At 32.0% G+C, this 115,343-nt stretch carries 102 protein-coding genes, 6 tRNA genes and 1 other RNA gene (1 of these 109 only partly in view); 57 read left to right on the top strand and 52 right to left on the bottom strand.

Going from position 1 to position 115,343, the window contains the following annotated elements; genetic code table 11:
• The 8 genes from DEA20_04620 to DEA20_04585 all read right to left on the bottom strand — a co-directional run.
• On the bottom strand, positions 1 to 1,088 hold the 5' portion of the coding sequence (locus DEA20_04620) for a hypothetical protein (GenBank protein HBS48451.1). Its footprint begins 139 nt before the window's first position; only the first 1,088 of its 1,227 coding nucleotides appear in the window; it begins with the start codon at positions 1,086 to 1,088; its stop codon lies beyond the left edge, outside the window.
• Between the two features lie 12 nt (positions 1,089 to 1,100).
• Positions 1,101 to 2,315 carry a hypothetical protein gene (locus DEA20_04615; GenBank protein HBS48450.1) on the bottom strand — a complete coding sequence of 405 codons (1,215 nt, stop codon included), beginning with the start codon at positions 2,313 to 2,315 and terminating at the stop codon, positions 1,101 to 1,103.
• Positions 2,315 to 4,489, bottom strand: a complete 2,175-nt coding sequence (locus tag DEA20_04610; protein ID HBS48449.1) for a hypothetical protein — start codon at positions 4,487 to 4,489, stop codon at positions 2,315 to 2,317. The genes DEA20_04615 and DEA20_04610 overlap by 1 nt, the downstream gene beginning before the upstream one ends.
• A 66-nt stretch (positions 4,490 to 4,555) precedes the next feature.
• Entirely contained in the window at positions 4,556 to 6,748 is a 2,193-nt protein-coding gene (locus tag DEA20_04605; protein ID HBS48448.1) for an ATP-dependent RecD-like DNA helicase, read from the bottom strand.
• A gap of 73 nt (positions 6,749 to 6,821) precedes the next feature.
• Positions 6,822 to 7,529 carry a hypothetical protein gene (locus DEA20_04600; GenBank protein HBS48447.1) on the bottom strand — a complete coding sequence of 236 codons (708 nt, stop codon included), beginning with the start codon at positions 7,527 to 7,529 and terminating at the stop codon, positions 6,822 to 6,824.
• A 116-nt stretch (positions 7,530 to 7,645) separates the two neighbouring features.
• Positions 7,646 to 9,157, bottom strand: coding sequence for a hypothetical protein (locus tag DEA20_04595; GenBank protein ID HBS48446.1), 1,512 nt, complete (start codon positions 9,155 to 9,157; stop codon positions 7,646 to 7,648).
• Between the two features lie 215 nt (positions 9,158 to 9,372).
• Positions 9,373 to 9,813, bottom strand: coding sequence for a hypothetical protein (locus DEA20_04590; GenBank protein ID HBS48445.1), 441 nt, complete (start codon positions 9,811 to 9,813; stop codon positions 9,373 to 9,375).
• A 169-nt stretch (positions 9,814 to 9,982) separates the two neighbouring features.
• Positions 9,983 to 12,565, bottom strand: a complete 2,583-nt coding sequence (locus DEA20_04585; GenBank protein HBS48444.1) for an ATPase — start codon at positions 12,563 to 12,565, stop codon at positions 9,983 to 9,985.
• A gap of 116 nt (positions 12,566 to 12,681) precedes the next feature.
• On the opposite strand from DEA20_04585, the gene DEA20_04580 reads away from it, so the two are divergent.
• The gene (locus tag DEA20_04580) at positions 12,682 to 13,569 is read left to right on the top strand and encodes an aldolase (protein HBS48443.1); all 888 of its coding nucleotides are present in this window, start codon (positions 12,682 to 12,684) and stop codon (positions 13,567 to 13,569) included.
• 134 nt (positions 13,570 to 13,703) lie between these two features.
• Positions 13,704 to 14,906, top strand: coding sequence for a hypothetical protein (locus DEA20_04575; GenBank protein HBS48442.1), 1,203 nt, complete (start codon positions 13,704 to 13,706; stop codon positions 14,904 to 14,906).
• 80 nt (positions 14,907 to 14,986) lie between these two features.
• Here DEA20_04575 and DEA20_04570 read toward each other — a convergent pair whose 3' ends face one another.
• On the bottom strand, positions 14,987 to 15,469 hold the full coding sequence (locus tag DEA20_04570) for a hypothetical protein (GenBank protein ID HBS48441.1): 483 nt from the start codon (positions 15,467 to 15,469) through the stop codon (positions 14,987 to 14,989).
• A gap of 262 nt (positions 15,470 to 15,731) precedes the next feature.
• Complete coding sequence (locus DEA20_04565; GenBank protein HBS48440.1) at positions 15,732 to 15,872, bottom strand: hypothetical protein; 141 nt, start codon at positions 15,870 to 15,872, stop codon at positions 15,732 to 15,734.
• 294 nt (positions 15,873 to 16,166) lie between these two features.
• On the opposite strand from DEA20_04565, the gene DEA20_04560 reads away from it, so the two are divergent.
• Positions 16,167 to 16,442: a GIY-YIG nuclease family protein gene (locus DEA20_04560; GenBank protein ID HBS48439.1), complete on the top strand. Its 276-nt coding sequence runs from the start codon at positions 16,167 to 16,169 to the stop codon at positions 16,440 to 16,442.
• A gap of 220 nt (positions 16,443 to 16,662) precedes the next feature.
• Here DEA20_04560 and DEA20_04555 read toward each other — a convergent pair whose 3' ends face one another.
• The 3 genes from DEA20_04555 to DEA20_04545 form a co-directional block, all read right to left on the bottom strand.
• Positions 16,663 to 17,211 (bottom strand): hypothetical protein, encoded by a 549-nt coding sequence (locus DEA20_04555; GenBank protein HBS48438.1) that lies wholly within the window; start codon positions 17,209 to 17,211, stop codon positions 16,663 to 16,665.
• A gap of 51 nt (positions 17,212 to 17,262) precedes the next feature.
• Complete coding sequence (locus tag DEA20_04550) at positions 17,263 to 20,817, bottom strand: hypothetical protein (protein ID HBS48437.1); 3,555 nt, start codon at positions 20,815 to 20,817, stop codon at positions 17,263 to 17,265.
• Between the two features lie 407 nt (positions 20,818 to 21,224).
• Complete coding sequence (locus DEA20_04545) at positions 21,225 to 24,845, bottom strand: hypothetical protein (protein ID HBS48436.1); 3,621 nt, start codon at positions 24,843 to 24,845, stop codon at positions 21,225 to 21,227.
• Between the two features lie 239 nt (positions 24,846 to 25,084).
• On the opposite strand from DEA20_04545, the gene DEA20_04540 reads away from it, so the two are divergent.
• The 5 genes from DEA20_04540 (at position 25,085) to DEA20_04520 (ending at position 30,075) form a co-directional block, all read left to right on the top strand.
• Positions 25,085 to 25,657, top strand: a complete 573-nt coding sequence (locus tag DEA20_04540) for a hypothetical protein (GenBank protein HBS48435.1) — start codon at positions 25,085 to 25,087, stop codon at positions 25,655 to 25,657.
• Positions 25,654 to 25,947: a hypothetical protein gene (locus DEA20_04535; protein HBS48434.1), complete on the top strand. Its 294-nt coding sequence runs from the start codon at positions 25,654 to 25,656 to the stop codon at positions 25,945 to 25,947. The genes DEA20_04540 and DEA20_04535 overlap by 4 nt, the downstream gene beginning before the upstream one ends.
• A 15-nt stretch (positions 25,948 to 25,962) precedes the next feature.
• Positions 25,963 to 27,642, top strand: coding sequence for a hypothetical protein (locus tag DEA20_04530; GenBank protein HBS48433.1), 1,680 nt, complete (start codon positions 25,963 to 25,965; stop codon positions 27,640 to 27,642).
• Between the two features lie 177 nt (positions 27,643 to 27,819).
• Positions 27,820 to 29,298: a hypothetical protein gene (locus DEA20_04525; protein ID HBS48432.1), complete on the top strand. Its 1,479-nt coding sequence runs from the start codon at positions 27,820 to 27,822 to the stop codon at positions 29,296 to 29,298.
• Positions 29,299 to 29,442: 144 nt separating this feature from the next.
• Positions 29,443 to 30,075: a hypothetical protein gene (locus DEA20_04520; GenBank protein ID HBS48431.1), complete on the top strand. Its 633-nt coding sequence runs from the start codon at positions 29,443 to 29,445 to the stop codon at positions 30,073 to 30,075.
• Here DEA20_04520 and rsmA read toward each other — a convergent pair.
• Positions 30,072 to 30,905, bottom strand: a complete 834-nt coding sequence (gene rsmA / locus DEA20_04515) for a ribosomal RNA small subunit methyltransferase A (protein ID HBS48430.1) — start codon at positions 30,903 to 30,905, stop codon at positions 30,072 to 30,074. The genes DEA20_04520 and rsmA overlap by 4 nt on opposite strands.
• Positions 30,906 to 31,041: 136 nt before the next feature.
• On the opposite strand from rsmA, the gene ssrA reads away from it, so the two are divergent.
• The 3 genes from ssrA (at position 31,042) to DEA20_04500 (ending at position 33,750) form a co-directional block, all read left to right on the top strand.
• Positions 31,042 to 31,414: a transfer-messenger RNA gene (gene ssrA, locus DEA20_04510) on the top strand.
• Positions 31,415 to 31,533: 119 nt separating this feature from the next.
• The gene (locus DEA20_04505; protein ID HBS48429.1) at positions 31,534 to 32,919 is read left to right on the top strand and encodes an asparagine--tRNA ligase; all 1,386 of its coding nucleotides are present in this window, start codon (positions 31,534 to 31,536) and stop codon (positions 32,917 to 32,919) included.
• A gap of 48 nt (positions 32,920 to 32,967) precedes the next feature.
• A complete protein-coding gene (locus DEA20_04500; protein ID HBS48428.1) occupies positions 32,968 to 33,750 on the top strand; it encodes a hypothetical protein in 783 nt (260 codons plus the stop codon).
• Positions 33,751 to 33,826: 76 nt separating this feature from the next.
• Here DEA20_04500 and DEA20_04495 read toward each other — a convergent pair whose 3' ends face one another.
• Genes DEA20_04495 through DEA20_04485 form a run of 3 tightly spaced genes read right to left on the bottom strand, consistent with a single transcriptional unit; the run spans position 33,827 to position 35,564 of the window.
• Positions 33,827 to 34,321 carry a GNAT family N-acetyltransferase gene (locus DEA20_04495; protein HBS48427.1) on the bottom strand — a complete coding sequence of 165 codons (495 nt, stop codon included), beginning with the start codon at positions 34,319 to 34,321 and terminating at the stop codon, positions 33,827 to 33,829.
• Between the two features lie 2 nt (positions 34,322 to 34,323).
• The gene (locus tag DEA20_04490; GenBank protein HBS48426.1) at positions 34,324 to 35,085 is read right to left on the bottom strand and encodes a hypothetical protein; all 762 of its coding nucleotides are present in this window, start codon (positions 35,083 to 35,085) and stop codon (positions 34,324 to 34,326) included.
• Between the two features lie 5 nt (positions 35,086 to 35,090).
• Positions 35,091 to 35,564, bottom strand: a complete 474-nt coding sequence (locus DEA20_04485; protein HBS48425.1) for a hypothetical protein — start codon at positions 35,562 to 35,564, stop codon at positions 35,091 to 35,093.
• 75 nt (positions 35,565 to 35,639) lie between these two features.
• Here DEA20_04485 and DEA20_04480 point away from each other — a divergent pair, with 75 nt between their 5' ends.
• Positions 35,640 to 37,187, top strand: a complete 1,548-nt coding sequence (locus tag DEA20_04480) for a 2,3-bisphosphoglycerate-independent phosphoglycerate mutase (GenBank protein HBS48424.1) — start codon at positions 35,640 to 35,642, stop codon at positions 37,185 to 37,187.
• Here the strand turns inward: DEA20_04480 and DEA20_04475 are convergent.
• Genes DEA20_04475 through DEA20_04465 form a run of 3 tightly spaced genes read right to left on the bottom strand, consistent with a single transcriptional unit; the run spans position 37,184 to position 40,391 of the window.
• Positions 37,184 to 38,338 carry a hypothetical protein gene (locus DEA20_04475; GenBank protein ID HBS48423.1) on the bottom strand — a complete coding sequence of 385 codons (1,155 nt, stop codon included), beginning with the start codon at positions 38,336 to 38,338 and terminating at the stop codon, positions 37,184 to 37,186. The two genes, DEA20_04480 and DEA20_04475, sit on opposite strands and share 4 nt — an antisense overlap.
• On the bottom strand, positions 38,322 to 39,908 hold the full coding sequence (locus DEA20_04470; GenBank protein HBS48422.1) for a hypothetical protein: 1,587 nt from the start codon (positions 39,906 to 39,908) through the stop codon (positions 38,322 to 38,324). Before DEA20_04470 ends, DEA20_04475 begins: the two co-directional genes overlap by 17 nt.
• A gap of 24 nt (positions 39,909 to 39,932) precedes the next feature.
• Positions 39,933 to 40,391 carry a hypothetical protein gene (locus tag DEA20_04465; GenBank protein ID HBS48421.1) on the bottom strand — a complete coding sequence of 153 codons (459 nt, stop codon included), beginning with the start codon at positions 40,389 to 40,391 and terminating at the stop codon, positions 39,933 to 39,935.
• Positions 40,392 to 40,569: 178 nt separating this feature from the next.
• On the opposite strand from DEA20_04465, the gene DEA20_04460 reads away from it, so the two are divergent.
• The 11 genes from DEA20_04460 to DEA20_04410 all read left to right on the top strand — a co-directional run bounded on the left by DEA20_04460 (position 40,570) and on the right by DEA20_04410 (position 53,622).
• Entirely contained in the window at positions 40,570 to 42,432 is a 1,863-nt protein-coding gene (locus tag DEA20_04460) for a transketolase (GenBank protein HBS48420.1), read from the top strand.
• A 60-nt stretch (positions 42,433 to 42,492) separates the two neighbouring features.
• The gene (locus DEA20_04455; GenBank protein ID HBS48419.1) at positions 42,493 to 46,158 is read left to right on the top strand and encodes a hypothetical protein; all 3,666 of its coding nucleotides are present in this window, start codon (positions 42,493 to 42,495) and stop codon (positions 46,156 to 46,158) included.
• A gap of 9 nt (positions 46,159 to 46,167) precedes the next feature.
• Positions 46,168 to 46,686 carry a hypothetical protein gene (locus DEA20_04450; protein HBS48418.1) on the top strand — a complete coding sequence of 173 codons (519 nt, stop codon included), beginning with the start codon at positions 46,168 to 46,170 and terminating at the stop codon, positions 46,684 to 46,686.
• 3 nt (positions 46,687 to 46,689) lie between these two features.
• Entirely contained in the window at positions 46,690 to 47,217 is a 528-nt protein-coding gene (locus DEA20_04445) for a hypothetical protein (protein ID HBS48417.1), read from the top strand.
• A 350-nt stretch (positions 47,218 to 47,567) separates the two neighbouring features.
• Complete coding sequence (locus DEA20_04440) at positions 47,568 to 48,659, top strand: alpha/beta hydrolase (GenBank protein ID HBS48416.1); 1,092 nt, start codon at positions 47,568 to 47,570, stop codon at positions 48,657 to 48,659.
• Between the two features lie 113 nt (positions 48,660 to 48,772).
• Positions 48,773 to 49,573, top strand: a complete 801-nt coding sequence (locus tag DEA20_04435) for a hypothetical protein (GenBank protein HBS48415.1) — start codon at positions 48,773 to 48,775, stop codon at positions 49,571 to 49,573.
• Positions 49,574 to 49,595: 22 nt separating this feature from the next.
• Complete coding sequence (locus DEA20_04430) at positions 49,596 to 50,288, top strand: phosphohydrolase (GenBank protein HBS48414.1); 693 nt, start codon at positions 49,596 to 49,598, stop codon at positions 50,286 to 50,288.
• A gap of 29 nt (positions 50,289 to 50,317) precedes the next feature.
• Positions 50,318 to 50,995 (top strand): hypothetical protein, encoded by a 678-nt coding sequence (locus DEA20_04425; GenBank protein HBS48413.1) that lies wholly within the window; start codon positions 50,318 to 50,320, stop codon positions 50,993 to 50,995.
• 171 nt (positions 50,996 to 51,166) lie between these two features.
• Positions 51,167 to 52,141, top strand: coding sequence for a hypothetical protein (locus DEA20_04420; GenBank protein ID HBS48412.1), 975 nt, complete (start codon positions 51,167 to 51,169; stop codon positions 52,139 to 52,141).
• 43 nt (positions 52,142 to 52,184) lie between these two features.
• On the top strand, positions 52,185 to 53,153 hold the full coding sequence (locus DEA20_04415; GenBank protein ID HBS48411.1) for a hypothetical protein: 969 nt from the start codon (positions 52,185 to 52,187) through the stop codon (positions 53,151 to 53,153).
• 13 nt (positions 53,154 to 53,166) lie between these two features.
• Positions 53,167 to 53,622: a hypothetical protein gene (locus DEA20_04410; GenBank protein HBS48410.1), complete on the top strand. Its 456-nt coding sequence runs from the start codon at positions 53,167 to 53,169 to the stop codon at positions 53,620 to 53,622.
• A gap of 26 nt (positions 53,623 to 53,648) precedes the next feature.
• On the opposite strand, the gene DEA20_04405 is transcribed toward DEA20_04410, so the two are convergent.
• From DEA20_04405 to DEA20_04385, 5 genes are all read right to left on the bottom strand, one after another.
• Positions 53,649 to 54,311 carry a hypothetical protein gene (locus tag DEA20_04405; protein HBS48409.1) on the bottom strand — a complete coding sequence of 221 codons (663 nt, stop codon included), beginning with the start codon at positions 54,309 to 54,311 and terminating at the stop codon, positions 53,649 to 53,651.
• A gap of 50 nt (positions 54,312 to 54,361) precedes the next feature.
• Positions 54,362 to 54,556 carry a PspC domain-containing protein gene (locus tag DEA20_04400; protein HBS48408.1) on the bottom strand — a complete coding sequence of 65 codons (195 nt, stop codon included), beginning with the start codon at positions 54,554 to 54,556 and terminating at the stop codon, positions 54,362 to 54,364.
• Positions 54,557 to 54,765: 209 nt separating this feature from the next.
• Positions 54,766 to 55,578, bottom strand: a complete 813-nt coding sequence (locus tag DEA20_04395; protein HBS48407.1) for a hypothetical protein — start codon at positions 55,576 to 55,578, stop codon at positions 54,766 to 54,768.
• Positions 55,579 to 55,727: 149 nt separating this feature from the next.
• Entirely contained in the window at positions 55,728 to 56,519 is a 792-nt protein-coding gene (locus DEA20_04390) for a hypothetical protein (GenBank protein ID HBS48406.1), read from the bottom strand.
• Between the two features lie 11 nt (positions 56,520 to 56,530).
• On the bottom strand, positions 56,531 to 57,295 hold the full coding sequence (locus DEA20_04385) for a hypothetical protein (protein ID HBS48405.1): 765 nt from the start codon (positions 57,293 to 57,295) through the stop codon (positions 56,531 to 56,533).
• 442 nt (positions 57,296 to 57,737) lie between these two features.
• Here DEA20_04385 and DEA20_04380 point away from each other — a divergent pair, with 442 nt between their 5' ends.
• Together DEA20_04380 and DEA20_04375 are read left to right on the top strand one after the other, a co-directional pair.
• Entirely contained in the window at positions 57,738 to 58,523 is a 786-nt protein-coding gene (locus DEA20_04380; GenBank protein HBS48404.1) for a hypothetical protein, read from the top strand.
• A 228-nt stretch (positions 58,524 to 58,751) separates the two neighbouring features.
• A complete protein-coding gene (locus DEA20_04375; GenBank protein ID HBS48403.1) occupies positions 58,752 to 60,050 on the top strand; it encodes a hypothetical protein in 1,299 nt (432 codons plus the stop codon).
• Positions 60,051 to 60,128: 78 nt separating this feature from the next.
• Here DEA20_04375 and DEA20_04370 read toward each other — a convergent pair whose 3' ends face one another.
• Positions 60,129 to 61,295, bottom strand: a complete 1,167-nt coding sequence (locus DEA20_04370; protein ID HBS48402.1) for an AAA family ATPase — start codon at positions 61,293 to 61,295, stop codon at positions 60,129 to 60,131.
• A 382-nt stretch (positions 61,296 to 61,677) separates the two neighbouring features.
• Here DEA20_04370 and DEA20_04365 point away from each other — a divergent pair, with 382 nt between their 5' ends.
• Complete coding sequence (locus tag DEA20_04365) at positions 61,678 to 61,863, top strand: hypothetical protein (GenBank protein HBS48401.1); 186 nt, start codon at positions 61,678 to 61,680, stop codon at positions 61,861 to 61,863.
• A gap of 52 nt (positions 61,864 to 61,915) precedes the next feature.
• On the top strand, positions 61,916 to 63,013 hold the full coding sequence (locus DEA20_04360) for a hypothetical protein (GenBank protein ID HBS48400.1): 1,098 nt from the start codon (positions 61,916 to 61,918) through the stop codon (positions 63,011 to 63,013).
• Between the two features lie 84 nt (positions 63,014 to 63,097).
• Here the strand turns inward: DEA20_04360 and DEA20_04355 are convergent, their stop codons facing one another.
• The 4 genes from DEA20_04355 to kdsB are packed head-to-tail and all read right to left on the bottom strand — an operon-like array spanning position 63,098 to position 67,576.
• Complete coding sequence (locus DEA20_04355) at positions 63,098 to 64,450, bottom strand: DNA repair protein RadA (protein ID HBS48399.1); 1,353 nt, start codon at positions 64,448 to 64,450, stop codon at positions 63,098 to 63,100.
• Positions 64,440 to 65,078, bottom strand: coding sequence for a thymidine kinase (locus DEA20_04350; GenBank protein HBS48398.1), 639 nt, complete (start codon positions 65,076 to 65,078; stop codon positions 64,440 to 64,442). Before DEA20_04350 ends, DEA20_04355 begins: the two co-directional genes overlap by 11 nt.
• Positions 65,079 to 65,097: 19 nt before the next feature.
• Entirely contained in the window at positions 65,098 to 66,774 is a 1,677-nt protein-coding gene (locus DEA20_04345) for a hypothetical protein (GenBank protein ID HBS48397.1), read from the bottom strand.
• Positions 66,775 to 66,799: 25 nt separating this feature from the next.
• Positions 66,800 to 67,576: a 3-deoxy-manno-octulosonate cytidylyltransferase gene (gene kdsB / locus DEA20_04340; protein HBS48396.1), complete on the bottom strand. Its 777-nt coding sequence runs from the start codon at positions 67,574 to 67,576 to the stop codon at positions 66,800 to 66,802.
• Positions 67,577 to 67,745: 169 nt separating this feature from the next.
• Between kdsB and murA the strand changes: the two genes are divergently transcribed.
• From murA to DEA20_04325, 3 genes are all read left to right on the top strand, one after another.
• Positions 67,746 to 69,095 (top strand): UDP-N-acetylglucosamine 1-carboxyvinyltransferase, encoded by a 1,350-nt coding sequence (gene murA, locus DEA20_04335; GenBank protein ID HBS48395.1) that lies wholly within the window; start codon positions 67,746 to 67,748, stop codon positions 69,093 to 69,095.
• Between the two features lie 137 nt (positions 69,096 to 69,232).
• A complete protein-coding gene (locus tag DEA20_04330) occupies positions 69,233 to 69,454 on the top strand; it encodes a hypothetical protein (GenBank protein ID HBS48394.1) in 222 nt (73 codons plus the stop codon).
• Positions 69,455 to 69,474: 20 nt separating this feature from the next.
• Entirely contained in the window at positions 69,475 to 70,260 is a 786-nt protein-coding gene (locus DEA20_04325; protein HBS48393.1) for a MerR family transcriptional regulator, read from the top strand.
• Between the two features lie 103 nt (positions 70,261 to 70,363).
• Here the strand turns inward: DEA20_04325 and DEA20_04320 are convergent, their stop codons facing one another.
• Positions 70,364 to 71,932, bottom strand: coding sequence for a hypothetical protein (locus tag DEA20_04320; GenBank protein HBS48392.1), 1,569 nt, complete (start codon positions 71,930 to 71,932; stop codon positions 70,364 to 70,366).
• Positions 71,933 to 72,224: 292 nt separating this feature from the next.
• Between DEA20_04320 and DEA20_04315 the strand changes: the two genes are divergently transcribed.
• From DEA20_04315 to DEA20_04305, 3 genes are all read left to right on the top strand, one after another.
• Positions 72,225 to 72,464, top strand: coding sequence for a hypothetical protein (locus DEA20_04315; GenBank protein ID HBS48391.1), 240 nt, complete (start codon positions 72,225 to 72,227; stop codon positions 72,462 to 72,464).
• Positions 72,442 to 72,837: a hypothetical protein gene (locus DEA20_04310; protein HBS48390.1), complete on the top strand. Its 396-nt coding sequence runs from the start codon at positions 72,442 to 72,444 to the stop codon at positions 72,835 to 72,837. Before DEA20_04315 ends, DEA20_04310 begins: the two co-directional genes overlap by 23 nt.
• Before the next feature lie 196 nt (positions 72,838 to 73,033).
• Positions 73,034 to 74,056, top strand: coding sequence for a hypothetical protein (locus tag DEA20_04305; protein ID HBS48389.1), 1,023 nt, complete (start codon positions 73,034 to 73,036; stop codon positions 74,054 to 74,056).
• A 76-nt stretch (positions 74,057 to 74,132) separates the two neighbouring features.
• Here DEA20_04305 and DEA20_04300 read toward each other — a convergent pair whose 3' ends face one another.
• The 10 genes from DEA20_04300 to DEA20_04255 form a co-directional block, all read right to left on the bottom strand.
• The gene (locus DEA20_04300; protein ID HBS48388.1) at positions 74,133 to 75,020 is read right to left on the bottom strand and encodes a streptomycin phosphotransferase; all 888 of its coding nucleotides are present in this window, start codon (positions 75,018 to 75,020) and stop codon (positions 74,133 to 74,135) included.
• A 112-nt stretch (positions 75,021 to 75,132) separates the two neighbouring features.
• Positions 75,133 to 75,663, bottom strand: a complete 531-nt coding sequence (locus DEA20_04295) for a GNAT family N-acetyltransferase (GenBank protein ID HBS48387.1) — start codon at positions 75,661 to 75,663, stop codon at positions 75,133 to 75,135.
• Between the two features lie 19 nt (positions 75,664 to 75,682).
• Positions 75,683 to 76,618, bottom strand: coding sequence for a hypothetical protein (locus DEA20_04290; protein ID HBS48386.1), 936 nt, complete (start codon positions 76,616 to 76,618; stop codon positions 75,683 to 75,685).
• Positions 76,619 to 76,631: 13 nt separating this feature from the next.
• Positions 76,632 to 77,123: a hypothetical protein gene (locus DEA20_04285; protein ID HBS48385.1), complete on the bottom strand. Its 492-nt coding sequence runs from the start codon at positions 77,121 to 77,123 to the stop codon at positions 76,632 to 76,634.
• Positions 77,120 to 77,563: a GNAT family N-acetyltransferase gene (locus DEA20_04280; protein HBS48384.1), complete on the bottom strand. Its 444-nt coding sequence runs from the start codon at positions 77,561 to 77,563 to the stop codon at positions 77,120 to 77,122. Before DEA20_04280 ends, DEA20_04285 begins: the two co-directional genes overlap by 4 nt.
• Positions 77,560 to 78,417 (bottom strand): hypothetical protein, encoded by an 858-nt coding sequence (locus DEA20_04275; GenBank protein ID HBS48383.1) that lies wholly within the window; start codon positions 78,415 to 78,417, stop codon positions 77,560 to 77,562. Before DEA20_04275 ends, DEA20_04280 begins: the two co-directional genes overlap by 4 nt.
• An 81-nt stretch (positions 78,418 to 78,498) precedes the next feature.
• A complete protein-coding gene (locus DEA20_04270; GenBank protein HBS48382.1) occupies positions 78,499 to 79,326 on the bottom strand; it encodes a short-chain dehydrogenase in 828 nt (275 codons plus the stop codon).
• A gap of 9 nt (positions 79,327 to 79,335) precedes the next feature.
• On the bottom strand, positions 79,336 to 79,881 hold the full coding sequence (locus DEA20_04265) for a GNAT family N-acetyltransferase (GenBank protein HBS48381.1): 546 nt from the start codon (positions 79,879 to 79,881) through the stop codon (positions 79,336 to 79,338).
• 42 nt (positions 79,882 to 79,923) lie between these two features.
• Positions 79,924 to 80,532 carry a GNAT family N-acetyltransferase gene (locus tag DEA20_04260; protein ID HBS48380.1) on the bottom strand — a complete coding sequence of 203 codons (609 nt, stop codon included), beginning with the start codon at positions 80,530 to 80,532 and terminating at the stop codon, positions 79,924 to 79,926.
• A 21-nt stretch (positions 80,533 to 80,553) separates the two neighbouring features.
• Positions 80,554 to 81,432: a hypothetical protein gene (locus DEA20_04255; protein ID HBS48379.1), complete on the bottom strand. Its 879-nt coding sequence runs from the start codon at positions 81,430 to 81,432 to the stop codon at positions 80,554 to 80,556.
• A 169-nt stretch (positions 81,433 to 81,601) separates the two neighbouring features.
• On the opposite strand from DEA20_04255, the gene DEA20_04250 reads away from it, so the two are divergent.
• The 21 genes from DEA20_04250 (at position 81,602) to DEA20_04150 (ending at position 99,247) form a co-directional block, all read left to right on the top strand.
• Positions 81,602 to 82,234 (top strand): hypothetical protein, encoded by a 633-nt coding sequence (locus DEA20_04250; GenBank protein HBS48378.1) that lies wholly within the window; start codon positions 81,602 to 81,604, stop codon positions 82,232 to 82,234.
• A 23-nt stretch (positions 82,235 to 82,257) separates the two neighbouring features.
• Positions 82,258 to 82,728 carry a tRNA (adenosine(37)-N6)-threonylcarbamoyltransferase complex ATPase subunit type 1 TsaE gene (locus tag DEA20_04245; protein ID HBS48377.1) on the top strand — a complete coding sequence of 157 codons (471 nt, stop codon included), beginning with the start codon at positions 82,258 to 82,260 and terminating at the stop codon, positions 82,726 to 82,728.
• Between the two features lie 162 nt (positions 82,729 to 82,890).
• A tRNA-Tyr gene (locus DEA20_04240) sits at positions 82,891 to 82,976 on the top strand.
• Positions 82,977 to 82,989: 13 nt separating this feature from the next.
• Positions 82,990 to 83,066: transfer RNA gene (locus DEA20_04235), tRNA-Gly, on the top strand.
• 12 nt (positions 83,067 to 83,078) lie between these two features.
• Positions 83,079 to 83,154: transfer RNA gene (locus DEA20_04230), tRNA-Thr, on the top strand.
• A gap of 109 nt (positions 83,155 to 83,263) precedes the next feature.
• Positions 83,264 to 83,339, top strand: a tRNA-Thr gene (locus DEA20_04225).
• A 26-nt stretch (positions 83,340 to 83,365) separates the two neighbouring features.
• Positions 83,366 to 83,524 carry a 50S ribosomal protein L33 gene (gene rpmG, locus DEA20_04220; GenBank protein ID HBS48376.1) on the top strand — a complete coding sequence of 53 codons (159 nt, stop codon included), beginning with the start codon at positions 83,366 to 83,368 and terminating at the stop codon, positions 83,522 to 83,524.
• A 1-nt stretch (position 83,525) separates the two neighbouring features.
• A tRNA-Trp gene (locus DEA20_04215) sits at positions 83,526 to 83,603 on the top strand.
• A gap of 52 nt (positions 83,604 to 83,655) precedes the next feature.
• Positions 83,656 to 83,844 carry a preprotein translocase subunit SecE gene (locus tag DEA20_04210; GenBank protein ID HBS48375.1) on the top strand — a complete coding sequence of 63 codons (189 nt, stop codon included), beginning with the start codon at positions 83,656 to 83,658 and terminating at the stop codon, positions 83,842 to 83,844.
• A 40-nt stretch (positions 83,845 to 83,884) separates the two neighbouring features.
• Positions 83,885 to 84,400 (top strand): transcription termination/antitermination factor NusG, encoded by a 516-nt coding sequence (nusG, locus tag DEA20_04205; GenBank protein ID HBS48374.1) that lies wholly within the window; start codon positions 83,885 to 83,887, stop codon positions 84,398 to 84,400.
• Between the two features lie 63 nt (positions 84,401 to 84,463).
• On the top strand, positions 84,464 to 84,889 hold the full coding sequence (gene rplK, locus DEA20_04200; GenBank protein ID HBS48373.1) for a 50S ribosomal protein L11: 426 nt from the start codon (positions 84,464 to 84,466) through the stop codon (positions 84,887 to 84,889).
• A gap of 28 nt (positions 84,890 to 84,917) precedes the next feature.
• Positions 84,918 to 85,613 carry a 50S ribosomal protein L1 gene (locus DEA20_04195; GenBank protein HBS48372.1) on the top strand — a complete coding sequence of 232 codons (696 nt, stop codon included), beginning with the start codon at positions 84,918 to 84,920 and terminating at the stop codon, positions 85,611 to 85,613.
• Between the two features lie 39 nt (positions 85,614 to 85,652).
• Entirely contained in the window at positions 85,653 to 86,150 is a 498-nt protein-coding gene (rplJ, locus tag DEA20_04190; protein ID HBS48371.1) for a 50S ribosomal protein L10, read from the top strand.
• 78 nt (positions 86,151 to 86,228) lie between these two features.
• Positions 86,229 to 86,609: a 50S ribosomal protein L7/L12 gene (locus tag DEA20_04185; GenBank protein HBS48370.1), complete on the top strand. Its 381-nt coding sequence runs from the start codon at positions 86,229 to 86,231 to the stop codon at positions 86,607 to 86,609.
• Positions 86,610 to 86,713: 104 nt separating this feature from the next.
• Complete coding sequence (gene rpoB / locus DEA20_04180; GenBank protein ID HBS48369.1) at positions 86,714 to 91,042, top strand: DNA-directed RNA polymerase subunit beta; 4,329 nt, start codon at positions 86,714 to 86,716, stop codon at positions 91,040 to 91,042.
• A gap of 4 nt (positions 91,043 to 91,046) precedes the next feature.
• Positions 91,047 to 95,165: a DNA-directed RNA polymerase subunit beta' gene (rpoC, locus tag DEA20_04175; GenBank protein ID HBS48368.1), complete on the top strand. Its 4,119-nt coding sequence runs from the start codon at positions 91,047 to 91,049 to the stop codon at positions 95,163 to 95,165.
• 20 nt (positions 95,166 to 95,185) lie between these two features.
• Positions 95,186 to 95,260, top strand: a tRNA-Val gene (locus DEA20_04170).
• A 53-nt stretch (positions 95,261 to 95,313) separates the two neighbouring features.
• On the top strand, positions 95,314 to 95,571 hold the full coding sequence (locus DEA20_04165) for a 30S ribosomal protein S15 (protein HBS48367.1): 258 nt from the start codon (positions 95,314 to 95,316) through the stop codon (positions 95,569 to 95,571).
• A 53-nt stretch (positions 95,572 to 95,624) separates the two neighbouring features.
• A complete protein-coding gene (gene pnp / locus DEA20_04160; protein HBS48366.1) occupies positions 95,625 to 97,757 on the top strand; it encodes a polyribonucleotide nucleotidyltransferase in 2,133 nt (710 codons plus the stop codon).
• 123 nt (positions 97,758 to 97,880) lie between these two features.
• The gene (locus DEA20_04155) at positions 97,881 to 98,291 is read left to right on the top strand and encodes a hypothetical protein (protein ID HBS48365.1); all 411 of its coding nucleotides are present in this window, start codon (positions 97,881 to 97,883) and stop codon (positions 98,289 to 98,291) included.
• Positions 98,288 to 99,247, top strand: a complete 960-nt coding sequence (locus DEA20_04150; protein ID HBS48364.1) for a hypothetical protein — start codon at positions 98,288 to 98,290, stop codon at positions 99,245 to 99,247. The genes DEA20_04155 and DEA20_04150 overlap by 4 nt, the downstream gene beginning before the upstream one ends.
• A gap of 3 nt (positions 99,248 to 99,250) precedes the next feature.
• Here the strand turns inward: DEA20_04150 and DEA20_04145 are convergent, their stop codons facing one another.
• A complete protein-coding gene (locus DEA20_04145; GenBank protein HBS48363.1) occupies positions 99,251 to 100,696 on the bottom strand; it encodes an RNA-splicing ligase RtcB in 1,446 nt (481 codons plus the stop codon).
• A gap of 14 nt (positions 100,697 to 100,710) precedes the next feature.
• Positions 100,711 to 101,130, bottom strand: a complete 420-nt coding sequence (locus DEA20_04140; protein HBS48362.1) for a hypothetical protein — start codon at positions 101,128 to 101,130, stop codon at positions 100,711 to 100,713.
• Positions 101,131 to 101,573: 443 nt separating this feature from the next.
• Between DEA20_04140 and DEA20_04135 the strand changes: the two genes are divergently transcribed.
• On the top strand, positions 101,574 to 103,394 hold the full coding sequence (locus DEA20_04135; protein ID HBS48361.1) for a potassium transporter Kup: 1,821 nt from the start codon (positions 101,574 to 101,576) through the stop codon (positions 103,392 to 103,394).
• Here DEA20_04135 and DEA20_04130 read toward each other — a convergent pair whose 3' ends face one another.
• Complete coding sequence (locus DEA20_04130) at positions 103,395 to 103,907, bottom strand: 3-methyladenine DNA glycosylase (GenBank protein HBS48360.1); 513 nt, start codon at positions 103,905 to 103,907, stop codon at positions 103,395 to 103,397.
• A 126-nt stretch (positions 103,908 to 104,033) separates the two neighbouring features.
• Here DEA20_04130 and DEA20_04125 point away from each other — a divergent pair, with 126 nt between their 5' ends.
• On the top strand, positions 104,034 to 105,113 hold the full coding sequence (locus DEA20_04125) for a hypothetical protein (protein ID HBS48359.1): 1,080 nt from the start codon (positions 104,034 to 104,036) through the stop codon (positions 105,111 to 105,113).
• A gap of 9 nt (positions 105,114 to 105,122) precedes the next feature.
• On the opposite strand, the gene DEA20_04120 is transcribed toward DEA20_04125, so the two are convergent.
• From DEA20_04120 to DEA20_04105, 4 genes are read right to left on the bottom strand one after another with little or no spacing between them, the layout of a single operon-like run.
• Positions 105,123 to 105,500, bottom strand: a complete 378-nt coding sequence (locus DEA20_04120; protein ID HBS48358.1) for a fluoride efflux transporter CrcB — start codon at positions 105,498 to 105,500, stop codon at positions 105,123 to 105,125.
• A gap of 4 nt (positions 105,501 to 105,504) precedes the next feature.
• Entirely contained in the window at positions 105,505 to 105,933 is a 429-nt protein-coding gene (locus DEA20_04115) for a peptidylprolyl isomerase (GenBank protein HBS48357.1), read from the bottom strand.
• 18 nt (positions 105,934 to 105,951) lie between these two features.
• Positions 105,952 to 109,557: a hypothetical protein gene (locus tag DEA20_04110; protein ID HBS48356.1), complete on the bottom strand. Its 3,606-nt coding sequence runs from the start codon at positions 109,555 to 109,557 to the stop codon at positions 105,952 to 105,954.
• A gap of 10 nt (positions 109,558 to 109,567) precedes the next feature.
• Positions 109,568 to 110,212 (bottom strand): hypothetical protein, encoded by a 645-nt coding sequence (locus DEA20_04105; GenBank protein ID HBS48355.1) that lies wholly within the window; start codon positions 110,210 to 110,212, stop codon positions 109,568 to 109,570.
• 119 nt (positions 110,213 to 110,331) lie between these two features.
• Here DEA20_04105 and DEA20_04100 point away from each other — a divergent pair, with 119 nt between their 5' ends.
• Positions 110,332 to 111,450: a hypothetical protein gene (locus DEA20_04100; protein HBS48354.1), complete on the top strand. Its 1,119-nt coding sequence runs from the start codon at positions 110,332 to 110,334 to the stop codon at positions 111,448 to 111,450.
• A gap of 6 nt (positions 111,451 to 111,456) precedes the next feature.
• Here the strand turns inward: DEA20_04100 and DEA20_04095 are convergent, their stop codons facing one another.
• The 4 genes from DEA20_04095 to DEA20_04080 form a co-directional block, all read right to left on the bottom strand.
• Entirely contained in the window at positions 111,457 to 112,398 is a 942-nt protein-coding gene (locus tag DEA20_04095) for a hypothetical protein (GenBank protein HBS48353.1), read from the bottom strand.
• 20 nt (positions 112,399 to 112,418) lie between these two features.
• Entirely contained in the window at positions 112,419 to 113,654 is a 1,236-nt protein-coding gene (locus DEA20_04090) for a hypothetical protein (GenBank protein ID HBS48352.1), read from the bottom strand.
• 110 nt (positions 113,655 to 113,764) lie between these two features.
• On the bottom strand, positions 113,765 to 114,187 hold the full coding sequence (locus DEA20_04085; GenBank protein ID HBS48351.1) for a DNA mismatch repair protein MutT: 423 nt from the start codon (positions 114,185 to 114,187) through the stop codon (positions 113,765 to 113,767).
• A 10-nt stretch (positions 114,188 to 114,197) separates the two neighbouring features.
• A complete protein-coding gene (locus DEA20_04080) occupies positions 114,198 to 114,626 on the bottom strand; it encodes an NUDIX hydrolase (GenBank protein HBS48350.1) in 429 nt (142 codons plus the stop codon).
• Positions 114,627 to 115,343: the final 717 nt, after the last annotated feature.

Here is a 115,343-nt window from a genome sequence, read left to right as displayed (position 1 = left end):
AACGTACTGGATCCGCCGCCGTCTAGATTTATAGCCTTGCTGCAACCTAATGATTTCATAAATAGCGCAAGCTCTTTGATGGACATTCCAACGCTGAACATTGTTTGACGACCATCTACTACGACAAAAATCCAATTTCCATTTGGTTTTACGCCGATTGCTGTTCGAGGGTGACGCTGAAGTAAAAAAGGATCTTGAAATTTATCATCTTCTTGAAAGTCGTAGGAAATTTCCCCATTTGAAATGAGAATTGGTGTGCCCCCCAAGATAAACTCTTTATTTTCCCATTGTTCAAAAAGATTAGAGTTTGTTTGAGTATTATCTGCGGTTGATGTTAAAAATTCATGAGAAAATGATGCACGATCCCCAATTTTTATTTTAGATAAATCTGTTTTTACCCATTCACCTACAGAGTAAACAAAACCGTTTTTTGGTATTTTACTATTTCCTATTTTTTGCTCAATATCTATTACTTTATTATTGTCTACAATGATCTCGGTTCCGTTTTTGCTGGACAGGGTATTTTCACCCATTGTTGGTAAATATAAAACGATTCGATTCTTGCCGCGTGGTTTATTTATGCGATTTACTGGATAAATTTTGTTTCCGATTTTAACTTCCCATTTCATGAGTAAGTTAATTAAATCGACTTCCGATCCTTCTTTATTCCACCCTATGATGGCAATATCGCCGATGGGGTCCGAATACCATTTATTTCCTATTTTTAGGATTTGTAGAGGGATACCTTCAAATTTTGGATCGAAACATTTGTACCAGAAAAATCCACCATTTACGGCTGCAATAGCATTTACTTTTTGTGCAATAGAGGAAACTTTTTCACATCCGACTTTTTCATTCCCGCCACTTACTATTTCGATTTTATACTTTCGAGGATCAATTTCTAGGATGTGAATCGATAGAGGAATTGGTAAAAATTGAGAAATCGTTTTGTATTGTAATCCAGGATAATTTAAATTATTTTCAAAATCTATAAGCGTTTCTTTTTTTAAAGAAATCTTTTGTAGAGCAAGTAAAACTATTATTGCTAAAAAAGCAGTAGATAAAACGATTAAATTTACTTTTTTCATAATATTTATAGCTTATCTTTTATTAATTAAAACAGCATCTGCGACTTTTCTTTCTTTTGGGATTCTATTTTTCCAAAAACTCCAGGAATGATCATTGGGGTTGTTGAGTATTTTATTTGAAAAAACTAAAGTGCTGGACCCGCCTCCATCAAGATTTATGGCATCGACGCAACCTAACTCTACCAATAGGTCTGCAAGCGCATTTAGTGTCATTCCTATGCTAAATAACAGTTGTCTTCCTTCGACAATCACAATGACCCAATGCCCATTTTGTTTAATGCCAATAGCTGTTCGAGGGTGAACAAAATCTTTGAAATAACTGACTATATTGTCGGAAGAAAAGTCGGTGACTTTTTGTCCATTGTATATTAAAACAGGAATACCGCCTAAAATGTAATCGAAATTGTTCCAATCGGAAGCGTTTTCTTTTTTTAGTAGTGATGAGACTTCATAGAAATAACTACAAGCGGTTCCTATTTTGAAATCTTGCAGATTTATTGAAGCGTCTTTCCCTATCGAAAAAACAAAACCATTTTGTGGAATTTTTGAATCACCAATGTTTTTATTGATAGCGGTTATTTTGTTGTCTTCAACTACGATTTCTGTCCCACTAGCATCCGTATGTGTTGATTCGCCAAGTGTGGAAAAATATATAACAGTTTCGTTATCTTTTCTAACCCTATTTATATGAGAAGCGAGAATTTTTTTATTTTCTATTTTCAGCCACCATTTCATATCTATTTTATCAATAGCTACTTTTTTACCTCCTTTAGACCATCCGATACAACCTTTGTATTTTTCTATAGCCGTAAACCAAAGGTTATTTACTTTTAAAATGCTAGATGGAATTCCGTCGAAAAATAGTATTTGAGAAAATAAATGGTTTTTGTCTTTTTCTGTTTCTTCTACAATTTCAAAAAAATTACCATTGACAGCAAGCAAAGCATTTTCTCTTTTTGCGATATTAGAGACAGTATCTCGTCCGATTTTGTTTTTTTGTGCAGCTTCGATTCGCATACTGTATTTTGCGGGATCTATGTCGATAATATGTATAGACATAGGCTCTGGAAAAGATTCACAAATATTTTTGTACTCTAATCCATCTTCGTAATAATAATTTGCAAGGTGAATATTAGAATTTAAGATCGAAAAACCGTCTAATTTAATAAAGCAAAATGATATAACAATAAGAATGTAAATTTTTTTGAATTTTGAATGAAGAGTCATTATTTAACTTTCAAATATTCTTCCAAACTCATTTGTTTCATAAAAATCATGCCGCTAATATTTTGTAGCTTGTTATCAAAAAGATTTATTAGATTTTCTTCCCCAAGTAAATCTTTTAATAGATTAAACTGTTCGTGCTGAATTTTGCAGGAAAGTTCTGAAAATGGTCCGTCATGAAATTGTGATGGAAATTCTGCAGAAGTTTGAGTTGAAAAAGATTTTTTGAATGTGTAGTCCATAAGTTTTAATTGATTTGCTGTTGCTGGGATAATTGCTAAATCGTTATCGAAAAGGTTGAATTTATACCAAACATTTCGATAGCACCAAACAAATTTGGGAAAACCTTTTTGCTCTGTTTGTTTTATTTCCAGCGCTTTGTTTATTATTTGTAAAACTTTGAAATGGGTATCAGGGCCAGTTCCTTGTGGGTCGAATGCAAAACTGATAATGTCTGGTTTTATTTTATTTATCAAATCAAGTATTGGCTTGATGTCATCATCAAGTGGTTTTGCAGAATAATCTGGGGTATAAAATTTGGATTTAAGATGGAATATGTGGCTTAAAGGAACATTTAAATTAAACCACATTCTATCAACTTCTGATTGTCTAATTTTACCTTTTAATATTTGTATTTCAGGGGTGTCGGCATATCCAGGTTTTGCCGATTTTAGATAATCATTTTTGAGCCAAACTATTTTTTCAATTAATTTATTAGCGCAATTAATCTCAAAAGTTTCTGCCAAAAATCGTGAAAGTATCAATTTATCGAAATCTAAGTTTTGCGTGTTTTTTAAGAAAGAATTTTTGAATATTTCTAATGTTTTTTCGTAAGGTAGATCGAAAATTAAAGATTTATTTGTTTCGATGAAATTTAAATCAATGTCGTTTGCAAGTGTTTCAAGATAGCTGTTTGCAATAGCCCTATACCCATTTGTGAAATATGCAAAATAATTTTCATTATCTTTTAATAAATCTAAAATGTGCGGAAAATATCCAAGCATCTCATCGTCAGGATGTGGCGATGTATGTAATATTTTTAGGCCTTTTAGTTGTTTTTGTCCGAGTTTTATTTTTTCGATTAATCTATTTTTTGAATCTTGCAAAATATCGGGTAACTTGCTATCGAATTTTGAAATTAAAAATTTACCTTTTTCTGTTGTTTCAAAATCAGTTTTTGTTAATTCATCAACGTTTTTGTGGCAATTTTTTGATTGCTCAAAAATTATTTCGTCTATTATTTGAGGATGATTTTCTAAATTTGGAATATTTTTTATATATTCAGCTCTTCTAAAATATAAGTTTGATGCAGCGTCTTTGTTTAAATAAAATTTGGCATTTGGGTTGTTTTGGAAAATCGATGCAGGACTTTCGATGCTTTGTTTTTCTTCAATAGCTTTTTTAACAATCGGTGCTTTGAGTTTTCCTGATGCAAAAATTATTATGGTCGCGTTTTTATTTGCTGTTATAGTGTTTAAGCCTATTGTAATAGCTTGTTTATTTCGACAGTGGCTCATGCCTCCAAAATCTCCTGCAGCAACGGCAGCGCTTTCATAATTTAAAGTTATTAATCTTGTTTTACTGTCAAACGAGGAATTTTTCATGTTGAAAGCGATATGTCCATCAGGCCCTATGCCACCCAAAAAGAAATTGATCCCGCCAAAATTTTTGATCTTTTCTTCATAATCTGTGCAAAACTTTTCAATAGAATCGGAAGTTGGATTTTCTAACATTTCTTTTGGGAAGATCATTTTCAAACAGTTTTCTGGTTTTATTTGCAAAATAGAAATGTAATTTTTTTCGACATAAGATGAAAAGCTATTTTTGTCATTAGTTTCTATAGGAAAATATTCATCCATCTGGACAAATTTTAGGCTTGAAGTATCGGGGAAAGTTTTATTTGAGATACCAAAATATTTTAGTTCTGCGGAAACTGTAGAATCATTCCAATTTTTTTTGTAATGATCTAATTGCTTTATGAATGTAAGTGGAGTTTTACCGGTCGGAAGAGAAATAACTCCGTTAGGATTTTGTAATACCCACTCAATAAATCTAAGGGCTACGAGTTTTCCTAATTCTAAGCTATTTTCAACTTCGATTACTGGAATTTTTTCGTTTGGATAATTTAATTTTCGACCACTTTTTTCTAAAAAAATATTTTCTACATTGCTAAGCATTTTATCCTTTGGAAGTAAGACATTTTAGATTAAAGTTATATAAAAAATGTTTTTATTCAAGAGGTTTTATCTAGCTTCGAGATCTGTTGTCAAAAATTCTTTCAAAAATGTATTTCTAATTACGCTTTTATTATTTTTGATACCCATAGCGATAGCTCTTGGTTGTCCAATGAAAATACATAAATTTTTGGCTCGCGTGATTGCTGTGTAAATCAAATTGCGCTGAAGCATAACAAAATGTTGCATAAATATTGGAATAATTACCGCTTTGAATTCGGAGCCTTGGCTTTTATGTATCGAAACAGCATAAGAAAGAACAATCTCATCAAGTTCGGTAAAATCATAGTCTAAAACACGTTCACCAAATTTTATTTTTAATATCTGGTCGGTTCTATTAATATCTGTTATTTCTCCAATATCCCCGTTAAAAACAAATTTGTCGTAATTATTTTTGATCTGCATAACTCGATCATTAATTTTATAAACTTGCCCAAAACGCGCCACCTGTTTTTCTTCATTATTTTGCGGATTTAAAATCATTTGTAGCTCTTGATTTAATCTTTGCGTTCCAACAACGCCACGATTCATTGGACAAAGTACAATGGAATCTTGAGGCGATATTTTATATTTGTTTTCTAAATTCGCATAAATTTGACGAAGCAGAGGAAAGATATTTTCTGGTAAATCTTCTTTGATAAATTTGAAATCGTTTTTGGATCCTACTCTTGTAGATGTTGGAAACTCACCGTGATTAATTCTGTGTGCGTTTACGATGATCATACTATCTTCTGCTTGGCGGAAAATTTGCGTTAATCTCAAAACTTCGACTTGATTTGATGCAATTAAATCGTTTAAAATATTTCCCGCGCCAACCGATGGAAGTTGGTCGACATCTCCTATCAAAACTAAATTGGCTTGAAGGGGCATTGCTCGTAGGATAGAATTCATCAAAAATACATCGATCATTGAGGCTTCATCGACTATTAAAAAATCTAGCAAAAGAGCATTTTCTTCATTTCGATTAAAATTCATGGTTGTTGGGTTAAATTCTAAAAGACGGTGCAGAGTTTCAGCAGATTTTCCAGTTCCTTCGAACATTCTTTTTGCAGCTCTTCCTGTTGGTGCAGCAAGTCTATAATTAATTTTATAGTTGTCTAAAACTTCTAGTAATTTTTTGATCAAAGTTGTTTTACCCGTTCCTGGACCACCTGTGATGATTGTAATTTTTGATTGTAGACAACTTAAAATTCCTTTTTGTTGGTCTTCATTTAGTTGTTTTCCGTAAGAATCTGTAGCAGAAACTGTTTTGTAAATTTCGTTAAAATCTAAATAAAAATTTTTAGCATTATAATCTTTTAATTTTTTGATTTTGTTAGCGATGCCTTTTTCTGAATAATAATATTTTGGAAGTGACAAATAATGTTTTTCATTATTAGTTAGAAGCTTAATTTTTTCTTCGAGATAAAGATTATTGAGTGCAGCTTTAACTAAAGATTTAGATTCGTCACTTTCTTCTAGTTCTAGCATCTTAAAAAGTTGATTTTTCAGTTCATCAATTTCCAAGTAAAGGTGGCCATCATTTGTTGCTTGTGATAGACAAAATAAAATTCCGCTTTTTATGCGCATTGATGAATTTTTTTCAAATCCAAGCTTGAGGGCAACTTGATCTGATATTTTAAAACCAACACCCCAAATATCTTCTGCTAATCGATAAGGATTTTCTAAAATCTTTTCAACCGATTCTTTACCATAAGTTTTATAAATTTTGGTGGCAAACGATGTAGAAATATCTTTTTCTTTCAAAAAGACCATGACTCGAGAAATTTCTTTTTGAGATTGCCAAGCTTCGATGATTATTGAAACTCTTTTTTCACCGATGCCATCAACTCTGAAAAGTTCATCTGGCGTTTCATCAATCACCTCAAGAGTTCTTTCACCAAAAGTCGCTACCAATTTTTCTGCATACTTTGGACCAATTCCTTTGATGAGCCCACTGCTTAAATATTTTTTTATGCCTTCGACGTTTGATGGTAGTTTTGCTATGCATTCTTTGACTTCGAATTGTCTGCCGAATTTTGGATGAAAGCCCCAAATTCCACGCAGCGTAACAGATTCTCCCTGGTGGATCGCAGGCAAAATTCCCTTTGCGGTGATATTTTCTTTGGAATTTACTTTGACAATAAAAATTGAAAATCCACTTTCTGGACTTTTAAAAAGTTCTTTTTCTATTGTGCCGTGAATTTCTACAATTTCATTCATAATTTTTTTCAAAAATTAAGGGTAAAAGAAAGCTCTTTTACCCTTTTTATGTAATTTTGTTTAAATGTTTAAATTATTTTGATTGTTCAAAAGTTCCTGCGAAGTAAGGTCCTTTTTTTAAAGCTTCAATTTCTTGTTCGGTTCTTAATTTTTTATCTTTAATCCAATCAATTGATTTTTCTTTTGTATAAGGATTTAACAACATCCAAAGAGGGTTTGTAAAAATATAGAATTCTGTGCAAAGACTTTTAGCTTTTTTTATAGTTGTAACTTCATCAAGAAAAAAGGATTCAATTTGTTCTTTGGTTTTTAAATCACTTTTTAAAAATTTAAGAAGGATAGAATCATTTAAATCGATTTTTACTTTAGAGACATTGGTAAAGGACCATTTTACAAGTTCTTCCATCATTTCTTTATATTCATATATATAATTCAAAAATACAGTTCGAGGTTTGATCAAATCCTCTTTTATATGTTGAATAACTTTATCGTTAGACTCTTTTTTTTGTTCTTCAGAGAAAGACTTTGTTTTTATATATTCTGCTTTTAACACCTCTAAAGATTTTAGTGCGTCTTCCATTGTTAATAAAATTTCTGCTGAAAATTCGCCGCATCTAGAATTATTTTTCAATTTTGAATCAATGATAGATACATATGCGTGTTTATAAAAACCTTTGTGTTCATTAGAAGGTGTTTCGGTTGTCGGATTAGTTGCTTTTATTGTTAAAGACATGCTTGAAATTACTGTTATTGCTGCTAGCAAATGTTTTTTGTTAAACATATTAAATCTCCTTAGATTTTTAATAAATTCGTTATTACTACAATGCTTCATTAATACTTCCTAAACTTTTAACAGTTTATATGCGAAATAAAATAAAAAAGCAAAATTAAATAATTTTAAAAATAAAAATTTAGTTTTGAATATAAGGTCCAATCTCGTCCCATTCTTCTGCTAACAAAAGTTGCATCGCCTCCGATACCAAGATTGATTTTAGAACCTTTTTTTAATTTTATATCGTAAGATATTTCACCTGCTAATTTGTGCTGAAGCGCTCTATCAATGAAAGCTTCATCGACTTTTAAAGAATTCATATTGATATCTTCAATTTTATGTAATTTTTCAAAAATCTCTCTTTCCTGTAGATAAAAATCATAAGCAGCTCCAAAGGTCCATTTTTTGTGTTTCCAATCAGAGCCAAATGTGAAGTTGAGAATTCCCCCGGGTCTTACGGTAACATCATATTCTTGAGGCGCAATATATTGATGCTTAAATTCTTCTAAAAGTTTATTTTTTTCTGATTCAGCAGCATTGTTTATATATTCAGGATCTTCTATAGTCCTTTTTTTTAAAATTAATCTTTTTTCTCTAGCTGGCAAAAGAGAATCGAATGATACCTTTCCCCATAGATTCATTTTGTTATTTACTAGGCCTAAGTTTACTTCTAAAAAAGGTCCGATGCTAAAGTGTCCATCATTACCGAGTTCCGGATATATAAGTAAATCTCTAGAATTTTCTAAAAGAGACTCGAGAAAGTCATAATCATTAAAATATGTTCTTTGTGGTTTTTTGAATTTACCATCTAATAATATTCCTGTAGCCGTAGGTAAAATACTAGCTAATCCTAAATGTATTTTTAGATTATCGTTATTGACGGCTTTGACTCCAAATTTTAATTTGGTGTCTCCGATTCCTATTTTTATTCGAGCCAATTCTCTTTTTTTATCAAAAGTGCCGGTGTTGCCAAAATTTTTATTAACTAAATCATTGATTTGTTTTTGATCTTCGTCTGATGCCATTAAATTTCGTTCTACTAGGATTACAGGTAAGGTTGCTTGGAGGCAAAATGAACCTTTAAAAAAATCTGATTTTAAAATAAATCCAGCTTTTCGTTCTTGAATCCAAAGTTTTTTTAACATTGTATATAAGGTTTGAATATCATCTCTATTTGCATCTACACCCTTTGCTGTTTTTATTGCCTGTACTAACAAGGCATAAAATTGACTTTCTGCTGTGGGATTTACGAATACTAAATTTATAAAATTATCAGTAGTTACGCCCGTTTTGTTAGTAGAGTTATAAAATATATTTGTTTGAAAATTACGATTATCAATTCTTAGTGAATTTGAAGTTGCATATATGGTGTTTCTTGTTGGATCTGGTCTTGTCATAGTCCATAGGGGATCTTTAACATTTTGTGACATAAATAATAGTAAATCTTTTTCTTCATTGCTTAATGAAAATGATTCACCGATAGCACTTTTTGTTGCCAAACATTCTGTTGGAATTGAAATTTGTTGAAGTTGTAAAAGATCTTCAAAATCATCTTCATCTGCTTTTATTGTAGTTACGGTTGTAAGTGTAAAAAATAAGATAGCTAAAAGAATGTTTTTTTTCCAAAATTGATTCATTAAAAACCTTAAAATATAAGTTAGATAGCAAAAATAAAATTATTTTTAATTAATCTTTTAGATGACTATTAAATACAGAAACTGGATAAAATGTCAATTTTACTCATTCTTTGAAGTTTTTGCTTATTACTTTAAATATAAAAAGTTTTAGATGAAAATAGGCAAAAAAATAACCTTGTGAAAAACACAAGGTTATTTTTAGAAAATTTAAAAAGTTAACTTAAGCTGTTTAGATATTTTGCAAAATTAGAAGCCAATGAAAAAGCTCCTGTTGTGTTTAAAACAGCTTCGAATTTATTTATGTTTGAAAGATTAGCATTGTGTTTTAAAGATTCGAAAGCTTTTTTAACTTCGTCAAAGTTGCATCCAGGACACTTTAATAAAACAATTCCTGTAATGTTACTGGTTTGGATGGATCCAGATTTAGTCGTTAATAAATTTCTGATTTCTTCACAAAGCTTTTTTTCTTTTTCGGGCAATTTAGTAGCTAATTCTTCAAGTAGTTCTCTTACACCGATTTTGGTTGCTAAGTCAAAATGTTTTTTTGCTTCTATTGAAGGCTGTTCAATTGTTATTGAATTTGCAGCTTTTAAAAAGCCAACTAAGCCTAATGTACCGGCTAAAATAGTGATTTTTACATATTTATTGTTAATCATTATGTGATCCCTTCCCAAATTAAGGTTAAAAAGTTTCTAAGGTGCAAAATATGGCGTTTAATTAGTAGTTTTAGAGTTTTGCATTTTAGTACTTCTACCTTAAATGAAAGAAATCTAAAGTCAAACCGCCCCCTCTGGTTTTTAAAAAAGTGGGGTTTTTGCTTAAAAATTAAAGTTTTTTACGCCTTGATATCAAAATGTTTTTAAATATCTCTATAAAAATTAGTTTTAGTGATGCCAAAGTAAGTATTAATCCCCATTCTATTAGGTTTAATGGTTCAGTTAAAAATATTTTTTGTAAGGCTGGAGCGTAAATAACTACAATCTGCATCAAAACCCCAACAATTACGGTAAGATTTAACCATTTGTTTTGTAGAATTTTTGTTTTAAAAATTGATTGGTTCATGCTGCGAACTGAAAAAACATAAAAAAGAGAGGTAAGTGAAAAGGCGGAAAAGATTATTGTTCTTAAATGATTAAAATCGAAAGTGTTAAATTTTCTTAAAAAATAATAAATGGAAAATAAGCCTATATCAGTTGTAATTCCTATGACAAAAATTAATATTTTCATATCTTTTGTAAAAATGGGATTATTTCGTGGAAGTGGTTTTCTGTCCATTATTCCATCTTCTGCAGGTTCAACCGTTAATGCTAGGTGCGAGAAGCCATGAGAAATTAGATTGATCCACAAAATTTGTCCAATTGTTATTGGCATTGGAAGATTAAACAATATGGCAAGTCCAATCAAAATTATCTCACCAAAGCCGTGGGCCAAAAGATAAGTCAAAACCTTTTTTATGTTATCGATTATTAGTCGTCCTTCATAAACAGCATCGGTAACAGTTGCAAGATTATTATCAAGTAAAACCATATCTGCAACTTCACAAGCAAGGTCAGATCCACTGCTGAGAGCTATTCCGATATCGGCTGCAAGGATTGCCGGAGCATCATTTACTCCATCTCCGATCATTGCTACAGAGTTGCCCATACTTTTTAAAATTTTTACGATTCTAATTTTGTGGATTGGGTCGATGCGCGCGAATATTTTGGTATCAATTATCTTTGTAGCAAGTTCTTTGTCAGACATTTTTTCAAGTTCTGCGCCTGTGATTATTCCATTTTGCTCCACGATAAGACCTATTTCTTTTGCTATAATTCTTGCTGTTTCGGCATTATCACCTGTCAAAATGATTGTTCTAATTCCCGCATTTTTTAATATTTGTATACTGTTTGCCGCTGTGGGGCGGAGTTTATCTTGGAGATATATTAAACCTGCAAAGGTTAGATTATTTAGATCTTTTTTTAGGTCTATTGTTTTTTGGTCTTTGTAAGTAAATGCCAAAACGCGAAAACCGCTGGAAATTATTTTTAAATTTTCTTCTTCAAAATGTTTTCTTTCTTCAATTGTTAAATTACATAAAGGTAAAATAACCTCAGGTGCGCCTTTGAGTACTAATTTTTGCCCAGTATCAGACTTGTGCAATGTTGCCATATATTTTAAATCTGAAGAAAAAGGAATTTCGTCGATCAATGGAAATTGGTTTTGCATTTCTGATGGTTTGATTCCTATTTTTTCTGCTGCTTCTACTAATGCTTTTTCTGTTGCGCTTCCTATCCAGGTTTTAGACTCGTTATTATAAAAGACATTGTTATTTAACGCCGCAAGCTGGAGAATGTTTTCTATTTCTTTTAGTTTTGTTAAATCGATTGCGCCCTGGTAGTTTTGAGTAATGATTTTTGAAACGGACATTTTTCCTTCTGTGAGCGTTCCTGTCTTGTCTGTACAAATGACAGAAATATTTCCTAAAGTTTCGGCCGCAATTAATTTTTTGATAAGTGCATGCTTTTTGAAAATTCGCTGCATTCCTATTGCGAGTGTGATGGTTACGGCTATTATCAAACCTTCGGGAATCGCTGCGACGGTTAGAGCTGTTGCAACTCCTATTAAATCTACAAGTGGGATTTGTCTTATTAATCCTATTGATAAAATGATTAACGATATAAAAGTCATTAATCCGCCAATGAACCAACTGAATTTTTTTAATTGATCTTGGATGGGAGTTAGCGAAGTTTCTGGTGTTAAAATCAAATTTGCGATTTTTCCAAATTCTGTTTCTTTCCCTGTTTTTACCACTATTCCTTCAGCGCGACCGTTTATAACAAATGTCCCCATAAAAGCCATATTTTTTTGATCTGCAAGTGTTACTTTTTCTTTTAATATAAAAGTATTTTTTTGCGACGCTTGTGACTCTCCGGTCAAAATTGATTCTTGAATTTCAAAGTTAAAACTGTTTGTTAATCGAATGTCTGCAGGGACTTTGCTACCTGCTGTGAGCAAGACGATATCGCCAACAACTAGATTTTTAGTATCGGTCAAAAATGTTTTGCCATTACGTTTTACAATGCATTTTGAAATTTCAAAAGTGCGTAATTTTTCTGCTGCCTTATTTGCTTTGTATTCTTGAAAAAACCCTACAATGGTATTTATCATAGTTGTGACAGCGATGATGATCGCATCTTTTAGATCGCCTATTAGCAAACTTAGTATGGTTGCGATTACCAAAATAAATATTAAAGGATTTAAAAATTGAGAAATAAAAATAGAAAAAACGGTATCGCTTGACTTTGATGGTACAGAATTGGGGCCAAATTTTTTTAAGCGTTCATTTGCCTCGTTGCTTGATAATCCTATTTTCACATCTGTTTTTAAATTTTTTGCGATTTCTTCTACTGGTATTTGATAAACTTCCATGTACTAGCTCCAAAATTTTTATAACTTATTAAAAAATTGACTAATTAAATTGAATATTAATAAATATAGATCGAATGTTTCAAGTAAACTTTGAAAGTTAACGAAGAGGTAAATAAATGAAAAATAATAAATTTAGTATTCCTTTGACTGTTCCTACCAAATCAAAGGCTATTTATGAAAAAAATTATGATTCGATGACAAGGGGAAGTGGAAAATTATTTTTGTTTGCGGCTGATCAAAAAATAGAACATTTAAATCAAGATTTTTATGGTCCAAATTTACCGGCTTTGTGTAATGATCCAAAGTCGCTTTTTGAAATAGCTAGCAAATCTAAAATAGGCGCTTTTGCAACTCACTTGGGTTTAATTGCAAGATATGGTGAAGAATATTCAAGTGTTAACTATGTTATAAAGCTAAATGGCAAATCAAGCATTGTTTCTACAGCCCAAGAAGATCCGTTGAGTTTGTTTTTGGTCACTCCGCAAGAAGTAGTAGATTTTAAAAATCAATCGCAATTAAATATTGTAGCAATGGGATATACAATTTATTTAGGAAGCAAATATGAAGCGCAAATGATGCGTCAGGCTAGCGAAATGATTTTGCATGCGCATCAAAACGGAATGATTGCAATTTTATGGATTTATCCTCGCGGTCAGGCCATTAAAAATGAAAGAGAAGCGAATTTGCTAGCAGGAGCTGCTGGTGTAGGTGCTGCTCTCGGTGCAGATTTTATCAAAATAAATCCTCCGATCAGTGAGAGTTTAAAGAAAAATGGAGAATTGCTCATGCAGGCTACTCAAGCTGCAGGTAAGAGCAGAGTGATTTGTGCTGGCGGTTCTTTGAAAGACGAAAAGGCATTTTTGCAAGAATTGTATGATCAAATTTATATAGGTGGAACATCTGGGTGTGCTGTAGGCAGAAATATTTTTCAAAAAGATGTTTCGGCGGCTATTAAATTTTGTGACTCGATAGCTTCTGTGGTTTTTGATGGCAAAATTCGCTAGTTTAGGGCAGTTGCGAAAAAATATATGGTTGGTAAGCTTCTTTTTAATAAAACTGTATTTTATAGCGAATATTGAAGGAATTTTAGCATTTTTTATTGAAAAATTGCTGTTTTTTTAAAGAGGGGCTTTATTTTATGTTTAAAAAAATCAATTTATTACTCTTTTTATCATTTTCTTTGCCTAACCTTTTAGCAGAGAAAGATTGGTATGGTAATTCTGCTGAATCTAAAAATTCTAAAGATTTTACATATGTAGTCTCTTCTTTTAATGAAACCGGTTTTGAAATATCGGAAGCTATAAAAGAAGCTGCTAAAAAAAAGAATGGTTATTTGAATGAATCGAAACTTTTTGATGCACAAATAATAAAAGATACAAAAGCTGTTAAGAAAATTTTGAAAGAAAATGTTAAAGCTGAAGAATGTTATACAAAAACAATTGATGGCGTTGATATTTCTTATTCTTACATTGCTCGTGGTGGTGATAACGTGATTATTGTTGCTCCTGGATTTACCAATGCGAAAGAAACGATGGCCCCATTTGTTGAAATGTTTTGGAACAATCGAGATTGTGACATTGTTTTGATGAACTTTAGAGGCCATGGCGATTTGATGAATAAGAGTAAAGACCAAGGACGTTTAAACAACTTTTTTAAGAAATTCTTAGAAGTAGATTTATCTGTATCAAGATTTGGTTTTAAAGAAGAAGAAGATATTTTTGCTGTTGTCAAAGCAGTGAAAGAAAAAAAATTAGAAAAAGATAAAAAGCAATATAAAAAGGTTATAGGTCTTGGTGTGTGTTATGGTGCAATGCTTATGGCCAAAGCTCAAGGCTTGAAAAATAAGGAAGGCGAAAAATTGTTTTCCGACCTTATTTTGGATGGTTGCTGGTTATCGCTCAAATCTATTATTGATAATGGAAAGAATAACATGGCTTTATTTTTTGATCCACAACATGGCGGTTCAAAATGGGGAATAACAAGTGCTGAATATTGCATAACTGCTGTTTTACAACGTTGGCCGGTACAAATGTTCTTGATGTGGCAAGTTAGCAAGCTTTCGGATAATAAATTGAATGATGATATACGAGTTACTACTTATTTACCTAATATAAAAGATACAAATGTTTTGATGTTTTATAGCCGAAATGATCTTGTAATTTCAAGGGATTATTTTGAGACTATTTGGGAAACTATAAATGTTCCAAAGGCTGTGGTTATTACATCAAATCCACATGTTAGAAACCATTTGAAACAAAAAGAACTTTATAAATTTGCGTGTGATAATTTTATAGCGCATGGCCCACAATTTTTTGTGGAATCTCAATTTAAAGTGAATTAAAAATTTAAATTAAACATTCTAAATATTAAGAGATAAATCTTTATAAAGATTTATCTCAATCATATCCCTTTAAGAAGTTTTTAGTGTATTCCGTGTAAAATTGTATCAGCGTCACGCAATCTTTCGAGATATTTGTCATTATAAATGTCATAAGGCTCTTCTGCCTCCAACTTTCCATCACGGTGAATAATCAATCTAAATCTGTCGTTATGAAAATGTCCTATGCTATTTTTATTATTTTCAATTATACTACCGCTTCCATTAGCATATATCATTGTTGTACAAATTTGATCTAAGACCATTCGTGAAACTGTCATATAATGCGGTCGAGAACTATTGAAGTCGTTATCCATATACATATCATCACCCAAAAGCATTTCCTCGAAAGCCGGAACTACTTTTTCTATGGAACCATCATATATTGAACGTGAGATATGAACAGGAGCAGCTGTTTTATTAATTACGCTTACTATTTTTGTTATTTTACCCTCAACATTAATTGTAATAACTGCAAATCCTAAAATAGTAATAAATATAAGCAGCATTTTTTTAAGCTTATTCATATAAGACCTTTCTTTAAATATTTTTTGGCTTTAGACCATCAGACGATTAAATTTTAATACAATTTTCCATAATTCGAGATTAAGTTTATCAGAAGTTTTATTCCAACGCCATTCACATTCTTTAAGATGTAATTTAACGTGAGTTCGACGTTAAATTAAATTTAAAAAACCGCAAAACAACTTTTCCTGTCATCCTTGCGTAAGCGAGGATCCAGTTTTAATTTCAATTAATTTCTTTCCATTTTTGGATTTGAGGCTTCGATTAATTGTAACTTCTACTCACGGCACCAATGTTTAACTTGTTTTTGTGCTCATAAATTCGTCTTGCAATATTATTTGTCACACCAATATATAAAGTTCCATTTGTTTTAGAGCATAGAATATATACGTAATAATTTTTCATTTTGATACTACTTTTGATAAATGCATGAAAACTGGATCCTCGCTTACGCAAGGACGACAGGAGGTGATGTATATTTAACATACATAAAAATGTTTATTTTCATATAAAATCATAAAAGTTTAGATTAGTAAAAGATGTGGGTAATGATAAGTGCCGTGGAGGTGGTATTTTAGAGAGCCGAAGTTTTTATATTTAATTAGCATTTATGAACTTACAAAAAGGGGTATGAATTCCAAAAAATTCATACCCCTTTTAATCTTTATTTGACTGTAACCTTCTTAAGAAGGTTATACGTTGTCATTTTATGTTTACATACTCAAATGTGATGATAATTCCTACTACATAGGGCATACTGATAATCTTGAAAAAAGAATTTCGGAACATAAATTTAGAAAGTATAGTGGGTATACAAGTTCAAGACTTCCAATTCAGATAGTCTTTACACAAGCCTTTGCTACTAGATATGAAGCGCTTATGGCAGAAAGACAAATGAAAAAATGGACTCGAGTAAAAAAGGAATTACTTATTTCAGGGGGATGGCAAGCATTAGCAAACAGGGATAAAAAGTAGGTTTAAGCATGAATCAATTCAAAATTATAAATCCCTGATATTAAAATAAAGAAGTTCGCACCCATTCGACTACGCCATAGAATGGCTTCGCTCAGGGCGAACGGAAGTAAAAATTCAAGAGTCTGACTAAGATAGCTAAAGGTTTCAAAAGAGGTCTATTCTAAGTATTAGGCGGTAAAGATTTTAAAATCTTTACCGCCTTTTTATTTTTAGAGAAATTTCAATCTATTCCGTGTAAAATTGTCTGAGCTTGGGATAGTCCTTCAAGATCTTTTTGATCATCAAGTACTGCATATTCCTTTATATGTAAACTTCCATCACAATCAATAATCAAGATGGCAGCTTTTGATATATATAAACATTCGTTCCAATCAGTAAGCAATTTGCCTCTTCCTTCATCAAGCGCTATGATCTTTCGAGTTTCTTTAATTAAATTTTCTTCAATTGTTTCACCATTTTTATCAAGAGATAAATACGAATATATGGAGCGGTTTGATACTGGTACCCATCGTGAAACACCAATAATCTGAAATATAGGCATGTCGAACTTCATAGATATATCATATCTACCATACACAGACATTTCACTTTGTGGTAAAACTACTTTTTCTACAGAACCATCTCCACATAGACATGAGATGTGAGCTTCATATTGTGTCTTATTTATTACTTTTACTATAGTTGTTATTTGTCTTTGAGCGCTGATTGGATAACTTGAAAACATTAGCGTTGCAACCATTGTAAACAGTATTTTATTTAACTTATTCATACTAAGACCTTTCTTTAAATATTTTTTAATAATTGACGCTTTGTAAGTATATTACTTTGATATTGTGATTTTTTTAAGAAGATCTTTTAATGTTTTTTTATTTTTCTCATCGAATTCAAAAAGTTTATCTATTATTTTTTCGAAAGTTTCGACAGTTCCCTTTTTTAGTTCTTTGAAGCTTAAAATTACAAATTTCATTTTTTCAAGTAGTGTCCATGCAGGAATCTCTTTGTAATTTCGCATCAAAAATGGAAGAAGTTCTTTGAGCGTATTTAATGTTTCTTCATCTGTAGCTGTATCAAGAAATTTTAAATATGACTGCAATAATTTATCGCAATCTCTTCCACTCAAAACAACACTTTTTACTAATGCGGTTTTAAATACTTTTGCCAAATCTTGTTTATTTTCTTGTAAGAATAGAGCGCTATTTTTTAGAAGCTTTTCTTCTAGTGGACTAAAGTAGTGACCAACTTCTGCCTGCATTGCCGAAACTCTAGCTAAATAAAGTTCTTTCTCTTCGCCTTCGAGTTTTCTTACAACTTTATCTTCATTTATCTCAAAAACATCGTCAGTAGGATTTTGTCCGAGTGAAAAAATAACAGCAGCTTTTTCTTCTAATCCTCTTTTGAGATAAACGTTGTACAAAGTCTGAGCTTTTTGTGATGCGATTTCTTGTGGGACATCAATATCTTCAAAAATATCTTCATTTGCAAAAGTGAGTTTTTTCATTAAATAAGTTTCGCGATGGCCCATTTCTTCCGCAAAAGGATTTTTGTAAAAACTGTTGTATGCAAAATTAAAGAAATCCATTTGTGGTATGTCTACAAATATTTCACTGAATGTTCTGAAATATTCATTAGTTCCCATGGCGAGTATTACCGGTACTTTTTCTTCGATTATTACTTTGTTTTCGACATGATCTATGTATGTTACCAAAACATTTTTGTTTGCAACGACAATATCTTTTGGCTTATTGACTTTAACTACTTTTCTATCTCCTTCTTGCACTATTATGAAGCGATCTTGCATACTGTTTACTCTATTGATTATTTGTAAGTCTCCATGGATATCTGCAAGGTAAAATGATGTTTGATTGCCAGGGATTCTAATTTGTGGATAATTGACTATATCTCTTAAAACTCCGACGGTTCTAAACATTCTTGTAATCCAGGCAAATAAATTGGTCGTCATATCTTTTGCTGCGTCAGATTTTAATAAATTGAAAAACGTATCGACAGCTGGGAAAAATAAATTGGTATCTACCATTCCACTTGTTGATATATCTGCAGTTGATGCAACAGATAAAAACATTTTATTGTGAGTTTCGGGAGTAGCACTTTTTGTTTTTTGGTGAGCATTCAGCATCTTAGCAAGTTCAGTATTATAAAAATCATTGATCATAACCCTTTCCAAAGCGGATAAATTATCGCCTCCCATGTAGCAAGTTAGAACATATGTGAACAGTGTGCCTTTTTCTTCTAGATCTCTAATCAAATCTAAAAAGTAAGGTAGAGAAAGATTTACAGCGATAGCATTTGTAGGGTTTTTTCTTTGCCTTAAATAACTCCAGCCATGACCTTCTAATTGAACAATCCGTCCACGCTCTTTGACGTTGGTCAAAACATTTTTTATCGATTCGACAGTTTGTTTGCCAAATTCATCAGCAGAGATATCGCTTTTTGTCTTTAAATCTATTTTTGAAAATTTTTTGTGAGTTAAGCTTTGCGGGTTAAACCCTAGCCATCTAAGAATAGCAATATCTGATAATTTTATTGTAGAAGGGATAAAACTTTTTATATATTCTTTTGGGATGATAAGCACAGCGGATTGATTATTATTAACAATGAAAAAATGAAAACTGTTTTCTAAATCCAAATCGATTTTATCTGCTTTTCTTATAAAGTCAGCATTAAATAATAAATGTTTACCGAAGATAAGACAAGGCTCTTTTTTATTTTGAAGAATTCTTACAAGATTCAAACTTACTGCTCTTGGTCCATGTGATTCGCCATCTTGGTCAATGAAAATAGCTAAATGATGCAAAGGAACTTGAGGAATATTCTTTTTAGCATCGTTAATAGTTTTTTCAAAAAAATCATTAACTCTTTTGGGTTCAAATTCTCTGAATAATTCGCGAGTCTTTTTCAGTAGCTGTGCATCTTTCATTATAAGAGGTAGACAGGCTTGGTGTTGAAATAAAATTGAAGGTAGTAGAATTTCACCCAAAATACGCTGCTGAGATTCTTCGTCCATGCTACTTTTCTTTTGCATCGCTTCGGTTAATGCTTTAACTAAAATAGCAGGATTATTTGTAGCATATGGAAAGACTAGTTGACCTTCATTATTAGTTCCAAACAGTGGTGCGTTTTGTTTTTCAAGTGCGGCTGCAAATTTTGGTGCATTTTTTTTAACAGGTTCATCTTCTTCTAGTGCGGTATAAAGCGGTGTTCTTGAGTATTCATCTATGAACGATAAGATATTGGCTATTTGCGCGCTTTGTGTAACTTTTGTCCAAAATTCAATTTGATTTGGATTGTCATTAGCAAAATGCAGGATTGTTTGACCATTGTTGTTTCTTGTATCAATACTTGCTCCATTTTCTAATAAATATATTAAAAGATCAGAATTTTGTTTCCTTGCAACAGTATTGATAAATGGAGTATCTCCATTGAGATTTTTTGCATTTAAATATTCAGCAGGGTTTAAACCATTTTTTTTCAACCAATTGATTAAAATTTCTGCAATGTTTTTATTTCCAATGTGAAAAAATACAGTGTTGTCGTAACCATCTTTCGCATTAATATCTGCGCCATTATCGAGTAAAAAAGAAAGTAAATTGCTATTTCCATAACTTACTGTAAATCCTAAAGCTGTTTGTCCTTCTTCGTCTTTTGCGTTAATATCAACAGAACCATCCCAAACAGATTTGAAAAAGTCATTAGTTTGATTTTTAGGATCTATCTCTTTCAAAATTTCAAACGCTCCTTCAAAGTTGTGCTTTTTTATTTCTGTTCTAAATGGATTTTGTTTTTCTTCTTTTTCTTTTTCTAGTTTTTTTGCTTCTTCTTTGAGTCTAGCTTCTTCTCGGAGTTTTCTTTCTTCTTCAAGTTTTGCTTGTTCTTTTCTTATTGCTTCTATTCGAGCGGCATCTTCTGCTTGTTCTCTTAATCTAAATTCTTCGAATTGTATTCCGCGAGCATGTCTTTCAATATCTTCTTTTAATTCTTTTTCGGCGGATTTTTTATGAGCTTTTGCTTGTTGTAATAGTAGTTCTTTTGTTTTTATGCGATCAGTCTTTGTATCTTCGAGATGTTTTTCAGCGTAAATTAATTGCGATTTATATTCTTCGCCCCAAAGAGATCCAAATTCTGATTTAACTTTTTCAAGTTTGATTTTTATTTGTTTTATTTCATTTTCATATCGTTTTATTGGTTCATCATAGCGTTTTAAATATTCTTCATTGTGTTTTAGAGCAGCTTCGTAATCTTTTTGAATTTGTTCAACCCTTTGATTTATTTGCTTTTCAATATCACCATTCGCACTTTGTATATTTCCCAAAATACATCCGATAAACAAAGCTAAAACTATAATTTTTGCAAGTTTCATTTATGTTTTTCCTTTTTAAAAAATTAAAAGTTAACTACCTTATCTTTTCTAGAAAAAATGGGATGAAAAAATCAAGAAAATAATAATAATAATAATAATAGTTTAGGAGCTTTTTTGAGTTTTAAAGGTAAAGCTTTAAAAGAAAGTTTTACCGATTTTTTATTTTTATCCTTTACTTTCAACTTTTTAATTTCTTAAAATCAACTGCGCAATTTCATAATAAAAATTTAGTGGGACATTTTGTGGCGACAATTTTTAGAGAAAATAAGTTAATCTTTTTAGCACGCGATTTATCGTTGAAATCAAAAATGTGGTATTTTAGAGAGCAGAAGTTTTTATATTTAATTAGTATTTATGAACTTATAAAAAGTGGTATGAATTTAAAAAAATTCATACCACTTTAATCTTTATTTAACTGTAATTTTCTTTAGTAGATCTTTTAATGCTTTTTTATTTTTCTCATCGAATTCAAAAAGTTTATCTATTATTTTTTCGAAAGTTTCGACTGTTTCCTTTTTTAGTTCTTTGAAACTTAAAATTACAAATTTCATTTTTTCAAGCAGTGTCCATGATGGAATTTCTTTGTAATTTTGCATCAAAAAAGGAAGAAGTTCTTTGAGCGAAGTTAATATTTCTTCATCTGTAGTTGTATCAAGAAGTTTTAAATATGATAACAATAATTTATCGCAATCTCTTCCACTCAAAACAACACTTTTTACTAATGCGGTTTTAAATACTTTTGCCAAATCTTGTTTATTTTCTTGTAAGAATAGAGCGCTATTTTTTAGAAGCTTTTCTTCTAGTGGACTAAAGTAGTGACCAACTTCTGCCTGCATTGCCGAAACTCTAGCTAAATAAAGTTCTTTCTCTTCGCCTTCGAGTTTTCTTACAACTTTATCTTCATTTATCTCAAAAACATCGTCAGTAGGATTTTGTCCGAGTGAAAAAATAACAGCAGCTTTTTCTTCTAATCCTCTTTTGAGATAAACGTTGTATAAAGTCTGTGGTTTTTGTGAAGCAATTTCTTGTGGAACATCAATATCTTCAAAAATATCTTCATTTGCAAAAGTGAGTTTTTTCATTAAATAAGTTTCGCGATGACCCATTTCTTCGCCAAAATCTGCAGGGTAGAAACTGTTGTAAGCAAAATTAAAAAAATCCATTTCAGGTATGTCTACAAATATTTCACTGAATGTTCTGAAATATTCATTAGTTCCCATGGCAAGTATTACAGGTACCTTATCTTCGATTATTACTTTGTTTTCGACATGGTCGATGTACGTTACCAAAACATTTTTGTTTGTAACGACAATATCTTTTGGTTTATTGATTTTAACTACTTTTTTATCCCCTTTTTGTGCGATTGTGAAGCGATCTTGCATGGTGTTCATTCTATTGATTATTTGTAAGTCTCCATGGATATCTGCAAGATAAAATGATGTTTGATTACCAGGTATTCTGATTTGTGGATAATTCACAATATCTCTACGAACGCCAACGGTTCTAAACATTCTTGTAAGCCAAGTAAATAGATTTGGCATCATATCTTTTACTGCGTCAGATCGTAATAAGTTGAAAAACGTATCGACAGCTGGGAAGAATAAATTTGTATCAACGTCTCCGCTTGTTGAGACATCTGCTGTTGATGCAACAGATAAAAACATTTTATTATGAGTTTCGGAAGTAGTGCTTTTTGTTTTTTGATGGGTATCCAGCATAGTTGCAAGCGTTGTATTGTAAAAATCATTTATCATAACTTTTTCCAAAGCTGATAAATTGTCACCCCCCATGTAACATGTTAAAACGTGTGTGAACAATGTGCCTTTTTCTTCTAACTCTCTAATTAAATCAAAAAATGCGTTTAAAGGTAAGTTTACCGCACGCTCATAAATAGTATCTATTTTTTGTCGAATATAACTATATCCATGTCCGCTTACATATACAATTCGTCCACGTTCTTTAACATTAGTCAAAACATTTTTAACCAGATTAATAGTTTTTTCCCCAAATTCTTTAGTTGGAATTATTTGCTCTTTACTGAAGTCGATATTGGCAAATTTTTTATGAACCAAATTTTTAGGGTTAAAACCTAAAGATCTTAGCCAAGATAAATTTGACAAATTTATTAGAGATTTATCGCTTACATTTCTTGCGGCATAATTTTTAGGAATAACAAGAACAGGAAAAAATTTATCATCATTGATTGTAAAAAAATAAAAGTTTTTTTCAAAATCGAATTTTTCTTTATGCAGGTTTGTGGCCGCATGTTTTAGTACATGGCCACCTATAACGAGACATGGTGTGCCTGCTTGTTTAAGCATTGATGTAAGTTTTACGCTCATAGCTTTATTAGTGACATCCCATTCATCATCTTTATCTATAAATATAGCTAAATGATGCAAAGGAACTTGAGGAATATTCTTTTTAGCATCGTTAATAGTTTTTTCAAAAAAATCATCAACTCTTTTAGGTGCAAATTCTTTAAATAGTTTTTTAGTATTTTGCAGTAATTTTGGATCTTTTATTATAAGGGGTAGACAGACTTGGTGTTGAAATAAAATTGAAGGTAGTAGAATTTCACCCAAAATACGCTGCTGAGATTCCTCGTCCATGCTACTTTGTTTTTGCACAGCTTCGGTTAATGCTTTAACCAAAATAGCAGGATTATTTGTAGCATATGGGAAGACCGGTTGACCTTCGCTATTGGTGCCAAACAGTGGAGCATTTTGTTTTTCTAATTCTTTTGTGAATTGTGTTACATCTTCTCCTTCTTCTAAAGCGCAGTATAGAGGGGTTCGATAGTATTCATCAATTGTTGGTAATGTTGGTGTTAGCTCAGTAGTCTTGGCTATTTCGATCCAATAACTAATACCTTTTGGATTTGCATAAATAAAATGAAGAAAAGAGCGGCCAGCGTTATTCCTTGCGTTAATATTTGCGCCATTATCTAGTAAAATTTTTAGTGACTCAGTTGCACTATGCATTGCTGCAACCATTAAAGGCGTATTTCCATCGAGGTCTCGGTCATTCAAATATTCAGCAGGATTTAAACCATTTTTTTTCAACCAATCAATCAAAATGATTGCAATATTTTTAGTGTTAAGGTAGAAGAAGACCGTTCTCTCATATTCTCCTTTTACATTTGCATCAGCACCATTTTCGAGTAAAAATGTAACGAATTTATCAAGGCCATGCATCGCAGCAACAATTAATATTGTGTTTTCATCTTTATCTTTTGAGTTGATGTCAAAAGAAGGGTCCCAAATAGATTTAAAAAAATCATTAGTTTGGTTTTTACTTTCTATTTCCGAAAGTATTTCACAAGCGATTTTAAAATAATGAAGGCGTATATTATCTCTAAATATATTTTTTTGTTTTCCCAAGGTAGTTTCATCTTCTTTTTGTTTAGCTTCAGCTTCAATTTTAGCTTTTTCTTTTGCGAGTTCATCTTCTTTTTGTTTTTTTTCGATTGCAATTTTAATTTCTTCTTTAAGGCGTTTAGCTTCTTCTTGTATGAGTCTAATCTCTTCCTCAAGTTGAGCTCTTTTTTTACTTATTGTTTCTGTGATTTGATCTGTTTCTAATTTTAGTTTTAGGTCTAATTCTTTGCGTAGTGTAAGGTTAGCTATTCTTTGGATATGATATGCTATTTCGTCTAGTATTAGATTTTTTCTACTTTCTGCGTTTTTTAAAAAAATTTCTATGGTATCGAGGTATATTTTTATTGCGTTTTCAAGACGTTTTTCATGATCAACCAGTTGTGATTTATGATATTCAATTGAATCTTGTGATTGTGATTTTTCAAGATTGCTTTTAGTTTGTTTAATATTGCCTTCTATTTCTTTAATCGCTTTAAGATTAACTTCTAAATTGTGTTCATATGGTTTTAATATTTCGTCGTCGTAGTTTTTTTGTATATTTGCAATTGCACGGGATATTGCTTCTTCTTCTTCCCCGCATTTAATTCGTATATTTCCCAAAATGCTTCCGATAAACAAAGCTAAAACTATAATTTTTGAAACTTTCATTTATGTCTTTCCTTTTTTAAAAATTAAAAGTTAACTACCTTATCTTTTCTAGAAAAAATGGGATGAAAAAATCAAGAAAATAATAATAATAATAATAGTTTAGGAGCTTTTTTGAGTTTTTGAGATAAAGCTTTTAAATAAAGTTTTACCGATTTTTTATTTTTATCCTTTACTTTCAACTTTTTGATTTCTTAAAATCAACTGCGCAATTTCATAATAAAAATTTAGCGGGATTTTTTGTGGCGATAATTTTTAGGGAAAATAAATTAATTTTTTTAGCACGCGATTTATCGTTGAAATCAAAAATTTTTATGCCAATTTTTGTCATTGTTATTTTATTTCTAATTTTTAAAATTTTCTTTTTCAATTCTATAAATTCAAATATTTCAAATCTAAATAACTCTTTGCAGCAGGGTGAAGCTTTACGCAATCAGTTACAATCAAAACTTGATGAGCTGCAAAAGCTGGATAAAGAGAATGAATTTTTAATTTCGAATGTAAACCAAAAGTGGAAAGTCGAAAAACATATAAAAGTAATTTTGGAAAATTTGGAAAAGAAAAATTTAAGATTTTTAGACTTAGAAGAAATAAATCTGCCAACAAAAGCTAAAGATAAAATTTATTCAAAAAAATTATTCTCATTAAAAGCGGAAGGTTCATTTGATAGTTTGTTTTCCTTTTTTGATTATCTAGCGAGTAAAAGTTCTTTTTTGAAAGTTAAACAAGTGGTGATCAAACGCATGGATAGTGGTTTTTTAAAGGTGGAAATACTATTTAGGGTTATTGATTTTATAGATTTTGCAAAATTATGAAAAATTTTAAATTTTTATTTATAACATTTTTATTATCTGGTGTGGCTGTAAATGCACGTGATCCATTTTTCGTAAACAGTCCAAAATCGCAGAAAGATATTCAAGAACATTTTCGATTGTCGGCTGTTTGTAAGTCGGATGAGAAAATGGGTGCGGTTATCGTTTGTGGCAAAAAAAGTTATATAGTTTTTGCAACTGATCCTGTGGAAAATTATAAAGTAACATCAATAAGGTTTGAGGATGTGATTTTAGAAGATGATGATAAAAAAATTACTCTGCATCTTAGCTAGAAGGGTGAGCTTATAATGAGCAAAATTTTAAAAATAATTTTAATTTCATTTTTAAGTTATGGTTTTGTTTGTTGTGATGAAACTATTATACCTAAAGAGCTTTTTGATTTATCACAAGTTCCTCCACTGCTTACTGATTTGGTAGAAAACGAGCAGCAAATTAAGGAAAAAGAAGATCGCGCAATGGTGCAAGATGTTGTTAGCAAAATTGTTAAATCTTCGGACAAAGAACTTGAAGCTGAAGCCAAAATACTTGCAAAAGATAAAAATAAATTTCAAAAATTTTTGACCCATTTGCCACAGGCTTTAGCCATAGAGCATTCTAAAAAAGAAGAATTGCTTTTTGATGGAGAGATTAGGAAAAATTTAGAAAAACAATTTGATGAAAAAGAGTTAGCTGTAAAGCTTTCAATATCTTTGAAAAATACAAAAATATCAGATTTGATAATGCTTGCTAGCAAATTAACAAAATTAAATTTTGTTGTGGATCCTGATATTGATGTGATGGTACCAAGTTTAGATTTAAAAGATGTTTCGCTTGCATCATTTTTGAAAATTTTGTTTTCATTTAGCAAAGAAGAGCTAGTTTTAACTAAAGAGATGAATGTTTATCGCGTCGCAAAACTTTCAAATATTTATGAATCTTTGAAAAGAAAAATTTTGGGCGCAAAGTCTGAAGAGTTTGAAAGATATTTTATTACTTTAAACAATGTTAAATTTACCGATGAGGTGAAGATTTATATTGAAAACGTTTGGAAATCTCTCTTGGGTGAAGATTTTGGGAAAACAGGATTTTATTTGATTTGTGATAAATTGAGTAAAAAAATACTTTTTAGAGGTCGAGTGCACCAAGTGGGCGAAATGAAAAGTTTTTTGAAAGGTATAGATGTTTTTTTGCCACAAGTAAAAATCGAAGTTCGTATGGTCATTGCAAATAAAGATTTTGAAGAAAGTCTCGGCGTTCGATGGTCTGGAATTTACAACAGAAGAGCAAGTATGGGAAGTGGATGGGGGTTTATAGGAGGAGGTAATCCTTCTGAAGGTATTAAAAACGCTCCAGCTGCACAGTCTGCGGCCGATGTGGTTGATTGGGCGTTAAATTTTTTCCCTGCGGCTGGTGATGCTGGAAGAATGATTAAATTACCGTTTGTTTTTGGTGGTAAAGATTTAAATACAAAAAGATTGAATTTAGAGCTTGATGCTGCTGAGACAAAAGGAGATGTAAAAACAATTTTAAAGCCTTCGATTTTAACAAATCATGGAGAAGATGCAGAAATTTTGGTGGGAAGTAGTATTCCAATAGAAGCTGTTGTAAAAGATACAATTGCGGATAGTTTGCGAGATATTACAACCGCTACCTATAAAGATGTGGGGACAAAGTTAAAAGTAAAACCGCTGGTTTCTGCAGATAAAAAGTCGATTTTTTTAGATATTTATGTTGAAAATTCTAGCGCATCCCAGGCAGCGGGTGCAAAATATCCGACAATTGCTACAACAAGATCGAGCAGTAGGGTTGCCCTCAAAAGCGGGCAAACTACAATGATCGGCGGATTAATAGAAGATACAAAAAATGATTATAAGGCTGGAATACCGCTTATAAGTAATATTCCTCTTTTTGGATACCTCTTTAAAGGAACTAGAAAAAACATTAAAGATCATCAACTTTTAATTTTTATTACCCCTTCAGTTTCTTAAAAATGTAAATTTTTGATAAAAAAACATCTTTTTAAGTTCCTCTTTTATTCAAATATTATTGTTTAGCATTAAAACAAATTGATTATTTGTAAATATTGACTTATTTATCTCTGATTAACGATACTTTATTAAAAGGGGATAAAGTTATAAATGTATTTTAATTAAGTGGGGGATAGTATGAACAAAACTAAATTATCTATTTTAAAATTTTTGATAATTACATTTTTTGTATTTTGTCAGCTAAATGCACACGCTCTCAAAGATGTAAAGGTAGCAGAGTGGTCATTTTTTGTTTATGCACAGACAAAAAATGATTTAAACAATTTTTTTGCCAAAAATTTAAGAGATATGGCAAAGGTCGGTTCTAGCGATAAATTGAATGTTGTTGTGCAGTGGGAACAACCTAAAAAAATAGGAACATGGCGATACAAAGTTCAAAAAGGCTCGATAGATTTGGATTATCATACTTCCGCGCTTACAGGTAAAAATATTGCAAAAGATGTGATTGATTTTTTTAAATGGGGTGTTGCAAAATATCCTGCAAAACATTATGCATTGATTTTGTCTGGTCATGGAAGCGGTCCTATAGATCCATCTTATTTTGCTAATCGAGGAATTCTTTTTGATTGGGAAAATAGAACATATTTAAATAATCAGCAATTAGTTGAAATGTTAGATGGTATTAAAAGAGATGTTTTGGGTGGTAAAAAATTAGAACTTTTGGGTCTTGATGCATGTTTGATGGCATCGCTAGAAACCGATTATCAAATAAAAGATAGAGTTGAATATTTGGTTGCATCTCAAGAGCAAGAGCATGCAGATGGTTGGTTTTTCTCAGAAATATTTAAAGATTTAAATTCAAAAAGTTTAAACGCTTCGCAGCTTGGGTACCTAATTGTTGATGCTTATAAAAGATTTTATGAAAAGCGATTTGATTGGTACACACAATCAGCTGTAAATATTAGTGAAATTGAAATTTTGAAAAATAATTTGAATCAAATTTTGATAGGTATTCAAAATTGTAAAAAACTTTATGGTAACTCTTTTACTAATGTTATTAGATCTGCTAGAAATAATTGCGCACAATTTAATGTTCCTATTTATGTTGATTTACATTCTTTTTATTCTGAACTTTATAATCAATTAAAAGCTGGTAAAAAGTCTCCAAGTGAAATAAATGATGGATTTGTTAATTATGTTATATCAAATGAATTTTTAAATAATTCTAAAGATGTAGAAAATAGAGAAAATTTGGTTTTTAAAGATCTTACGGAAACTCCAACAAATTGTTTGGATTTAACATCGACTACATCATCAGATAAAGTTGAATTGCAAGTTCAAGATAATACAATGTCACTACTTGACGAGATTTCATCTTCTATTGTATCAAGTGAGGATGAGTTAACGCTTCTTGCAGAGTCGAGTGATATTAATTTCAAATCTGGTGAGATTGAAAATTTAAAAAATGATTTATGGGTTGGAATGAAGGCAATTGAAAAAATTGTTATAGCTAATACTGTTGGGAAAAATATTGCTAGAGCAAAAGGTATTTCAATATATTTTCCAAAAAGTTCTAATGTTGATAATTCTTACATGAAAACAGAATTTGCCAAAAACACCTTGTGGGTGCAGTTTTTGGTAGATAATATGCGATAAAATTCCATAAAATAAAACAAAAGCTCAATCTAAAAATTAAAATTATGTTTTAGATTGAGCTTTTTTAGTTTATTATCTTTAGAATTAATTTCTTTTTTAGCTTTGGTAAAGCTTAAAAATCTTTTTATTAAGTAGGAGTCTTTTATGCAGTCCTGCAAAATTCAAAAAAGTAAAAATCCCAAAATAATATTAAATTCTGTTGAAGAGGAGATTCTAGTCGTAAGACGTGAATTTTTATTTCCGTATGGAGTAATTGACGGTTTACAATTTGTTGATGTAGCGGAATATGAAAAATTGATATTGTCTAAAGGAATTTTTTTAAAAAGAAGTTTAGTAGAAGAAGATACCAATTATAAGCAAATTATCCCTTATTTAGTTTTTTCTTATAAAGATAAATTTTTTCTTATGCAGCGGAAATCATCTGCTTCTGAATCAAGATTGAAAAATAAATATTCTTTGGGAATAGGTGGCCATATTCGAAAAGAAGATCTTGTAAATGGAGATATAACATCTTGGGCTACAAGAGAATTTTCAGAAGAGATTTATTATGGTGGTTCTTTTAATATCAAACCTATTGGATTATTAAATGACGAAAGTGATGCTGTAGGATCCGTTCACACGGGATTTATTTTTTTGCTTGAAGGCGATAGTAGCAGAATTGATGTTCGTTCGGAATTAAAACAAGGAAATTTGTATTCAATTCCTGAACTCTTGCGATTTTATACGAAGATGGAATCTTGGAGCAAAATTGTTTTTGATTATTTAAAAAAGATTTAAATTAATTTAGACCAAGCTTCTAAAAAATCATGTATTGAAAGTTGCTGAGCGCGAGAATTTAAAAATTTTTCTGAAAAAGTTTCAAGACTGTAATGATTTGATACCAAGTTATTTCTTAGGGTTCTTCGTGGTTGATGGAAACAAAGTTTTAGAAATTTCCAAAAATTCTCTTCTTGTGGTATTTGCAGAGTTTCGCTTTTTGGTTTGAAATAAATCAGACGTGAAAAAACTTTTGGCGGTGGGCTAAATGCTCCCGGTTCTACTTTTTCTAGCAATTTGAATTCGAAATGATTTTGTAAAAATAAACTTGTTGCGCTGTAACTTTTTCCAGTTTTGGAAACTATTTTTTGTGCAACTTCTTCTTGAATCATTACAACACCTTCATTGAAAAGATGTTTATGTTTCAAAAATAAGAAAAATATTGGAAATGTTATTTGATATGGAAGGTTTGCGAGTATAACGAGTGGTTGTTTTTCTTTTAAACTTTCAAACTCAACTTCTAAGATATTTTTTTCTATAATTTCGAGTCTTGGATCTGATATTTTATTTCTTACAACTTCTGCCCATTCTGGATCAATTTCGTAGCAAATTAAGTTTTTACAGTTTGTTTGAGATAAAATTGACTCAGTTAAAAATCCGTCACCACACCCGATTTCCATAATTGTTGTGTTTTCATCAATTTTTACTTCAGCAATCATATGGTCAACGACTGATTGTTTCCTCAAAAAATGCTGACCGTAGGCTTTCTTTTTTCTTGGAAATCCATCATTTTCGTCGCGATTGTGATAAGAAAAATATGGTTTTTTATCGAATTTTTGGTGTTTTTTCATAATCTAATATAATATTGTAAAATTAATAAAAATAAAGCTTATATTTAATTGACACAAAAACTTGAGATTGTTACAATTAAAATTGACAAGTAGAAATATCAATTCTTTGAAATTACCCCAAAAAATTTGAAAACTTGGGGGCGTCACGGTTTCGACGGGATAACGTGTCGACTTGAGAGCATGTCGAGTTTTGTTTTGGGAACTCGTTAAAGAACTAAAGCAAAAACAATAAGTGCAGGACAATATTCTGCAGCTCAAGCTTAATTAACTCAGTTATTTAGCTTGACTCCTGTTAGTGCGGCGTGGCTATCAGCTAATCTAACTTGTATTAATCAGATAGAATTTTCTAGCAAGATTTTTTGGTTTAGTAGCTAGATCATATCACTAAACTGGCTGTGATTTAATTTTTTGCCTTTGAGATGAATCAGTAGTATATTCGAAGGCTAAACATGTAGTGCTTAGTTTACATATTGTTTCGGACATGGGTTCAATTCCCATCGCCTCCACCAATTTTTTGGAGCTGCAAATTTTGCAGCTCCTTTTTTTTTTGTAAAAATTGAGATATCTTTTCACAATGTGTGAAATAAATTTTTAAAAAATTTTTGCTTCAAATTTAGGGAGCTTTCTAATGATCACAAAAATCAAATCAATCACGACAAATAGTTTGGGTAAGGATCTTCTTGTCAAAGGATGGATCAAAAGTTCTAGAAATCTTAAAGATTTTTCGTTTGTCGAAATTAATGATGGTTCTTGTTTTTCCAACTTGCAAGTTGTTGTTGATGCTAAAATTGAAAATTATGAAGAGATAATGAAAAAAGCTACAACTGGAGCTTCTATCTCTGTTTTTGGAGATTTAGTAAAAAGTCCAGGGAAAGAACAATCGTTTGAACTTCATGCAAAAAAAGTAGAAATAATTGGTGAATGTGATCCTGAAATTTATCCATTGCAAAAAAAACATCATACATTTGAATTCTTAAGAACTATCGCACATATTCGTCCTCGCACAAATACTTTGGGTGCTGTGACTCGCGTTCGAAGTGCACTTTCTTTTGCTACGCACAAATTTTTTCAAGAAAATGGATTTTTATATATTCAAACTCCGATTATTACTGCATCCGACTGTGAAGGTGCAGGACAGATGTTTAAAGTTTCAACTTTGGATTTTGAAAAGTTGCCAAAAGATAAAATCGGTAAAATTGATTATGAACAAGATTTTTTTGCAAAGCCTGCTTTTTTAACAGTCTCAGGGCAGCTTGAAGGCGAATGTTATGCATGTTCCTTAGGAAATATTTACACATTTGGCCCGACGTTTAGAGCTGAAAATTCAAACACTGCACGGCATTTGGCAGAGTTTTGGATGATCGAACCTGAGATGGCATTTGCAGAACTTGTTGATGATATGAATTGTGCAGAAAATTATTTAAAATTTTGCGTTAAGTATGCATTAGATAATTGCATGGAAGATTTACAATTTTTTGACAAGATGATTTCCAAAGGTTTGATTGACCGTTTAAATCATATAGTTGAGCAACCATTTGAAAGGTTACCTTATACCAAAGCGATAGAAATTTTAAAAAATGCTGACAAAAAATTTGAATTTCCAATTGAGTGGGGATCTGATTTGCAGTCCGAGCATGAAAGATATTTGGTTGAAGAATATTTCAAAAAACCTGTCATTTTGATCAACTATCCAAAAGAGATTAAATCTTTTTACATGAAACAAAACGAGGACGGTAAAACTGTAGCAGCTATGGATGTTTTAGTTGGTGGAATTGGAGAAATTATTGGCGGTAGTCAGCGTGAAGACAATTTACAATTGCTTGAAAAACGCATGGATGAGCTTGGACTTGATAAACAAAATTATTGGTGGTATTTGGAATTGCGCAAATTCGGATCTGTTCCTCATGCAGGTTTTGGATTGGGATTTGAAAGACTTATTAGACTTGTGACAGGCATGGAAAATATTCGTGATGTTATAGCATTCCCTCGTTATCCTGGTCATGCAGAATTTTAAATAAATAAAAATAAGAGTTATAAATTTAAAAAATAAAAAAGGAAAAATATGAAAAAAGTAGTAATGATAGTTTTTTTAGCTTTGATTAGTTTACAAATTTCTCCCTTTAAAATTATATTCAATGATGGGGGTAAAATTGGTGTAGATGATATGTTTGCAAATAGCGTGTTTCCTCATGTTTCGCTTGCATATAACGTATACAATGCCGATTGTTCTAGCTCTGATTACGAAATAGCAATGCCTATTTTAAATTGTGTATTCGGTTTAGAAAATGGAGCTGCGCTTTTGACAAAGGAGTTTGCTCGCTCTTATTACTATGATTCTTTGGTGTATCAACAGGTTTTTTCAATCTTGCAACAAAATGCATTTTATCAAAACAAAGAAAAACTATTTGCAGTTTTAAGAGTTTTGGAAACATTTAAGCTTTTTAATTATGAGCAAATTGTAAAAGCGTATTACATAGAAAAGCTTGAAGGTAAACAGCATTTAGAAGCATATAAAGTTTTTAATATTCGTAATGTTAAACTTTCTGATTTTGAAATTTTTATAGAATGGATTAATAAGATTATTTGTTCAGAAGAACAGAAATTATCACTTTTTAGAAAAAAGCCATTACGTAAGAATATACTGTTTATGGCGGAATACCTTTTTGATGAATATTGTTCTCCTAATTCTGGAGAAATAATTCCAGAAAAATTGGCTGAATTTGTAGCGTTAGAAAATGTTATGAGAAGCTGCAGAGAAGGTTTCGGATGGAGCATGGTATTGGATGAATTTAAGGTTTTCCAAAGAGAAAAAGGTGCTTTCGGCCCTAGCCCATCTGAGGAATGATTGATCAAATTAAAAACTTTCAATAATTTTAGTTGGTCCATCTGAAGATATTTTGCATGCGACCAACTGATTTTTTTTACAACGATTTTTTATAGAATTTTTTGTCCACATTAATGATTGGAAAATTTTTAGGAAGATCTTGCTCTGTTATTTCGGTAAAACCATTTTTTTCGTAAAATCTGTGTGCGGCGAGAAATGCAGGAGTCGTTCCAAGAAATATTGTTTTAATATTGTGCTCTTTTGCCCAATCTAAAAGATTATCAAGAAGTTGTTTTGCGATTCCTATTTCTTTACCTCTATAATCTTTATCTACAAACATTTTTCTTAAAGCTGCTTTATTATTTTCAATATCAAGTAGAGCAATTGTACCAATGACTTTATCACCGCAAGTTGCAATCCAAAAGTTTCCATTATTTTTTTGATAAAACTCTGAAATATTTTTTAGATCCGGTTGCTCTGCTGGTGTGATTTTTATAAAGAATTCATTTTGCTGAATGTTTGAAATTAGGTCTATTACTTGATTTTGATATTTGGTTTGAAATGACTCTATAACAAAGTTTAATTTTTCCATTTTTATTCCACAACGCTTTTTATAGCACCGATTCCGATTGTAACAGCTTCAACTGCTTTTAAAATCGTAGGTGTTAATGTTATAAAATCAAAATTTAAATCTCTAAATGTTTTTAATTCTTCTTCGTTATAACCACCTTCAGGACCAACAGTTACCAAAATGTTCGAATGTTTTTTGCTATTTAAATCACTTAGCAAATCAAGTAGAGGATTTGTAGAGTCTTCAAAAATTATTTTTTTATGATTTGTATATTCGGTTTTTATTTTTGCTACAAAGTTCTCAAATGAGGTAGGGTTTAAAATTTGTGGGATTGCAAAGTTTTTGGACTGTTCACATGCAGCAACAGATATTTTTTGTAGTCGCTCTAGCTCTTTATCGCCATACCATTTACGCTGAACTTTTTGTGAAATAATTGGTTGGATAATATTTGCTCCTATTGCCGATACATTGCAAACCGATGTTTCAAAATCTTCTTTTTTGAGAATTGGCAGAGCTAAGACAATATTTGTTTTTAATTTTTTGTTTTCATTTATAGATATTATTTCTGCGTAAGTTGTGTCTTTGCTTGCGAATGTTTCAGCTGATAGCGAAAATAATCCATTTGATTTGTTATCAAACAGGATAAAGTTTTCGTCAGTTCGAAGCCGTAATATTTTGGTGATTCTTTGTAGTAACTCTTTATTTTGTAGGACAATTTTTTTTGAAGAATTAATTTTGGAGCTTAGATCTTTAAAGAATAATGCAAAAATATGTTTATTACTCATGGGTTTTACTTAAGTTTTGATAATTCAAACAAATCTGATTTAAAGTAGATTAACGCTAAAGCTAAAATCGATGTGCCCGCCCCTGTTAAATATTTCCCCTTATTGTTTGTAACGTGCTGAGATGCTGCGGAAGCCAAAGGGCTTACTTGTTCGTTTGTCTCATGAGAAATTAATTGTAGCATTTTGAATGCGATTTTTGCTTTTTCTGTTACTGTTAATTCTTTAGAAGGGTCGATATTTAGTTCGCTTTTAGATAATTTCCATAAAATTTTTGCATAAGTTGGCGAAGCTTTTATTTGATCATATATTTTGGCTAAAAATGATTTTTCTTGTAAATTTTCTGATTTAAAATTTGGTGTCAAATCTTCGAAGCTGATATCTTCTATATTATTTTCTTGATTATCTTGTGCTTTTATTGTTGATTTGTTGAGAAAAAATAGTGTAAAAATTATGGATAAAAGTAAAATAAGTTTTTTCATTATTTTATATCCTTTCATTTATGAAAAATTTAACTTTTGAAGTTTAGCATATTTTATTTAAATAAGAAGGTTGTGATGGAAAATTTGAAAAAAGCGCCTGTTTTTTTAGTCATTTTGGATGGTTTTGGTTTTAATTCTTTGCAAGATGGAAATGCTATAGCTGCTGCGAAAATGCCTACTTGGAACTCTTGGCTCAAAAAATATCCTAATACATTACTTAATGCTTCAGGAGGCGCTGTTGGATTACCGGAAGGTTTTATGGGGAACTCAGAGGTTGGACATTTAACCATAGGGTCCGGACGAGTTGTTAAAAGCGTTCTTGCAAAAGTTGATGATGCTATAAAAGATGGATCTTTTGTTAAAAATGAAAAGATCTTAAATCTTTTTAAAAAATTAAAAGATGAAAATAAATCGCTTCATTTGATGGGTTTACTTTCTGATGCCGGAGTGCATAGCCATATCGATCATTTATTTGCATTTTTAGAAATGGCCAAAAATGTAGGACTAAAAAATGTTTATGTACATCCATTTTTGGACGGACGTGATACTTCTCCAAAATCTGCAACTAAATATTTAAATCAATTAGAATCATTTTTACAAAAAATTGGAATAGGCAAAATAGCTTCTCTTCATGGTCGTTTTTATGCGATGGACCGCGACAGAAATTGGGATAGGGTAGAAAAAAGTTGCAATATATTGACTCAGCCAGAAATCGTTTCAACTGAAATGAATTGGCAAGAAGCTTTGAAAAAATCTTATGAAAATGGTGATAGTGATGAATTTGTAAAACCTATCTTGCTTGATGAAAAAGGAAGAGTACAGAGTGGAGACGGTGTTGTTTTTTTTAATTTTAGACCTGATAGAGCAAGAGAGCTTACTGAATGTTTAACGAATCCTAATTTTAAATTGTTTAAAGTAAATAAGGATTTGAAATTATCATTTTTTGTTTGTATGTCTTGTTATGCATCAAATCTAAATGCGTTTGTTTTGTTCGATGAAGATGAAGTTAAAATACAAAATACTTTTTTGAATGTTTTAGTGAAAAATAATAAAAAAATATTTGCTATAGCAGAAACGGAGAAGTATGCGCATGTTACGTATTTTTTCAATGGAATGAATGAAGAAAATTTGCCAAACGAAATTCGAATTTTAATTCCTTCTGTAAAAACCAAAAATTATATTCAATGTCCGCAAATGTCAGCAAATGAGATAACACAAAAAATAGTAGAATCGTTAAACGATGATGTTTGTGATTTTTATTTAGTAAATTATGCTAATGCTGATATGGTTGGCCATAGCGCAGATTTTGAGGCTACGATAAAAGCATGCGAAGTTTTGGATCAACAACTTACAATTTTGTATAAAGAAGTTGTTTTAAATAAAAATGGAATTTTGTTTGTAACTGCAGATCATGGAAATGCAGAATGTGTTCTTGATGAACAAGGTAATCCAAAAAGTTGTCACACGACCAATCCTGTTCCTTTTATGGCCGTATCAAAAGAACCTTTAAATATTAAAATTGCAGCCCCAATAAAGCTTGGAATTTCGTCCATAGCGCCAACAATTTTGAAATTTATGAAACTTGATATTCCAAAAGAAATGACAGACAAAACAATTTTTTAAAGTTGAATTAATTTTTTAATATTTTCATCAATATTTACAAGATCATCCATAGGCATATTTGTTTGTTGTTGGATGATGAATAAATTAGGATGTTTTTTTACCATCTCTTTGGCGTTAAATATTTGATGATCTGTTTGTTTGGTTTGAAGCGGAATGATTAATGCTTTTTTATTAAAAAATTCAAGTTCGAATATTGTTCCTGCTCCAGCGCGACAAATCACAAGATCAGAAAGCAAAAAGTAATCTTTTAGTTTGTCTTTGTAGTTAAAAACTATTGCGGGAATTTCATTTGAACGATAAAACGATGCAACCAATTTATCATGGCCTTGACCTGTTTGATGAATTATTTGGATTTTATTTTGAATTTCTTTGTTTTTTTCTAACCATTTAATAAATAAGTCGTTGAGATAAGAAGAACCTTGTGAACCGCCTAAAACAAAAAGAGTCTTTCTTTTTAAATCAAAGGGGTAAAAAGGATCAACTTCGAGATTGCCGCAGCCTAATTTCAAATGAGCTTTGGTGCTTAATACATCTTCTTTGCTTTGGAATCTTTTGTTTATTAATGTAATAAATTCATTTTTATCAAAACTTTTATCATTTTCGTTAAAGCGAATTGGGTATGGAGCTAAGAATATTTTGTTTTCTAGTTTTTGATTTTTGATAGTTAACAATTCTTTGCATTTTTCAAATACTACAAAAATTTTGCTTGCAAAAGGTGCTATAAAATTTGTTGCTCTGCCTGGAACTACATTTAACTCATAAGCTTCGATTGGAGTTTTTAGGTATTTGGCAGCGATGCAAACTGGAATTGAGAGGTATCCGCCAGTGCTGATAATTTTTGTAGGTTTATACGTTTTTAAAATTTTACGACTTTTGAGAATTGTTTTTAAAAATTGAAAACAAAATTTAGGATAAAGCCAAACTTTTTTGCCTGGAAAATTGATTAAATTTAGATCAATTTTGATGAATTGGATTTTAAATTCTTCTGTTACTTTTTTATCTATTTTTTTTGCGCTGCCAAAAAAGATTATTTCGCCGGATGAATTTTCTAGCATCCAGTTTTTAGCCAAAGTAAAAGCTGGAAGAATGTGCCCACCAGAGCCACCAGCGGCTATGGCTAGATATTTTTTATTTTCAATGTGTGTAAGCATAACTTAATAAGTGTTCTTTTATAATTTTGTTTTGAGGATCAATTTTTAACGCTTCGCTAAATATTTCAACTGCTTCTTTGATTTTTCCCTGTTTTGCAAGAATAAAACCTTTTGTGTCTAAGAATGCTAAGTTTTTAGGTTCATATTTTAGCGCGCCGGTAACTAATTCATAAGCATAGTCGAAATTTTGATTATTTGAAGCATAAAAATAAGCTAAAAGATTATAAGCTTGCGGATAGATTTTTTTTAGCGCAATTATCTCTTTTAGTGGCTTTTCAACTTCAGAATTTTTTTCAAGAACAAAATTTAAATATGCAATTGGATATAAAATTTTAGGCCTTAATGTTTCATCGTTATTTAACTCCAAAGCTTTTTGATAATAATAAAGGCTTTTTTCTAAGTTTTTATCAGCTAAATATAAATCGGCTAAAAAAATGAAAATTTGTTTACTTTGTTTATTTTGCGCAATTACATGATGCAAGATTTTAAAAATAGTTTCGTTTGTTAGCCCTATTTTTTTTAATGCAAGAAGTGACTCTAAGGGCGTAAGATTATCAGGTTCATCCATTATCCAGTCTTTTAGATAATTTAGAAGCACAATTAAATGTTCTTTTACTAATTGTTTATTTGGTTCTTGTAGCGTTATGCCGAATAAAATTTCAGTTTTTAAAGCTTTTGCATTAGCTAGGTGCGAATTTTTTTCTAAAGCGATAGATATGTAATTTTTGGCTTTGTCCCAATGTTTCCCTTTCCAACAAATTAAAGCCAAATCAAAAAAATGTTCCGCTGAATCATCTGTGACTTTTTCTAGTTCTGCGATAGCTTCGGCAAACATTTCTTGTTCAAATAAAAGTAGAATTAGCTTTTTTTGTACCACTGGGTTTGGAGTACCTTTTTTATCTCGAATTTTTAAATAAGAGAGATAATATTTGATAGCTTCTTTATTTTGTTTTTTAAATTCGGCAATTACCGCTTTAAGTAGCCAGCCATTTTCATTTTCTTTGTCTATGCGAAGAAGTGTATCGATAGTAGTTTCCGCCTCGGCAACTTTTTCCTGTTGGAGTAATATTTTTGCTTTCAAAAAGTAAATATCACTAAATTCTTTGGATTGTTTTGGGTTGCTTGCCAAAAATTGGTCGATTGCTTTTAGCGCTTGGTCAAAATTTTCTTCGTCGATGAGTAGGAAAATGTGAAATGCTACTATTTTTAGATTAGTAGGATTTTTTTCAAGCAATTCCGCCAAAAGCTTTGTGCCTTCATTTTTTTTGCCTGTTGCAAGATAAGATTGTACAACGGCTAGTTGTGCTTCTGCATCATTTGCAAATTTGTCTTTAAGCTCGATTATCAAATCATAACGCCCGAAGCCTTCAAGAGTTCGGAGTAATTCTTTTTGTGGTTCTTTCGAATTGCTAGGAGTTATTTTATTGAAAGCATCTAGAGACTTTTTTAAATCTCCTTGAACGGAGTGATATTCTGCAAGAGAAAAATTATAATAATTATTAGGGTCACTTGCTTTTAGATTGATTAAGAAAAAATTAAATAGAAATAATGGTAAAAACAGCTTTTTCATTACTTATTCCTCAAAATTTTAGACTTATCTAGCGATTCTATTTTTATAGTACTCGACTAACACATTTTTTAATTCAATGTCTTTTATCTTATCTAAAGATTTTTGTTCTTTGACAGAAAATGAAATTTCAGTGTTATTTGAACTGTTTTTTCTGTTTTTTATGAATTGAACATTTTGAGTTTTTGCTATTTTTTTCTTACCGGTTACTTTGAATCGTATTATTTCGATTTGATTTGTTTCTAGTACATCATTTATTCTTTTTTTGAACAAATTTGAAAGAGAGTTGAGTTCTTGTGCCCAAGCTGGATGGTCTACGCCAAGCGTGATTGTATTGGAGTCTATTCTTTCTATTCTTATTTTGTCTTTTAAATTTTCTCCAATAATATCATTCCAGTTTTGAAAAAGTTTTACTTTCCACAGAGTTTCCTTAGGAAGATTTTCTAAAATGATTTTATTTATATGTTCGATAGAATATTTTTTCATTTATGTCTCGATTCAAATTTAGGATTTTGTATTAATCTAATTTAAAAATTTATTTTTTAAAGCTAAAATTTTGCAGGGTATAAATTTCAAGATAATTTTAATTTCTAAGATTTTATCCTTAAGTTTATAATACTTTTTGTGCGAAATATTTTGTTAGAGAAAAATTAGAAGGTTTTTTATGAAAAATGAAATTAAAAAATTTATACAAAGCAGAGCTGCTTTACTTAGAATTGATTCAATAAAAGCTACAACAGCTTCAAAATCTGGCCATCCTACTACTTGCATGTCTGCTGCAGATATTATGGCAGTTTTATTTTTTTATGTTATGAAATTTGATCCTAAAAATCATCAAAACCCAAACAATGATCGTTTTATTTTGTCCAAAGGTCACGCAGCTCCTATTTTGTATGCTGTATGGAAAGAGCTTGGTGTAATTTCTGAAAGCGATTTACTTTCTCTGCGCAAAATTGATTCGGTTTTTGAGGGACATCCAACTCCTCGCTTTGAATATAATGAAGCTGCAACAGGTTCCTTAGGACAGGGACTTTCGATTGGTTTGGGAATGGCATTGAATGCAACAATATCCAAATTAGATTACAAAACGTATGTTCTTTTGGGCGATGGAGAAACTGCGGAAGGTTCTGTTTGGGAAGCAGCAGAACTTGCAAGCCATTACAATTTAAATAATTTGGTTGCGATTGTTGACTGTAACCGTTTGGGGCAATCTGGCGAATCGATAGATGATCATCATACTGAAATATATGCAAGAAAATTTGAAGCTTTTGGATGGAGTTCATTTGCTATTGATGGACATAATATTGATCAAATTTTGGAAACATTTGAAAAAATAAAATCGATCAAAGATAAACCGGTTGCGATTATTGCAAAAACATTCAAAGGTTATGGTCTTGAAAATATTCAAAATAAAAATGGATTTCATGGTAAACCATTTAATGACGAAGAGGCAAAAGCTGCGATCCAAGAAATAAAAAATAAATTTTTAAAAGAAGAATCGAACTTTAAATTTGCTCCAAATTTGCCAAATAAATCTGAAAATATTTTGAAAAAAGAAAATATCAAAATTGATTTAACTATTTCACAGTACAAAGATCTTTTTGAAAAAGGCAAAGAGCTTGCAAGCCGTGAAGCGTTTGGTTATGCGCTTTCAGATTTAGGTAACGTTTCTCAAAATGTTGTTACCCTTGATGCGGATGTGAATAATTCAACGTATACAAATTTTTTCAAAAAAAATCATGAAAGCAGATTTATCCAATGTTTTATTGCCGAGCAAAATATGGTAAGTATTGCAACCGGACTTCAAGGCAGAGGTAAAATACCTTTTGCTGCAACTTTTGGTGCATTTTTTAGTCGTGCATTTGATCAGATTCGCATGGCTGGAATTGGTCGAAATGCGTTAAGATTATGCGGTTCACACTGTGGGGTTTCGATAGGGGAAGATGGTCCATCGCAAATGGCGCTTGAAGATATTGCCATGTTTAGAACCATTCCAAATTCTATTGTTTTTTACCCTAGCGATGGCGTTTCAACCTATAAACTTACAGAGCTGATGGCAAATTATAATGATGGTGTTTCATACATTCGAACCACTCGTGGCAAAACTCCGGTAATTTATGGTAAAGATGAAAAGTTCGAAATAGGTGGATGCAAAGTTTTGCGCCAGAGCAAAAATGATAAAGCTTGTATCATTGCTGCAGGTATTACTTTATTCGAAGCTCTTAAAGCTTATGAAGAATTGAAAAATAAAGGAATTTTTGTTTCTGTGATAGATCTTTACTCAGTTAAACCTCTTGATATTGCAACAATCATAAAAGTTGCAAAAGAGTCGGGAAGCAAAATTGTAACCGTTGAAGATCATTACTTAGCAGGCGGAATTGGTGAAGCTGTTTCTACTTCTGTTGCAAATGAGAAATTTGAAATTACAAATCTTTATGTTGATAAACTTCCAAGATCTGGAAAACCCGAAGAGCTTTTACAGTTTGAAGGAATTGATAGCAAATCGATTGTTAAATTATTTGAGTAGCAAATGTAAAAGCCCACGAAAAATTCGTGGGCTTTTTGTTTAAAAAATGAGGTATCCAAAATGATATCCAAAAAAATTTCTAAACTACTTTTTATATTTTTACTTTTAATTGCAACAACTTTTATTAAATTAGTTCCATCTTATTTGGATAGCTATGGAGCTGCGCCTATAGCTGAGTATAACACACAATTTTCTATGGGGAATTATTCACAGCCTAAATCACAGCAAAATGATACTCAGGCTTTCATGGACCAAGCTCGATGTGAATACGAAGCTTCTCGTAGAACCCAGAATTTAAATGCATTGTACAATACCACACCAAAAGAACATCCGGTAAAAAATCCAGAGATTCAAAGTTTTGATCAAAATGAAATAAAAACAAAATTTTCCGATCAGTTAAATAGATCTCCACAAAATAATCAAAATCTTTTTGGTAATTTCGATTATTATTCAAATCCAAATTATAAAGGGATGATTTGTGACGCCCTAGGCTATGAAGAATATATTTTGGATAAAGACAAATATTTCGAAAAATATGATCATCGTTGTAAGTATAAACATTCCGGAAGAGATGCGGGTCTCGCAGATAAGGAATGGGTAAGATATGTTCAAACCGAAGCTAGTCGAATAAAATCCGAAAGATCTGAGTTTTATCAGAATTATTCGAGTGCGATTATCAAGGGAAATCAAGAAAGTAAATTGTGGCAGAAGCAACTTATTGAATCTGAAAAGCAAAGAAAAGATAAAAATAATTCACTTAAAGGAGGGCAAGAAACATATAAGATTCTTTTGAATGTTGTAGAAAAACAACAAAAAGAATTAATACTTTCACAGCGGCAACAGCAATTGATAGAAGCATCAGTGGAATCTATTGGTAGAATGAACAGTGCATTAAAAAATAATGATTTGAATAATTTTGAAAAATACAAAATTCGTATAAGCGCCTTAAATGATGATTTTTCAGATTTTACCGCCAAAGAGTGTAAAACATATAATTTGTCACAAGATGCAGAAAATGATTTGAAATCTTTTGGGATAAATTGTGAGAAATTCAAAAAGTGTGATGGATGCAAAGTACAGCAACTGGTAAATCAAGAGATTGAAGCGGTTTTAAATAGAACCTGTGTTTTGAGAAAATATTTTAATGCGGATGATCGTATAAAATCGCTTACAGAAATGATTTATAGGACTGCAAATTTGGCTGCAGATAAATCGGCAAATAATAACATTAAAGAATCGTTTGCTTTATGTGATTTTTGCGAAAAGATGATCGTTGCTAGCGAAAAATATTCGTTATTAATTACTCAGGGTTCAGGAGATTTAAAGTGGGATCCGAACCTTTTGAATTATCGAAGACCTTCTATAACCCTTATCAAAGAAAATTTCTCCTATAAATCTGACCAAGATCAAAAGAACAAAATTTTTCTTGTATCAAGTTATTGTGATGCTTGTAAAGATGCAGCTTTGGCTTATAGCAATTTGGTATTAGATTTACAAAAAAATTCTCAAGTTTTGAATTCGATTAAAGGTTTATACCGCATAGAAAATTTAAGTGAAGATAATTTATCAATAATAAAAAATAATATTTCAGCAATTTTTAATCCGCTTGGTAGTAGTGATGGAAATTTAAATCAGTTGCTTACGAATGTTATCGCGTCCGAGCTTGAAACTTCAAATTATTATCTTGCTGATGATGCATCGATGAAAAAGTTGAACGCTACGCTTTCAGATATTTTTCTACAATCGGCTTTTGATATTGAAGAGATGAATCGTCAAATTTTGAAGCAGCAAAAAGAAGAGGAATCTTTAAAATCAGCAAATGAGCAAGAATATTTGTCAAAGCACAATGAGTGGGAACAAGAACAGCAAAATGCTTTGAATGAAATGTTATTGCAAAAAGAGGAAGAAGAAAATAAAGAAAAATTAGAAAAGCAAAATCAATCGCTTCTTACAAAGGCGTCTAATTTTGTAACTGATTCTTTGTTTGGTGATCCTGGTAGCAACGAGTTGCAAGCTATTCGATACAAAAAGCAGTTCTTTAATAATGTTTCAAACTCTTCTAACTCTTCAGAGTATGATAAAGAAGTTGCGCGTGTTGGGCTTGAAAGTTTGCCTACAGAAGGCGAAGAAGCAACTGTGCATAGTGATGAAAATGCTTTTTTGAAAAAACGATCAGACGCAATTTATAGCTATTTGCAAGAAGGTCCAAATAAAGAAATTAGAACTGAATATTATAGTCTAAACAACCAAGCATGCGAATATTTGCCGCGATTAAATTTTGACCCGAATGAGTACAGATCTTTTACGGGTAATAAAGTACAGAGATCGTTTTTGGGAGAAACAGTTGACATAATCAATCAAACTTCTCAAATGTTAGATTCTTTTGTAGATGTTAAGCAACTACATGGTCCTTCATATGCCATTTATTCTGCATTGCGACATGCTAAAAACTTTGCGCTTAAAAATGAGATGATAAAATGTGCCGCTGCTAATAATTTTGCGCATTCGATGCTTCGGTATAGCAAAGAAATAGCAAAAGTTTATGTGAAATTCGAAGATGTTTATCTTCATACAGGTTTATCTTTAGCAAAAGGTGTAGGTTTATCCGCTTTTGATGCTTTAGCTTATGCTGTAGATACCATTGATAGACCGCTTGAAACAATTGATGAAAGTTATACTGCGATTAAAAATCTTGCTTGTGCTGCCGGATCAGGATTGAAAAAATATTCAACTATGGCTGCGTTAAACGCATGGGAGTTAGGTAAATATGTTGCAGAAAATCCCGACGGTGCTTGTGATGACTTCTTTGATGGTTCTATAAAATTTTTAAAACATATAAGAGATCATTCAGATTTATCTTTTGATAAAGTGCTCAAATCGATAAATGACAAGCTAGATTATTTGGATAGTGATGAAGTGTTGGGAGCAGAAAAAACAGTTGGGCGAGTAGCGGGAAGTTTTGTCATTGGTAGTAAAATTCCGACAGCACATAGCGTAGCTTTTGGTCAAATATCAAAGTTCGTACAAATTTTGAAAAACGAAGAGAGAATTGCTCGAACTATTAAAAATCCAGATTTACAAGCTGTGGTGGCTCCGATTAATAATCTTGTTTGCGATTTAAATCATGTCTACGATTTAGAAAAAAAGTTTGGAGCAGAAAAAGTTGCTTATGCCAAAAAATGTTTAACCGATCATCCCGCTATTCATGATGTCGGTGTTCATACAAATCAATGGTTAGATTTGCTTCTACGACATGAAGAATGGAACGGAAAATCGATAGAACATGTATTTTGCGGGGAGTTTTTAGCTGCTAATGAGACACAGCAAATTCGTTCTGGATTAACAGTTGGGATGCATACATTGGAGGCTTTTGAAAATTTTAAAAAGAAATTTAATTTCGCGGATGATTTATTTAAAGTTGAAAAATTAGAAAATGGCGTTACTCGAGTTATTTCTCCAAAACATGTATTTGCAAAAGATAAATTTTATAACAAAGCAAAAGTTATTACACAATCAGGTGAAGAAATCAAAGGTATAAAAACACTGTGGCCTACAAATTATACTTCTAAAGATATTTTCGAAGCTGCGAAAGAAATAGTTTCAAATAAAGCAAATAATATTGAGGGTAATAAATTTGTAGGTATTACTTCTAGAGGCATTAGAGTTGAAGCTCGAGTTAGTTCAGAAGGGAAAATATTAACCGTATACCCTACATGGAATCAATAAAGGAAATTTATGAAAAAAAGCAAATTAAGAGATATCTATGAATCAATAAGATATGAATGTCAAGACTATGATATTTATGAAGATTGCATAAATAGAATGAAAAATGCTGCAGAAAGTGATCCTGTAGAGTTCGAAGATTTAATTAATCTTTTAAGCGAAGAAAAATATGAGGGTAATAAATTAACATTAGCAGAAGTTTTAGTTTTATTGAAATGGATGCCTATAAAAAATATCTTACATGAGTTAATAGAAAAAAGTTGCGATTTAGGAAATAAAATTGAAGCTATAGAATATCTGGTAGACATGCGAGATGAAAGAGCAATTGATTATATTATCAATACAACACAAGAAGCATATGAAAAAAAGGATAATCATTATCTAATTTCTGCTGCAATAACACTGCTTAGGCTAGAAAATAAAAAAGGAACACAAGCTTTTCTTAAATTAGTAAATAAATATGAAGAATTAAAAAAATATTGCGAAGGAAAAGAGTTTTTTAAGGAAGTTAAAAAATTAGCAAATGAATAATTTATGAAAACAAACGTTCGAAGTTTTTATAATGCTTTTAGAGATGGTGTACAAGATTATAATGTAATTGAATTTTATATGGATGAAATGAAAAAGGCTGCAGAAAAAGATCCTATAGAGTTTGAGTACCTAATTAATCTTTTTAACGAAGAAGAAAAGGATGAAGAAAATAAATTAATATTGGCAGAGGTTTTAATCTCTTTAAAATGGCCACCTATAAAAGAAAAATTACATGAATTTATAGATAAGAGTGATTATTTAAGCGGTAAAATCGAAGCTGCAGAGTGTTTGATAGACATAGGTGATGAAAGTGCTGCTGACTATCTTATTAAACTTGCCGAAGAAGCTTATAAAAAAAATGATGATGATAGTTTAGTTTCTGCTGTTTATACATTGCTTAAATTAAATAATAAAAAAGGGACACAGTTATTTCTTTCTTTAGTTGATAAATACCCCATTTTAATAAAATATTTCGAAGAAAGAAGAATGCAAGGAGTCATTGAAAGAGTAAGGGCACGAGCAAATGAATAAGCGTTTTTGATTTGCTAAAGTACCTGCTTAATATGTTGCAAATTAAAGGAGCAATTATTTTGCTAAAAGTGAAATTCTTGGTTAGCATTATCACTTAGTTATAGTTTATTTGGACCTCAAATTAAAATAGAAAATTTAGCGAGGCCGTTATGAAAGTTTTATTAGTTCTTATCTAAACTAGCCGAAAAACGTGATGTTTTTCATCTGTTTTTGGTATTCGTGTTTATATTTTCCATATAATTTTAATATTTTATGCTGACTGCATAAAAGTTGATCTGTTTATGCATTTTTATGTGCATGTACATGATTAATAATTGTTTAACAAAAAATATCGAAAGAACTGAAGAAAAATGAGTAATAAAGACACAAGGCAGCTAAATTTTTATCAAGAACCAAAACCTCCTTTCCCTTATTCAATAGAAGAAGTGAGTTATCAAAATGAGAAGGCAAAAGTAAACCTTTCAGGTAGTTTAACTATGCCGAATCAAACCGGACATTTCCCCGCTGTGATATTGGTTGCTGGTTTAGGTCCGCATGACCGTGATAATAATATGATGGGGCACAAGCGTTTTCTAGTGCTTGCAGATTATCTGACGCGTAATGGTATTGCCGTTTTACGTTTTGATAAGCGTGGAGTTGGAAAATCTACGGGAGATTATGCGGTGGCAACGAGCAGAGATTTTGCGGATGATGTTATTGCCGGAATTAAATATCTAAAAACGCGAAAAGAGATTGATCCAAATAAAATTGGGTTAATTGGACATAGTGAAGGCGGGATGATTGCCTGTATGTTAGCTGCAGAATCCAAAGATGTTGCTTTTTTAGTATCGATGGCAGGAGTTGTCCAAACAGATGTTGATGATTTAGTTATGCAAACTGCAAAGCAGTTAAAGGCTGATGGTGCAAGTGAAGAACTTCTTGCTCAAGATCATAAATTGCGAATGCAGATATTGACCATTGTAAAACAAGAATTAAATATAGAAGTTGCCAAAGTTAAACTGCAAAAACTAATGAATGATTATTGCGCGCAATTGCCTGAGAATTTAAAAAAAGAATCGGATAATATTCCTTTTGCAATAACCAAATCAAAAATAGATTCAATGGTTGAGGCATTTAATTCATCTTGGTATCGTTATTTTCTTAATTGTAATACCGCTGAAATGCTTAAAAAGATTGTTGTCCCCGTTCTTGCTCTTAATGGTGATCGAGATTGGATTGTTTCATCTAATCCATCGCTAGAAATAACTTCTGACTCACTAAAAGCTGCAGGCAATTTGGATTATAAAACAGTTGAATTGCATAATTTGAATCATACATTTCAAACATGTAAAACGGGTTCTTTAGCAGAGTATGGAACAATTGAAGAAACAATAGCGCCAGAGGCATTGAAAATAATATTGGATTGGATTTTAGCAAAAACAAATAAGGAATTTTTGATATAATTTAGTTTGTTAAACAAAGAGGTAACGTTGTGATTTTAAGCAGCGTTGCCTCTTTTATCTGAAGTTAGAAATAGAAAATATTAAAATAGCGAATAAGGTTTGATGGAGAAGAAATGAGTATTCAAGGTTCATCCGAGTGGTTAACATTTATCAAAAATTCAAAAAAATCAAAAAAGACGGGAAAGTTTTTAGCAAAAGATAAATATGGAGTTCCTGTTGTGCTTGAATGGACGATGACCGGAATTCGATCTTCCGATTATCCACAGCTAATGAAAAGTGTAAGTGAATTAGCTGTTTCTTCTTATGTACCAGTTGAAATGGAATTTCTGAAAAAATATCCAAATGCTGTAACAGAGCAAGATTTATATTTAAAAAGTTTTTATCCTTTTTTTAAAAATGGAATTGCTGCAGTTGATTGGAATGCTGTTGAAGAAAAATTAAAATCAATGTTAAAAACTTTTTATTTCGGAGTTGCCGATTTATCCATTTTTGCCGAAGAAATTATTAAAGTTTGGGAGCAAGATATTTATTTTTTTGCGACAGTTAAAGATCAAGCAACTCAAAAATTATTAGGTTTTAGAATTCTTTCAATTTCTTCAGGGTGTGCTTTTGGCGACACTTTGGGTCATAGTTTGGCTATTCTTTCGCAAGAGCAGAATCGAGGTTTGGGAAAGTTGCTTATGAGTTCAATTTTTAAAATTGTTCCACAAGTCAAACGAATATTTCTTATAACTCGTATAACTAACAATACTGCTTATAATGCTTTTCAAAAATGGGGTTTTACAAAAACATTAAAACCAATAGATGTTTTCCATTTTAAATTTGATGAAAATCATTGGACTAGTTTGGAATATAAAACAGACAATTCAAATATTTTACAAAAGGTAGCGGAAAAATTTGTTAACTTGGATTAAATAATAAAAGGAAGGAGATTTTATGGATCAACAAAAAATTATTCAGCAAACTGCAGATTTTGTGAAAAGCAAACTTTATGGTCAAGGTACAGGGCATGACTGGTGGCATGCAAGTCGCGTTTGGAAAACTGCACTAGAAATTGGGAAAAAAGAAGGAGCGGATCTTTTTGTTGTGCAACTTGCTGCTTTGTTAGAGGATATTTCTGACTGGAAGTTTAATGGTGGTGATACGAAGGCAAGTTCAAAAATTGCACGAGAGTTTTTAACTTCGATTGATGTTGAAAGCAGTATCATAGATCATGTTTGCGAAATTATAGAAACACTTACATTTAAGGGTGCCGGAGTAGAAACTGCAATGCGTACTCTTGAAGGAAAAATTGTCCAAGATGCGGATAGACTTGATGCAGTGGGCGCGATTGCTATAGCGCGAACATTTGCATACGGCGGTTATAAGCAACAAGAAATTTATAATCCCCAAATAAAACCGGTTTTGCATCAGTCGTTTGAACAATATAAGCAAAGCAGCAAAACATCACTTAACCATTTTTATGAAAAATTATTGCTTTTAAAAGATCGAATGAATACAAACACGGGCAAAAAGCTTGCGCAAGAACGGCATGAGTTTATGGAAAAATATCTAGAGCAATTTTTTAAAGAGATTGGCGAAGATAAACTTGTATTTGAGTCAAAAGTTAGAGAGAATGAAAATTCTTAAAACCGGTTTTTAAATAGAAAAGGAATTAAATGATAAACGGAATACTTTTATTACTTTGTTTGATATTTGTTGTTGGATTTATTGGCAATTGTGGCAATTGTTGTAAGCGATGTGATAGTTGCAAAGTAGAGCAATCAGATAATAGTAAATGTTCGAAATTTTTTGGTGCGGCCGATTTAAAAGACCAGTCGTTTGAAAAATTGAACGTTTATGGCGCTGCTAATTTAGAAGATGTAAAAGTTGCAGGCGATACAGAAATCAAAGGCGTACTTAATGCTAAAAAATGTCAGTTCAAAGAGCTAGAGGTTTTGGGTGCTGCAAATATTACTGATGTTAGAGCTGATGAAGTTGAAATTATGGGTGCTACAAATGCAAAAGAGTTGATAGCCCATGATGTTGAGATCAAAGGTGCGACAAATATATCAAATTCAACAATAGAAAATTTAAAAATTTTTGGCGCTTTAAATGTTGAAAATTCAAATATCAAAGATGTTAAAGCAACTGCAGAAAAAGTTGTTTTCAAAAATAGTCATGTAGTTTCTTTAGATATTTTAAAAGTGACATTTTTTAAGAAACAAAAATTGGAATTAATCGATTCGACAATTGATGGAAATGTTAAATTTGAAAAAGATGGCGGCGAAATCATTTTATACGGAAAATCTGTAATTTCGGGCAAAGTTGAAGGCGCAACAATTATTAAAAAATAGTTATTTTACCGGATAAAAGTCGATTTTTGATGCCTTTTGAAACTTTTTAGCCTTAGGCATTTGAAATTTTTACTTAAATAGAAAATAATATTAGCTAAATTAAGCGTTTTTGGGGAGATACCTTAATTTAGCTATTTTTATTGGAGGATTATTAATTTTTAGGGACAATTTATGAAAAAATTATATTTATTTTTTATATTTTCATTTTTTTATGCAACTACAGTTTTATCTCAAGAACCATTGTATTCTTTTCGCCAATTAGCACATGTTTTTGATCATTTAGATCAAAATTCTTTGGTTGTTTTAGATTATGATTTCACTTTATGTGTGCAAAAGGACCAGGTTTTAAGGTATATGCTTGGTGGGTACGAGTTTGACCATGCTTATTCACCCAAAGATAAGGATTTTTTGCAAATTGCACAAAATGATTTTTTACAATTAATAGGAGAGCAGAGGATAACAAATTTAGCGTTTGATGGAGAAGAAATTTTTATAGAAGATTGTATAAAACAAATGGTTAATAAGCTACTTAGTAGAGGTATTAAAGTTTTGATTCTTACTAGTATAGATACTAGAAGATTAGATTTGGATCCTATGCATTTTGATGGATGGTGTGAAAATTCTGTCCAGAAAAGATATTTATCCCTTAAGAATTTAGGTTTAGATTTACAAAATTCTTTTTCACAGTTTGAGGAACACCTTTTTAATAATACTTCTTTATTTAATACAGAACGAGGTTTCCCATATTTTTATAGAGGAATTTTAGGAGTTGGAAATAACTCCAAAGGTGAAGTTTTAAAAACTTTTATTAAAATGGCTCATTCTAAGTTTAATTTGGATTTTTCTAATGTTGTTTTTGTAGATGATAAACCAGAAAATTGTGATAGTGTTTATACTTCTATGAGGCAATTAAGCCTCAAAGCTAGAACCTTTTGGTATCAATTTCGAAATCCACAAGCTGTTGATAAAGATATTGTTCGTTTGCAGATTCAGAAATTGCAAAAAGATGGGACTTATTGGACTGAAAATCAAATTTCAAGAGACGATGCTTTTGTGCAGATGAAGTTTAATGAGTGGTGTTCAACAAAAATGCAGGGAATAAAAATATTTTGTAGAAATCTTTTTTGTTGTGGAAAAAGCGAATAGTTTATAAAACTATTTTTAATTAATTATTTTTTGGGGACAATTTATGAAAAAAATATATTTATTTTTTATATTTTCATTTTTTTATACAGCTATGATTTTTGGAGTTGAACCAATTCATTCTTTAGAAGAAATTAAACCTGTTTTAGATTCTCTTGATAGAAATTCGTTATTAGTTCTTGATTATGATTATACTTTGTGCGTTATGAAAGATCAGATTTTGAGATTTATTACAGGGGGTAGTATTTTTTCTGATGCATATTCATCAGAAGATAGATTGTTTTTACATAATTCTGCAAAAGATTTTGCAAAGTTAATGTCTCATGATGATTTTAAAAAATTAGTTTTTTATTCTTTAGATAGTTTTATAGAAGGTTGTGCTTTGCAAATGATAAGAGATCTTTTGAGTCGTGGAGTTAGAGTTTTAATTCTTACAAGCATAGATACTAGACCAATAGATCGTGTATTTTTTCCGAACGCACAATTTAATAATTTTGTTGAGAAACGTTATTTTGAACTTAATAGGTTAGGCTTGGATTTGAGCGTCAGTTTTCCAGATATAAAAAGGGGGATGCTTTTTAATAAGAAATCTTTATTTGATGGTAAAAGAACAGGTTTCCCTTACCTTTTTGGGGGTGTTTTAGGTACGGGTGGAAATGCTAAAGGTGTTGTCTTAAAAGAATTTATTGGGTGGTTTCAATCTACATTTAATTCAGCCATTTCAAGGATTGTTTTTGTTGATGATAAGTTAGAAAATTGTGATGAATTCGAAAAAACTTTTAAAGATTCAGGCAGAGAGGTTAAAACCTTTTTTTATCATTTTTGTAATAGATCCAAAGTTAATCGAGAAAAAATAGAATATCAGTTGTTCATGATCCAAGCCCAAAGAATTTATTTAAGAGAAGATGATATAAATTTAGAAGAAATTTTAAAAAATGAGGCTTTTAAAACGTGGCAATCGGTACAAAGAGTTTGTGAAAATATGGAAAATGTTAGTTTATTAGGTATTTTATAAAAGAAAATAATATATGGAAAATTTATATCAAAGAATTGCTGCGTCAGGTGTCATTATAAAAGATGATAAAGTTTTGCTTGTAAGATATAAAAGCAAAAATGATGGATGGCTTGTTGGTCCCGGTGGTGGGGTAGAAATGGAAGAAGATATTAAAGCAGCGTTAATTAGGGAAGTACAAGAAGAAACCGGTGTTAATGTTACTCCTTCAAAAATACTTTTTATCGAAGATTTACTTTCTAAAAAATATCGTGTGATCAAAATTTGGTTTCTTTGCGAATTTATTAGTGGAGAATTGGTAGATACCAAAGAAGCACTGATTGAAGGAATAACTGAAGTGAGCTGGTTTAGTAAAGAAGATATTGAAAATGAAATTGTATTTCCTAAAATTTTGAAAGAAATTGATTGGGAAATGTTTTTTAAAGATAGTTGGGAATGTAAATATTTAGATTTAGTAAAGGCGGATTTTTAAATTCCGCCTTATTGTTTTACTTATTTTTAAATTTTTTTTGTTTTAAACAAAGGATCCAATATTCTTTTGATTGCAAAAGGTATGAACAATTTTGCAATTCCTGGTAGATGAATCAAATACTTTACCGAAATTGATAGAGTCGTCACTATTGCAGCTTCGCATATGACAAAAATAATACTTTTTAATCGGTTTTCATGAATGCAAAGTAAAATATCTTGCATTGTAATTATCAAAATTATAGGAAGTGTTGCGGATAAAATAGGATGGCCTGCAAAATGTAGCGACATGCCTAGAGATATTGCAGAAGTTATGAGTAAAATTGTAGAAAAAACAATTACTTTTGATTTATTTTTATCTTCGATACCGACAAATCCTTTGGCTGAAAAAATTGTCTGAAAAAATCCAAAAATTACAATCCACATAAAAAAAGATGCTTCATGAAAGTTGGAGTAAATATTTTGTAGCCATGGAATATCAAAAAGAAACATAGCTGCTCCGCCGATCAAAAATAAATTTGCAGGCATTGCGATGATTCCAGTCTCTCTTCCTGTTTTAATAGTTTTTAATAAAATTCCAAGGGCAACAAGTCCAGAAATCATAAAAGCAAGTTTCCAGTCTTTTGTTGATTCTGCAAGAATTAAGAAAAGAAATAATGAAGAATATTGAAGCATTGAAAACGACTTTTTCATTAAATTTTAATCCTTTATAAAGTTTTGTTTTTAATTTGGATGATTATAAATCAATTGCTAGAATTTTCTAGTGGAATTATAAGCCAGCCTATTAGGTATGCGAATATTCCTGTTCCCCCCATGAATACAAAGAGAAGCCAGATGAGCCGCACTAAAACTGGATCAATATCAAAATAATTTCCAATTCCACCACATATTCCTGCAATTTTACGATTTGTATTTGATCTATAAAGTTGTTGGGCCATAATTTTCTCCACTTTTAAATTTTAGAAATAATTTATTTTTACATTCTTAATAATATATAAATTTAAAACCTAAGATCTATAAATGATATTTTTAAAAAATATAAATCATTTTTTAATGTTACGATGTTTGAATTTGTGGGCAAAAACAAAAAAGAAGAGCGAAAAATTTTCGCTCTTCTTTTTTGCTAAATTACTTAAAAATTTAGTTTTTAGTCCGTAAGTTCTTCGGTTACTTGTGCTGCTTGAGGATTATAAAAAAGGCCACCAAACGAGCCTGATTTAGGTTCTTCGATAGATGGCATTGTCGCTGCTTGAGGTTTTTGAGTTGTTTGATGTTTAAGAAATCCTGCAATAGTACTTACTGTTTTGTCGAATACATTAGTTTGTCTTAGATAAAAGTTATTAGTTTTTCTAACAATTTTGTAAGATCCATTTTCAATAATAGAATTTAAACCCATTTCTTTAAGCCTGATTTCAGCGTGTTGCATAGCATCTTGACGAGAAGCCCAGCCATACATAACTCTTGCGTTATGAAAATTAGTGTTTTCTGTTCCTGTGGCGCCTTTAAACTTTGCATCTAAGATAGAGGCGTTGCTGAAATCTGCACCATCTAGATTTGCACCTTCAAAGTTTGCGCGATCCAATGAGCAGTTATGAAAACATGAATGTGACAGATTTAGATTTTTAAAATCATTTCCGTTCATATAAGATGCTGAGTTCTCTTTGAAATTCATAAGAGGATAATCCCAGGTCATTGCTCCTGCCCTATCAAAAAGAAATCCTACGCCGCCTAATTTATGACATTCTTGATTTAATTGATCAATTTTAGAAATCCTAGACAATCCATTTTTGCAAAGATTAGCAAAGCCTGTAAAGTAAATTGTTCCTGCTGCTTCTTTAGTTAGATTAATAATTTTAGCTACAACAGAAGGATCCATTTGTTTTTCTGCATTAACATTACCTTGAACAGCCAATGTTAAGCCGAGTCCAAGTACTGCAAGATATTTAAACTTTTTATTCATAAAAATTATCCTTTATTTTTATTCTCAGATTATAAAAACGTCCTTTATATTAGCCTAATTTAGCATTGTTGAAAATAAACTTCAAATGGGTTGAGTCTCGAGGAAGTTTTTCTAGAGAAAAAACAGTTTTTAATGTAAAAAGTCATATTTTATACGGAATCCAATCGTTTTTTAAGTCTAGAAATCCCGACAAATCCAAAGATAATTATCCAAAACCAAATCAAAAGTAAACAGATCCAAAATGGTAAGAAGTTTTGGTTTGCAAATGTGGCTGCATGTATGCCTTCCATCAAATATGTAAAAGGATTAAGGAGCATTAAATATGCAACTTTTATATTGAACGTATGAAGCGCATACCAGGGAAACTGTGAAGAGCCCAAAAACCACATTGGAAATAATGTTCTAAGCCAAACAGAGCGCATTGTTTCCATATTTTTGACAATGCTTGTCATAAAAACTGCAAAGAAGCTGGTAAAAAGTGAAATGCTTACATAGATCAAAATAAATTTCCAAAAAACAAAATTATCAAGTGGAAGTCTTGATCCCAAAATTATTTTGCTTAATGGAAGTATGATTAAAGCATTGATCATAGATTTTATAGCAGCGCTTATTGCATATTTTATCCAGATTATAGCTGTTGGAGTTGGAAGTGTTAGTGCATATGAAATAGTTTGTTCTCCTGTGATGTCAGAAATTAATGTTGCAGTTGTTGGCCAAACTTCAAACACTCCACAGCTTCCAATGAGAGAAATTGCCATGAATGCCCCATAGGATTGGTTCATGCCGAGATGTGGAAAAACATATGCAGTTGCGACTAATGTAATTGTGACCCAAATGCTTGTGTCGATTGCATTTCCAATGATATTTTTTTTGAAAATTATCATGTCTGTTTTTAACAGTTGATAAAGTACTTTTGAATAAGAAATAAAATTTTTAAACATAATTGATTCCTTTATTTTTCGTCGCTTTGTTGCATTAAATCTAAGAAAATATCTTCAAGGCGACTTTTTTGAAATGTAGTTTTAAGTTCTTGAGGTTTTCCGATCAGCTTTATTTGTCCCTTATCCAAAATACAAATTCGATCTGATAAAATTTCTGCTTCGTCCAAATAATGTGTTGTTAGTATTACCGAAACGCCTTCAGCTTTTAGTAGTCTAATTTCTTCCCACAGATGATGCCTGATATGTGGATCGAGTCCAACTGTAGGTTCGTCTAAAATTACAAGTTTTGGATTATGTACAAGTGCGCGCGCGATCATAACTCTTTGTTTGTATCCGCCGGAAAGTGTATCTGGGATTGAATTTAAATATTCTTCGAGGGCATATCTTTTTGTGAGAGTTGCAACTCGATTTTTTATCTCATCTTCTTTCAACCCATAGTATCTGCCGGAAAACATTAAATTTTGCTCGACTGTTAGATCGTTTGAAAGATTTGGTTTTTGAGGACAAAATCCGATCAATTTTCTATATTCGCACAGGTTTGAATATATCGATTTCCCTTCGAACATAATGTCACCGCTTGTTGCTGGGTGGAGTGTTGCTATGATCGATGATAAAGTTGTTTTACCCGCGCCGTTTATCCCAAGCAGGCTGAAAACTTCACCTTTGTGAATATCTAGAGTTACTCCTTTGAGAGCCTCTTTTTGATTCGATTTATTTAAGTTGTATATTTTTGTTAAATCTTTGATTTCGATAAAATTATTAGATGGTTTATTCATAATTGAAACCTCATAATTGTGGCTTAAATAACTAATAAATTAATTAGTTTTATAAAATGAAAATAAATATTTTTAACAAACGATTTTGTGAAAACTTTTCTATAATTCAGAAAATATCGATAGTGAATCTTTAAAAAAGTTAGAAAGTAATTATTACCATTGCCGGCCCCTAAGACCTAAATTTGAATTTTTAAAATACGAAATTCAAGTATCAATGATTTGGGGGTAGGTTGTCAAGTGGGGGATTCATTTCGGTAAAAGTCTTTAAAAGCTTAAAATTTGAGTTTTTTGCCCACTTTTGTTTTGAATCTGTTAAAAAACATCGAAAATTGACATTTTTAATAAAAACAATAAACACCATTTGCAATCATTATCAAATTCGATAGGATTTAATTCATATATTTTTATAATTTAAATTTGATAATTAAAACATGGAGAAAATATGAATTTTGTTAAAAAAATAACATTTATTACATTATCGTTAATTGTTTTTGATGGAATGTTATTAAATGCTGGTGATGGTGACTTAAAATATAGCATATCGCAGTTTTACTTCGATTTGGAAAAAGCAGCAGCGCTTAGTGATGAAAGATTATCTCAGATTAGAGCTCAAGCTGGATTTGAGATAGTGGAAGCAATAAGATTAGGAAATTCTACAAGATTAGAATTGTTATTAAGGTTCATAAATCCAAATTTTAATATTGATGCCGACGGGTGGACACCGCTACATTTAGCAGTTTTAAGAGGTCACGTTGTTTGTATTCATGCTTTAATTAACGCAGGGGCAAATATTGAAGCAAAAGATAATGAAGGATTTACACCTTTACATGTAGCAGCTATGGAGGGTCGCGCAGAATGTGTGAAGGTCTTGGCCGATGCTGGGTCGAATATTGATGTTCAAGATGATACTTTGGGAACAGCTTTACATTATGCTGCGATTGAAGGACATGCGGATTGTGTTAGTGCGTTGATTAAAGCAGGGGCAAATATCGAAGCTCAAGGTCATACCCCTTCACATAAAACTACTGGAATCACGCCCTTAAATATGGCTGCAACGTTTGGATATGTTGATTGTGTGAAGATATTGATTGAATCTGGCGCAAATGTCTATGCTGTATGTAAAGGTAAAACTATTTTGGATTTTGCTTCAGATTCGCAAACAAAAAAACTTTTAGAAGATTATCTAACAAAAGATACAGAAAAAACCTTACGCAAACTTCACGTTTAATTGTAAATTATTCAAATAAATAAACGGGTTATATTTAAAGATATTTTTTACGCCTTTAAAATATAACCCTTGTTTTGTTTTCAATTTGAAATTACAAATAAATTTACATTATAAAATTCGCATTTTCTATAAATATCATAAAATTTATTTTGACTTAATAAAGCCCTTAGGGCAGCATTATTTTAATTGAATCATTTTAGTTGTTAAATTTAATTTAAGTGGGGTTTTATGAATAAGGCAATTAAGTCACTTGTTTTAGTTTTAGGGATAAGTGCATTCTTTGTAAATTCTAATATAAAAAGTGTCGATTGCTTACAAAATATAAGTGAACGTGCAAAAACGCTAGCTATCATTCCTTCTGCGTGGCTAAGGCAAATCGTAAAAAATTATCCAAGAGAAATGGCTATTGTTGGAGGGGTGCAAGTTATTATTATTTCGGCTTGGTTGATACATAAAATTCAAGCATGTCAACATCTTAAAGCACGAAAAAGATCCGCGTTTCAATGGAGCCTTGATAGTAAAATTTCTGTTTATGAAGCTATTTATGCAGCTGCTATTGGTAAGGATAGGAATTTAAAGCCATTTGATGAAATTGTTACCGCTTTGGCAAAAATTAAAGACTTTAAGTCTTTAAAAGATTCTTTAGATTTATCTGTTTTTGATGATTTGCAAAAAGAGTTAACAGAGTTAAGTTTTAGTTCTGAGCGTAAAGCAGAATTATTGAACGAATTTACAACTTTAAAAGGGAAAGTCAATTTATTGCTATCTAAATTAAACGCGATAAACGAAGATGATTTACAAAAAGCATTAGCTGCTAAAAGAAGAGACATGCAGATCGAAGAAACCAAAAAATTGATTGAACAAAACAGGAATTCATTAAAGCAAGTTGAGCAAGATTTTTCAAAAAAAGTTGTAATGGATTTGAATTTTTATCTCAAAGATTCTCAATTTAATTATGATGATTTTCCTTTGCTTAACGCATTACAATTTTTGGGAGGAGATAGAAATTATAGATCTACTTTACGAATAAACCTTGAAGATATAAAAGCTATTGCAAATCAATTAGCAGACCAACAGACTTCTTTGAAAGCAGAGCGGTATCTGCAGCAGCTTCAAAAATGCATTCAATTGATTAGATCGTCTAACGAATATAAAAAAGAAAGAGAATTGCAAGAGATAATAAAATTGCGAGATTGTATTGCGTCACAAAAAAAGACTTCTAATATTACACAAGTTAATGTGTTATCTGTACCTAAAAAAGAGAATTATTCAGTTTTTGTACATGAAAAAATATGTAAGGATAATCATGTAGGTTCAAAGCCTAAAAACACAGAGAAAATGGTGAATAAATCACAAAATCCTGATCAAAAAAAATCAGAGAACAAAGACGATAAAAAACAAGAACAATCTGTGAATAAAGAACATAAAATTCAAGAGTATCAAGAAGATGCGCAATTTGATTGGACTTTGGCGGCATGTCAAGGAGTTCATCTTCCAGGGTCAACTTATATTCCAGGAAGAGAATAAAAATTTTGGTTGATATTTCATAACTACATAAAAATTTAGAGGGAATGTAAAAATTCCCTCTTTTTTATTTCAAAGATTTCAAGAAATATTTTTCAAAAATTTCCATCCTAAAATTTTAATTCCCTGATGTTTAACTTTTTCATCACCGCCATAAATTAAAACTCCATTTTGAGATTTTTCGCCTGCTAATTCATTCCAATAGTGTAAACCGTCAAAGAAACTAGGATTTATTGTTTTGCCGATTTTGATTTCAAGCGGAATTAGTTCTTGTCCTTTTTCAATTATGCAATCAACTTCATGTCCTAGGCTGTCGCGCCAAAAGTAGACGTTAGGTCTTTTATCCTGGTTATACTGTTTTTTGATTAATTCTGAAATTACAAAAGATTCGAATAGATTTCCGCGCAAGTAATGCGTGGCTAATTGTTTTTCATTTTCTATTTCAAGTAGAGAACAAGCAAGTCCTGCATCGTAGAAATAAAGCTTTGGAGCTTTGATTAATCTTTTACTGAAGTTTTTATAATGTGGACGTAAAAGGTGGATTATATAACTACTTTCTAAAAGAGAAATCCATGAGCGTGCTGTATTTGCTGTAATTCCACAATCATTTCCTAGTGATGCAAGGTTTAAAACTTGTCCAATTCTACCCGCGCATAGTTTTATGAATTGTTGGAACAAACTTAAATTTTCAACATTTCTTAAATTTCTTACATCGCGTTCGATGTATGTTTGAATATAGTTTTTGTACCATTTTTGTGGTGGGATTTTTTCGTTCCAAATTCTTGGATAAAACCCGAAATAAAGAGTTTTATCAATTTTATTGCTTAGAAGCTTTGCTTTTTCTAGTTCAGTGTATGACAGAGGTAAGAGTGTTAAAATTGCAACTCTTCCTGCAAGTGATTGCGAGATTTTTTCGTTTAATAAAAAATTTTGTGATCCGGTTAGTATAAATTGCCCAGCTCCTTTGTGTGAATCAACATATGTTTTGATATACGAAAAAAGATTTGGGGTAAGCTGTACTTCGTCCAAGGTTAGACCGTGCTCATTTTTATTTGATTCCAAAAAAGAGCGCGGATCTGTTTCCGCCATTTGTTTTTTATCTAAATCTTCAAGCGTTACATAGTTGTATTTTTTGAATGTGTTTTTTACAAGCGTTGTTTTACCCGATTGTCTTGGGCCTAAAACGGCAACGACGGGAAACTGTTTTGCGGTTGCTTTTAATTCTGTAGTTAATTCTCTTGATATCATAAAATCTCCTAAATTTTATAGTTTTACTTACTTTAGTGTGAGTTAAATTTAATTATTTTTAGCTTTAATTTTTGAATAAAGCATGTTACAAATTTCTATCTATGATTGATACGGTATTGTCGCCCATGCGAGGGTGACAATGGCACTGCGTACAAACAAATATCCAAATATTAAAGCCTGTATTATTAATTAAATTTAACTTTATTTATGCTTACAAATCGGAAATCCAAATTCCGATCCGTAAAGCGATATTTAGAAATGTTATCAGATCGAGTTTGAAAAGTATGCAGAGTTTTGATTTTTGATTAAAAATAGTTGGAATTTACAAGTTTTTTACTCTTCTGGAAATAGATTCATTAATTCATAAATGTGTTTGAACGATATGACATTGCAGCTTGTTTTTGGTTTTTGTAGTGCGGACAAAAATAAGGTTTCAATTCCAAATTTTTTAATTCATCGAAATTTGAGTTTTTTGTATGTTTTTGATTTGAATTTTATAAAAAACTATGAAAATCAATGTTTTCACACTGCCGACATTACCCCATTTGTAATTATTTTCAAGATTTGATAGGGTTTAATTTGTATATTTTTAAACTTAATAATTAGATATTGGAGAAATTATGAATTTTATTAAGAAAATGTTGTTTATTACATTATCGTTAATTGCTTTTGAGGGAATGACGCTAAATGCGGGAGATGGATCTTTGGGGGTTAGAGAAGATCGAATCATTGATCTTGAGTTGCAAGCAGCAGCTCATAGTGAGGAAAGATTGGCCGAGCTTAGAGAAATTGTAAAGTTTTCGATTGAAAAAGCAATAAAATTGGATGATACGAGAAGATTAAATTTTTTACTACAAGCTAGGATTGTAAATCCTAACTTTTTGTTGCAGGGGCATCTTGCAAATCAGAACCTTGTTATGGCTGATTTAACGCCCTTGCATCTCGCTGTTTCTCTTGGTTATGCAGATTGTGCTCAGGCATTAATTAATGCAGGGGCAAATATTGAAGCAAAAACAGATAAAGGCATGACACCGCTTCAACTTGCTGCTGTTCTAGGTCACACAGGTTGTATTAAGGCATTAATTAAAGCGAGGGCAAATATTGAAGCAAAAACTGAGACCGGCGCGACATTGCTTCATGTCGCTGTTTGTCTAGGTCGTGCAGATTGGGTTTCGGCATTAATTAGTGCAGGGGCAAATATTGAAGCAAAAACAGATAAAGGCGCAACGCCTCTTCATGCTGCAGTTACAACTGGTCAGGCAGGTTGTGTTGAGTCGTTAATTAATGCAGGGGCAAATATTGAAGCAAAAGATCTAGATGGTTCGACACCGCTTCATTATGCTGTGGGATATGCAGATTGTGTTAGGGTTTTAATAAATGCTGGAGCAAATATTGATGCAAAAAATGAGACCGGCGCAACGCCGCTTCTTATTGCGGTTTGTTTTGGTAAAGTAGGTGGTGCTGAAGCATTAATTAACGCAGGGGCAAATATCGAAGTAAAAGCTAATAATGGCATGACGCCTCTTCATGTTGCCGTTGGAAGTGGGCATGCAGATTGCGCTCAGACTTTAATTAATGTAGGGGCAAATATCGAAGTAAAAGATGATGACGGCATGATGCCTCTTTATATTGCGGTTGCTGAGGGACATGAAGATTGCGCTCAGTTGCTAAGGGAAGAAATTATAAGAAGAAAAGTTTTAAATAAACTTCACGTTTGATCGTAAATCATCCATAAGCGAATTCACAATTTAGAGGGAATGTAAAAATTCCCTCTTTTTTATTTCAAAATTTTAGATAGAATTTCATTCTTCTGGAAACAAATTCAACAGTTCATAAATGTGTTTGAACGATACAACATTGCAACTTGTTTTTGGTTTTTGTAGTGCGGACAAAAATAAGGTTTCAATTCCAAATTTTTCTGCTTCTTTTACGCGGTGCTCAAGCTGTGTACATGGTTTTATTTGTCCGGTTAAACTAATTTCGCCGATAGAGATTGATTTTTGCGGCAATGGTTTTTGGAAATAACTGGAGAGCAGAGCAAGAGCTATTCCAAGATCGCTTCCTTCTTCCTTGATTTTAAAGGAGCTACTAACTTTGAAAAATATGTCATAACCACTAAGTCTGATTTTCAAATATTTTTCGAGTATTGCCGCAATAAGTACGATCTGTTTGGGATCAACTCCGCTAACAACTCGCTGTGGAATTCCAAATTTGGATGCAACGCAAAGTGATTGTAATTCCAAAATCAATGGACGTGTCCCTTCGATGCATGTGATTAAAGCACTTCCTGCTGCGGGTGTAGAATTATTTAAAAGATATTTATTTATGTCTGTGATTTCTGAAAGTCCATGTTCCTGCATTTCAAAAAAACCAATTTCATTTATAGCGCCGAAACGATTTTTCATCGCGCGCAAAACTCTTGTTTGCCAGCGATCTTCACCTTGCAGATAAAATAATCCATCTACCATGTGTTCGAGCAATTTTGGACCGGCCATATATCCATCTTTTGTGATGTGCCCTGTGACGAGTACAGCGATATTATTTTCTTTTGCAAGTTTCATGAGGTGAAAGCTAGATTCGCGAAGTTGTCCGATGGTACCTGGAATTGTTTCTGATTTTTCGAAATAACAGTTTTGGATAGAATCGAGAATCAAAAGATCTGGTTTTTCGTCAACCGCTGTTGTGAGGATTTTTTCCATTGATGCTTGATCTGAAAAAAGTAAATGTTCATTGTGACATTTTAATCGCATTGCGCGGTTTTTGACCTGCTCAAGAGATTCTTCAGAAGAAAAATATAGTACTTTGTGCGTTGCGGCTATTTTGTTTGCGATTTGCAAAAGCAGAGTAGATTTTCCTATTCCAGGGTCGCCGGTTAAAATCAAAAATGATCCAGGAAATATTCCGCCACCGAGGACGCGGTCCCACTCTTTTATTCCAGCTACGATTCGCTCTTGCCTAACTGTTTGAATGGTGTTTAGGGTATATAGATTTGCTTTTGATGTGGTGTGTATTTTGCTTTTAAAACCTTCTTGCTTTTGCTCTATTGTTTTTTCTACAAAGCTATTCCATTCATTGCATCCGGGACAGCAACCGGCCCATTTTATACTTACATAGCCGCAATTTGTGCAGTTGAACTGTGATTTGCTAGATTTCATTTTCTGTTATTTTTGTTTTGCTTGATGGGAAAATATTTATTGAGGAATCTTTAGCAGGTTTTTCGATTTCAAAGCAGTCGCGGCATCGAGCTTCGTAACATTCTTCAGCGCCAACTAAAATTATAGGATCATCATATTTTGCAGGATTACCATTGATTATTCGTTGATTGTGTTTTGCATCTTTTCCGCATTTGACGCAAATTGCTTTTAGTTTTGTTACTTCGTCTGCGATTGCAAGGAGTGTAGCTGTTATTGCAAATGGTTCTCCACGGAAGTCGATGTCTAATCCAGCGATAATGACCCTTTTCCCGTTGTCGACTAATGCTTTGATGGTTTCTATTATCTGTGGGATGAAAAAGTGTATTTCGTCCAGTCCAACCACTTCATGACCTTCTGAAAGCTTTAATATTTTTTCAAGACATTGCACTGTACCGTCGAAAGCAAAAGCTTCTCTTTTGGCTCCGTTATGAGAAACTATGCATTCGTAACTTTTTCGTACATCAATCTTATGTTTTATAGTTAAAATGTTTTGTTTTGCAAATTCTGCTCGTCTAAGCCTGCGCATCAACTCTTCTGTTTTTCCAGAAAACATTGATCCGCAAATTACTTCTAATGATCCTTTTTTCATATTTTATTCTCCTTTTAATTTAATCACGTTTTTCGGTCTTTGGTTTTTCTTCAATAGAATCTGGTGTTGGCATTAAAACATCTGCTACACGGCCTCCTAGCCGACTAAGAAAACTTCCACGAGGTTCTGCGTCAGAGTGACTTCCCACTGATGAAGAGCCGTCACTTGAACTTGAACATGCTCTTGCGGTAGGACTTGGTGATGTGGGTGGAATTGGTTGAGCAGGTTTTGGGGCTAAGCTTGATGCTCCATCAGGATTTTGGCTACCCCTTCTCCTTACATCTTGCGCCCAATAAGGTCTTGCGGCTCTCGCTGCGCCTTGATCTGCAAAATCAGCAACACTTCCTAAGGTATCTGCAAGTGTTCCTCTTCCTTGTCCTTGTGGATGTCCAATAACATCTTGTACCTGTCGCATAGTTTCACGGCAAGCTTGAAGATTTTGTGCCAGAGTTTGATCTGGAGCTTCGGATTGACCTAAAGTTCTTTGAACTGTATCTAAAGTTGCATCTAATTTTTCAAGAGAAAGTGCGAGTGTATTGCGAGTAGGGCGTTCTGGGTCTCCAAGTGATCTATCAACATTGTGTAGTGATTGTGAAAAATCGAAAATTGCTTGAGCAAGTGTGTTTCTTGCTGGATGTTCACTGTCTCCTAAAGATTTGTTTAGTTTTTCTAAAGAACTACTAAAATCGCTAGAAGCTTTTGCCAAAGTTCCTGAGGTTGGATGTTCTGGATCTCCAAGTGACCTATCAACATTGCGCAGTGATTGTGAAAAATCTGCAATTGCTTGCGCAAGCGTGTTTCTTGCTGGATGTTCACTGTCGCCTAATGCTTTATTAAATTTTTCTAGAGAAAGACTAAAGTCGCTCGAAACTTTTGCTAATGTTCCCGATGTAGGATTTTCTGGATTACCAAGAGATCTATCAATATTTTTTAAAGAATGGCTAAAATTATTGGAAGCAATATCTACTTTATTTAAGGTTCTTACTATAAAAACTGTTAAAACAATTGTACAAACAGCAGCAACACCACAAGCTACATAATTCCAGTTCCAATTTGTTGGATTGAGAAGAGAAGGTGAATTATCTGTTGGTAATTGTTCATAAATTATATTAATAAGGTGATAAATATCATTAAGTGTAATTGGGGGATGATTTGCATGTAGTTTTTTTTTGTTTCGATAGTAAGCATTTTTAAAAAAAATAGAAATTTTATTTTTTAATAAATTTATTTGTTCATAAGATTCTGGATTTTCTAAAGTTATTTTTGTTAAAGCAAGTAGGGAATAAATTAGTGGAAATCTAAAAGGTTTTTTAATTTCTCCAGTTTCTTCGATTGTACATTCTGTATTAAATAGTTTTTCGATTAAATCTATATTCTTTTGGTACTCATCATTAAACATTGTGGTGCGAGCTAAATTTGCTAAATATGGATGTAACGAGGAATAAATTTCTTGCTGAAATTGTGAAGCATCGGAAGATTGTTGAGACTTTTCGAGTAAGCGCAATGTGAATTCTACTTTTTCAAGTGCATTTTGGGTTGGTTGTCCATCTAATTTTAGTTGGCCGGCTAGTCGAGTGATAGATGTTTCTATTTTGCTGTTGTTTAAATCGACTAAACCACCATTAGTACATTCTACGTTTATAAAAAAAATTGATATAAATAATGATAAAAATGTAATTTTTAAAAGCTGTTTCATAAAAATTTTCCCGAAAATTTGTAAGTTATTTTTGTATTAAATTATTTGCGAACTCTTCAGCCTTTAACTTATGTTCTGGTAAATCTATTCCAAAAACGTTTTGGTCCGTTGTATGTGCTTTAATCTTAAGTCCATAGTACAGAAATTTTAGTTGTTCCAACTTTTCTGCCTCTTCGATTGCGCACTGTTTGTTTTTTAATTTTTCTATTTTTCGAAGAGCTTCTGTCGAGTAAGCATAAATACCAACATGTTTGAAATATAGATTTTTCATAAAATCTTCATTTTTATCTTTTTCATCGCGGATTTGTGGGATTCTGCTTCTTGAAAAATAAAGAGCATAATTTTCACTATCGCAAACTAATTTTGCTATCTGGAGTGAATCGATTTCTTCAAACTTTTCGATCTGTTTTTTTAAAGTCCAGACATCAGCATCTTTTAAATGAGCAGTTTGCAGTAATTGTTCTATCATCTTTTTGGTAATGAAAGGTTCATCACATTGCCAGTTTACCCATACATCTGCTGTGACTTTGCCTGAATTTAACACTTCAATGATTCTTTCTGTTCCGTTTGCACATGTCTCGGAGGTCATAATATATTTTCCGCCAAACCCTTCAATTATTTCTATAGCTTCATGCGAGTCAATAGCAAATGTGACACTATCAAAAAGTTTTGTAGAGTTTGCAGCTTCCCAAACCCATTGCATCATTGGTTTATCTAAAATATCGATCAATATTTTGCGTGGGAAACGGGAGGATTGTAGTCTGGCAGGAATGACGCATGCGATTTTGGGGTTTGAGCTCATCAGAAACCTTTCAATTTGAAATTTCTAAAAATATGCCAAAAAGCTCTACTTTTAAAAATTTGTTTTACGAAAAATTATTCCAACAATATACTAACTCTGGTTTTAAAGTCAAAATTTAAAGGTTGAAATAGGTGTTTTTTCATAAAGCAAAGATGTTTAGAAAGTCATTATGATTAACGGTTATTTGTTAGTAGAAAAATCTGAAAAGTTACAAGGTGAAGCTTCTGTGTACGGTGCGAAAAACGCCGTTCTTGTTATCATGGCTTCACTTATTCTCACTCGTGGTAAATCAGTTTTGAAAAATGTTCCGAACTCTGCGGACGTTTCACAAATGATTTTACTTCTTAAAAATTTAGGTGCAAAAGTCGAATTTGATTCCATTTCTCATCAGCTCGAAGTTGATACGACGGAAATAACTTCTTTTGAAGTTGGCGGCGATATCATGGGCAAAATGCGAGCCTCGATTTTGGTTATGGGCTCACTTCTTGCAAGAGAGGGCAGGGCAAAAGTAGCTCTTCCTGGTGGATGTTTGATTGGCGCACGTCCTGTAGATTTTCACATAAAAGGTTTCCGCAAAATGGGTGTGGTTGTCGAAGAGTTTACAGAACATTTGGAAGCAACTTTTGAAAATGATCAAGCAACTGAGAGCAGAATCGTGCTTGATTATCCATCAGTTGGTGCAACAGAAAATTTTGCAATGCTTGCAGCTTCTATTCCTTGTAAAACAACAATTATAAATGCGGCGCTTGAGCCAGAAGTTTTTGACTTCTTAGATGTTTTGAAAAAAATGGGTGCAGAGGTTTGGTGCGAAGCACCAGCAACTCTTTGCGTCCGCGGTAAAAAAGTTTTAAATCCTGTTGTTCATGAAATAGTTGCCGACCGTCTTGAAGCAGGGGCATTTTTGCTCGCAGCTGCAGTGACAAAAGGTGATATTTACGTATCCAATATGAAAACAGAATATCTTGATATTTTCTTAAGCAAACTTGAAGAGATGGGACACAAAGTTTTTGTAGATCCTAGTGGAGTTGGAGTTAGAGTAATTGGATGTAACAATCCAAAAGCTGTAAGCTTCAAAACCGGAACTTATCCTGGATTTCCAACCGATTTACAAGCTCCGATGATGGCTGCACAATCTCTTGCAACCGGTACAAGTTTGGTCGAAGAAACGGTGTTCGAAAATAGATTGATGCATGTTTCTGAGTTGAACAAAATGGGAGCACAAATTACCGCTACCTCTACAAGCAAAGCAACGGTTCGCGGCGTTGACCTTTTATATGGATCTGCGGTCATTGCAAGCGATATTCGTGCATCGTGTGCACTAGTTTTGGCTGGGCTTGCTGCTGAAGGTAAAACAGAAATTTATGGTATTCACCACTGGCTTCGCGGTTATGACGGACTTGAGAAAAAATTATCAAAATTAGGCGCAAAAATATCTTTGATCGAAATGACACCACAAGAAGAAGCTGAAAAAATTATGCGATACAAAGAGGTTAAAAAAGCAACTAGTGTATCGGTTTAAAAATAAAAATTTATAATTTTAAGGCAGGTTTTAAGCCTGCCTTTTTTATTATTCGAAAATAAAAAGTTTAAACTATAAAAAACCCCTTGACCTTGACACAATGTCATACCTTAAAGTTAACCAAGAAGGGAAAAACGATGGCACAGTGGCTAATAAAAGAAATCAGTGATTTGACGAAAGTATCGGTGCGGATGTTGCACCATTACGATAAGCTTGGTTTATTAAAGCCTTCCGTGCGCGCATCTAATAACTATCGCTATTACTCAGAGCAGGATTTGGCAAAATTGCAGCAAATCATAGCTCTTAAGTTTTTTGGTTTTGGCTTGGGACAAATTAAAAACATTTTGCAAAAAAACTGAACATCCAAGAGCATTTGATAGTGCAACAGAAAATGCTTAATCAGCAATTTGAGAATATGAAGCAAGTACAAGATTCTCTTGCGGATATTCTCCAGCGCTGCGCCGTATCGAAATCCCTTAATTGGAATGATTCAATAGCATTAATTGAAAGGTATCATATGACTAATGAGCTAAAAAAAACGTGGGTCGGCAAACTCAATGAAAGCCAACAAGACGAACTTATAGCACTTAAGCAAGAGTTTCCTAAAGAAATTGCAGCTTGGGAAAAAATTATAAAGTTGATTAACAGCATGGAGCTTGGCGATCCTGAGGGGCCAGATGGCGAGCGTGTACTTAAATTTTTCTTTGATCTCGATAAAAAAATGAGGGCGTCTGCGAGTCGACAACGAAAGTTGAATTACGATATTTTACGAAGTATTAAAGAAGGTAAGCTTGGTGATGATGCACTTCCTTTGAGCCCGGAAGGTAGCGTGTGGATTGCTAAAGCTTCACTTGCTTACTCTTTAAAACGTTGGGAACAACTTTATCAAGATATTATAACAAATCTGACCTCTGATCCCAAAGGTGCTACTGGCAAAAAAATTGCCAAAGACTGGCGTGAGCATATAGAAAAACATTTTGCTGGAACGCCACCTGATCTCGCCATTGGGACAATGCTTTGGCAAGAAGTTGGCCGGCAAAGGACAGCTCTACAAAAACAACAAACGCCGGTTCCTGTTCAAGAACAAGTTAAAGGAATTTATGTAAGTTTAGCTTTTAATCCAGAGGCTATGAGTTGGATTGAGGAAGCGCTTAAGGCTCATTAAAATAGTAAACAAGTTGTTTTTAGTTAAACGATGTTGATGTTGAGCAATAAAAAAGACAGGTTTAAAACCTGTCTTTTTTATTGTTTAAAGGTTTGTGATAGCTTTAGCGTTGAGCGGCGGCTTTAATAGCGGGCTCGATTTGTGATTTTACGTCATTAAAGTTATTTATATGTGATGCATCCAGCCATTCGCCAAAATTAAACCGACTTGTATCAATTTGCAGCTCTTGTAGAAATTTACTGTTTTCTGCAATCTCTTGAGCAAATAGGATTAGAGTTTCTTTTTTAGGTGATGGAAATTCTATGACATCAAATCTTTTTTTGAGAGCAGGATCTTTAATTTGTTCGTTGCTTGCAAGAATAATGAGCATTGGAGGCATTTTAAGATTTATTCCAGAGCCTTCAAGCCCACGGCCAAAATAACTCGTTGATAATCTTGATTGATCGCCGTTAAATACTCTCTTGGCTGGACTTATCATGTTATCGTTGTTGAGCCATGTTGCTTCATCCATAATAACAACGGATCCTAATTTGTTTTCCTTCAATTGGTTCCGTAGGATTCGAAGAAACGCGCCGGGAGTATCTGCGCATCCTTCTAGTTCTTCTCCTGGAGTTATTACCATGTTTTCAAAATGGATTCCGCCTTGAATAAATTCTTCTATCCATTTACGTAACTGGTTTGCAAAATGAGTTTTGCCTATTCCCCCCGTACCATAAAGATACAGATATCGAGGAGTTTGTGATTTATTGTCCAAAAGTAAGTGAATAAATTTATAAACATTGTTTTTAAGCATTAAAATATTTTCAGCAGATGGTCTTTCATAACCATCGAAAAACTGATCGATTTTGGTGAATAACTCTGTAAATTTTTCGTGAAAGCTGTCTCTAGGGAGGGTAAGTGTTGGCTTTGGTCTGAATGTTGCAAGGTCTAGTGCAAATTCAATAAATGCCGCACTATCTCGTCGTTCAAATAGGTTTGTTCTAGCAGCCATGAATTTTTCAATAATTATTGGCCATAATACCTTTGGAATGAAACATTGAGTTTTTGCAAATCGGTCTTCGAGAGCGTTTAATTGGTTAATCGGAGGATTTGCGAGATCGAGAGCTGATCCTGTTATTGGGTGAAGCAAACGAATTCCATCGAATACTGCTGCAAATACACCAAAACTACCGCCAAGCGATGTAGGCGGCAATAAGCAACTTAATAAACCTACAGCTCCGCCAAGTAGAGCCAATGATGTGAATGCTTCTCGTGCTCTTCTGGTCATGGCCATAAACCTAGCGTGATTAAGTTGTTTAAGGCAAGCTTGTTCATACATTTCAATAGCTTGTTTACCTGAAACTCTTATCGTTGTTGCAGTAAAATCTGCAGGCATTTCACACCCGGCAGCCGATCCTATCATTACTGGCTTAGCTCCTGGAATATCGATTGAAATTGAGTCAAGGTCGACGGAGTGTGCTTCAAGATTTTCTTGGTCAAAAACATTCCCTGCACATCCTAGCTGTTCTATGAGCGAGCGAAATTTTTCATGTATTTCATTTTGATCAAATGCGTTGCTGTAATTTATGAGAACTAATGGATCTTGCGGAGCGCTACCTTCTCCTTCCATCGCAAAGATGTTTGGTGGAAAAAAGAATAGTAATGTTAAGGCTAAAATTGTTTTTTTAAACATGATTAATTCCCCCGGATTTTTAAATTATAAATTCAATTAATAAACAAAATCAGTTTGGTTGTTAAATAAAATTACAATAAGTATTTCTTTTTGTAAATAGCCCCTCTTTCCATTTGATTTTTTATGCAAAAAGTGGGGTTTTTAGTTTAAAAGTGAGGAAAATTATAAGGAATTGATCATCTTTTATGCTAAGTACGGTTTCCTTGCATTTTTAAATACCTCAGTTGATTTTCAAATTATTTTTGATATCTTATTGATATCAAGAAATAACAACATTTATAAAAGGATGAGTGTGAGTAAGGCAGAGAAATTAATTCAAAAAATTTTTGCACGACAACAAATATCATATAAAGATGCTGAAAAAATATTATTCGAATTAGGATATGAGCTTAAAGTTAGTGGCTCACACCACGTGTTCAGAAAAGCTGGTTATAAACATGTAACACTCAAACGAAGACCGCAATTATTGCCATATCAGATAACCGATTTACAAGAGGTATTAAGAGATCATGGAATCGAAGAAAAAATATAAAAGTTTAAATTATTATTTAAGTTTGCCCTGGACTTACACTGTTGAACAGGTAAGCGATAAGGACAAAAATAAAATATATGTTGTTCGCGTCAATGAATTGCCTGGAATTTGTACAGATGCGACATCGCTTGATGAAGCAATTAAATTAATCAAAGAACCAATGAAAGCAGCCTTCGAATTTTATATGGAAAATGGCGAGGATATTCCGCAACCGGTCAAAGAAGAAGATTTTAAGGGAAATATTGCCTATCGAACAACAAGTAGGCGGCATTATTTAATAAGTAAAGAAGCGAAGGAAAAGGAACAATCTCTTAGCCAGGTAATTGATAATTTGATTGATTCTGCGCTTGTACATAAACACAGAAGTTCATAAATATCAGGGCAATGCTTTACGAAGATTTTGAAATGGCTTTGGGCAATAAAAAAGGCAGGTTTTTAAACCTGCCTTTTTTATTGTTTGAAAACAAAATATAAAAGATTTGAATTATTTAACTGCATATTTTAATATGGTCGAGTTTTTAAATGAAAAAATAAGTTTAGGTAATTTAGTTTATAGAGGGTAGTTGTTTATGAACGTATTGAAAAAAATATTAACAGTAAGTTTGTTGAGTTTAAATTTAAATGCGGTTTTAAGTGCACATACAATGACAGAATATCTTGTAGATTTAAATCTCAATGAGGTTAAAGACATATCTAAAGATCAGTTAGCTGCTAACATGTTTCATCCAGGCGCTCAATGTGCACAAATATTGTTACATGGTATGAGTATTATTAAAAGTGAAAAATATCGTATTTTAGAGCGATCAGAAAACCATCTACTTCCAGTTGTGCTTGTTTTTCATGATTGCGGAAAAGATAAAGGTGTCGCGGGACATGAACTTAGAGGTTTCGCACACTTTATGTCAGATTTGATTGTTTTAGATAGATCTTTTTGGAGTTGCGAAAAACAAGATGTTTTTGAATATTTAAAAGAATATTTTTTAAGAGATATAACGGATAAAACTCCAGAGCAACAAGAAGCAAAAGCAAAATTAAAAAGGGAGCTGAAAATAGAAAGTTATCAGTTTAAAAGTGGTGAATATTTAAATATCGTTCAGCTGCTTAGAAATTTAGGTTTGTCGATTGAAGAGATAAAAGAAGTAGCGGTACTTGTCGCGGCTCATAAAATGTTTACAGAAATTTATGCTGTAGATCTTAACCTCAAAAAGGCTCTTGGAAATCTAGAACCTATAACAATTGATCAATTTAAAGATATTTTAAATAAACTTTGTTTTTTAGCTGGAATAGATAACTCGATAATTAACAAAGACTTTTTAAATATGTTATTTGTATTAACATATGCAAGCGTGCGAGGGGTATTTTTTGCAGGGCCTCAGTATATATCTTTTGTAGGATGTTTTGCAGAGCTTAATCATTTACCGCAAATACTTTTACAGCCAAGACGCAATTTCGATGGCGTTGCTGAAAAATATGATTTTGGAACAGGACCATGTTCTGAAGAAGATAGAAGGTATTGGTATGGCTCTACAATTATGTCTATTGCGCCTGCTTATGAAGATCAAATTTTTGCAGCATATGGAATAACCAGATAAAAATATTGAAATCATTTTGAAGTTAAAAGGCAGATTTTAAAATCTGCCTTTTTTATTGTTTTGGAACGAATTTTTTTTATGATTTATATTTTTCGATAGCAGCAAAAGCTTCAGCCATTTTTAGAAAAAATGCAGGATCGAGTCTATTTTCAAGTGACCAACAAGCTCCCAAAACAACTTGAACAAATGCCCAATCAAAAATTCGCTGACGGTCAAATTCAAGAAATTCTGCAAGCAAATCAATACGGCCTTCAATTATTTTTTGAACAGCATCATTTTTTATTGTTTTTGGAACTGGATTTCGAACAGGTGCTCCAACTTCATAAACCGGATCGCCAATGCCGCCTTTGGGGTCAATTGATATCCACTGGTTATCACCGCACGATAGAATATTATCGTTATGAAGGTCGCCATGAAGGAGTGCTTTGTGAGTTGTGGTTGCAAGTAAGAATTTTTTTAATTCTCGAGCTTTTTCAAGATATTGCTTTGGGATATTCCAGTTTTTATCAAGCGTTGCTAACCAATCTTCAACACCTGGAAGATCGTCAAGTTTATGAGGTTTAATATTTTGAAGATCTTTGATGATCTGGCTTGCGATGAGAGTTGCTTCTCTATCTTGTTTTGGAAATAATGTTTTTAAAGATGTTCCAGGAACCGCTCTTTGTAATAATATTGCACCTTGCTCAAAATCATGTTCAATTATTGCAACGCATCCATGGCCAGCGAAAAGTTTTAATGCTTGAATTTCATATTGCAGTTCGGGGTTATAAAAACCAAGTTTTAAAACGGTAGGAATATTTCCCTGCGTGCAGCTAAGAGCATAATTGTATGTGAGGTTTGGTAAAACCTTTAAATTGGATAATCCCCAAATTTTAGCAAACTGTTTAACTAAGTTAGGAAGATTATATAGCCAATCTTCTCCTTGTTTGCCATACAAACTAATAATGTTTTTCTTAAAATGCATAAGATTTTCTCTAATCTAAAATAATTAATATGATTCTAGTTTTATAATGACAGAGATAGGTTTTTTTAGCGATTTTATGAAAATAATAAAGGATTTATTTGAAATATCAGATCTAATTTTTAAATTTTTTTATTTTATATACGCTGCATTGTACCAAGCCTTTAAAAACGCCATCTTTCCAATAGGTTAAACCAACTTTTTCAGCTACTCGTAATGAACGGTTATTGTCAGGAGTTATACAAGAAACAATTTCAGATAGTTTTAAAATATTAAAGGCATAATCGCATACCGATTTTGCTGCTTCTGTTGCAAAACCTTTGCCCCATAATTTTTTATAAATTCGGTATGCAAGCTCAGGTTTTTCTTCTACCTTCGCCGACACTTCGATTTTAACTTTGTGTATTCCGCAATATCCAATAAGATCACCTGTACTTTTTTCTATAACAGCCCATAAACCAAAACCATTATTTTTATAACTTTCAATCATTCTATTAATAAAGCCGCGAGCGTAATCAATATCTAATGGTCCAAATTGCGGCAATGGAGGCATTCCACCATCTGCAAATATTTCAAGAAGTACTTTATCATCTTCCATAACAAAGTTACGCAAAATTAAGCGGTTGGTTTCAAGTATTTTTTTCATTTTTTATTCTTTTGTAAGTTTATGGCGTAATTTGAATAGGCAATGCTTGTGTTTTATGATCGCCTTTCTGTTGTTGCAAAATTTCTTTTGCTTCAAAGTAGTCTACATAATCATTATCATCACGTTGCTTCATCAATTCAACTTGGAATCTTGCAACTTCAAGATCCAGATCATTATCTGATCTATTTGCAAATGCTGCTCTGTAAACAAAAGTCTGACATTTAATTCCCATTTTTTCCATTTCTTGAGACACAGAGTCAGCGTTTTCAGGCTTATCATCAAAGAAATAAATTTGAGTAGGTTTCCAGCTAAGTTTTTCAAGAAATATTTTTAAAACAACTCCTTTTGAGAAGCTACCAGTAAATGCAACTCCTTTATAAAAAATTGCAGGATTGGTATCGATTTCTTTTGCGGTTTTATATTTAGTGGCATATTCAGTTTTTTGTAATTCATCGAAGCTGAAATTTTGCTCAAAACTATGACTAAAATCAAGACCAAGGCTTAGTAGTTGTTGGTACCGTTCTTCTCCGCCGATGTTTCGCATTGTTAACGCAATGATCTTAATTTTTTTCTTTTGAAGGGCCAAAATGTTTTCAATCAAAGCTTTTTCGACTGGCTGAATCTTGTTTTTTAGCTCTCGATTTTTTAAAAATAAAGTTAAGCTTTCAGTTGAATTGTACTTTTTTTTCATAAATTCGCGAAAAGAATCTTTGATTTTTTGTAATTCTGTATTATTGGTAAATCTCAATTGCCTAATAGGCTCTGATGATTCCAAAATTGTATCGTCGATATCAAAAACAAAAAGATCATTTTGAGAGGCTTGCTCAAAAATTGTCTTAATTTCCTGAATAGAGTTGATTTCTTTGAAGTCTGGTTTAGAGGATGAGCAGGCTGGAAGAAATATAAAGAATGATGCAAAAACATAACTATATTTAAAATGTTTAATTAGGTTCATTTTTATTATTTCGTTACTTTGTAAAACTTAAAATTTCATTCATTATTTCATCGATTGTTTGATTATTTGTGTTAATTACAATTCCATAATCAAACTTTGAAACCAACTTAAAAACGTCCTTAATAGCTTGTTCATCGAGAGGATTGGTTCGTTGTTTATTTCGAGCAACACAGATCTCTAAATCAGCTTTTAAGGTATATACAAAATAAGGAAATTTAAGTTGGGAGATTAAATCTTCTATCGGTGATTTGTGATAAAAGCTTTCATCAAATATAACAATTTGTCCTGCTGCTAATTTTTCTTTGGCTATAGGGATAACGATCTTGTTAGCTGCAAGCATTTTATTTTCCGATATACAAGTTTCGCTAGCAATATAATCAAGGCCATGTTTCGCAAGAATTTCATCAAGCGAAATGTGGTAACCATTTAATGATTTTGCTAAGGCTTTTGCTATTGTTGTTTTACCAACTCCAGCTGGGCCGCGAATTATAATAAAGTAGCTCATGAGAGTTTTTTCTTCATAAAATATTCTTTGTGACCTGGAGGACAGTCATCTAGAACACCAAAAACTTCATAACCATGTTTTAGATAAAAATCTTTTGCTTGAAAATCAAATGTGTCTAAATGCGCGAGTGAGCATCCTAATTTTTTTGCTTCAGTTTCAACTTTATCTAAAAGGTGGGAACCATAACCTTGCTTTTGGAATGGTTCATCAATCCATAAAACATTAATATAAAGAACTTTCCAGCAGTATAATGTGGTTGTTATGCCGCCAATTATGCTTCCATCATTATCTTTAAGCACATAATTAATATTAATCAATGGTTTGACTTGCGTGAAAGGAACTGTGCGAGCATTAAATTCGACAATTTTATTATCTATATAGTTAGCATCTTCTTTAGTAGCAATGTTAAGTTTTACTTTGATAGTTTCTAATTTTGTCATTTATTTTCCTCGTTAAAAGTCCAAATTGCTGTTTTGTGTTCAAGTTCAATTGTAGAATTTCCAAGTTTATAGATTTGTAAATTATTGATTTCGTAATTTAAACTCATTTGTAATTTTAAAAGCTTACATGATTCATCTTGGGATGGTTTAATTTTAAATATAATTCCTGGTCCTCGACAAATCGTATAATCTTTTTCTTCTTCGCAGGTGTGTTCAAGTAATGTTTGTTGCTCAATAAACTTTCTTTTATTTGCAGCATTTAATGATAATGTTACTTCTTCTACATCCTTGAATAATTTGGTTTTATCAAATGGAATTGCGTTATATTTTTCGTTATATTCTTTTCGCGTGATAGCATCTTGGTTGGAAATTTTTTTATCTTTAAATGTTAAATAATCCTGATGATAAGCTAGAATCATTGAATCCACCTCTGGCAACAACGATAAGTTTTCTATGTAATAAAACCAGGGGATTAAAGTGTTATCGATATTTTTTTCAAAAATTCCATGGGTTATCTTGTGTGTAAGTTTTTGTTTGAATAATTTAGTTATCTCTTCAATTTCTTCTTTTCTATCAACCATAAATTCAATTCCAATATTGCCAACGCCCATTTCTTGCAAGTTTTTTATGTCTTTATGACTGAAAAGTTGAATGTAAATGTTTTCCCCCGTCAAATAAAAACCTGTCCAAGATGTGTTTGTACTAGAGTGAGTTTTTTCTTCGCCATTACAAAATTCATTTTTTAAAAAATCTGATTTTTTAATTGCATCATAAGCATCTTCATCGAGAATGGCGTGAATGAAATGTAAATACACATTATTTATTTTTGTTTCAGATTTGAACTCTTTATTCATTATTTCCTTTTGTAGAGCAGCAGTTTCACAATTGGTAAAAATAAGTAGGCTGCTCAATAAAAACTTGTTTAATATTTTTTTTCATACTTTCCAGCAATCTGGGACATAATTTAATATTCTGATCAAGAAGGAATAAAACCAAGATGGTTCAATTTGTTTTTTGCCTTTGAAAATTTGTTTAATTATATATAGCGCTTCAGCTTCGGGTTGATGTGTAAACGGTAAAGGTTTCGGCGTTTTAAGCATATCGGTTGCTATCGGACCGGGCATAACAATTACAAATCCAATTTTGTCATAATAGTACTGCAAGCGTAAGGCTTTAAAGCATGCATTAATCGCAGCTTTGCTGGCGCAATAGCTTGCGCCATATCCAAAGATTGCATTAACTGAAGATGTGACAACAAATGTTCCACCTCCGTATGTTTTTACATTATTTATCCATTCATCAATCCATGTGATGACGCCAAAATAATTGGTATCGAAAGTTTGTTTGTGGCGGGTTAGCATTGGCTGAAATTTAATTTCAACATCGCCTGTTCCGGAATTTAAGAAGAACAATGTTGGCTTGAGTTGTTGCTTTTTTATTTCAGCAGTAACTTTGTGAATTTGCTCTGGAATACTTACATCACATTTATAAGGAATAAATGCTGCTCCGAGCTCACGTTCAAGTTCTTTGAGCTTTTCTTCTCGTCGTGCAATTCCAATTACCTTCCATCCGCGTTTCACCATTTCAACTGAAATGGCACGACCAATCCCAGATGAAGCGCCTGTTACTAAACAGGTTTTGGTTGTTTCATTAATAGTAATTTGTCGATCGATAAATGAAAAAATAAGAAAAGTAGTAAGACTCAATGCGGCAATTGTGGAGAAAATGTAAAGAAACCATTTTAAAAGACGAAATATAAACATTTAGATCCTTTAGATCCTTAAATTAATTTTTTTATAGATACGGCACGGTGTTATTCCCTTAAAAAGTCCATCTTTCCAATAAGTTAAACCCACTTTTTCTGCTACTCGTAATGAACGGTTATTGTCATGAGCTATACAGGAAATAATTTCAGGTAAATTTAAAACATTGAATGCATAATCGCATACCGATTTTGCTGCTTCTGTTGCAAAACCTTTGCCCCATAATTTTTTATAAATTCGGTAGGCAAGCTCTGGCATTTCTTCCTCCTTCGCCAAGGCTTTGGCGGACAGGTCTGCTTTGTTTATTTTAACTTTATGTATACCACAATACCCGATAAGGTTGCCTGTACTTTTTTCTATAACGGCCCATAAACCAAAACCATTATCTTTATAATTTTCAATCATTCGATTAATAAAACCGCGTGCATAATCAATATCTAATGGTCCGAATTGAGGTAAGTGAGGCATTCCACCATCTGCAAATATTTCAAGAAGTGCTTTGTCATCTTTCATAACAAAGTTACGTAAAATTAAACGGTCGGTTTCAAGAATCATTTTTCATTCCTTAAAGTAATCTATATGATTATCGAGTTAGTGTTATTCTAAAATCAAATTTTTAGGATACCTTATTTTATCTTTTATGATGGCTAACGCTTTTTCTTGGGTATTGAAACCATTTGTATACCGGCCAAAAGGAAAATTATCTTCTACAAAATTGAATCCCGCTTGTAAGTAAATTCCAATAGCTTTATAACTCCATGTTTGAGTATGTAAGAAGAGATCCTTGTCCCCTTCCAGTTCTAAAAATTTTTGCAGTCCTGCAAAAACAATTGCTTTTCCTAGCCCTAATCCTTGGTATTTAGGCTTAACAGCTACATAATCTACTTTTGGAATTCTTAATTCTCCAGAATAAGTCCACCAATTGGTGTAGGTTGCAACGTTTTCTCCATCTTTTGTTTGGATGAAAATTAAGCGACGCTCAAGTTCTTTTAAGGAGGGAAGATATTTTTCTTTAAATTTGAGTAGTGCTTGTTCTGTGTTAAAGTCAAATTCGCCTACAGATGATACAATTTCTGCCCATGCAAGCTCGTCTTCTAAAGTGAAATTTACAATTGAAAAATTTGCAGGCTTAGAAAATTCTGGTACAGGTGTACCTGCAGGTCTACGCATGAGGATGTGATAATAAGGCAAACTTTTATCAAGCATTCTTTTTCCTCAGGTTTTTAATTAATATCCAGAGAAACTGGATGAAAGCTCAAGAAGCTCTTTGGTGATTGTAGCCTGGCGAGATTTATTATAATTTCTTGTTAATTTTTCTAAAATTTTATCTGCGTTTGTTGTGGCTGCATCCATAGCAACAAATCTTGAAGCTTGTTCGGCGAGGAGTGATTGAAACAAAAAGTGTAAAATTTGTGTTCTTAAATATTTGATTGCTAAATGGTCGAGAATTTGATTTTGGTCGCCTTCCCAAATCATTTCATCGATCGCATTGCCTTTTGTGGGGTCTTCTTTTTGCGATACTAAATTTTTCAAATTGATAGGCGTTAGTGCTATTTTATGTGGCTTTTGAATAAAGAAATTTACAAATGAATTGCTATAAACATTGATAGAAGAGTATGGCGTTTGCGTGCTTGTGATTATTTTCAAAATCTCATCACAGATTGATACATAATTGTTTGGATTTAAGTTTTCAAAAGATAGAATCATTTTGCCGAATGGTTTGTCTTTTATGTAATTGGTCGCTTTTTTGCCAACCGTTACAAAATGAATTGATTGATGTTCTTCTTTGAAGAAATTAATTTTAAAATGCTGAATTAAGTTGTTGTTAAAACTACCGCAAAAACCCTTGGTTGAAGCTATAAAAATATAGAGAGGATTTGAATCGAGAAGGTCATTTTGCATAATAATAGGATTTTGCCAGGAAGGGTTTGCTTTTAGCGCATTTACGAAAATAGTTTCGATTTGATTTTTATATTTGATTGTTGCTAAATTTTTCTTTTCTAATTTTGCATAAAGCGACATAGAAATGAGCCGCATTGCATTTGTGATTTTGCGGTTTGTGTTGATAGATTTTATTTGTCTTCTGAGCTTGATAAGTTCTGCCATTTTTGAAAACCCCAAAAAAATGTTTTTACTTATTTTTAGGCCACTTTTAATGTTAATATTTAGTAATCGTAAGCTTTAAATTTAAAAAAATCTAGCAAAAAGCTATTTTGTTAAAATTGAATTTAAAACTATGCAAATTTTGCTTTAAGGATTTAAAAGGAATTGAAGAATGAAAATAATTATAGATGGCTACAACCTTTTACGAAATATTTATCACAAGGAAAAGGGAAAGTTGGAAAAGCAACGAGATCTTTTTATAAGGCAGCTTGGGATATACAGACATAAAAAAGGAAATGATTTGATAGTTGTTTTTGACGGAGGATTGTTCGGGCATGCGACACGAGAAATTCGAAATGGAGTAGTAATAATTTTTTCCGGGCAAAAGTTGTCTGCAGATGATTGGATTTTTAATTATGTTCAAAACAATCCAAATGAAGAGTTACTTCTGATAACTTATGATCGTCAGCTCAAAGATAGGTGCAAAAGGTTTGGGGTAGATTCTCTCGGTGTTAATGAATTTTATTCAATTTTGCAAGATTGTTTGCTTGGTGAAGTGGAAAGCGATTTAAAAAAAGATGTTTCAACTGGCGAAAATATTGAAAAATATGAAATGGATGAGCATGAAAATTTTCCTCGCTTTAATAAATTAATAGATAGTGAAGCTTTGGATTTGCTCATGTCGCAAACAGATTTGAGTCATTATCGAAAAGATGAGACTGAAAATGACAATAAAAAATTTAAGAAATCACATTCGCTCTCTAAAAAAGAAAAAAAGGTTTATAAAAAATTAAAAAAACTTTAAAATTGCTTTTTAATTCAGGGAAAATGATGAATAAAAAAATAGGTTTGAATGAGCTTGATAGCTTTATAAAAAATGATTTTTTAAGTTTATTAAAAAAATATAAAATTTTTATTTTTATTGGGAATTTGGGCGCGGGAAAAACTACTTTTATAAGTAGGCTAATCGATAAATGTGGAATTAAAGAAATTGTTTCTAGCCCAACTTTTAATTATGTAAATATTTATCAAAATTCAAGCGGAGATGTTTTTTATCATTTTGACCTTTATCGATTGGACTCATTAAATTCTTTTTTGGACATGGGTTTTGATGAGTATTTATTACAAGAAAATAGTTACTGCTTTATTGAGTGGCCAGAGGTGATTTTTGCTTTGTTAAAAGAGAAAGCATTGATTGAAAATATTTGCACAGTTAAGTTTGATTACGATTTAAAAAATTTAGAAAAAAGAATTATTTCGGTTAATCCATTAACAGCGCTTGATCAAAATTTTGAATAAATGTAAGATGGAGCCTGCAAATAGCGATGAAAAATTAAAACAAAATTTGACATATTCGCAATATTAATGGATTTTATTTAATAAAAATCTTGCAATCTTTGCCAAAATATTTATGATAAAGTCATTGTTTTTTTATTTTGATATTTTTTAATTGAAATTTTAGGGGAGATTCCCGAGTGGCCAAAGGGGACGGACTGTAAATCCGTTGGTGTATGCCTTCATAGGTTCGAATCCTATTCTCCCCACCATTTATGGAATTGTGCGGGAATAGCTCAATTGGCTAGAGCGACAGCCTTCCAAGCTGTAGGTTGCGGGTTCGACCCCCGTTTCCCGCTCCAATAAAAAAAGATGCTGGCGTAGCTCAGTTGGTAGAGCAGCTGATTTGTAATCAGCAGGTCGCAGGTTCAAATCCCGTCGCCAGCTCCAGTTTTAATGAAAATAATGTAGAGTTTTATAGTTAGGGGTTGAATTTAGGACGGATTAATTCTTTGATATTTAGACATTAAAAATGGATTTTATAAAAAAGAGTTAAGTTGCCCTCGTAGCTCAGTTGGTAGAGCACTTCCTTGGTAAGGGAGAGGTCACCGGTTCAATCCCGGTCGCGGGCTCCAAAATTTGGTTACATAGAGAGTTAATTATGGCAAAAGCAAGAATAATCGTTCATTTAGAGTGTGAAAGTTGCAAACAAAGAAACTATAGTCTTAGAGTTTCTAAAAAAAGAGCATATGAAAAACTAAACCTTAAAAAGTTTTGTGAATTTTGTAGGCAACATAAAGCGCACAAAGAAATAAAATAATAGGCCAGTAGCTCATAATTGGTAGAGCGGCAGACTCCAAATCTGCGGGTTGGGGGTTCGAGTCCCTCCTGGCCTGCCAAATTTTTGGCAGTTAATTTGAGTATGTGGTTTTATTAAAAGTAGGATTGGCAATGAGTAGTGTATTAACATTTCTGAAAGAAGTTAGGGTAGAACTTAGTAAAATAACCTGGCCTACCAGAGAAGAATTAATTGGTTCAACAATTATTGTTTTGATTCTCGTCGCTTTTTTTGCTACCTTTTTAGGTGTGTCAGATTTAGGTTTTTCCTTGCTTATTAAAAAGCTTTTTAATGTTTGGTAATATTTAATTTTATTTAACTAAAGATGTGTGTGGCTAAATTATGAAACGTTGGTATGTTGTTCAAGTATATACTGGCTACGAAGATGTTGTTCGCGAAGAATTAAAAAAAAGAATTGTCGCTGATAAATTAACAGATTTATTCGGCGATATTTTAGTTCCAACAGGAGAGGCTGCACAGTTTTGGACAGGCGAAGAAGTCAAAAAAGAAAAAATCTTTCCAGGTTATGTTTTAATACAAATGGAAATGAGTCGGGAGGCTTACCGTTTGGTAATGTCAACCACGAGGGTGTATAAATTTCTGGGTGGGGAAAATCCTATTCCTTTAATGGAAGCGGAAGTAGAAAGAATTCATTCTCAAGTTAGTGGCAAGTTAAGCGTTACGCCTAAAAAATTACCATTTGCAGTTGGAAGCGAAATTAGCATTTCTAGTGGACCTTTTGCTGGTTTTGTGGGTACAATTGATAAAATTGACGAAGAACATGAAAAATTAACAGTAGGGGTTAGTATTTTTGGACGGCTTACTCCGGTTGAGTTGGGTTTTGATCAGGTTAAGTAAAAGATTTAATGTTTTTTTATTTTATTTTGTAGATGTTTTAAGGAATAATTAACAGGTGCAGATATGGCAAAAGTTGTAAAAGCTCAGGTCAAATTGCAATTAGGAGGGGGAGCTGCTACTCCAGCGCCACCAGTGGGTTCGGCCCTTGGTCAGCATGGTGTAAATATAATGGATTTTTGTAAGCAGTTTAATGCAATGACTGCAAGTCGTAAGGGTGAAACGGTTCCAGTTGTAATAACTATTTATGTAGATAGAACCTTCACTTTTATTACAAAAACTCCTCCAGTTTCGGAGTTGATTAGAAAAAAAATCAATCTTCTAAAAGGTTCCAAAAATCCAGGAAAAGATGTTGCAGGATCTATTTCTTGGAAAGAAATTGAGGAAGTTGCTAAATCTAAAATGGTAGATTTGAATGCCATTGATATAGAAGCGGCAAAAAAGATTGTAGCAGGAAGCGCTAGAAGTATGGGATTGAAAGTTACAGATTAACGATGGTTTATTGAGATTGGTTGAAATTATGAGTATTAGTGGGAAAAAACATCAAAAAGCTCTCGAGGTTGTTAAAGCAAAAAAACCTAATAACTTAAAAGAGGTTTTTGATTTAGTTGTTAAAACAGCTCATACTAAATTCGATGAATCAGTTGATGTAGATGTTGTTTTGGGTGTAGATGCCTCAAAAGGTGAACAGGGCGTAAGAGGTTCTGTTCTTTTGCCTCATGGCACAGGTAAAACAAAAAAAGTTTTAGTTTTTGCAAAAGGTGAATATGAGGAACAGGCTAAAGCAGCAGGAGCTGATTTTGTCGGTTTAGACGACATGGTTGAGAAAATTTTGGGCGGCTGGATGGATTTTGATGTTGCAATAGCAACTCCAGATGTTATGGGGGTTGTGGGAAAAGTTGCAAAACTATTGGGTCCTCGGGGTTTGCTACCAAATAAAAAAGATGGTACAGTATCTTTTGAGCTTGAATCTTTAATAAAAGATTTAAAGAATGGGCGGGTTTCTTATAGAAATGATAAGGGTGGAATTCTTCACGCTAATTTTGGGAAAGTTTCTTTTGGTGGTGAAAAACTAGAAGAAAATTTTTTATCTCTTATCAAATCTGTTGCTTCTAATAAACCAGTTACTTCAAAAGGTAAATTTATTAAAAAAATTACTGTATCGTCAACAATGGGAGTTGGAGTTTCAGTAGATCCAACTTGGCTTGGTTATTAAATTTGATTTTAATACTGCAATTGGCAGGGAGAAAGCAAAATGAATCGTCAACAAAAACAGGCAGCAGTTGGAGATTTTAAAGAAAAATTGCAGCACTCTAAAGCTGTTTTTATAGTTGATTATAAAGGATTAACGGTTTCTCAGTTGCAAGATTTGAGAAAAAAATTGAGAGCGACTAATAGTTCTTTTAAAATTACAAAAGCTCGCTTAATGAAAATTGCTTCTGAAGGCTGTGTAAATTCTGATGATTTTCGCAGTGATTTGAAGGGGCAAATAGGTTTAGTTTTTGCGCAGGAAGATGTTCCGCCGGTTGCGGGAAGCATTGTTAATTTTGCAAAAGACAATGAATCGTTAAGGGTAATAGCTGGAATTTTTGAAGATAAGTTTATTTCTAAACAAGAAATAAACTTTTTAGCAGCATTACCTGCAAAAGATGTTTTATATGCAAGATTAGCTGGTGTTTTAATTTCTCCAATGGCAAAACTTGCTTATGTTCTGAAAGCTGTTGCTGAGAAAAATGAAGCTAAAGAAAGCTGATTGAAATTTAGTTAAAACTAATGTTTTTGAGTTTATTAAATTTGTTTGATATTCAATTAATTCGTGCAGGAGGATTCGATGTCATCTAAGGTTAATCAAATATTTGATGATATTTGCAAACTATCTATGGTAGAAGTTTTTGATCTTGTAAAAAAGATCGAAGAAGAATTTAATGTATCCGCAGCGGCTCCGGCTGCAGCTGCTCAATCAGCAGCTCCAGTTGCAGCATCCGCAGATGCAGAAAAAGTAGAATTTAAAGTTATTTTAAAAGATGCCGGAGCTGAAAAAATTAAAGTAATTAAAGCTTTAAGAAGCGTTCTTTCAGCTTTAGGTCTTAAAGAGGCTAAAGATTTAGCAGAAGGCGCACCTTGCATTGTCAAGGAAGCTTCTCCTAAAGAAGAAGCTCATAAGCTTAAAGAAGCTTTAGAAGCTGCCGGTGCAAAAGTAGAATTATCTTAAAATTCAAAAATACCCAAAGTAACATAAAAAGGACTTTGGGTATTTGTTTTGTTTAGTTTTCAGAGTTGTGGTAGGGGTTTTCTTGTTGGATTAGGAGCTTTTGAATGTCTCATTTTCGAAGAGGTAAAGGCGTTCTTAGAAGGTCTTTTGGAAAAATAAAAGATGTTGTTTCTTTGCCGAACTTAATAGAAGTTCAATCAAAATCATTTAATGATTTTGTGCAGTTAGATTTTTTGCCATCAGAAAGGAAGTCTGTTGGGCTTGAAAAGATATTAAAAGATATTTTTCCAATAGAACACGAGGATTCTATTTCTTTAGAATATGTAAGTTATGAACTAGGTGATTGGGCCTGTTCTTGTGGTCAATTGACTGGGCTTGCAAATCGATATCATTGGAGTTGCTCGAATTGTAAAAAAAGTGGTTATGATAGATTAAACTCTTTAAATGAGTGTCCTAATTGTAAAGAAAAAACAGCAAATTATGTTCCTTGTAAAAAATGTTTATCAAGAGTTTCTGTTGCTTTATCTACAACTGCTGATGAATGTCGATATAGCGGTAAAACTTATTCATTGCCTTTAAAAATAAAAGTACAGCTTGTTTCTTGGGATAAAGATCCTAAAACAGAAAAGAAAATTGTTAAAGATATTAAAGAGCAAGAAGTTTTCTTTGGCGATTTGCCAATGATGGTTGATATTTACGAAGGTGATCACAAAAGGCTTTATTTGGGAAGTTGCGGAACCTTTTTAATAAATGGTGTTGATAGAGTAATAGTTAGCCAAATTCATAGATCTCCCGGAGTTGTTTTTGTTTTAAGCAAAAAATCAAAAGATTTCCGAGGCAATCCTTATCATATGGCAAGAATTATTCCCGCAAGAGGTTCTTGGCTTGATTTCGAATTTGATCACAATGATATTCTTTACGTAAAAATCGATAAAAAAAGAAAAATATTAGTTACAACATTTTTACAGGCTTTGGGAGTTGAAAGAAACGACATTCTTCCTTTATTCTATTCTTTTGAAAACCTATACGTTGAAAATGGCGAGTTTTTGAAAAAGGTTGATAGCACCATTGTTGGACAAAGATTAGAAGCGGGAGTTTTACCAAAAAATGTTGAAAAAGACTTTATTATTGGTAAAAGAATTTCTACTGAAGATTTGAAAAAACTTCAAAAACATAAAATTCAATCATTCTCTATTCGTAAATCAAGTTTGCTAAATCGTGTTGTTGGAGAAGATATAGTTAATCCTAACACCGGTGAAGTAATAGTTGAACAGGGGAGAGCTTTAACGGAGGAATTGTTAACGGAATTGGCTTTTCATGATGGTTTAAGCATAAAAGTTATTCAATCTTCTGGTTACGTTTTCCAACCAACGATAGCTACAACACTTGCGGAAGACGATATTTTTAGTAAAGAAGATTCCGTCAAAGAAATTTACTACAAGCTTCGTCCTGGCGATTCTGCCGAACCTGCTGTCATGGAAGAATATATAAAGAATTTATTTTTCAATGCAAGATTTTATGATTTAAGTAAGCTTGGACGAATTAGAACTAATCGAAAATTAGGTCTTTCTGTAGACGAAAATATTTCAACTTTGACAATGGAAGATGTCATTGCCACTCTTAGATATCTTGTTAATTTGAAAGAGCGTGGCGAGGGCGACCTGGATGATATTGATCATCTTGGTAATCGTTGTGTCAGACTTGTTGGTGAATTGCTTCAAAGTCAGATGTATATTGGTTATGCTCGAATTGAAAAAATTGTTAAGGAAAGATTTAGATTACAAGAACATAATGCAGTATTAATGCCTTATGATTTTTTAAATGTAAAGCCTTTAGCAGCTGTTTTAAAAGAGTTCTTTGGTACAGGTCAGCTTTCACAGTTTATGGATCAAACAAATCCTCTTTCTGAGATTGCTCATAAGCGACGATTGTCTGCTTTCGGTCCTGGTGGTATTACAAGAGAGCGTGCAACATTTGAAGTTCGAGACGTTCATACTTCTCACTATGGTAGAATTTGTCCTATAGAAACTCCAGAAGGTCAAAATATTGGTCTTATTTCTTCTCTTGCTACTTATGCTCGAGTCAATGAGTTAGGTTTCATCGAAACAACTTATAGACCTGTTGAAAATAAAGAGGTAAAAGAAGAAGTCATTTATATGGATGCATTTAATGAGCAAGATGAAATTATTGCTCAAGCAACCGTAAAAACTGATAAAAAAGGCCATATGCTGGAAGACAAAGTTCTTGCTAGAAAAAATGGTAATATTATCGAAGTTGACTCTTCACAAGTAAGTTATGTTGACGCATCTCCAAAACAGCTAGTTTCTGTACCTACATCACTTATTCCATTTTTGGAACACGATGATGCTAACCGAGCTCTTATGGGTTCTAATATGCAACGTCAAGCTGTTCCTTTGATTAAATGCCAGCCTCCTATTGTTGGAACTGGAATGGAACGCGAGTTGGGAGCTCTTGAAGGTGCTGTTATAACAACTAGACATCCTGGAATTGTAAAATATGTAACAGCGGATACGATAATAATTACTCGAGATAAAGAGTCTTATAATCCAGATGAATGGTTCTCGAATCCTCTAGATGTTTATTCCTTAAAAAAATATGCAAGATCTAATCACTGTACTTGGATACATCAAACTCCTATAGTAAAAGTTGGTGACATTGTTAAAAAAGGCGATGTTTTAACTAATGGTGCAGCTGTAGCTAACGGTGAACTTGCTTTAGGTTCAAATGTTTTAGTTGCGTTTATGCCATGGCAAGGTTACAACTTTGAAGATGCTATTGTTTTGAGTAAAAGATTAGTTTCTGAGGATGTTTTTTCATCTGTTCACGTAGAAGAATTTACAGTTGAAGCTAGAGATACCAAGCTTGGACCTGAAGAAATTACTTGCGATATTCCAAATGTTAGCGAAAAAGCTCTTGAATCACTTGATGAAGATGGAATCGTAAAAATAGGTACAAGAGTAAAGCCAGGAGGAATTTTAGTTGGAAAAGTTACTTTAAAAGGTGATATTCAATATTCCCCAGAAGAAAAGCTTCTTAGAGCAATATTTGGTGAAAAATCTAGAGAGGTAAGAGATACTTCTCTAAGAGTTCCACCTGGAATAGAAGGTACAGTTATAAATGTAAAAGTATTTTCTAGAAGTGGTGCCAGAAAAGATAAAAGATATAAAAGAATTGTTGAACTAGAAACTGAAAAAGTAGAGAAAATATTCGCACAACATATTTCAGTTTTGAGCGAAGAAGCTAAAAACAAGATTATATCGATGCTTGATGGTAAAAAATCTAATAAAAAACTTGAAAAATATGCAACAAGTGGTTCTTTCGATAAGAAAAAATTGTCGTCATTAACATTAGACGAATTGTTTGCTTTAGAAATTTCTGATGAAAAAGTTTTGTCAGTAATTAAAGATCTAAAAGAGATTATAAAAAACCAAACATTAGTTTTGATGTCTCAAAAAGAATTGCAAATTAGCAGATTAAAAAAGGGAGACGATCTTCCTTCCGGTGTTATTAAGATGATTCGTGTTTATATTGCTATGAGACGTCCTGTTTCTGTTGGCGATAAAATGGCAGGAAGACACGGAAACAAGGGAGTTGTTTCTCGAATCGTTGATATTGAAGATATGCCTTACATGGAAGATGGTACCCCTGTTGATATAGTTTTAAATCCATTGGGTGTTCCTAGTCGTATGAATATTGGTCAGATATTAGAAACTATTCTAGGTATGGCAGGAAAAGTTTTAGGAAAAAAATTATCTTCAATGATCGAAGAAAAATCATACGAAGAAGTAAAATCATATGTTGCTAATTGGTATGGAGAAAATCTGATCAAAGATATTGAAAAAAAATATGGTAAAGAGTCCATATATGATATAGCAAGAGAATCAGCTCAGCTTGGAATGGCGGTAACAACGCCTATTTTTGATGGAGCTGATTTCAACAAAGATATTCAACCTTTGCTTAAAGAGGCAAATCTTTCAGATCAAGGTATTTGTACATTGTATGATGGAAGAACGGGAGATGCTTTTGATCAGCCAGTAACAGTTGGTTTTATTTATATGATGAAACTTAATCACTTAGCTGATGACAAATTGCATGCACGATCCGTTGGACCTTATTCCTTGATTACTCAGCAGCCTTTAGGAGGTAAAGCTCAATTCGGAGGTCAAAGGCTCGGAGAAATGGAAGTTTGGGCATTGTTTGGTTATGGTGCAGCTTATACATTGCAAGAAATGTTGACTGTAAAATCTGATGATGTAAATGGACGTGTTAAAGTTTATGAATCTATTGTTCGTGGTGAAGATATTCCTGAACCAGGAATTCCAGAGTCATTTAATGTTCTTGTAAAAGAACTACAGAGTTTGGCATTGCAGGTAGATTTATTTAAGGCAAGCAAGGAGCAAATAGGTGAATAATAAAATACTTGAAAGGTTTAAAGAGTATATTAATGTTTCACAGTTTAATGCTGTAAAAATCAGTTTGGCTTCTCCTGAAAAAGTACGTTCATTATCTTATGGAGAAGTTAAAAAGATTGAAACTATTAACTATAGAACATTAAAACCAGAAAAAGACGGTTTATTTTGTGCTCGAATTTTTGGACCAGTAAAAGATTGGGAATGTAACTGCGGTAAATACAAGAGAATGAAGCATCGCGGAATCACATGTGAAAAGTGTGGTGTAGAGGTTATTCAAGCTAAGGTTCGAAGAGAAAGAATGGGGCATATTAATTTAGTGTCTCCTGTTTGTCATATTTGGTATTTAAAAGGTATTCCTAGCTATTTAAGCTTGATCACTGGAATGACTGTTAAAGATCTTGAAAGAGTTATCTATTTTGATAGTTTTCTTGTTATTCATCAGGGAACATCTCCTTATAATCGTGCATCTGTAATTTCGGTTACAGAATATGAAGATTATATAAAAGCTCATTCAGAAGATATTATTTTCAAAGCTGAAATGGGTGGAGAAGCTCTTAGACTCCTTCTTTCAATGATGGATTTGAATTTTGAAATCAGAAAAATTGAAGAAGATTTTACCACAACAACTTCTGCAGCTATAAAAAGTAGACTTTCAAGAAGACTTAAAGTTTTATTAGGTTTAAAACAATCAAATTTGAGACCAGAATGGATGGTTCTTGAGGTTTTACCTGTAATTCCACCAGATTTAAGACCATTGGTTCCTCTTGAAGGAGGTCGATTTGCTAGTTCGGATTTAAATGATTTGTATAGAAGAGTTTTAAATCGAAACATTCGTTTAAAAAGATTAATTGAGCTTGAAGCTCCAGATATTATTATCAAAAATGAAAAAAGAATGCTTCAAGAATCCGTTGATGCATTAATTGATAATGGAAGAAGAGGTCAACCTGTTAGAGGTTCAAACCGTCGTCCATTAAAATCTTTGAGTGAGATGCTTAGAGGTAAACAAGGACGCTTCCGTCAAAACTTGCTCGGTAAACGTGTTGACTATTCAGGTCGATCTGTAATTGTTGTTGACCCTGAGCTTGAAATGCATATGTGCGGACTTCCTAAGATTATGGCTTTGGAGCTTTTCAAACCTTATGTTTATGTAGAACTTCAAAGAAGAGAAGTTGCAGCAAATTTAAGAGTTGCAAAAAAGATGGTAGAAGAATTAGCTCCAGGCGTTTGGGATGCTTTAGAAACTGTTGTTGAAGGTAGACCGGTATTATTAAACCGTGCTCCAACTTTGCACCGTCTTGGTATTCAAGCTTTTTATCCAATTCTTGTTGAAGGAAAAGCTATAAGAATACATCCTCTTGTCTGTCCAGCATTTAACGCTGACTTTGACGGAGATCAGATGGCTGTTCACGTTCTTTTGAGTAAGAAAGCTCAAAAGGAAGCGGAAGTATTGATGCTTTCTACTAAAAATATTGTTTCCCCAGCGCACGGTCGTCCACTTGCAGTTCCTAGTCAGGATATGGTTCTTGGTTTGTATTATATGACTAAGGGTCGTAAAAATATGCAAGGAGAGGGAACGGTTTTCTCCGATATTAAAGAAGTTGTTAATGCTTATCAGAATGGTGTAATTTCCGTACAAACTTTTATAAAATTACGCTTAAAAACTGGAAAAATTGTTAATACCACGGTAGGAAGAGTATTGCTTTTCGAAGCGCTTCCCGATGTGTGTGAATTTGAGTGGATTAACAAAGTTATGAAAAAAAGAGACTTGGTTAAACTTGTTGGAAAAATTCATAAATTGGTTGGTCCTGATATCACAGCTAAAGTATTAGATAAAATAAAAAATATGGGATTTTCTTACGCTACAAAAGCAGGAATATCTCTTAAGATTGATGACTTGTTTGTTCCTGAGAGCAAAGCTAAAATTGTTAAAGCTGGACGAACAGAAGTTGATAAAATTGAAAAATTATATCGAGATGGAGCCATCACAAATGGTGAGCGATATAATAAAATTGTTCAGGTTTGGGCTAAGTCAACAGAAGAAATTTCAAACGACATGATCATTGGGCTTGAAAATCAAGATAAAATTGCCGTAGAAAATAAAAATAAAGAAAATGTGCCGTTTAATCCTGTGTTTTTGATGGTAGATTCTGGCGCGAGAGGTTCGAGACAACAAATTCGACAGCTTGCAGGAATGAGAGGATTGATGGCGAAACCTTCTGGCGAAATTATGGAAACGCCAGTTCTTGCAAACTTTAAAGAAGGTTTGAATGTTTTTGAATATTTCATTTCTACTCACGGAGCAAGAAAAGGTTTGGCTGATACAGCTCTTAAAACTGCCGATTCTGGATACTTGTCTAGAAGACTTGTCGACGTTTCTCAAGAAGTTATTGTTACAACTTTGGATTGCGGAACTTTGGGAAATATTAAAGTTACAGATTTGAAAGTTGGAGGCGAAGTAATTGCTCCTCTTGCAGATAGAGTTTATGGAAGAGTTGCTGCAGAAGATATTCGCGATGCATTCTCTGGAAAATTGATTTTACCGCAAGGAGAATTGATTACAGATGAAGTCGTTGCAAGAATAAAAGATGCAGAAGTTATAGAAATAGCAGTTAGATCTGTTTTAACTTGTCAGTCTAAACGTGGTATTTGTGCAAAGTGTTATGGAGTTGATCTTTCAAAATACAAATTGGTTGATATAGGAATGGCTGTTGGAGTTATAGCGGCGCAATCAATAGGAGAACCAGGAACACAGCTTACGATGAGAACTTTCCACATCGGAGGAGTTGCTAGCGGACTTGTTGAAAAAAACTTTCATTTAGCAAATTTCGAAGGCGTACTTGAATATCAAGGTGTTAATGTTATTAAAAATAGAGAAGGTCAGCTCATTGTGATGAACAGAAGAGCGAAAATTGCAATCTTATCCGAAGATGGAAGAGAGCTTGATGTTCTAAAGTTAAATAATGGTTCGATACTTCTTGTTGAAGATGGTCAAAAAGTAAAAGTTGGTCAAAAATTAGCTCAATGGGATTTAAACCAAAAAGTAATTATGGCTGAGCGAGCTGGAACTATTCAGTTTGTTGATTTGATTGAAAATATTACCTATCAAGAGCTTTTCGACGAAGCTATTCGTCAAACTAGAAAAATTGTTTTGGAACGAAAAGAAGAGAAACGACAACCTTATATTGCGATTGTTAACGAAAATACAGAAGATGAGGATATGCGATATTATCTTCCAACAGGAGCTCACTTGTTCGTTAACGAGGGTGATGTTGTTCTTCCGGGCGATATTTTGGCAAAGATTCCAAGAAAAGAACAAAAAACAAAAGATATTGTTGGTGGCTTGACAAGAATTGCAGAGTTGTTTGAAGCTCGTGTACCAAAAGATGCCGCTGTGATAAGTGAATTCGATGGTAAAGTGCAATTTGGTGGTTTGCATCGTGGTCAAAGAAGAGTTACTATAACCGGAGCAGATGGCGAAGTTTTCGAATACAATATTCCTAGAAGTAAGTATTTATCTGTAGAAGATGGTGAAATGGTTCGTGCGGGTGATAATCTTACTATGGGTGTTGTAAACGCACACGATATTTTGAGAATTTTAGGACCAGATGACCTTCAAAAGTATTTGGTACAGGAAATTCAGGAAATATATTTGCTTCAGGGTGTTTCTATCGATGATAAACATATAGAGCTAATAGTTCGACAAATGCTTAGCAAGGTGAAGGTTGTAGAACCTGGTGATACGAACTTTGTCATTGGAGACAGAGTAAGTAAAACACATTTACAAGAGATAAATGCACTTCTTGTTAGCGAAGGTAAGAGACCAGCTGTTGCAAAACCAATTTTAATGGGAATTACAAAAGCATCTCTTTGTACAGAAAGCTTTATATCGGCAGCATCATTCCAAGAAACAACAAGAGTTTTATCAGAGGCTGCGATTAAAGGTCAAGTAGATCATCTTTACGGCTTAAAAGAAAATGTTATCATTGGTAAATTGATCCCGGCTGGAACTGGAATTACCTCATTTAAATTAAAGTATTTAGGTGAAGATGTTTCAGAGTATGAAAAAAAGGCTAGGGAAGAAGAGAATTTAGAGAAAAAACTGGACGAAGTTTCTTTGGACTAGTAATTTGTTAAAAATTGCGTAGGCGCGTAGCTCAGTGGTAGAGCATTGCTTTGACGTAGCAAGGGTCAGCGGTTCAATCCCGCTCGCGCCTACCAAAGTTCCTTAAAATTTCGTTTTTTATCAGCAATTGTTTATTGAGGTTTTTAGCATGTTATCAAAAGAACGTAAATCAGAAATAATAAGTAAATTTGCAAAATCCGGAAAAGATACCGGTTCTGTAGAGATTCAAATAGCTGTTATTACAGAAAGAATTAATGAAATATCCGCACACTTGAATAAATTTCCAAAAGATGTTCATTCAAGAATGGGATTAGTTAAATTAGTTGGAAAAAGACGCCGATTAAACATATATCTTGAAAAAAACGATAAAATGTCGTTTGATAAGGTTAAAGAATTATTAAAGTAATAATTAGTATAAATAGGGGTCTTTGGAGGTTTTAGGATATTAATAGATAGATTATGAATAAATATAAAAAATATAGATTAGACCGATTAGGGTTAGAAGTAGAACTTGGTAAGTACGCTAAGCAAGCTGATGGCGCTGCATGGGTTAAACATGGAAATAACATTGTTTTAACTACAGCCGTAGTTTCAAAAGAACAAAAAGATTTTGTCGGATTTTTTCCTTTGACTGTTGAATATAGAGAGAGAACTTCTGCAGTCGGAAAATTTCCTGGTGGATTTATCAAAAGAGAGGGTAGGCTAGCTGATCGTGATGTTTTAAGTTCAAGATTAATTGATAGATCTATCCGTCCTTTATTTCCAGAAACTTACTATGGTGATGTTCAGGTAATTTCTACCGTATTTTCATCGGATGGAAAGCATCCCGTTGATATTTTGGGTTTACTTGCAGCTTCTATAGCTTTAGTAACTTCAAGAATTCCATTTTTAGAACCTGTTGGAGCTGTTCGCGTTGGAAGAATAAACGGCGAATGGAAAACTAACATAAGTTATGAAGAGTCTTTGATTTCGGATGTAAGTTTGACAGTTGCAGGTATAAAAGACGCCATAATGATGGTTGAAGGAGACTGTAAAAATATAACAGAATCAGAATTAATTGAAGCTTTGACCTTTGCACATGAAGAGATAAAGCTACAAGTAGAATGGCAACTTGAGATACAAAAAGATTTTCCAGTTGAAAAATATGAGATTGTAGGAAAAGAAAAATATTCTTCTTTAAAAGAAAAAATAAAAGCAATTTTGCCTCACGAAAAAGTTCAAACGCTGTTCGGTAAATCAAAAGATGATATTTCAGATGCAATGGATAACTTGAAAAAGTTTGTAATAGAAAACTTTGCAGCAGAAATAGAATCTGGAACTATAACAAAGCAAGATGTTCTTTTTTCTTTAGATTTAGTATTTAAAAATTTACTTCCTGATGTTATTGCAAAAAAAGGTTCACGTTTTGATGGAAGAAATTTCGATCAAATTCGTCCTCTTTTAATTGAAGCAGGTATTTTACCATGTGTGCACGGATCTGCACTGTTTCAAAGAGGTGAAACTCAAGCTTTAGTTTCTGTGACTCTTGGTACAGCGCAAGATGCGCAAAAAGAAGAGCAGATGTTCGGCGGAGTTATAGATAAAACATTTATGCTTCATTATAATTTCCCTCCTTATTCTACTGGTGAAGTTAAGCCAATGCGTGGTTTGAGTCGAAGAGATATAGGACATGGACATTTAGCTGAAAGTTCATTTTATAATGTTCTTCCAGATAAAGAAGCTTTTCCATATACGATTAGATCTATTTCGGATGTTTTAGAATCTAACGGTTCATCTTCTATGGCAACCGTTTGTGGAACGACTTTAGCATTGATGGATGCGGGTGTTCCAATAAAAGATTTAGTTAGCGGAGTCGCTATGGGTCTTATTAAAGATTCTAGCGGAAAATTGCACGTTTTAACTGATATTTTGGGAATGGAAGATGCATTTGGATTGATGGATTTCAAGATAACTGGAACAGAAGCTGGAATCATGGCAGTTCAAATGGATATAAAAGAAAAATTAGGACTATCAAGAGAAGTTCTTGCTAACGCTTTAGAACAAGCAAGAGTTGGTAGATTGTTTCTTTTATCTCAGATGAAAAAAGTTTTATCAGCACCTAGACCTGAGATTTCTAAGAATGCTCCTAGAATATTGGCATATAAAGTCCCAGTAGACAAAATTGGTGCGATCATCGGACCTTCTGGTAAAAATATTAAAGAAATTATTGCAACTACCGGTGTTGAAATGGATATCGATGATGATGGGTCTGTAAGAATTTATTCTAAAGATTCAAAATCAGCAGAAGAAGCTTTAGCTTACGTAAAAGGCATTATTGGAGAAGTTGAAATTGGTGCTGTTTACAAAGGGAAAATTAAGAAATATATCGAATTTGGAATTATAGTAGATATTTTCCCTGGTAAAGGCGGCTTGATCCACGTTTCTTCAATTGCTAAAAATTTGCAAAAAGATTTGGATAAGCGATATACAATCGATTCTTCAATTGATGTAAAAGTTATAGCTTTTGATAGAGATACCGGAAGAATAAGATTAGTTGCTCCGGAGCTTCAAGATGGAGCTTCAGGTGATAATAAACATAAAGATCAAAAATAAATTCGCAATTAAATGAATCTAAGAAATTATTGCTTTTTGATTTTAATACTCTTTTGTTTTTGTGGATGTACGAAGCAAAAACAAAAGAGTATTTCTATTTCTACTTTTCCAATTTACTTAGAAATGCCCCAAAATATTACAGTTTTTGAAAATATCGGACCAACTCTTTACGAATCTCTTTATCACCAATTTCAAAGATCGGGATATTCTATAGTTGAGAAAAGAAGGGATGCTTTTTGTTTAAAGACAAAAATTGATAGCTTTAATGACAGTAGCGCGAGATTCATATCGCTTGATGTGGTTCCTTATCTTTTTAGAGTAGAGATTGTAATAAAATGTGAGCTATTTGATAAAAATGAAAAGTTAATCGCCAAAAAAGAATTTAAATTTTCAAAATGGTTTTCACGTCCAAAAGATGCCATCTTAGATCCAAAGTTCTTAAAATATCAATATACAGAACTATTAAATCGAGCAGTTATAAAGATTGATCAATATTTTAAAAAATATCTGTTAAAAGATTTTCAAAAATCATGAACCTTAAACAATTTCTTGATGGTTGTAAAAGCAAAAACTTTTTTGAAGAAAAAAATGTAGTTTGTTTTTGCGGTGATACATATCCATTAATTTTTATAAACGAATTATTGAATTTTCTGCATAAGAAAAATTATTTAGCGATTAAGCCTCAATTTATTGATTTGACTGCTGTGAATTTAAATTCAATTTTATACCAAAGCTTTTTGGGACAATCGAACATTTATTTTTTTGGTGATTTTTTTGAAAACTTAGGTAAAAAAAGTAAAGAAACTTTGGATGTGTTAAGTTCTTATAGTGGTCCACATTTGATTTTTACATTTGTTTCAAATGATAAAGTTATTAAAGATAAAATTGAAAATAAAAAATTTTTGTTTGTAGAGCTGGAAGAAATAGATCTTAATTCATTCAATGAATTAATTGGATTTTTTGATAAAAAATATCCTGCATTAAAAAATGAACATATCAAAAAAATATTTGATAAATTAAGAAAAATTTCTTTAGAAGAAGCGATAACTCTATTGAATTATTTGGACTTAATTAATGTCAATTTATTTGATGAGTTTTCCAAAAATATACATCTTTACTTTAGTACTGATAAATCGCTATTTACCCTAGCGGACCTTTTTTTTGCACGAGATCCTAAATTTTTTAATTTGTGGGATGATATTTATGAAGATTACCCTGATGTTTTTTGGATAATTTATTGGTCAGAGCAGATTTGGAAAGCGTCATTTGCTGTGATGTTTTTATCACAGAATCGAATTCAAGAAGCTAGAAAAATTAGTTTTAGGCTTCCTTTTGCTTTTATCAATAAATATTGGAAAAATTATTCTCAAAAAGAGCTTTCAAATACTTATGATTTTCTTTATAAAGCAGATTTTGCTCTAAAGACAGGAAGTTCGTTCTGTGCGCTAGATCTTTTTATTTCAAATCATTTTTTAAAAAAATTTATTTAAATTTTAACCTTTAATAACCACGCAAGGTTTAAGTTTTGCAACTTTATTTGCGATGCCAGCGTTATGAACGGTATTAATTACATCATCAATATCTTTGTATGCTAAAGGTGCTTCTTCTGCTAAGTCGGAAATAGAACCAGCTTGAATAAAAATTCCGCGCTCTTGTAACTCGTCCCTAAGATTTTTCCCGATGATTTCTTTTTTTGCGGCGGTACGTGACATTTTTCTGCCTGCTCCATGACAGGTTGAGCCAAAAGATTGTTCCATAGATCCTTTATTACCAGCTAAAACATAAGACGCTGTTCCCATGCTGCCAGGAATGATTACCGGTTGTCCGATTGATGCAAATTCTTTTGGAATTTCAGGGTGATTTGCAGGGAATGCTCTTGTTGCTCCTTTTCTATGTACAATAACGTCCTGTTCTTTGCCTTTAATTAAATGTTTTTCTATTTTTGCTATGTTATGCGCGACATCATAAAGTAAGTTTAATTCGCCATTAGTGGATCCAAATTCTCTATGCCAAGCGTTGCGAATTTCCCAGGTTATCATTTGCCTGTTTGCCCATGCAAAATTTGCAGCTGCTGCCATCGCATTAAAATATTCTTGGCCTTCTGGGGAAGAAAAAGGAACGCATGCAAGTTCTCTATCAGGGAGAGTTATTCCATGTTTGGGCATAGCTTGTACCATTTTGCGAATGCTGTCTGTTGCTGTTTGATGACCTAATCCGCGAGAGCCTGTGTGAATTAAAACTACTAATTGATTTTTATAAAGACCAAATGTTTTTGCAGCGTTTTCATCATAAATTTCTTCTACATAATCAACTTCTACAAAATGGTTTCCGGCGCCTAGTGTGCCAAGTTGATCGAAACCTCTTTTTTTTGCTTGCTGTGAAATTGCAGAAGCATCCGCATTTGTTAATCTTCCAAATGATTCTATGCGCTGTAAATCTTGTGACGTAGCATAATTATTTTTTAACATCCAATGAGCGCCTTGTACTAAAACATTATCAAGGTCGCTAATTTCTAGTTTTAGTTGTCCGCCTCTTCCTACTCCAGATGGAACCTGGTGATAAATTTCTCTTGCTAGACTTGCAAAATGAGATTTTGCATCATCAAATGTTAATTGTGACAAAAGAAGTCTTACGCCACAGTTGACATCATAACCAATTCCTCCTGGTGATATTACACCATTTGGAAGCTTCATAGCCGCAACTCCACCAATTGGAAAACCGTATCCTTCGTGAATGTCTGGCATTGCCAAAACTTTTTCCAAAACTCCGGGAAGTGTTGAGACATTTATTAATTGTTCAACAGAGCGATCTTTTAAAATATCATCTAGCATTTTTTCACTAGCATAAAATCTTGCTGGAACTTTCATATCAGGTCTAAAAGTAGTAGGTATTTCCCATAAAAAGTCTGAAAGTTTTATTAAATCTGATTTTGAGATCATTAAGAATTCCTTTTTTAAATATCAAAAATTATTGTGACATTTAGTAGTCCATTTTTGTCTTTTATTATTTGAGCTTCATGATAAGTTACGGCTTTTATATCTTGATCAAAAAAATTGGTTTTAAATCCATAAATTGTTGCTTCAAGGCGAGTTTCAGCTAAAAATAGAAAATCAATTTTGCTAAAAATAGCTGTATTTATCTGCATTAGTGTTAAAATTTCATTTAAAAAATCTATTAAAAGTGAAGTCGAATCAATAGATGAAATTTCAATATTTTGCTTTATAGAGAAGTCTTTTTCTTTTAAAATTTGAAAATCTTTTTTGATAAAATTATTCATTCCTTCAATGGCCACTAAAAATAGTTCTTGAAGTGTATCAGCCTGAAGTACCAACCTTACATCGGCCGTATGTTCTTTTAGATAGTAAGATTTCATTGATTTTCCTTTATGTTTTTATAGCATATTATACAAAACTAGATGTAATTTATATGAAATTGCTAAACTTTCATTTAAGTGAAAATAGAAAAGGTTAATTCGAATTTCTTTTTGAATTTATGGGTGGGGAAATGGGTGTTGTTAAATACAGGTATAATCAGCAAAGTCAAAAACTTGCTAATTATTTAAAGGTGGGTTATAAAGGTTTTAAGACAAAAATATTTGTTAACAATCCAAAGAAAATAAGATGCTGAACAAAGAAAATTCTTCTTCTGATGATAGCTCAAATTTAAGTATTCTATTCCTAAATTTTTTCTGTAAAAAATTGCCATAAGTTAAATTAATTTTATATGGGGTAAAAAATTTTATGATTTGTTCTCCGTTAAATTTGCTAATTTTTGAAATCAAATTTTTTATTTTTGAAAATAAAACAAGAGGGGTTTATGAAAATTGCGCATACTGAAATAAAGGAAATCGTTAAATCCGTAGGCCTTGTATTTGGAGATATTGGAACTAGTCCAATTTATACACTCACAACGCTTTTTTCTTTTGCTTTTTTGGCACCAACCCCACAAAACGTTATAGGTATAATATCTTTAATTTTATGGACCTTAATTTTACTTGTAACAGTAAAATATACTTGGCTTGTAATGAGTTTAAGTAAAAAGGCAGAGGGTGGGACTATTGTTTTAAAGGAGATTTTGTCCCCGCTTTTGCATTCGAAGAAAAAAATTATTTTTGTTACGATTTTGACATTTGTAGGTATTTCTCTTCTTATCGGAGATGGAGTTATTACCCCTGCAGTTACGATTTTAGGTGCAGTAGAAGGTCTTTTGTATATTCCAGGTTTGGAGATTTTGTCTGTTAATGCTTTAGCAACAATAGCGGCGATTGCGGCTTTATGTTTATTTTTATTTCAAAAGCGAGGTGCAGATAAAATTGCAATAGCATTTGGTCCTATAATGATAGTTTGGTTTTTGGCACTTTCATTTTTTGGTTTAGTTTATATTTTAAAGTATCCGGCGATTTTAGCCGCATTTAACCCATACTATGGAATTAAATTTATTTTAACTCATAAGTTATTTGGATTTTTTATGCTTTCGTTTGTTATTTTATGCGCAACTGGAGCGGAGGCTCTTTATGCGGATATGGGGCATTTAGGAAGAGCGCCTATAGTAAAAGCATGGTATTTTGTATTTTTTGCCTTGGCTTTAAATTATTTAGGTCAGGGCGTTTTTATTTTACAAAATCCGATTTTCAAGAATTCGTTGTTTGGGATGGTATTTGAATATTCACCCTTTTTATATATTCCATTTTTGATTTTGAGTTTTTTTGCTGCGATTATAGCGTCTCAGGCTATAATAAGTGGAGTTTTTTCAATAATGTATCAAGGGATTACAACAAGGATAATGCCTATTTTTAAAGTGGATTATACCTCTTCGCGGCTTAGATCTCAGATTTATATAGGATTTGCAAATTGGTTTTTATTATTGTCTGTTTTGTTTATTATTTTCTTTTTTAAAGAATCTACAAAATTGACAGCAGCTTATGGCTTTGCTGTTTCCGGTACAATGTTTCTTACCGGAATAATGGCTACATGGGTTTTTTATCTTAGAAAAAATTATTTTAAGGCATTTATATCATTTATGATTTTATGTCTTGATTTTTTGTTTTTACTTGCTACTTTGTCAAAGGTTCCACAAGGCGCTTATATATCAATTGCGATATCTTGTTTTCCTTTATTTTTGATTTTGATTTATACGTTAGGTCAGCGAAAGATTCGTAAGACTTTAAAGCCTATAGCGTTAAATATATTTGTTGATAGTTTTGAAGAAGTTTATGGAAAGGTGCGAAAAATTAAAGGGACAGCCTTATTTTTCTCTAGGGAAATTAATAAAATTCCACCTTATATAACCAAGACAATGCTTATGGATCATATAATTTATGAAGAAAACATTGTAGTTTCGATTTTAGTTTTAGATGAACCGTTTGGGTTGACTGGTTATTTTGAAAAAAATATTTGTGAAGGTTTAAAAGCTTTTAGAATAAAAGCTGGATATATGGAAGTTTTAAATGTTGAAGCCATTTTGAAAAAATTTGATGTAGATGAAAAAGTTATTTTCTATGGAATAGAAGATATTGTTTCAAGAAATATTTTTTGGAGGTTGTTTTCTTTGATCAAGAAAGTTACGCCTTCTTATATTCATCTTTGCAAGCTTCCGGCTGAAAAACTCCATGGCGTTGTTAATCAGATAGAGTTGTAGTTATTTAAGTAAAAATCGATATTCTTTTTGTGCCCATTCTTTTGCATATTCTACGCCGATTCGAGGTGTTGCAATTATTTCATTTTGTGAAATTTGTATTTCATTATCTTCAAACCATAAATTCGATGTTTTATTTGCGATTAATCCATTAAACGATTTATCAATTTTTAATTGTTTGGTTAAACGTCCAGGTCCTTTTATATTTTTCACACCTCTGATTAAAATGGCAGCAGGGTAATCTTTGGGTCCTGTTACTATGTTTAGCATTTGATACATTCCATAAATTAAATAAACGTAAAAATATCCTGCCGGGCCAAACATGACTTCATTTCTTTTAGTTTTTCCAAATCTACCATGGCTTGCAAGGTCGAGAGGTCCATCATACGCTTCGACCTCGGTTATCATTAAAGAAATAGTTTGATTTTCTATTTTTCGAACAAGTAATTTCCCAAGAAGTTTTGGCGCAACTTCTAAAACTGGTTTATCAAAAAAATCTTGGTTTAAAATGTTCATGTAAAAATGACCCTATAAATTAAGTTTAATATGATTAAAAACAGTATAAAAATAAGTATTAAAGGTATTTTTTACAAGAAAAAATTTTTGCTGTAATTTGGGTAAATATTTTATTTAGGAGCTTTGGTGTTTAAACGTATTATTTTAATAATTTTTTGTATTTTTGTTGTGAATATAGCTAGCTTAAATGGACTAGGGGAAGATAAAGATTCTTTTTTTGAATCTTGCTATGAGCAAGAAGCTAAAGTAGAAAAAGCCAAAAATAAATCTACTGAATTAATGCGCATTTTTATACAAAAAATGTTTGCCGATGAAAATGTTAAAATTCGAAAAAAAGAATTTATCAATTTCATTGAAAATCAGTATAAAAATGTAATATTTGGTTTTTTTGGTTATGAATCAAATTTAAATTTTCCTTTAATAAATCTGGATGTATCAAAATTTAATTATTTTTCTAAAAAAAAATCGATTCTTATTTTGGGTGATTGGAGTGATTCTTTTTTATTAGAAATGGATTTTAAGTTTAAAAATAATCAAAGATTTGGGGTTTTAAGATTTGATTATAAAGATTCAATGGAAGTTAAGGTTATTGATAATCTATTAAGTGTTAATTTTGGGCAGATTAGAGATGCTGAAATTCTTTTGTTACACGTTATTTTAAGTTATTTAGCTGGATATGATTCGATTGCTGGATTAGCTTGTTGTAGAAGAGGCTCGGCTTGGATTAGAGTGATAGATATGCTTACAAATCCTTATGATTATTTAGATACATGGAAAAAATTTGGATTTGAAGGTACAGAAGCAAATACTCTTGATACAAATAAAATAAATAAAATAAAAAGTGCAGTTCAAAATGGGGTTTGCTTTTTGTGTAGGCCTATTACGGATATGCATGAAGTTTTTTGTCATAGATATGGAGCTTTTTTTGAAATATTTGTTGAAGGGTATTTAAATAGCTTTGGACAGTATAGTATTTTTATTGTTCAACCAATTAAAATTTTAGAAAATCTAAAAAAACAAAAAGAATTAAATAAATTTAATTTTCAATTAAGTCTTTGTCGATGGGATAGAGAGATTGGAAACAGTTTAGATGATAGGTTAATTGAATTGCTTGGTTCTTCGATAAAAAAATTAGATTACGATGATCTTGGTCATGAAGACCCTAGCGTGTCTTTTGAAAATATGAAAAAATATTTTAATATTTAAATCTAATTTTTATCTAAAGATGTATTTCGAAATTATTATTCCCAAATAAAGTATGAATAATCCCAAAAAATTATTTAATAAAATGTTTAAAATTAAGAATCCGATTTTATTGGAGTTAAGTAACAGATAGTTGTCTAATGTGAATGTGGAAAATGTTGTGAAAGCACCTAAGATTCCAACAAATAAGAATAAGTTTATATTTTCTGTAAAATTAAAAATTTGTGAAAGTCCAAAAATAAGGCCTGCAACGAAACATCCTATTAAATTTACTGCCAAGGTAGCAAAAACAGAATTTAGACTTAGATAATTGATTAAAAGGTAAGTGGAATACCTGGAAACCGTTCCAACTATTCCACCCAAAATTACATAAATTAAGTTTTTTATCATTTTCTTAATTTATCTCTACCAATTTGATTTCAAATATTAAATCTTCTCCTGCGAGAGGATGGTTTGCATCAATTGTTACCATATCATCAGTAACGCTTGTTATAGTTACCAAAAGAGTTTGATTTTCATTATTTTTTATTTGAAGTTGCAATCCAGCTTGAGGTGTAATGTGAGGAGGAAAATCTTTTTTGCTGATGCTAGCTATAAGATCTTCTCTTATTTTGCCATAAGCTTTTTCGGCTATAATGTTAATGATTTTAGATTCTTCAAGATCCATACCTATTACTGCATTTTCAAAATCTAGAAGTAATGTTTTGTCTCCGATTTTAAATTCTAAAGGAGTTTTGTTGATTGATGAATCAAAAATTGAACCATCTTTTAATTTGCCTGTGTAATGTACTTTTACCGTATCACCTATTTTTGCTTTTGCCATTTATTTATTCTTTCATTTTTATTTTTTACTATAATCTGCCAAAATTTTAATTTCTCTTTGAGGATAAGGGATTATAATATTATGTTTTTTGAATTCTTTTAAAATTTGAGATCTTATGTGTGCTGCAATATCCCAACGTTCTTTTATTCTTCTAACGCTAATAAAAGCTCTGATTAAAAATTTGTACCCGTTTTCCCCAAAATCTTCGACTCGCAAAATTGGATTTGGAGATCTCAAGATTCTACTGTCACTTTGTAAAATATCAAGGATAATTTTTTTAACTAATTCGGGATCATTTTCATATGAAATTTCTACTATTATTTCGAATCCAATATCTGTTCTTGAATAGGTCCAATTGATTATTGCTTTACCGATTACATCTCTGTTTGGAATGATAATTGATTTTTGTAAACCGTTTTTGATAGTAGTGGTGCGAGGAGTAATTTTTTTGACTGTACCTTCGACATTATCTATTTCAACATAATTTCCAATTTCAATTGGCCGTTCTATCAAAACTAAAAATCCGCAAACTAAATCCATCAGCAAATCTTTGAGAGCAAAACCGATACCAACAGCTGCAGCGGCACTTACCCATTTTACAAATCCACCAAGATTTATATAGGTTAACCCTATTACAATAACTAAATAGATTATTATGTAATGAGATATACTCGAAACTGTGTTTCTTATTCCGAATTCCATTCGAAGGATATCAAAGAATTTTATTAGTACGAATTTGTCTAATAATGTTGATACCAAATATCCACTAGCTAAAAATAAACCAAATACGAACACTTGAATTATTCCAAATTTGTATCCATCACCTAAATCGATTGTCCATTTATCTTGAATAAGGTACCAAATTGATTCAAGAGGAGATTCGACTCCCCATATTTTTGCCATGAATATTAGAGAAATTACAAGGAGAGATAAAAGTGACAGTATTACAAACAATCCATAATAGACTTTTGCATGTTCGAATCTATCTACCACTTCATCATCTTCTTCTCTAATAAACCAATAAACGGATGAACTTCTAACAAATGAATGAATAAACATTATAAAGTGTAGCGTTAAAATGGTTAGAGGAACCGCGTATCCTATCATAATTGCAAGATTGTAATAGCCTATGTATGGATTAAATAGGATCATTAATAAAAATAAAAAGAGCATGCTCCAGTAATAATTTTTAGATACAAAAGAGACTATTTTTCGCAGGAAATTATTTTGAGGCGAAAATATTTCTACTAGTTTGGTTTTGTGCAGCATTATAGGGATTATTATTAATATAGAAATAATTATTAGATAAATAGTTTCTACCAAATCAGGCAGTCTAGAGCTTTTGTCTACAAAAAGAGAAAAAGCTTCTTTGAGTGGGTATAAAGTTACAGTGGAATATAAAAAGGTTTGAATTATTACTTTGTATATTGGTTCTATATTTCGTGGAATCATTATGCAATTATTATCTTTATTTAGTTTTATCAATGTCGATAAAAATTTAAATGATAAAAACAATAAAAATGGGATAGAAAAAGTATAGAAACAAATTTTCAAAAAGTTATTATCCGAATATGTTGCAAATGTTCCAAAAGAGCCTATTAATTTTTTGAAGTTGATATTTATATCGAGCAATATAAACAACCAAACATAGATTGAGTTCGGATACTTTACCAGCAGATCGGAAAAAGATTTAGAGATCAAAGCGATAAAAATATTAAATTTGTTTTTAGGTAATTTTATGCAGTTAATTTTTTGATAGATTATTTTGGATAAAATTTTGAATGTAAACAGAAATAAAAAGAACATGCATATCAAAATAATCCATCCAAGAAAATCAAATGTTGTTTGTTGCATTACTATAGTGATAAATGCTTTTGGAGAAATTAAATTTGGAAGATAGGAGAAAAATTCTTTTACAAATTCTTCAGCGTCATCTAGTGCTTTTAATAATCCATCTAAAGAAATAGCGACTTGCGAGCGTTTCCAGATGCTAAATGATTTTCTTGTTTCAAGCTCGCTTAAAATAAATTGATATTGGCTTAAAATATCATTTTTATATTTTATTAATTCTGAATTTACGAGAAATATTTCCTGACTGATACTCATTTGTAGGGATATATTTTGTTCAGCTTCTCTGTAAGCGTTTAAAGAGTCTTGGAAAATTTGTTCTTTACCTTTAAAAATAGAATCTTTTTTCTTTTTTATAGTATCAATTGCAGTTTGAATGCGGTCTAATTTTAATTTAGCTTCAGTTAATGAGTTGCTAACATCTACCCTTTTTTCATCGAGAGATTTTTTTGCGTACTCTTCTTTTTTGGAGCTTTCAGAAAGGTTTGATATCCATTTTTCCAAATGACTTTTTTTAAATTTTTGAGTTTGAAGTTTGTAGAGAATATCTACTATTTTAAAATCAAGTTCTTTTAAATTTATTTTATCATTTGCTAGATATTTTCTAGATTCAATTAAATCTAATTCTTTTTCTAGAGCTAGCGCCTTATGTTCGGCGTTTTCAGTTTGCGAACTTATAAGGTAGGATCTAGCATCGGTTATTTTTGTTATATCTGGTTTCGCTTTTTTTTCATCAAGTAAGAGAGAAACCATTAATCGATAATTTTCTTTTTCAAATTTTTTGTATTCTTTTTCTTTGTTTAATTCATTAACAACTTCTAAATATGCTTGACGTTCTTTAGTAAGTTCTTCTTGCATAGATTCAAGATCTGCTTTGTTTATGTAAAGTCTGTCTTGAATTATTGATAGGTCTATTTTTAATTTTTCTAGTCGAAGTTCTAAAAGTTTTATTTCACTTTCTTTGTTTTTTATTTCTAAATCTAATTTGATTGTAGAAATCTCGGCGTTTTCTTTTCGATCATTTGCTATATTGAGGTCAATATCTATGATTTCAGCTTGATGCAAGGCATTTTTAGCTGAAATGCTATCATCATCTGCTTTTAGTGTTGTATTTTTTTCTAATATTCTTTTTTGTTCCTTTTTTTTGGTATCAATTTCTTTTTGAATAGATTGGATATCGTCTTCTTCAGATTTTTTTTGTTTTAAAATCCATTCTTTTTTAAAATTTTCAATATTTATTTTATGCATTAATTCGGTGATGGAGTTTTGAGCTTCTTTGAGATCTTTTAAAGAATAAACTAATTTTACTTCTTGATTAGTAGATTCTTTCTGTAAATTTTCTATTATTTCTTCTAATGTCTTTTTATGTTCCGGAATTATCTCTTCGGCGGAGTTCCAAGATTCTTTCAAATTTTGTAATTTATTTTTTCTTTCTTTTAGTTTATTTAGTTTTTTCTTATAAATTTCTGCTTCGCTCATTGGAGAATTTTTTATCAAAGACTCGGTTTCTGTGATTTGGCTATTTACGAGTCCTATTTTTTTCGAAATATTACTTTTTGCATCTTTTGATTGCTGCAAAAAGCTTTTTTCGAATTGATTTAAATCTGCTATTTGTTTTTTTCTTAATTCAATAGGATTCAAAAATAGAGCTGTTTCAGGTTTATCCTCAGTAAATGTAAAAGATATTGTTTTTAGTGTATTGCAGGTTAGTAATATGACTATCGCTAGTGAATATATTGATATTTTATTAAATAATTTTTTCATTATTCCCCTCATTAATTATTTTTTAGGCAAGCATTTTGGTGGCTTTGAAAGAAGAGTAGTTTGGATGTTGTTTTAGGCAGTTTAACATCCACGTATCAATCAAATTAATGTCAAATTTGTTTGTAGAAGCTATAAATGTTTGAATCGATTTTATATTTTGATGGTTTGGAATGTCAATAAATGCAGAAACCAAATCTTCAAATGTTGTTGTAATTTGCTGCAAATTATTTTCTGGATAAAATCCTAGATGCTTTAGAAGTTTTAAAATTGTTAATTTTTTTATAATTTTAAAATCCTCTTGAAAGTGTTCTGAGGATTCTAAAAAATGAAATGCTTCGTAAATTATTGCAAAAATATTTGCGTTGGGCTCATCAAGCGGCAAAAAATAGTAACAAATTTCAAGTAGACTGTGCATCCACTGCATTTCTTGTAAGTTTTTATACATCATTGGGATCATCAATGTTTTAACGTTTTCTACAATATAAATATTAGATTTGGTTGTTATTATGTTAAAAGCTATCAGCATACCAGGAGAGAGCTTTATTTTGAGTTTATTTTTTTTAATTTCTATAAGTTCTATTTTACCCAAATCGCGTGCAAGGATGGTTGATTTTTCTTTTTTGGGGAAACTATTTTTGAGAACAAAGCCTATCTCTAATTTATTCATTATGCTCTCCCAATTTTTTGGTTGTTAATTTTTACTGAATTGACAATGCAAGTTATCAAAATGTAAAGTTTAAGTAATTTAAAATTTTTTTTAATAAATTTATTAGATTAGGATAAAGAATGTTTCAAAAAAATATCTATTTAAAAATAATTTTTTTACTTTTGCTTTTTATTTGGAGAGTTAATTATTGTTTTTCTGACTCTGTTTTATTCCAAAAGATTTCAGATTTTTCTTGTTTTGGAGGGTATTCTTTTGTAACCAATTACGATGATTTAGCTTCTGTATCACAAAGTGCTATAAAATTTCTTCAAGCTAATAAAGAGCGTCTTTTGAGTGAGGGAAAAATTGGTTCCAAACTATTTAAAGATGACCAAAGCTATCTAAATAAAACTTTGGATTCGCTTGAAAGACTTTCTGTTTTAACAAGATATTCAAAAAATGGTGAAATAGATTGGAAAATTTTAGAAGAAAATTTTAATTTTATTCATTGGAGTGGGGATCAAAATGCTGCTTTAAAACATAAAGTGAAACTTCCAGACGGTAGCATTAGATTAACAAAGTATTTAGTTCATATGTCGAGCGGAAGTTATTATAAAACTTTGAAATACTCATGCGCTTTATACCAGGTACCATACGATGAGCGAGATTTAACAGATTTAGAAATTAAGAATAAAAAAAATGATTTGATTCGTTTAAAGTATACAAAACAAGAAATTATAAACGGAGCTTTAGAAAAACAAGATGTCAAAAATAAAGTAGCCGCCTTGGTTTGGATTACTCGCGAAGATTTGGAAGAAGCAATATTGCAAGGTACTATTGTTGTGAAAATGCCAGATGGAACTATTAGATCTTTTAATGTTCATAAATCGAATGAAATTTCATATGACCGAAATATAACTGATAAAACAGAGCAAAAACGTTATTGGTTTTTTCGAGAAGTTAATGGGATAAAAGGGTTTGGCGATTCTAAAAAAATAGATATTAAACCGAATGTTTGCTTTGCCGGTGATGTCAAAAATATTGGACTTGGTATGATCATCGCAATCAAATATAAAAATGCAGTAACTCAAAAAGATGATATTCGAATTGGAATACTTGCAGATACAGGCGGTGCTTTTGATGAAAATATTTACCAATTAGATTTTTTTACTGGAACATTTGAAAATCGTGATCTTTTTAAAAGCTATATAAAGCAGTTTCCAGATTTTGTAGAAGCTTACATTTTATTTTCGAAGTAAAGGGTGTTAAAAAAAATCATATGCACAAACACTAGGCTGACTCATTCTTTTTAAATATTCATTATGTTTTAGAACGTTGTTATGGTTTGGTGGTAAATGCATAGTCTCTAATAACTTTTGCATATCATCAAAGTTAAGCCGTTTAGGAATTTGTGAGAAATCTATATTATGAACGAGGTTGAGAAGTGGGGTATTTTCAAATGTTTCATCCATCCATCCATCAAATTCAAGATTCCAAATGATATTGCGTTTGTTTAGCAAATTGCTTTTTAAGATTGATTTTATACCTAAATAGTCACAATATACGGATATTTCATCTAGGGTTTCACTATAATTTAATTCATTTAAGATAATTAATAAATTTGTTGGTTCATTACGACTTTCTTGATGCATATAATATTTTTTTAAGGCTTGGGGTCTATACCAATCGAACCTTTCATTAAGGGTTACTTTTTTTAGATATTTTAAACCCCTAATGAAAATTTCTAGATCGCTCTGTGTTAGTTTGATAAGATCAATTCTGATTTTCAGTTTAGTAATGTAAGGACAGAATTTTAAAATAAAATGAGCCGAGCCTTCATCAAGATAAACATCGTCATTATATGAGATCGACACACTGTGTATTGGAATTTCACTGTCCATAAGAAAATTTTCGATTACTAACTTTCTTAAAGTCTCCAAAGTTGCTTCTTCATCATGCGAAAATGGAATCATAGCAGTTCTAATTCTTTCGGATAAAGCGGGAATGGGAGGTGTTGGATCCGTTTGTGCCGAGGTTTCTATTCTTTGTAAGGGAATAGGAGCCGTTTGTGTAGGTTGTTCTCTTCTTTGTGGTTGTGGCGGTAATGGATCAATTACTTTTGTTCTGCGTGTTGAACAACCAGCTCCTGCAAAAATGTTGCTGGAAAAAATAAACAAAAATATGAATAAAATTTTAATAAGTTTCATTTGATCTCCATATTTTATTTTTAGTTTTCCCACATAGCATTTACAGGAATGGCCCAAAGATTATTTCCGAAAGGAATTTTTTCGTTGCCTGTGTATAAAACGATTCCGCCTACAAATTTATCTTTTAGTGTTTCTTGAAGATGTGATAATCCTTTAAAATGGTCTTTTGTAATTGTTTCACTACTTTTGATTTCTATTCCGAATACTCTTCCCGATTTATCTTCTAAGATTAAATCAACTTCATTGCCACTTTGCGTGCGATAATGGTAAATTTTGGCTTGATTTCGACACCAAGTTGCTTGTTTTAATATTTCTGTAACTATAAAATTTTCGAAAGATCTTCCAAAAATTTGTGAGTCATTCATTAATCTTTCTTCGTCACATCGCACTAGATGTAATAATATTCCACAATCTATCAAATAAAGTTTTGATGATTTCACAAATCTTTTTCCTAAGTTTGTGCTCCATGGTTGTATGAATGTTATGAGATATAACGTTTCAAGTAATGTTAAATATCTATGTAGTGTTGAATTTGAAATTCCGCTGGAGCGCGATAATTCTGCAATATTTAAAAGCCCACCAACTCTTGTTGCGATTAGATTTAAAAGATTTGGCAATTGAGTAAGTCCTTCGATTTTTGCAAGATCTTTTACATCTCTTTGTAAAATAGTTTCTAAATATGAATTAAACCAGGCGTCGACTCCTTCTTGATCCAAATTTTGTACAGGAGGATAACCACCTAAGATTAGCTTTTTGAAAATTGTTTCTTTATTAATCTTAGTTGCTTTTAATTGCTGTATTTTCCCATCAAAAATTAAATCAATAAAAGATTCTTTTGTTCCTATTATTTCACCTACAGAAAGTGGATAAAGTTTTACGATTTCCATTCTTCCGGCAAGAGAGTCACCAAGTGTTGGAATTAAAAGAGGGTTTGCAGATCCTGTTAGGATAAAAGTTCCCGGAATTCGATTTTGATCGATATAATTTTTTATAGAAAGAAAAATTTCAGGAACTCTTTGTACCTCATCTAATATCGTTGGTTTTTCTATATTTGATAAAAATCCAATAGGATCTGATTTTGCTGCAGATAAATAACGTAAATCGTCAAAGGATACGTAATTAGAAAATTTTTCTTTTGAGGTGAGTTTTTTTACCAAGGTTGATTTTCCCGTCTGCCTTGCTCCTGTTAATAAAACTACAGGACTTCGAGTTAATGCTTTTTGGAGCTTTTCTGTTATATTTCTTTTAAAAAACATGTTTTTCCTTCAAAATTTGAACTTCAATGGTATAAATATTACCATGTGTTGGCAAAATTTACACCATTTGATGGTAAAACATCAAGATTCAAAGTTAAATTTATTTTTATTTAAAAAGAATTTCTTCTCTTTTTTGCCTCTTCAAAAACTAAAGGCTGAATTTTGGGAAATGAAAGTTCCGTTGGAACAATGTTTAAAAGTTCAATTTTTTCTATTTCAAATGAAGGTAAATCGCCTAGCTCTTGTATCTCTGCATAAAATATTCTGCCGAAAGTAGTGATATCGTTTATAGTTACAGAATATTCAAAAAGAGCTGTTAATTCAAACTCTTTTGCTCCGGTTTCCTCATAAAGTTCTCTTTTTGCTGTATCCAAAATATTTTCATTTGGTTCGCGTCTTCCGCCCGGTATTTCCCAGGCCCGGTTTTTGTTTTTGCACCAGATCCACATAGATTTATGTTCAGCGCAAATTGCAGCAAAAGTTAGTTTATGATCTTCGATAGAGTTTAAATCGTGAAATTTAACTTTTATCATTCTATTACCTTTATTCGTAATCAAAATTTTCGGTATACATATCATTGTTTTTTGTTTTTTCGATCAAATCTTTTACATAATAAATTGTATTTTGTGGAAGTGCATCAATCGCAAACCAGTTTAAATCTTCACATTTATGTGGTTCTTGGTTTGTTGGTTCACCTTCCCATTTTAACCCGTAAAAGAAGAAATAAACTCCATCTTTTTTGTTCAAAACATGTACAAGTTTTAGATCTGATTTATTTACATTAATTCCAAGTTCTTCTTTTGCTTCACGAATAAGTGCTTGTGTGAGCGATTCGCCTTCATCAACTTTGCCACCAGGAAGTCCATAAAAGCCTTCCATGTAATTTGTATTTTTTCGTTTGCCAAGAAGGTACTTATTATTTTTTTCTAAGATTAGGACTGTACCTAAAAGCAGAGGGGATTTTTTTGACATAAATTCCTTTTGAAAATAGGGTTTTTATTAATGATTATAAGGAGATTTAAGATTTTGTTTATAGGAATTATAACATTATTCTGCTTTAAGTTTGTTTTTATAATTTTTTTTATCAAAGGTGCTACCCGCACGGGCCAAGGGTGCTGAATTTGAGCACCCTTGGATCCCCAAACCAAAGAAATTTTCTTTGGAATCTTTTTTACGCGCTAAACTCCTGCATCCAGTAAAACTGGACTGCAGTTCAAACAGGTAGCGCTAATTTGGAATCCTACATTCTCATAAAGATGTTTTTCTAAATTTTTCAACAATTCAAATTTAGAAAAATAAAGGAAGTTACAATAAAAATGGATTCTCGCATTCGCGAGAATGACGCGAAGAGTTCCGAGATACTGCTATCAAAATATAGTCTTTTGAAATAGTCGTAAGACAAAGAATCTTATTGTAAGATTCTGATCCAGCGCTATTTGTTTAAAGTCGGAGTACAACGAAGTTGTATCCCGACAAGTTTAGCGCTGAAGGAAATCCAAAAGTGCTCTTTTGGCGCATAGGAGAGTACAGAGAGGATTTTGCGTATAATCCTCTCTGTCACCTTGCGTGGAGCAATCCAAAGATAAAAATAAATTAAAAGTTAAACTAAGAATGAATATATAAATTAATTTAAAAAAATAGGAATAAATATAAAGGGATTATCAATCTCTTTTTGTCCTTTTGCTTTAT

This window comes from Candidatus Dependentiae bacterium (assembly GCA_003511165.1).
Lineage (GTDB): Bacteria > Babelota > Babeliae > Babelales > UBA12411 > UBA12411.
This window is presented reverse-complemented; position numbering and strand designations above follow the sequence as displayed.

Excerpts from the sequence above, each read along its gene's own strand:
- DEA20_04585 (HBS48444.1), bottom strand. The coding sequence starts at position 12,565 with ATGGAAGTTTATCAAATACCAGTAGAAGAAATCGCAAAAAATTTAAAA.
- DEA20_04140 (HBS48362.1), bottom strand. The coding sequence starts at position 101,130 with ATGAAATCTTACTATCTAAAAGAACATACGGCCGATGTAAGGTTGGTA.
- DEA20_04350 (HBS48398.1), bottom strand. The coding sequence starts at position 65,078 with ATGAAAAAAGGATCATTAGAAGTAATTTGCGGATCAATGTTTTCTGGA.
- DEA20_04365 (HBS48401.1), top strand. The coding sequence starts at position 61,678 with ATGACATTGCAGCTTGTTTTTGGTTTTTGTAGTGCGGACAAAAATAAG.
- DEA20_04395 (HBS48407.1), bottom strand. The coding sequence starts at position 55,578 with ATGAATAAAAAGTTTAAATATCTTGCAGTACTTGGACTCGGCTTAACA.
- DEA20_04120 (HBS48358.1), bottom strand. The coding sequence starts at position 105,500 with ATGATAAAAAACTTAATTTATGTAATTTTGGGTGGAATAGTTGGAACG.
- DEA20_04535 (HBS48434.1), top strand. The coding sequence starts at position 25,654 with ATGAAAAATTTTAAATTTTTATTTATAACATTTTTATTATCTGGTGTG.
- DEA20_04345 (HBS48397.1), bottom strand. The coding sequence starts at position 66,774 with ATGAAACAGCTTTTAAAAATTACATTTTTATCATTATTTATATCAATT.
- DEA20_04430 (HBS48414.1), top strand. The coding sequence starts at position 49,596 with ATGGATCAACAAAAAATTATTCAGCAAACTGCAGATTTTGTGAAAAGC.
- DEA20_04390 (HBS48406.1), bottom strand. The coding sequence starts at position 56,519 with ATGTTTAAAAATTTTATTTCTTATTCAAAAGTACTTTATCAACTGTTA.
- rpoB (HBS48369.1), top strand. The coding sequence starts at position 86,714 with ATGTCTCATTTTCGAAGAGGTAAAGGCGTTCTTAGAAGGTCTTTTGGA.
- DEA20_04380 (HBS48404.1), top strand. The coding sequence starts at position 57,738 with ATGAATTTTGTTAAAAAAATAACATTTATTACATTATCGTTAATTGTT.
- DEA20_04455 (HBS48419.1), top strand. The coding sequence starts at position 42,493 with ATGATATCCAAAAAAATTTCTAAACTACTTTTTATATTTTTACTTTTA.
- DEA20_04565 (HBS48440.1), bottom strand. The coding sequence starts at position 15,872 with ATGAAAAATTATTACGTATATATTCTATGCTCTAAAACAAATGGAACT.
- DEA20_04105 (HBS48355.1), bottom strand. The coding sequence starts at position 110,212 with ATGAATAAATTAGAGATAGGCTTTGTTCTCAAAAATAGTTTCCCCAAA.
- DEA20_04265 (HBS48381.1), bottom strand. The coding sequence starts at position 79,881 with ATGATTCTTGAAACCGACCGTTTAATTTTACGTAACTTTGTTATGAAA.
- DEA20_04425 (HBS48413.1), top strand. The coding sequence starts at position 50,318 with ATGATAAACGGAATACTTTTATTACTTTGTTTGATATTTGTTGTTGGA.
- rsmA (HBS48430.1), bottom strand. The coding sequence starts at position 30,905 with ATGAAAAAACACCAAAAATTCGATAAAAAACCATATTTTTCTTATCAC.
- DEA20_04460 (HBS48420.1), top strand. The coding sequence starts at position 40,570 with ATGAAAAATGAAATTAAAAAATTTATACAAAGCAGAGCTGCTTTACTT.
- DEA20_04470 (HBS48422.1), bottom strand. The coding sequence starts at position 39,908 with ATGAAAAAGCTGTTTTTACCATTATTTCTATTTAATTTTTTCTTAATC.
- DEA20_04415 (HBS48411.1), top strand. The coding sequence starts at position 52,185 with ATGAAAAAAATATATTTATTTTTTATATTTTCATTTTTTTATACAGCT.
- DEA20_04280 (HBS48384.1), bottom strand. The coding sequence starts at position 77,563 with ATGACAAAATTAGAAACTATCAAAGTAAAACTTAACATTGCTACTAAA.
- DEA20_04085 (HBS48351.1), bottom strand. The coding sequence starts at position 114,187 with ATGATAAAAGTTAAATTTCACGATTTAAACTCTATCGAAGATCATAAA.
- DEA20_04615 (HBS48450.1), bottom strand. The coding sequence starts at position 2,315 with ATGACTCTTCATTCAAAATTCAAAAAAATTTACATTCTTATTGTTATA.
- DEA20_04440 (HBS48416.1), top strand. The coding sequence starts at position 47,568 with ATGAGTAATAAAGACACAAGGCAGCTAAATTTTTATCAAGAACCAAAA.
- DEA20_04505 (HBS48429.1), top strand. The coding sequence starts at position 31,534 with ATGATCACAAAAATCAAATCAATCACGACAAATAGTTTGGGTAAGGAT.
- murA (HBS48395.1), top strand. The coding sequence starts at position 67,746 with ATGATTAACGGTTATTTGTTAGTAGAAAAATCTGAAAAGTTACAAGGT.
- DEA20_04320 (HBS48392.1), bottom strand. The coding sequence starts at position 71,932 with ATGTTTAAAAAAACAATTTTAGCCTTAACATTACTATTCTTTTTTCCA.
- DEA20_04165 (HBS48367.1), top strand. The coding sequence starts at position 95,314 with ATGTTATCAAAAGAACGTAAATCAGAAATAATAAGTAAATTTGCAAAA.
- DEA20_04580 (HBS48443.1), top strand. The coding sequence starts at position 12,682 with ATGAAAAATAATAAATTTAGTATTCCTTTGACTGTTCCTACCAAATCA.
- DEA20_04385 (HBS48405.1), bottom strand. The coding sequence starts at position 57,295 with ATGAATAAACCATCTAATAATTTTATCGAAATCAAAGATTTAACAAAA.
- DEA20_04355 (HBS48399.1), bottom strand. The coding sequence starts at position 64,450 with ATGAAATCTAGCAAATCACAGTTCAACTGCACAAATTGCGGCTATGTA.
- DEA20_04285 (HBS48385.1), bottom strand. The coding sequence starts at position 77,123 with ATGAGCTACTTTATTATAATTCGCGGCCCAGCTGGAGTTGGTAAAACA.
- DEA20_04500 (HBS48428.1), top strand. The coding sequence starts at position 32,968 with ATGAAAAAAGTAGTAATGATAGTTTTTTTAGCTTTGATTAGTTTACAA.
- DEA20_04255 (HBS48379.1), bottom strand. The coding sequence starts at position 81,432 with ATGGCAGAACTTATCAAGCTCAGAAGACAAATAAAATCTATCAACACA.
- DEA20_04185 (HBS48370.1), top strand. The coding sequence starts at position 86,229 with ATGTCATCTAAGGTTAATCAAATATTTGATGATATTTGCAAACTATCT.
- DEA20_04270 (HBS48382.1), bottom strand. The coding sequence starts at position 79,326 with ATGTTTATATTTCGTCTTTTAAAATGGTTTCTTTACATTTTCTCCACA.
- DEA20_04375 (HBS48403.1), top strand. The coding sequence starts at position 58,752 with ATGAATAAGGCAATTAAGTCACTTGTTTTAGTTTTAGGGATAAGTGCA.
- DEA20_04465 (HBS48421.1), bottom strand. The coding sequence starts at position 40,391 with ATGAAAAAATATTCTATCGAACATATAAATAAAATCATTTTAGAAAAT.
- DEA20_04195 (HBS48372.1), top strand. The coding sequence starts at position 84,918 with ATGAGTATTAGTGGGAAAAAACATCAAAAAGCTCTCGAGGTTGTTAAA.
- DEA20_04435 (HBS48415.1), top strand. The coding sequence starts at position 48,773 with ATGAGTATTCAAGGTTCATCCGAGTGGTTAACATTTATCAAAAATTCA.
- DEA20_04420 (HBS48412.1), top strand. The coding sequence starts at position 51,167 with ATGAAAAAATTATATTTATTTTTTATATTTTCATTTTTTTATGCAACT.
- DEA20_04495 (HBS48427.1), bottom strand. The coding sequence starts at position 34,321 with ATGGAAAAATTAAACTTTGTTATAGAGTCATTTCAAACCAAATATCAA.
- DEA20_04115 (HBS48357.1), bottom strand. The coding sequence starts at position 105,933 with ATGGCAAAAGCAAAAATAGGTGATACGGTAAAAGTACATTACACAGGC.
- rplJ (HBS48371.1), top strand. The coding sequence starts at position 85,653 with ATGAATCGTCAACAAAAACAGGCAGCAGTTGGAGATTTTAAAGAAAAA.
- DEA20_04295 (HBS48387.1), bottom strand. The coding sequence starts at position 75,663 with ATGAAAAAAATACTTGAAACCAACCGCTTAATTTTGCGTAACTTTGTT.
- DEA20_04360 (HBS48400.1), top strand. The coding sequence starts at position 61,916 with ATGAATTTTATTAAGAAAATGTTGTTTATTACATTATCGTTAATTGCT.
- DEA20_04210 (HBS48375.1), top strand. The coding sequence starts at position 83,656 with ATGAGTAGTGTATTAACATTTCTGAAAGAAGTTAGGGTAGAACTTAGT.
- DEA20_04310 (HBS48390.1), top strand. The coding sequence starts at position 72,442 with ATGGAATCGAAGAAAAAATATAAAAGTTTAAATTATTATTTAAGTTTG.
- DEA20_04590 (HBS48445.1), bottom strand. The coding sequence starts at position 9,813 with ATGATTAACAATAAATATGTAAAAATCACTATTTTAGCCGGTACATTA.
- DEA20_04260 (HBS48380.1), bottom strand. The coding sequence starts at position 80,532 with ATGCTTGATAAAAGTTTGCCTTATTATCACATCCTCATGCGTAGACCT.
- DEA20_04525 (HBS48432.1), top strand. The coding sequence starts at position 27,820 with ATGAACAAAACTAAATTATCTATTTTAAAATTTTTGATAATTACATTT.
- DEA20_04490 (HBS48426.1), bottom strand. The coding sequence starts at position 35,085 with ATGAGTAATAAACATATTTTTGCATTATTCTTTAAAGATCTAAGCTCC.
- DEA20_04405 (HBS48409.1), bottom strand. The coding sequence starts at position 54,311 with ATGAAAAAGTCGTTTTCAATGCTTCAATATTCTTCATTATTTCTTTTC.
- DEA20_04555 (HBS48438.1), bottom strand. The coding sequence starts at position 17,211 with ATGAATAAGTTAAATAAAATACTGTTTACAATGGTTGCAACGCTAATG.
- rplK (HBS48373.1), top strand. The coding sequence starts at position 84,464 with ATGGCAAAAGTTGTAAAAGCTCAGGTCAAATTGCAATTAGGAGGGGGA.
- DEA20_04090 (HBS48352.1), bottom strand. The coding sequence starts at position 113,654 with ATGTTTTTTAAAAGAAATATAACAGAAAAGCTCCAAAAAGCATTAACT.
- DEA20_04135 (HBS48361.1), top strand. The coding sequence starts at position 101,574 with ATGAAAATTGCGCATACTGAAATAAAGGAAATCGTTAAATCCGTAGGC.
- DEA20_04130 (HBS48360.1), bottom strand. The coding sequence starts at position 103,907 with ATGAACATTTTAAACCAAGATTTTTTTGATAAACCAGTTTTAGAAGTT.
- DEA20_04485 (HBS48425.1), bottom strand. The coding sequence starts at position 35,564 with ATGAAAAAACTTATTTTACTTTTATCCATAATTTTTACACTATTTTTT.
- DEA20_04520 (HBS48431.1), top strand. The coding sequence starts at position 29,443 with ATGCAGTCCTGCAAAATTCAAAAAAGTAAAAATCCCAAAATAATATTA.
- DEA20_04250 (HBS48378.1), top strand. The coding sequence starts at position 81,602 with ATGAAAATAATTATAGATGGCTACAACCTTTTACGAAATATTTATCAC.
- DEA20_04330 (HBS48394.1), top strand. The coding sequence starts at position 69,233 with ATGGCACAGTGGCTAATAAAAGAAATCAGTGATTTGACGAAAGTATCG.
- DEA20_04095 (HBS48353.1), bottom strand. The coding sequence starts at position 112,398 with ATGAAACTTATTAAAATTTTATTCATATTTTTGTTTATTTTTTCCAGC.
- DEA20_04445 (HBS48417.1), top strand. The coding sequence starts at position 46,690 with ATGAAAACAAACGTTCGAAGTTTTTATAATGCTTTTAGAGATGGTGTA.
- DEA20_04275 (HBS48383.1), bottom strand. The coding sequence starts at position 78,417 with ATGAATAAAGAGTTCAAATCTGAAACAAAAATAAATAATGTGTATTTA.
- DEA20_04480 (HBS48424.1), top strand. The coding sequence starts at position 35,640 with ATGGAAAATTTGAAAAAAGCGCCTGTTTTTTTAGTCATTTTGGATGGT.
- DEA20_04370 (HBS48402.1), bottom strand. The coding sequence starts at position 61,295 with ATGATATCAAGAGAATTAACTACAGAATTAAAAGCAACCGCAAAACAG.
- DEA20_04290 (HBS48386.1), bottom strand. The coding sequence starts at position 76,618 with ATGAACCTAATTAAACATTTTAAATATAGTTATGTTTTTGCATCATTC.
- DEA20_04410 (HBS48410.1), top strand. The coding sequence starts at position 53,167 with ATGGAAAATTTATATCAAAGAATTGCTGCGTCAGGTGTCATTATAAAA.
- DEA20_04600 (HBS48447.1), bottom strand. The coding sequence starts at position 7,529 with ATGTTTAACAAAAAACATTTGCTAGCAGCAATAACAGTAATTTCAAGC.
- kdsB (HBS48396.1), bottom strand. The coding sequence starts at position 67,576 with ATGAGCTCAAACCCCAAAATCGCATGCGTCATTCCTGCCAGACTACAA.
- DEA20_04155 (HBS48365.1), top strand. The coding sequence starts at position 97,881 with ATGCCCCAAAATATTACAGTTTTTGAAAATATCGGACCAACTCTTTAC.
- DEA20_04150 (HBS48364.1), top strand. The coding sequence starts at position 98,288 with ATGAACCTTAAACAATTTCTTGATGGTTGTAAAAGCAAAAACTTTTTT.
- DEA20_04570 (HBS48441.1), bottom strand. The coding sequence starts at position 15,469 with ATGAATAAGCTTAAAAAAATGCTGCTTATATTTATTACTATTTTAGGA.
- DEA20_04595 (HBS48446.1), bottom strand. The coding sequence starts at position 9,157 with ATGAATCAATTTTGGAAAAAAAACATTCTTTTAGCTATCTTATTTTTT.
- DEA20_04475 (HBS48423.1), bottom strand. The coding sequence starts at position 38,338 with ATGCTTACACACATTGAAAATAAAAAATATCTAGCCATAGCCGCTGGT.
- DEA20_04550 (HBS48437.1), bottom strand. The coding sequence starts at position 20,817 with ATGAAACTTGCAAAAATTATAGTTTTAGCTTTGTTTATCGGATGTATT.
- DEA20_04110 (HBS48356.1), bottom strand. The coding sequence starts at position 109,557 with ATGAGGGGAATAATGAAAAAATTATTTAATAAAATATCAATATATTCA.
- DEA20_04100 (HBS48354.1), top strand. The coding sequence starts at position 110,332 with ATGTTTCAAAAAAATATCTATTTAAAAATAATTTTTTTACTTTTGCTT.
- DEA20_04530 (HBS48433.1), top strand. The coding sequence starts at position 25,963 with ATGAGCAAAATTTTAAAAATAATTTTAATTTCATTTTTAAGTTATGGT.
- DEA20_04145 (HBS48363.1), bottom strand. The coding sequence starts at position 100,696 with ATGATCTCAAAATCAGATTTAATAAAACTTTCAGACTTTTTATGGGAA.
- DEA20_04450 (HBS48418.1), top strand. The coding sequence starts at position 46,168 with ATGAAAAAAAGCAAATTAAGAGATATCTATGAATCAATAAGATATGAA.
- DEA20_04080 (HBS48350.1), bottom strand. The coding sequence starts at position 114,626 with ATGTCAAAAAAATCCCCTCTGCTTTTAGGTACAGTCCTAATCTTAGAA.
- DEA20_04610 (HBS48449.1), bottom strand. The coding sequence starts at position 4,489 with ATGCTTAGCAATGTAGAAAATATTTTTTTAGAAAAAAGTGGTCGAAAA.
- pnp (HBS48366.1), top strand. The coding sequence starts at position 95,625 with ATGAATAAATATAAAAAATATAGATTAGACCGATTAGGGTTAGAAGTA.
- DEA20_04605 (HBS48448.1), bottom strand. The coding sequence starts at position 6,748 with ATGAATGAAATTGTAGAAATTCACGGCACAATAGAAAAAGAACTTTTT.
- DEA20_04300 (HBS48388.1), bottom strand. The coding sequence starts at position 75,020 with ATGCATTTTAAGAAAAACATTATTAGTTTGTATGGCAAACAAGGAGAA.
- DEA20_04545 (HBS48436.1), bottom strand. The coding sequence starts at position 24,845 with ATGAAAGTTTCAAAAATTATAGTTTTAGCTTTGTTTATCGGAAGCATT.
- rpmG (HBS48376.1), top strand. The coding sequence starts at position 83,366 with ATGGCAAAAGCAAGAATAATCGTTCATTTAGAGTGTGAAAGTTGCAAA.
- DEA20_04400 (HBS48408.1), bottom strand. The coding sequence starts at position 54,556 with ATGGCCCAACAACTTTATAGATCAAATACAAATCGTAAAATTGCAGGA.
- DEA20_04305 (HBS48389.1), top strand. The coding sequence starts at position 73,034 with ATGAACGTATTGAAAAAAATATTAACAGTAAGTTTGTTGAGTTTAAAT.
- nusG (HBS48374.1), top strand. The coding sequence starts at position 83,885 with ATGAAACGTTGGTATGTTGTTCAAGTATATACTGGCTACGAAGATGTT.
- DEA20_04245 (HBS48377.1), top strand. The coding sequence starts at position 82,258 with ATGATGAATAAAAAAATAGGTTTGAATGAGCTTGATAGCTTTATAAAA.
- DEA20_04575 (HBS48442.1), top strand. The coding sequence starts at position 13,704 with ATGTTTAAAAAAATCAATTTATTACTCTTTTTATCATTTTCTTTGCCT.